Genomic DNA, 115343 nt, shown 5'->3' on the forward strand with positions numbered 1-115343 from the left:
CAGCAGAAACAAAACAATCAACATTACGCTGACCATCCAGAAATTGAACAAGAAATTCAATGTTCCTGCCAAAAAAATTGGCATCAATAAACAGACACACTATTGAGATATCAAACAACATGCGCACCCAAACACCCGCACCCACCAGAGCACTTCGTTTTGGAGCAACCCCTACAACTTACCGAACCAGGCCCACCCCGTCAAATCCATGCCACGTGATCCGCAACACCAACAAGAGTGAAAACCCAGCCCACCAAGCCAAAACACGCCACACACAAACCAGTCTCAACCGGTCCGCATCCGCCGCATCCCTTCCGGGGCAACGAGGAAAAACATTACCCACACCCCCACCACCACGCAACCCCACACCACCCATTCGTGGCCCACACCATAAAAACCCCCAAACGCCGCTGCGCTGAACGGCTTTTGGGGGTCGTGAAGGAGGGGACGGAACGCTCCGCGAAGCGGCAGTTCTAGTGGCTAGGAACGTAGCCCCTGTGAAGCGCAACAATCCCGCCACTCAAGTTGCGATACTGCACGCGCTCAAGTCCGAGGTCAAGAAACCACTCGCGAAGCCCCTCTTGGTCTGGCCACGCGAGAATCGATTCCGCGAGATAGCTATAGGCTGCACCGTTCGCCGAGACCTGCGAGGCCACGCGAGGGAGCAACCCCATGATGTAGCGCGAATAGACGTGCCTGAACGCCCGATTCTTCGGGGTCGAGAATTCACACACCACGACCGCGCCACCGGGCTTGACCACGCGGGTCATCTCGGAAAGCGCCTTCTTCGGTTCCACGACGTTACGCAATCCGAAGCTGATCACGGCCGCATCAAAAGAGTGCGGTTTGAACGGAAGGTTGGTGGCGTCGGCCCCCACGAACGGGATATGCGGTTGCCGCTTGCGCCCCTCAGCCATCATGCCAGCAGAGAAATCCGAGGCAAGCACCTGAAGCCCCTCGCGCGCAATGGCTGCGCTCGACGTGCCCGTGCCCGCGGCAACATCGAGTACTCGAGCCCCACTCCCCTTCGGCAGATCAAGCGCCTCGACCATGGCGGTGCGCCATCCGCGGTCCTGTCCAAAGGCCAGAACGGTGTTGAGGAGGTCGTAGCGCCCCGCAACGTCGTCGAACATCGTGGAAACATCGGCGGGGTTCTTCGTCAAGTCGGCTCGCGTCATGACTTCCATTGTGCCTGATCGCCGCACGGAACGCGCGTGGCTCATCGCACGCGCGTCAGAGTCCGAGCAGCCCCGTGAGTGCGTCACGGAGGAAATACAGCACGAAAAGCGCGCTCACAACGTACATGAGCCAGTGCACCTTCTTGGCGTTACCCACGACGATCTGGATGACCCCATACATGATGAAGCCCGCACCCATGCCAACGGTGATGGAATACGCGAACGGCATGAGGATGATCGTAAGGAAGGCCGGGATCGCCTTCGTGAGATCGCTGAAGTCGATCTCGACCACTTGGCTCATCATGAGGAAGCCCACGAGAACAAGCGCTGGCGTTGCCGCCTCGTAGGGAACGAGCGCAACGATCGGCGACAGGAACATCGCGATGAGGAAGCACAGGCCCGTCACGACGGTAGCGAGACCCGTACGAGCACCTTCACCCACGCCCGTCGCGCTTTCCACGAAACTCGTGTTGGAAGAGACACCGCCGACGCCACCCATGATTGCGCCCACGGAATCGGCGACGAGCACACGCTGGCTATTTTCAACGTCACTGTTCTCGTCCACGAGGCCAGCTTCGGTGCCCACGGCAACCATCGTGCCCATCGTGTCGAAAAAGTCCGCGAGGAGGAGGGAGAACACCACGATGATGGCGCCTACGACGCCCACCGCGCGCAAGCCGCCGATCGGGTCGACCTGGAACAGCGTGCCAAGATCCGGAAGCGCGAAGGCGCTCGTACTGAGCGCCGGCACATTCATGGACCAACCGTAGGGATTACCGGCATCGGCGTCAGTCGCGGGAGCAAACTGGCCGATTCCCACGGTGTTCTCCACAACAATGGCAAGCACGGTGGCGGCGATGATGGCAATGAGAATGGCGCCGGGAACTTTCCTCACCCAGAGCAGGATCATGAGGACGAGACCAAAGACGAACACAGCAGTGGGCCAGCCAATGAGCGAACCGGAGTTGCCGAGTTGCACAGGCGTGCCACCGCCGGTTGTCACAAAGCGCGCGTTGATGAGGCCAATGAAAGCGATAAAGAGGCCCATACCCACGGCAATGGCGGTTTTCAAGAACTGCGGAACCGCCAAGAACACGGCCTTACGGAAACCCGTGAGCACGAGCAGGAGGATAATGACGCCCTCCACGAGAACGAGGCCCATAGCCCCCGCCCACGTCATTCCGGGCAAAGAAACGACACCGTAGGCAAGATAAGCGTTGAGGCCGAGCCCCGCAGCCATCGCGAGGGGGAAGTTCGCCCACGCCCCCATGAAGATCGAGCAGATTGCGGCGATCAGCGCGGTGCCCGCAGCGACAGCGGGCATGTTGGGCTCGGTTCCGCCTCCGAGATACATGCCGGTGGAATCCGGGACTGTGCCGATGATGAGCGGATTGAGAACGATGATGTAACACATCGCGAAGAACGTGACCATGCCGCCGCGTACTTCACGCCCAACGGTCGAGCCGCGCTTCGAAATCGAGAAGAAAGAATCGAGGCGCGACGAAGGCGCGCCTGTTGAGGGTGCATTTTGGGTTTGGGACATGCAGCCCATTGTAAGAAAGGCCCGGTCAAAGCGAAGCTTTGCACCGGGCCAGCGAGACGAAAACCTCGCGCAGGGGCTGCTTACTGACGGTTCGCGTCGATAAAGCGGTAGTAGTCGAGGTAGTCAAGCTTCGAAGCCGCGGCGCTGTCCACGACGATCGTCGCATCTTCGTGCAGCTGAAGCGCGGTCGAAGTCCAGCGTGCGCTCACGCCACCCTCGATCGTCTGGCGAATGGCTTCGGCTTTATTCTCGCCAGTGGCGATCAGGAGAAGCTTCTTGGCCTCGCGGATGGTACCAACGCCCTGGCTAATCGCGTGTACGGGAACGTCATCCTTCGACTCGAAGAATCGTGCGTTATCGGCAATGGTCTTCGGTGTAAGGGTCACGAGGTGCGTGCGCGAGGCGAGCGACGTGCCAGGTTCGTTGAATCCGATGTGGCCGGTCGCCCCCACTCCGAGAAGCTGAAGGTCGACACCACCCGCATCCTTGATTGCGGCATCATAGCGCGCTGCTTCCAGAGCCGGGTCGCCGGTGTCACCGCGGGGGCAAAACACCTTTTCGGGATCAAGGTCAACCTTCTCCACGAGGTGCTCGCGAATAAAGCGTGCGTAGCTTTGCGGGTGCTCGGGAGAAAGTCCCACGTATTCGTCCAGCATGAACACCGTGACCTCCGCAAAGCTCAGCCCCTCCTCGCGGTGGCGGCGTGCGAGCTCGTCATACGCCGCAATTGGAGACGAACCCGTGGCAAGACCGAGCGTGACCGGGCCACCGTTCGCCTCGCGGATCACCGCTTCGATGTGATCGGCAACGATCTTGCTCGCGTCATCGGCATGTGGACGGATGTAAATTTCCATGGCATCTCCGGCTCAGTTCGGGGGCGCGTGGGGCCGACGCTTGCCGGCCTTCATCAACGCCTGTGTTGTTCTCGCGCATGCGCTCTCTCAAGCATAGTTACCCCACTTCGAGAGCAGCAAGGCCCGGCACCTCGAGGTGCCGGGCCTTGCGTATGCGCACGATAAAACTACGCGCTTATGCTCAAAAGTTACTTCTTCTTCGGGGTTGAAGCTGCTGCGAGTTCAAAGGCCTTGCGCGGCTCGGTCGTCTGCGCAATGCCGAGGATTTCGCGGTTGCCAAGAAGGGAGCTTGCCCAACCCGCGACGACACCGGCCTTTCGACCGAGCGTAGGCATCGCGTAAACGTGGTAGGCGCGAGCGCCGAGCCATGCCGGAAGGCCCTTGAGCTCCACCTTCTTGTCACCGATGAACAGCGTGCCAACGCCCTTGAACATGCCGAGGGTTGCCATCGTGCCGAGGTTCTTGTGGTAGTAGTCCACGAGCGGGCGCGAATCGATCGCACGTGCCACGTTGTCGGCGAGGGTCTTGGCCTGGCGCACAGCATGCTGAGCGTTCGGCGGGCATACCTTGCCTTCGCCCGAGGCGAGGTCCGGCACGGTCGTGCAGTCGCCCGCGGCAAAGACACCTTCGAGGGGGCCGTCTTCGCTCTTGACGCGCAGATCCGCGAGGCAGTCGAGTCGACCGGTCTGGTTGAGCGGCAAATCCGAGTTCTCGAGAACGGGGTTCGGCTTGATGCCGGCGCACCACACGATGAGGTCGGAGGCGAACTCGTCGCCATCGGAGGTCTTGACGATGCCGTTCTCACACGAGTTGAGGAACGTTTCGAGCTTCACCTCGATACCGCGCTCACGGAACTGCTTGAGCGCATACTTGCCGAGTTCCTCGCCCACCTCCGGGAGAATCCGGCCCATGGCTTCGATCATGACGAAGCGGACATCCGAGGGGTGGAGATCCGGGTAGTACTGGAGGGCAGCGGAGACCATGTCTTCTGCTTCAGCAAGGGCTTCCGAGCCCGCGAAGCCGCCGCCCACGAACGTGAAGGTCAACAGGCGCTTGCGGGTTTCCGGATCCTTGGTCGACGCAGCCTCAGCGAGGTTGCTGAGAATGCGGTTGCGCACAGCGACGGCTTCCTCGACCCACTTGAAGCCAATCGCGTTTTCCGCGAGGCCCGGAATCGGGAGCGTACGCGGAACGGAGCCGAGCCCCACGACAAGGTAGTCGTAGCTAATCTCAATCGATTCTTCGCCTTCGAGGGCGACGGTCACGACGCGATCCGCATGCGAGATTTTCTCGACCGCGCCCGTCACGACTTTCGTCCCCTGCAGGACCTTGCGCAGCGGAGCGAGAACGTTGCGCGGGTCAATCGCACCGGCGCCAACTTCGGGCAGGAACGGCTGGTACGTGAGGTACGGGCGTGTGTCCACGACCGTGATGGCAACGTTGTTGCCAGCCTTCTTACGCAGTTCGGCTGCGACGTTCATGCCAACGCTGCCGCCACCGAGAACGAGAACGTGCGGCTTGTTTCCTGAATTGATGTTCATGTGTGTGAACTTGCCTTTCCACATCGCTAACGATGCAATTCAATCACGCTGGGGCTTTTCCAAACTGAGTGAATCGAGCACGCTCATGGCGAGCCCATCCAGGATGTCGTGTTCGCTTGTGGTGATGCGCTCGAGGCTCCCCTCGTTCGCCACGCGCTCGAGAATTCGCGCCCAGATCAGCGCTCCCGCGCCGATCACGTCAACCCGACCGGGGTGGATCGCCGGAAACGCCGAAAGCTCCGTGGAGCTCGAGCGAAGAATTCGGTAGCTGAGCGCCGTGAAATCCTCGGGATCGATGCTCGCACCGTGGCTCAACTCAGGCGTGTATTCCTCGAGACCCAGGGCGATGGCAGTCAGCGTCGTCACGGTTCCTGCGACGCCCACGATGCCTCGCACCGACGCGAAATCGATTGCGCGCGCGGCTGAGTCGAGCAGCGCATCAATGTCGCGCGTCGCGGCTTCGATGTCATCTTCGCTTACGCGATCCGCGCTCAGATGCCTTTCGGTGAGGCGCACCGAGCCCATATCGAGGCTTATTTCGGCGAGCGGCTCATCTTCGCCATATACGAGTTCGGTCGAGCCCCCGCCAATGTCAACAATGAGGCGCGGCGATGGTCCAGGATCCGGGAGCGTTGCCACAGCGCCACGGTAGCTGAGACTTGCTTCTTCCGTTCCCTCAATAACTTCGGGTTCGATCCCGAGAATTTCCCGCACGCCATCGATAAACTCGGCGCGGTTCTCAGCATCACGGCTTGCACTCGTGGCGGCAAACCGCACGCCCTCTACGTCGCTCGTTTCAATGACTTTCGCGTATTCGCGCGTCGCAGCGAGCGTGCGCGCGATCGCCTCGGGGTCAAGGCGCCCCGTGCGATCGACCCCGTAACCAAGGCGCACAATTTGCATGTCGCGGGCGATGTCGCGCAGGGAACCGTCGGAATCCTCCTCGGCAACGAGGAGGCGAATCGAATTGGTGCCGCAATCAATCGCGGCGACGCGGCGGCTCATTTTTCTGCCTCCTCAAGCGTTGCAGGCGTAACCTCGCAGCGGCATCGGTCGATAGTTGTTTCAACGGAAGCCATCTCAAGCGCGCGGTCACCGAAGGGATTCACGCCGGGCCCCTCTGCGAGGGCCTGACCAACCACCGCGTGCAGGCACTTTACTCGCGACGGCATTCCGCCCGCACTGATGCCCTCAATTTCCTCGGCGTTGCCAAGCTCGGCGCGACGCACCAGATAGCGTTCGTGGGCGCGCGCATAGCGCTCTTTGAGCTCCTCGCTCCCCTCGAGTTCAGCCGTCCACTCGGCGAGCAGCCCGCGCGCTTCGAGACGCGAGCAGGCCTCGACCATCGACGGTAGCGTGAGATAGAGACTGGTGGGGAAAGGGGAACCATCGGGAAGCCGTGGTGTCGTGCGTACGACGGCGGGCGCTCCGCACGCGCAGCGACGTGCAATCGAGTGGACGCCGCGCATCGTGCGGCCAAGTTGACGGGCCATGAGGGCAAGATCGCCCTCGGTTGCCTCGCTCTCGAACGGGAGTGGTTCAAGCGGGGTGGGCATGGAGCACTGAAACCTTTCGGTCTATGGGGCTTTACGGGCCCAATGTGTCGGCGGGGTCCTCGGGTGGAGCTGCCTGGCTCGAGGCCACGAGTGAGTCCCACATGGTGCTGAACCACGCGGTTTTTGCGAGTTTTTCCTCGTAAGCCGCCTGTTCGGTTTGGGGAACCTCCGCGCCGCTCGAATCCGTCAAACGATATTGCGTTTCCCCGGGGTAGGCAAACAGCAAGCGTTTGCGAGCCTGCGCGGAGACGAACGTTGGATCCTGCCACCGGGCCACTTCGGCCTCGAGGCCCTCAACCTCTCGCTCTTGCTCGGCAACATGCGCCCGCAGGCTGCTGAGTCGTTGCTGCTGCATGACGTACCCGTTGACGGTTGGCACGAGCGCCACGAGCGCGATCAGGGTAATCGCGAGCAACACGAGCGAGCGGCCCGTAAGCCCCGCGATGGGCGTGAGCACCTTGCGGGCGCCAGCTCTTACCGATCCTTGCGCACGGGAGGTATTCCTACGGGGGGTCTTTGTGCGGCCGGATGCCGGGCGGCGGCTCGACCGTGCAGCCAGGGCCGATGGGGCAGCGCTTTGGCGCCGCCGTGACGCCGAGGAGCGCCCCGCCGGTGACGACGGGGCGCTCCTACGGCGCGTTACTGAATCAGGCATACGCCCTATCGTAAACTGCTCAGGCCTTGAAGCGCGGGAATGCCGAAGCGCCCGCGTACACGGCCGAGTCGCCAAGCTCATCTTCGATGCGGATGAGCTGGTTGTACTTGTTCACGCGCTCGCCGCGAGCGGGAGCACCGGTCTTGATCTGGCCGGTGCCAAGCGCGACGGCGAGATCAGCAATGGTCGTGTCCTCGGTCTCGCCCGAACGGTGCGACATCATCGAGGAGAAGCCATTGCGGGTCGCCAGATCCACGGCCTCAAAGGTTTCGGTGAGAGTGCCGATCTGGTTGACCTTCACGAGGAGCGCGTTCGCGGCACCATTTTCGATGCCCTTACCGAGGCGCACGGGGTTGGTCACAAAGAGGTCGTCGCCAACGAGCTGGACCTTCTTGCCGAGCTTCTCGGTGATGGCAACCCAGCCGTCCCAGTCTTCCTCATCGAGCGGGTCCTCGATCGACACGAGCGGGTAGGCATCCACGAGCTCGCTGTAGTAGGCGATCATGTCTTCGGCCGACTTCTTCTCACCTTCGAAGAGGTAGGAGCCGTCTTCGTAGAACTCCGAGGCAGCGACGTCGAGCGCAAGTGCGACATCCTTACCCGGGGTGAAGCCCGCCTTCTCGATGGCCTCGATGATGAGGTCGAGAGCGGCACGGTTCGACTCAAGGTTCGGGGCAAAGCCGCCCTCGTCACCAAGACCGGTGGCGAGGCTGCGATCATGAAGAACCTTCTTGAGGTTGTGGTAAACCTCGGCGCCCATGCGGACGGCCTCAACGAAAGTCGGGGCGCCGATCGGGGCGATCATGAATTCCTGGATGTCCACGTTCGAATCAGCGTGCGAGCCGCCGTTGAGGATGTTCATCATGGGAACGGGGAGAACGTGCGCATTCGGGCCGCCCACGTAACGGTAGAGGGGAAGTTCAGCCTCGGCAGCAGCGGCCTTTGCTACGGCGATCGAGACGCCGAGGATGGCGTTTGCGCCAATCTTGCCCTTGTTGTCGGTGCCGTCAGCCTCGATCATCGCAAGGTCAATCGCACGCTGGTCGGTAACGTCCATGCCCTCGATCTTCTCGGAGAGCTCTTCGGCGACCGCGGCAGCAGCCTGCGAAACGCCCTTGCCGAGGTAACGGCCCTTGTCACCATCGCGGCGCTCAACGGCCTCGAAAGCACCGGTCGAGGCGCCCGAAGGAACCTGGCCGAGGAACTGGTAGCCCTCGTCGGTCGTCAGAACGACCTCAACGGTGGGGTTGCCGCGCGAATCGAGAATCTCGCGACCGCGAACGTCGAAGATGAATGCCATGAGATGGCCTCCTTAGTCAGGATTTTCAAGTGGCGGGTCGCCTTTGACCTTCGCCCTCAAGTCTAGTGTGAAATGTGTGATCTCCCTGAAGGGGCACTCACACCTCGGGCGCGGCGCATGAGTCCCACGTCACAGGGTGGGACTTCAGTCGCGAAGAAGCTCAGCTTCGAGCCGAGACACGAGCGTACGCAGCGCCGATTCCGGGTCGTCCTCACGCCGCGCCGCCGCGATCGCAATGGTCATGAGCCGCGCCCCGTCGCTGTCGTGCGGGGCGACCTCACTGAGGAGTTCACGTAGCTCTTCCTCCCGCCCCGCAGCTTGCGCACGCGCGGCGATCTTGAACGCCCGCTGGAGTGCGGGAAGGGCGAGTGGAATCCCCTCGGCGAGTGCACGGCGCGGCTTCTCCTGCGACTTGATGCGGTCCCACCGCGCCGTAATCTCCTCAATGCTCAAATCCTCGCGCTCGGGTCCAAACACATGAGGGTTTCGGCGATACATTTTCGCGTTGAGAGACCGGGCAACCGAATCCAGCGTCCACGGCTCAGCTTCCTCCATGCCGATTCGCGCATGAAACACGAGCTGAAACAGCAGGTCCCCGAACTCGTCAACGAGCTCCGATGTACGAATCGGCTCGCGCTCAAGTTCGGCAAGAACCTCGTGGGTTTCCTCGAGCAAGTATCGCGAAAGAGAACCGTGTGTTTGGGCAGCGCTCCACGGATCACCACCCGGGCTTCGAAGCTCGTGCATAATCCTCACCGACTCGACGACCGCAGCGCCGGGAGCGACGGGGGACGCGAAAACATAATCCGCATCGATAGGCCCACCGGAGGCCTCTTCGAGCGCGCTAATCGTCTCAATCGGCGACGGAAGGTGGGGGTACTCGGAATCGCAGAGCCAGGCGAGATACCCGCCCGGGCAGCCGTCGGAATCCTCGAGCCAGGCGCCGACCGAGCGCGCAAGCTCGTGTGCACTTGCGCTTTCAAGCCGCACGCACTCGATCCCGGCCTCGCGCACGTGCGCCTCCCACGCCGGGTGCGCGCACGACAGGGCAACGCTCGCGGCACCCCTGAGAGTGTCCCAGCCGCGCGAGGTCATGAGCCCCGGCGCGTTCAGAGGCGAGACGGGAACAACCTTGAGCTCACCCGAAAAAGACCCGTTCATCACGCATGTCCCTTTCGTCCAAGACCCGCCTGGCGTGTCCCTTGCGGCGCGTCGCGGCGCGAATTCTCGAGCCTGCTCGCGCGCGGTGATCGCGAACCGAACGAACGCGCGCGGGAGGGTGCCGACGGCTGCTCGGCCACCTCGATGCCGCGTTCTTTCGCCCACTCAGGCTTGAGGTGCGCCAGCACGCCGCGACAAAACTCAAGCAGTTCCTCATCAGCAAGCGGAATGCCCCCAATGCGCTGGGTTCGCGGGTGTGGAATGAGCACCTGGCGAAGAGCAGGCTTGAGAACAGTTCCCGGGTACAGCCTGCGAAGCTTCAATTGGACGCTGTCGGAGACTTCGACGTGGGCAAAACGAATCATCTTGCCTTGCACCTGCACCTCGTCGATGCCCGCCTCGGAGGCATCCAAGCGGAAACGCGCGACGTGGAAGAGCCGTTCAACCTCGGCTGGTGGCTTACCGTAGCGGTCTTCGACCTCGGCACGCACGCCTTCGAGTTCGTCCGCGCTCTTCGCCGCCGAAATCTTTGAATACGCTTCGAGGCGCAGACGCTCGGAATCGATGTATTCGACGGGAATGTGTGCGTTGAGTGGGAGTTCGACCTTCGTCTCCTTCGCGCCTTGGTCGAGTTCACCCTTGAACGCCGCGACGGCCTCGCCAACCATGCGCACGTAGAGGTCAAAGCCGACGCCGGCGATGTGCCCCGACTGCTCCCCGCCGAGGAGATTGCCCGCGCCGCGGATCTCGAGGTCTTTCATCGCGACCTGCATGCCGGCGCCAAGCTCGGAATGCGTTGCAAGGGTCGTCAGGCGATCGTGAGCCGTTTCCGTGAGCGGTTTTGCCGGCGGATACAGGAAGTAGGCGTAGGCACGATCTCGCGAACGCCCCACGCGGCCGCGGAGCTGGTGAAGCTGCGAGAGCCCAAAACGATCGGCGTTTTCAACAATGAGAGTGTTCGCGCTCGAGATATCGAGCCCCGTCTCGACGATCGTCGTACACACGAGCACATCGAAGCGCTTTTCCCAGAAGTCAAGAATGACCCGCTCGAGCTGAGCCTCGTTCAGTTTGCCGTGGGCAACCTCCACGCGCGCACCGGGCACGAGCTCGCGCAAGTGCTCGGCGGTACGGTCAATATCTTCCACGCGGTTGTGAATGTAGAACACTTGGCCCTCACGAAGCAGCTCGCGCCTGATCGCGGCCTTTACCTGCGCGTCCTCGTGAGCACCGACGTACGTCAGCACGGGGTGGCGCTCCTCGGGGGCCGTGGCAAGCGTGGAAAGTTCTCGAATGCCGGTCACGGCCATCTCGAGAGTTCGCGGGATCGGCGTCGCCGACATCGCGAGCACGTCAACATTCGTGCGAAGCGCCTTGAGCGTTTCCTTGTGTTCAACGCCAAAGCGCTGCTCCTCATCAACGATGATGAGGCCAAGATCCTTAAACCGCACCTGCCCTGTGATCAGGCGGTGGGTGCCAATCACCACGTCAACCGAGCCGTCCTTGAGTCCTTCGATCACAGCTTTCGACTCGGATGGAGTCTGGAACCGCGAAAGGCCTCGCACGTTCACGGGGAATCCCGCGTAGCGCTCAGTGAACGTTTCGATGTGCTGCTGGGCGAGAAGGGTGGTGGGGCATAGAACCGCAACCTGCTTACCGTCTTGGACGGCCTTGAATGCTGCGCGTACCGCAACCTCGGTTTTGCCATAGCCCACGTCGCCACACACGAGACGATCCATCGGGAGCGGCTTTTCCATGTCCCGCTTAATATCGTCGATCGTCGAGAGCTGATCGGGAGTTTCCGTATATTCGAAAGCATCCTCGAGTTCATGCTGCCACGGTGTGTCAGGCGAAAAAGCAAAGCCTGAGCTTCGCTGGCGTTCGCTATAGAGCCGCACGAGCTCGTCGGCGATCTCGCGGATGGCTTTGCGTGCGCGCGATTTGGTCTTCGACCAGTCGCTTCCCCCCATCTTGTTCACGCTCGGCGTCTCGCCGCCAACGTACTTCGTGACCTGATCAAGCTGATCACTCGGCACGTACAGCCGGTCACCCGGCTGGCCCTTCTTCGAGCTCGCATACTCGATCACGAGATACTCGCGTGTCGCACGCTTATCGCCCGTGCCCACGGTGCGGCTCGTCATCTCCACAAACCGCCCGACCCCGTGGTGGTTGTGCACCACGTAATCGCCGGGAGAAAGCTGGAGCGGGTCAACGCTCGCACGCCTGCGCGAGGCGAGCTTCTTGCTGCTGGAGCGGCGCGCAGCGGATTTGCCCGTCATGTCCCGCTCGCACATGAGCATAATCTTGACGTCCTCGAGGAGGACGCCCTCGGTAATTGGCCCGGTCGTAATGCTCACGTGAGTCGCGGAAAGCTCCTCGTCGAGGTCGGCGCTAAAGCGCGCCGCGACTCCGGCCTGCGTGAGCGCCTCGGCAATGTGGCGCCCGGTTCCCGCGCCGGCGGTTGTGAGGACCACCCGCCAGCCTTCGCTCACGTGCTGTGCGAGATCACGCGCGGCATTCGCAATCGAGCCACCATAGCCCGGGTGCGGCTTTGCGTGTGATGTGAGATCAGCATCGAGCCCAAACGGTGCAATACTCGAGACGGGAATCTGCCGAGCTTCAAGCTCTCCGAGCGTGTCTTCAAGCGTCGAAAAACTTGCTTGCGCCACGTCGATCGGTACAGCGCCGCCCTGTGCCGCACTGGTCCATGCGGCTTCAAGGAACTCGTCCGTCGTGCGCACGAGCTCCTCCACGCGGGTGCGGATCCGCTCCGGCTCCACGAAAACGACACTCGACTTTGCGGGAAGCACATCCACGAGGCTGACCATCTCCCCCACGAGAAGCGGGGTCAGGGACTCCATGCCCTCAACGGCGATCCCCTCTGCGAGACGACCGAGAAGATCGGCCGCTCCGGGAAGCTGCTCGATCGCGGCGCGGGCCCTCTCGCGCACCTCGTCCGTCAAGAGAATTTCCCTGCACGCGGGCGCGTCAACGACCTCGAGGGTCTCCTCCAACGAGCGTTGATCCGCGACAGAAAAGTAGCGGATCTCCTCGAGCTCATCACCAAAGAAGTCGAGGCGAACGGGATGCGAAAGAGTCGGTGGGAACACGTCTACAATCCCACCGCGCACAGCAAACTCGCCACGCGCGGACACCATATCCACGCGCGCATACGCTGCGCCCACGAGCTTTTCCACGAGCTCATCGATCTCGATAAACTCGCCGCGTTCAAGATGCACGGGTGCGAGCTTCTCGAGGCCCCGCGCCATGGGCTGCACGAGCGCGCGCACGGGCATCATGAGGACCTCCACGCCACCCGTTTCCTCGGGGTGCGCGAGCGTATACAGAGTCGAAAGCCTGCGCGCGACCGTATCGCTTCGCGGCGAAAGCCTCTCGTGTGGGAGTGTTTCCCATGCTGGAAAAAGCGCCACCTTGGCACCGGGGACGAATGCTTCAACCTGGGCGGCGAGGTCCTCGGCTTCACGCGTCGTGGCGGTGACCACCACGAGTGGGTCCATCGGCCCCCTGCGCGAAGCTGCATCAGCAAGATAGAGCGAGTGCATGCCGCTCGTGGCGATAACGCTAAGCGAATCGTGCGAGAAATCGGCCTCGGCAAATCGGGCGAGATCGGCGGACTGCGCGGCAGCCGCGAGAACGGGGGCGATACTCACGGGCGAATCGCCTCGCGCGAGTGAAATTCCTGCTGCGCTTCCACGAGTCCCTTTTCCACAAGCATTTCCACGCACTGCCCGGCTGACGTCACAAGGTCGTCGAGCACCTTGCGCTCCGCCATAGAAAATGGCGCGAGAACATAGTCAGCGGTGTCGCGCCCCTGCGGCGGGCGCCCCACACCCACCCGGACGCGCAAGTAGTCTTTCGTACCGAGCGCACGAGTAATGTCGCGAAGGCCGTTGTGCCCGCCTTCTCCCCCGCCAAGCTTCGCCTTGATCGCACCGAACTGCGTGTCGATCTCATCGTGCACCACGATGACGTTTCCGTGGTCCACTCCGTAGTACTGGGCGAGGGCCGACACGGGCCCACCCGAGGTGTTCATGTAACACCCGAGTTTCGCGAGAACCACTCGGCGACCAGTACCGTGTGCCCCCATGCGCCCTTCGATCACCGAGGCATTGGCTTTCTTGTGCCGTTTGAACGATGCCCCTGCCCAATCGGCAAGTCGATCAAGCACCATGTGCCCCACGTTGTGCCTCGTCGCTTCATATTTGGAACCCGGATTCCCGAGTCCCACGATCAGCATCGTCTCGCTCACAACTCCACTTTCCGCACGTGTCGATCGGAACATTTCCGTCACAACGAAAGACCGGCAACCGTCGGCCCCTGAACAGGCTACAGGGGCGCCGCACCTCGTGCGACGCCCCTGCCCCAGATTTCACGATCCGCGAAGCCGCGGATCAGAACTCACTCGTCGTCGCCCTCCGACGACTCTTCTTCGGTGCCCTCAGCTGCTTCCTCGTCCTCGTCGTCCTCGGAGCCCGGGGTCTCGAGGTCAGCTTCGTCAACCTGCGGGACCTGAATCGAGACCACGAGATACTCGGGATCGGTCACGAGCTCGGCACCGCCAAGATCGAGGTCGCCCGCGTAGATCGCATCGCCCTCAACCTTGCCCTCAACATCGACAACGATGTGCTCGGGAAGGCTAAGCGCGTCCGCGAGAATGGTGATCTCCTGGATGTCAACCACGGCAACGGCGGGCGATTCGGGCTCGCCCTCGACCGTGACGGGGATGTCAACCTCAACCTTCTCGCCGCGCTTCACGATGAGGAGGTCAACGTGAAGGATGTCGCGCGAGAGCGGGTGACGCTGAATGTCCTTGATGATTGCGAGCTCGCTGTCAGCTTCGGGAATCTCGAGCTCGAGAAGAGCGTTCGAGTGGCGCGCCGCAAGTGCGGTCGCGTGGTACGGAAGCGCGAGGTGAACCGGCTCGGTGCCGTGACCGTACAGAACCGCGGGGATCTTGCTTTCGGCGCGCATGCGGCGCGCAAAGCCCTTGCCGAAGTCAGAACGGATATCGACCTTGATGTTCTCGGCCATGTGAAACTCCTTGAGTGTCAAGCGGGGCGAGACGGCGCGCCCCGAGCGCGCGAGCGCGTGCTCAAGGAAATAACCGCGTCGATAACGGAGCGGGCTCGTGCCCCTCCCTCGCCGAAGTACTGTCCAAGTATATTGCACGGCCGCACACTAGGGTGGCTATCGGCGACGTGAAGCGAGGCACGTCACCTCGTCGCGAGAGCGCGGCCGGCAAAAGGGGAGAGTGTTTACGCGTCCCCGTCAAACAGCGACGTCACCGAACCGTCGTCGAAGACCGCGCGGATGGCGCGTGCGAGGAGCGGGGCGATCGAGAGGATCGTGAGCTTCTCGAACTGCTTCTCCTCGGGCACGGGAAGCGTGTTGGTCGCGATGACCTCGCGCACGCCAGAGTTCTTGAGGCGCTCAACGGCAGGGTCGGAAAAGATCGGGTGGGTCGTTGCAACAACAACGGACTTCGCCCCGTTCTTCGTGAGGGCTTCAACGGCCTGCACAATCGTTCCGGCCGTGTCGATCATGTCGTCCACGAGGATGCAGGTCTTGCCCTGCACATCACCGATGATCCGCTTGGCGACGGCCTGGTTGGGGCGGCGCGGATCGCGTGACTTATGCACGAAGGCAAGGTTCACACCGCCGAGGCGCTTAGCCCACTTCTCAGCGACGCCGATACGGCCGGCATCCGGGGAAACGACACAGAGGTCCTCTTCGCCGTAGGTTGCCTCGACGTATTTGGCGAGGATCGGCATCGCCATGAGGTGGTCAACGGGACCGTCGAAGTAGCCCTGCACCTGCGGGGCGTGGAGGTCCACCGAGACGAGGCGGTCGATGCCAGCGGTCTTGTAAAGGTCGGCGACGAGGCGGGCCGAGATCGGTTCGCGACCGCGATGCTTCTTATCCTGGCGCGCATACGGGTAGCTCGGGGCAATCGCCGTGATGCGCTTGGCGGAAGCGCGCTTGAGCGCGTCCACCATGATGAGGTGCTCCATGAGCCAGTTGTTGATCGGTGCGGGATGCGACTGGAGAACGAAGACGTCGGCGCCGCGCACGCTTTCGCCGTACCGCACATAGATCTCGCCGTTCGCGAAATCCCACGCGTCCATCGGGAGAAGGTCAACGCCGAGTTCCTTGGCGACTTCCTCGGCAAGAACGGGGTGAGCACGTCCCGACACGAGAACGAGGTGCTTTTCTCCGCTGGTGATGATGCCACTCATCGTTTTACTTCTCCTCGGTGGTTGCGTTTGCAGAGTTGTGGTCAAGCGCATTTTCGGCGGCTTCGGCCGCGGCAGTGCCCGCGCGCTTCGTGAGCGTCCACCCCTCAGTAATTCGAGGCTTGGTGTTATTGACGGCGAGTGCGCCCGGCGGGACGTCCTTGAGAACGACCGTGCCGGCTCCCGTCGCCGCACCGTCGCCGATCGTCACGGGCGCCACGAGAACGCTGTCGCTCCCCACGCGCACGTGCTTGCCAACGACGCTCCTGTGCTTGTGCACCCCATCGTAGTTCGCGAAAATTGTTGCCGCGCCGATGTTTGTCCCCTCACCGATCTCGGCATCACCCACGTAGGAGAGGTGGGGAACTTTGGCACCATCGCCGATCTGGGCGTTCTTCGTTTCGCAGAAACCGCCAATCTTGCCGGCCTTGCCGAGCACGGTTCCGGGGCGCAGGTAGGTGAACGGGCCAACGGTCGCGCCCTCCCCGATGACGGCACCAAAACCGTGGGTGCGCACAACCTCGGCTCGGTCGTGGATGGTGACGTCCGTCAACGTGGTGTCTGGTCCGACGGTCACCTCACTGCCAATGACGCAGCGTCCGTGCAATTGCACGCCCGGAAGAATCGTCGTGTCCTCGCCAATTTCGACATCGGGATCGATGAAGGTCGAGTGGGGGTCGATAATGCTCACGCCGGCGCGCATGTGCCGCACAAGGGTGCGGCGATTCATTTCAGCACCCAGGGCACTCAACTGCACGCGGTCGTTTGCGCCTTCAACCTGGATCGGATCGTCAGTGACGTAGGCGCTGACCTTCTTTCCCTCGGCACGCGCGATGCCGGGGACGTCGGTGAGGTACATCTCGCCCTGCGAGTTATCGGTACCGACCTTCGTGAGCGCTTCGCGCAGGAACTCGAGGTCGAATGCGCAGATGCCCGAGTTGATTTCGTTGATGGCGCGCTGCTCTTCGCTCGCGTCCTTGTGCTCCACGATGGCGTCAACCTGGGTGCCATCAGCGCTTCGCACGATTCGGCCGTATCCCGTCGGGTCCTCGACGCGCGCGGTAAGGATCGACACGCTCGAGTGGCTTGCCTCGTGGGCCTCCACAAAAGCTCGGAGGGTGTCACCTTGAAGGAGGGGCACGTCACCGTACGTCACGAGCACGGTTCCGACGGCTGCCTCGACCTTTTCGAGACCACACTGCACGGCCCGGCCTGTCCCGGGGATCTCATCCTGATCGGCGACCGTAACCTCGGGGGCATTTTCCTCGAGATGAGCGAGCACCTGTTCGCGTTTGTGGCGCACGACCGCAACAATCTCTTCGGCTCCCGTTGCACGGGCTGCGGTAATGGCGTGCATGAGCATCGAGGTTCCACACACGGGATGGAGAACCTTCGGAAGTGCGGATTTCATACGTGTCCCGGCGCCTGCCGCGAGAACGACAACTGCTGCGGGCGAGTGAGTGACCACGGGAGGGTGCTCCTTGTATCCGGTGCGATCAATCCGGTGATGGATCGTTCCGCGACCAGGACTCGAACCTAGAATACCAGAACCAAAAACTGGGGTGTTGCCGATTACACCATCGCGGAGGGGCCCGAGGGCGCCGAAGATAAGCCTAGCCCCTCAAGGCCCGCGAGCGAAAAAAATCCACACCGCGGCGTGAGAAAATGTTACGCATGTCTGATTCACGCTCTCCCCGCGCCCGCTCCCCTCGCATGACGGGGCGCCAGCGCCGCGAGCAACTTGTCACCGTTGGCCGCTCGCTTTTTGCACAGAAGGGCTATGACGCGACAAGCGTTGAGGAGGTCGCGGCTAAGGCAGGAGTCTCGAAACCGATCGTCTACGAGCACTTCGGTGGCAAGGAAGGGCTTTACGCCGTCATTGTCGATCGCGAAACCGACCACCTCCTGCGCGTACTCGAGGAAGCACTTCAGGACGTTCACCAGCATCCGCGCGTTCTCGTAGAAAAGGCCGCGCTCGCCTTCCTCACCTACATCGAGGAAAACGAGGACGGATTCCAGATTCTCGTGCGCGACTCCCCCGCGACGCAAACATCGGGCACGTATTCGGCGCTGCTCGTGGACGTTGCACACCAGGTCGAGGACTTGCTCGTCAAACACATGCACGCACAGAAATACACGTCCCTGTATGCAGCGATGTATGCGCAGATGCTCGTGGGGATCGTCTCCTACACGGGACAGTGGTGGCTCGAGGCGAGCCGCCCCTCGAAAGAGGTGGTCGCGAGCCACATCGTCAATCTCGCGTGGAACGGTCTTCGCGGCCTCGAAGCCAGCCCTCAGCTCCTCACCGTGGAGGGCAAGACGAAGACGAAATAACTCTCAGGAGACAGCATCTGACTGTGACATAGCCCTTATATAATTGGGGCTGTCGGCCCCTACCAGAGGAGTTTTCGTGGGTTTCATTCAAGCTTTCAAAGACGCACTCGGCGGCAGCTTCGCCGATCAGTGGAAGGACTATCTGACCGTCCCATCGGGCCTCGCGCCCACCGCGGCGCTCTTCCCCGCGGTTCCGCGTGGCACCAATGCTGGCCGCGGCTCAAACACCCGCGGGAGCGAGAACATTATCTCGAACGGCTCGCGGATTGTCGTGCCGGCCGGTTATGGCCTCATCACCCTTCAGGACGGTCGCGTGACCGGTCTCATCACCGAGGCCGGCGGCTACGAGTGGCACTCGGGCGACCCGAATTCGCGCACAATTTTCGCGAACGACGGGATTCTCGCTTCGACCCTCGGCACGTCGTGGGAGCGCTTCAAGTTCGGTGGTCAGCCCGGCTCGCAGCAGCTCGCGTTCTTCGTGAGCCTCAAGGAGCTTCCGAACAATCGCTTCGGTACGCAGTCGGAAATCTACTGGGATGACCAATACATGAACGCGCAGGTTGGTGCCGTTGCACGCGGCACCTACACGATGCGCATCGTCGATCCCCTCCTCTTCGTTCATAACTGGGTGCCCGCCACCTATATCTCGGCGAACGCCCCGGTGTTCGACTTCACGGATACGAACAACGACGCTGCGAACCAACTGTTCCAGGAAGTCGTGTCCTCGCTTGCACCAGCGTTCTCCCGCTACACGAACGACCCGGATAAGAACAACCGCATCACGAAGATCCAGTCCGATTCCCTCGGCCTCGCAGCCTCGCTCTCGAGCGTCGTCGAGGAAAACTACCGCTGGACGACCGACCGCGGCCTCGTCATAGAGAAGGTCGCGATCGCCTCGATCGAGTACGACGAGAACACCCGCAAGCTCCTCAAGGACGTCCAGGCAGCGGACGCTCTCTCGGGCAACCGTAATCAGAGCTTCGTCAACCAAGCGGTGGCGCGCGGCGTGCAGTCTGCGGGCGAAAACGGTGGCGGGGGCACGGGTCTCGCCATGATGGGTATGGGCGCCGGGGCCGTGGGCGGCTTCATGCAGCCCGCGCAGCCGTCGGGTCCCTTCGCGGGCCAGGGCCAAACTCCGCAGGGTCAGCAGAACCCACAGGCGCAGACCAGTCAGGGTGCTTCCGGAGCCGAATCGAGCCCCGCGGAGAAGCTCGCTCAGTTCAAGGAGATGCTCGACCAGGGTCTCATCACCGAGGCTGACTACGAGGCCGCGAAGAAGAAGGCACTCGGCCTTTGACCTACGCACCTGGCACGGGACCGGTCCCCACACCTTATGAAGGCCAGGGGGCCGGTTCTGCACGCCCGAGGCCCGAAGGAGCACCTCACGTGAGCGGCCCCGATCTCAACGACGTGAACGTCGTCAAGGGGCGCACCGCCGCTCAAGACATCGTGGATACGCTCGTTGAGCCCACCGCCGAGCGAGTCATCAATACCGCGAGCGGGAAAACCGACGGGTTCGACAAGTGCCCGAGGTGCGGCTCGACCGACATCGGCTATTCGCTCCAACACCAGGCACTCGTGTGCCGGTACTGCCGCTTTGAGTTCAACGAAAAGATCGCGGAGACGGCCTTCGGGCTCGACTCCCCCATTGAACAGCTTCGTGGCACCGTGCGCGGTTCGGGCACGAACGACATCGCGGTCGATGCCTCAGTCGTGACGCTCAAGTGCCAGGGCTGCGGCGCCGAGGTTGTTATCAAAACCAACGAGTCACTGCAGGCTCGCTGCCACTGGTGCCGCCAGGTGCTCTCGCTCAATCAGCAAATCCCTAACGGTGCGGTCCCCGATGCCGTGCTGCCTTTTGCGCTCACACACGAGCAGGGCGTCGCGAAGGTTCGCGAGTTCGCGGGCGACCGGCGCTTCTTCGCCACGAGCCAGTTCAAGTCGAACTTCACACCCGAAAATGTCGTGGGCGTCTACGTTCCCTACATGACCGTTGATGGCAACCTCACCGCTACCGTCGAGGGCCGGGGTGAAGTGACTCTTCGCCGCTACACGAGGCGCGTAAGCGAAAATCAAACCGAGCGCGTCTCGGACATCCAGGAATACACGCTCGGGCGAAAATTCGATTTCACGGTGGACGATCTGATCGCGGAAACCAACAGTTCACGCGCGAACATGAACACGAGCGTGAATACCAACAACGTCCTCAACGCGATTCTCCCTTTCGACACCAAGAATGCCGTCGCCTACAACTCGAACTACCTTGCGGGCTTCACCTCGGAGCGCCGTGACCTCGATATCGACGACATCGACGACACTGTCGAAAACAACTTCCTCTCGATCGCTCGCTCACGCGCCGACCTCATGATCCGCGACTACGACCGCGGCGTTCGTTGGGAAAGCGAAGGGCTCGAGATCCACGGCACGCGCTGGGTTGCGCTCTACCTTCCAATCTGGCTGTACAGCTACCAGGATGAGCGCAATGGTTTGATCCACTACATTGCCGTCAACGGCCGAAACGGTCGCACCATGGGTTCCGTTCCCGTAGACAAACTCAAGCTCTTCGGCTGCGCCGCAATCTCCGCGATCGCAACATTTGCCGTCACTCTCCCTCTCGCACTCGGGGCGGTGGTCCTATGAGAACTGCAGTCGCCATACACGAGCTCCTTACGCTCGGTCACGTCCTCGCTGATTCGAGTTCCGGCAGTGGGGACGCGAGTGTCGCCGTCATCGCGGCCCCGTTCGTTCTCGCGTTCGTCGTTTTTACGTCGGTGTACTCGTTCTTCTATTTGCGTTACCGCAACACGGACAAGAAATACCGCTTCGAGAGTGAAACGCGCATTGGTGTCTCGAACGTCCAAGCTTTTGATAATGCCGGGCGGCGCCGCAACGGCGTCAAGAGCACGACGATGTCGGGGCGCAATAACGGTAGTCCCCGCGAGCGTGTTCGGCGCATGTCGGTGTGATGCCGCTTCACGCCTCGTCGATCTGTTCGAGGATCTCGAGCCAACGTTCTTCGCACTCGGCGATCTCGTCTTCACGCTCGCGCACCTTCTGGCCAAGCACGGTCAACCCTTCGAAATCAGAAGGGTCGTGCGCGGCAAGTTCCGCGTGAATGTTCTCGATCTGTGAGCGGAGCTTATCGATGCGCCGCTCAATCGCATTGGCTTCCTTCTCTGCGGCTCTGCGCTCCGCGCCGGAAAGGCCGCTGGAAGAGGCCGAGGAAGCGTCGGATTTTGCACTGCCGCCGCCCGCACCCGCACGTTCGTGTTCTTCCTGTGCGCGCAGCTGAAGGTATTCGTCCACTCCGCCGGGAAGGTGGCGGAGAGTTCCTCCGATCACCGCATACTGCTGATCGCTCACGCGTTCGAGCAGGTAGCGATCATGCGACACAACGATGAGGGTCCCGGGCCACGAATCCAGCATGTCCTCGAGGGCCGTGAGCATGTCGGTGTCAACGTCGTTCGTAGGCTCGTCGAGAATGAGCACGTTCGGTTCACTCAAAAGCACAAGCAAAAGCTGGAGGCGCCGACGCTGGCCACCCGACAGGTCACCCACACGCGTGGACAGATGATCCTTGGCAAAGCCGAGACGTTCGAGAAGCTTCGCCGGCGTGAAGTCTTTCCCGTCGATCGTGAAGGTCGTCTTGGTGCGCGCGAGTACGTCTCGCACTCGATCATCCGCGATCTCTTCAAGTTCGCGAAATTGCTGGTCGAGCACCGCCACCTGGACGGTCTTCCCACGCTTCACCCGACCTTCGGTAGGTTCGAGAGTGCCCGCGATGAGGCCCAAAAGCGTGGACTTACCGGCGCCATTCGCGCCAAGAATGCCGGTGCGCTCACCGGGCGCAATGCGCCAGGTGACATCCGAAAAGATCGTGGTGTCGCCGTAGCTCACGCCGGCATCGATGAGGTCAACAACGTCCTTGCCAAGGCGCGCCGTCGCAAGTCGTTTGAGCTCGAGCGGGTTGCGAACCTCGGGCACGTCGGCGATGAGCGCGTTGGCGGCCTCGATACGGAAACGTGGCTTCGACGTGCGAGCCGGCGCTCCGCGGCGCAGCCACGCGAGCTCCTTGCGCGCAAGGTTTTGGCGTTTTTGTTCGGTTGCGGCGGCGATGCGGTCACGCTCGACTCGCTGGAGAACGTAAGCTGCGTACCCGCCTTCGAAGGGCTCGACGATTCCATCGTGCACCTCCCACGTGCTCGTGCACACTTCATCGAGAAACCAGCGATCGTGAGTGATGACGATGAAAGCGCCCTGGCCAGCGCCCCAGCGGCCTTTGATATGGCGGGCAAGCCAGTGGATGCCCTCGAGATCGAGGTGGTTTGTGGGCTCATCGAGGCCGATCACGTCCCAGTCACCCACAAGCAATTGTGCGAGGGCCACGCGGCGGCGCTGCCCACCCGAAAGCGCGCCAATGCTCCGCTCGAAAGGGATGTCGGAGAGGAGTCCCTGAATGATGTCGCGGATTTTCGGGTCGGAAGCCCATTCGTGTTCGGGGGCATCGCCCACAATCTCATGACGCACGGTCGCGTTCTCGTCGAGCGAATCCGACTGGGAAAGCAAGCCCATGCGTACGCCGTTTTTGGGAGTGACCCGCCCGCTATAGGGCTCAAGTTCCCCAAAGAGAAGGCGAATGAGGGAGCTCTTACCATCGCCGTTGCGGCCAACGATCCCGATTCTGTCGCCCTCGAAGATGCCGAGGGTCACGGAATCGAGAACGACCCTATTCGGGTATTGCAGGTGCAGCTGTTCGGCGCCGAGAAGAAGACTCACACCGAGAGCCTACGCGTACTCGCCAAGGCCCGTGAAATGCACACGACCGGGTTGTGACCTCTTACGAGAGGTCACGTGCGGCGTTCGCGATCGCGATGAACTCAACGACCTCGAGCGTTTCACCGCGGCGCTGAGGGTTGATGCCGGCGCGTTCGAGGATTTCGCCCGCACGCTCGCCTCCCCCGGCCCACGTTTTGAGAGCCGCCCGCAATGTTTTACGACGTTGGAGGAAGGCCTGGTCGATCACCTCGAAGACTTCCTCGCGAGGTGCTTCCCCCGGCTCCCTCACCCGGTCTCGACGGACGCGCACGAGAGCGCTATCGACGTTCGGCTCGGGCCAGAAAACGCGCCTCGAGATGCGGCCCGCGAGTTCGCTGCTTCCGTACCACGCGGCTTTCGCGCTAGGGGCGCCGTAAATCTTTGAACCCGGTTTCGCAGCGAGACGCTCGGCGACTTCGAGCTGCACCATCACAAGAGCCTCAGTGAGGTCATCGAAGCGCTCGAGAATGGTCAAGAGGATGGGAGTCGCGACGTTATACGGGAGATTTGCCACGAGGCGCGTGGGTGCGTGAGATGCCGCCTCGGGGATGGGAAGTTCCGTAAGGGCGAGCGCATCGCCCTTGACGAGGGAAAAACACGCGAGGTCAAGGTTCTTCGCCTCGACGGTCAAGGGCAGGATTTCGGCGAGGGCGCCGTCAAGCTCAACCGCCCCCACGTGCGCGCCAGCCTCAAGCAAGCCAAGGGTGAGAGAGCCGAGCCCCGGCCCCACTTCGAGCACCACGTCGCCTTCGCCCACGCCGGCCCGCTCGACGATGGCACGCACGGTGTTCGCATCGAGCAGGAAGTTCTGCCCTCGTTTTTTCGTAGGGGTAATTCCGCGGTAGGCGGCAAGCGCCCGGATATCCCGAGGGGTGAGCAACCTCGTGCCCGCGTCGAGCGCGGGAAACTCCTCGCTCACCCCTCGGCCCCCGCAAATCCGTACACTTCGCGCTCGGTTGCGAGGACCCCGGCGCACGCTTCTTCAAGACTTACGCCCTTCGCTTCGGCAATCACGCGCATCGTGTGCGGAATAAGGTAGCTCGAGTTAGGGCGGCCGCGGTATGGCTCTGGAGTGAGAAACGGTGCGTCGGTCTCCACCATGATGCGGTTCAACGGGGTCACGGCAAGCGCCTCGCGCAGGTAGGCGGCGTTCTTGAACGTTGAGGTGCCGGAAAACGACAGGTAAGCCCCGCGTTCGAGCGCCTCTCGCGCAAATTCTGCATCGCCGCTAAAGCAGTGGAAAACCGTACGCTCGGGCGCACCCTCCGCATCGAGAACGTCAAGAACGTCCCGGTGGGCGTCACGATCATGTATCTGCATCGGCAAACCCTTCTCTTTCGCCAGCGCAATGTGCATGCGAAAACTTTGGATTTGCGCGTCACGTTTCTCAGGCTTCTTCTTCGACGTGCGGAACCAGTCCAATCCTGTCTCGCCAACGGTCACCATTCCGGGCGTATCGAGTAGCTCGGAAATTTCGGCGATCGCCTCGTCGAGTGAGCAGAGCTCCTCGCCACTACGGCCCTTACCCGTCAGGACGTGGTTCACGGCATCGTTGGGGTGGATCGAGACACCGCCTCGAAGACGCTCCCGCACGAAAGCGCGGTGCTCTTCGGCGACATGTTCGCCGCGCATGACCTCGGCCGTCCAGCGCGCCGAGGGAAGGTCGCAACCGATCGTAATAATGCCGCGCACGCCCACTCGATCTGCCCACGCCACATGCTCCTCGATTCCGTGGGAGCCTTCGCCGTCGGAAAAATCGAGATGTGCGTGGTTATCGATCACGGCACCGGGCAGAGCTTCGGGCGGTTCAGGCCACGAGAGGTCGCGGTGGTGGCCGGTCTCGGCGGTCGCGGAACGGGTGTTCACTGCCTTAGTCATGGGGCTAGTCTAGTGCGGGGCGAGCGTCGGACCCCCGGCCCAGCGCCCAGCCTCGCACGGCCGTGAAGCCCAACACACGCGGCCCCTACCCGCGCGCACGACGCGCGAAAATGTGGTTAGATTGATTCCTGTTGTGCGTGGGCGCGCCCCTTACGGCGATCTCTTGTGGATCAAGCCCGCCACTACCCCGATTTTCACGCAGTTCGAGCAAGGAGCGCATCATGGCAGTGCCTAAGTATAAGATGTCCCGGGCCCGCACCCGTTCGCGCCGCGCGAACTGGAAGGCCGAGACCACCGATCTCGTTAAGGTCACCGTGCGCGGTCGCACCGCCTCGGTCCCGCGCCGCCTCGCGAAGGCGTACCAGCGCGGCCTCATTGAGATCGACGGCTAATTTCAGCACGTCGCGAAGGGCGCTCCACCTGCGGGTGGGGCGCCCTTTCGGTTTAATCGTTCTTTCTTTCGAGGGCCGCATCGTAGAGGTCTCGCGCCGAAACGCCCTGGTGCGCGCGGGCCACAGCCTTTGCTGCGTCTTTGAGGCGCTCCCCCGATTCCGCTCGCTCGAGCACAAGCGCGGCAAGATCAGCCGGGTCTTCCCCGCTCGGCGGCGCGGGTGCCACGACGATCACAATTTCCCCAAGAACCTCGTTCGCGCGCGCCCATTCGACGAGTGAGCTTAGCGGGCCCCGCACGATTTCCTCGTGGGTTTTCGTGAGTTCGCGCGCCACGCAGGCATCGCGTTCCTCACCGAATACTTCGGCCATGGCCTCGAGGGTGTCGCGGGTGCGCCGCGGCGATTCAAAAAAGAGCAGAGTGCGCTGTTCGTGCGCCAGTGCTTCGAGGGCGGTGAAGCGTTTCCCGGCGGTCCGTGGAAGGAATCCCTCGAACGCAAAACGATCGGGGGCGATACCCGACTGTACGAGAGCGGTGAGCGGTGCTGAAGGCCCGGGAAAGACTTTCACGGCGATGCCCGCGCGGTGTGCCGCGTCGACGGCCCGGAAACCAGGATCGGAAACAGCGGGCATGCCCGCGTCGGTCACGAGCAGCACCTTTTGGCCTTCGCGCGCGGCATCGAGCAGTACCTGGGTTCGCTCCCTCTCGTTGTGCTCGTGGTAGGCGAGCGTGGGCGCCGTGAGCCTCACCCCGAGTTCGGTCGCGAGCCTCTTGACGCGGCGCGTGTCCTCAGCGGCGATCAGATCGGCTTCTCGCAGAGCAACGACGAGCCTGAATGACGCATCGAGAGGATTTCCGATGGGCGTTGCGGCAAGTGCGATAGTTCCAGGTGTGAGCACGGTTTTGTTCTCGGTTTCCACCGTGCGATCCTATCGCGCGGCCCTCTAGTATGGCCTGGTGAGTAAAAGGAAAGCGATGCCAAGCGGCGGCTCTACAGCGGTGCCCACTACAGGAAAACGCGCCGCACGGCCTTCATTCGAGAAGCCCCGCGGATTTTTCGGTCTGAGCGATCGGGCGACGACGTGGATTCTCGCCGCGGTGCTTGCTGTGTGGGCTGGGGCGCTGCGCCTTTACAAACTCGGCCACGTCAAGACCCTCATCTTTGACGAGGTGTATTACGTGCGCGACGCCTACACGCTTCTTCGCGAAGGCCATGAGCGCGCGTGGGCGAAAGACATCTCGAAGGCCGCATTCGAGCGCGGCGACATCGACTCGTATCTCCCTGATCCGCAGTACGTGGTCCACCCGCCGGTCGGGAAATGGGTGATCGCGCTCGGCGAGTGGGCCCTTGGAGCCGATAATCCGTGGGGCTGGCGCATCACCGTGGCCGTCCTTGGAACGCTTGGCGTGCTCCTGTTATTTTTCACGGTCCGACGCTTGCTGCAGAATACTGCACTCGCGTTTCTCGCGGGATACCTGCTCTCTATCGACGGCGTTCACCTCACCCATTCCCGCACAAGCCTTCTCGACCTCATTCTTGGTTTCTTCTGCCTTCTCGCGTTCTACTTTCTCCTGAGGGACCGCGATCACTTTCGCGATGCGCTCGGGCGGATCGAGGGCGCTGGGGAAGGCTTCGGGCATGTCACTGGGGTGCGCTGGTGGCGCATCGCCGCAGGGGTCTCGCTTGGCCTCGCGTGCGGCGTGAAGTGGTCGGGGCTCTACTTTCTTGCCGTGTTCGGCATCATGACGGTGCTGTGGGACTGGACTGCGAGGAAACGCTACGGCGATCCTCGCTGGAAACTTCGCGGCTTCGCACTCGATGCGATCCCCGCATTTTTTGCGATGGTGGGCAGTGCGTTTATGACCTACGTGCTGTCGTGGAGCGGATGGTTCGCCTCTCAAGGCGGGTACTTTCGGAACTGGGCAGCAGAGAATGCTCACGCCTCGAATCCCGTGAGCGAAGCACTCCTCTCACTGTGGCATTACCACGAGGAGATGTACTCGTTCCACGTGGGGCTCGATTCGACCCACACGTATGCCGCAAAGCCGTGGCTGTGGCTCCTTCAGCTTCGCCCCACAAGCTTCTACTACGAGTCGTACACCTACGGCGAGGCGGGATGCGAGGTAGAGAAGTGCTCGGCGGCCATCACCAATATCGGCAATCCGCTCATCTGGTGGTTCGGCACTTTCGCGCTTCTCGTCACGCTCATCGTCGCAATCGCTAAGCGCAACGGAACGGGAGCAGCAATTCTCTCGGGCATCATCGCCGGCTACCTGCCGTGGTTTCAGTATCTTGACCGCACGATCTTTCAGTTTTATTCGGTCGTGTTTGAGCCGTGGCTCATCATGGCGATCGTGTTCGTGTTCGCTCTCATGTTCGGGGGCCACGCGGCGTCACGGGCAAGGAAGCGCATCGCGCTTTTGGCGATCGCTTCACTCGTGGTCACGATGACACTCATGTCGATTTTCTGGTGGCCACTGTGGACCGCCCAGGTCATTCCCTACGACCTGTGGCGGGCCCACATGTGGTTCGATTCGTGGATCTGAATGAATCGCGGCTGATTCTTTAAGCGGCTTGCTCGACCTGAAGCCACTCACTCTTTTTCGCGAGGAAAGCCTTCGCCGCGGCCTTCGCGCCCTCGAGACTGTGGTGGGCACCCCAGCCGCACTGGACTTCGTTCGCGGCGGGGACTTCGCTCGCCCCGAGCAGGTCGTTCAGGGTCGCCTCCACGAGCGGAGCAATCTCCTCGCTCGTGTGCTCGCCGCGCATGAGCATGTAGAAGCCTGTGCGGCAACCCATGGGCGAGATATCGAGGATGTCTTCGCTGTGGTTGCGTGAGAACTCCGCCATCATGTGCTCGAGCGAATGCACCGTCTCAGACTCGAGGGCGTCCACGTTCGGCTGGGTGAAGCGGATGTCGAACTTGGTGAGAACGGCGCCGCCAAGGTCCTTGCGATCGGCGACGCGGATGTAGGGCGCCGCTACCGTTCGGTGGTCGAGATTAAAGCTTTCAACGTTCATGCGGTCGTTCATCGTGACTTCCTCAATGGTCTTTCTTCGTCATTTCCGTTCCATCCTAACGACGCGAGCTTCGCGCAGTGCGGCCCCGTACCACGCCTTGAAACTCCTGTCGCACGTCGTCGTCGGCATCCTTTGGCCACACGAGCGCGATGCGTGTACCTTCGCGCTCGGCAAGTGGCCGGTAGGTGGCATCCTTGCGCGCGTGAAGGCGCGCGAGGGACATGGGCATAACCGCGTAGCCGTGACCTGCGGCGACTGTCGCGACGGCTCCCTTCGCACCGCCGCATTCCTCGAGGCTGAAGTGGTGCTCCCCCTCGAGATCCTCTTCTGCAATCTCGTCGAAAAGGCTTAGCGGGTTGTCCTTTGCCACGACGGCGACCGGTCTCTCCTCCCATAGAGGAACGGCATGAACCTCCTCCCGCTCAAGCACGGGAGCCTCACCGCCCGGGGCAGCGGCCCACGGCAGCCGTGCGAAGACCATGTCGACCGCACCGCTCGAGAGTGCTTCTTCGGGTGCGCGAGCATCGAGCGGAATCAATTCCAGTTCGACCCTCTCCCGGCCCGTGCGCCAGCGCCGCGCGAAAACATCAGGTTCCACCCCGGGGATGAATCCCACCCGGAGCGCAGGAGCAACCGTTTGGTCGTCTGTCTCGCACCGAGTCACTTGATGATCGACACGGTGAAGGGGTAGGTGTAGGCCTCACCGTTATTGGCCTTCATCGCGGCAATAATCGGCACCACGATCGTTGCCACGAACACCGCCAGCCCAATGATCGCGGCGATCACCACGAAGAGGAGCGGAACGAGGAGGAACGACAGGAACGTTCCAATGAAGAAAAAGCCCCACGCAATGACGCTGTACACAAAAAGATTAATCGCGAAGTTGAGTGCACCCGCCGACGCGTTGCGCACAAATGGGCTCTTGTCGCGGTAGAGCAAATAGATCACGAGCGGCCCCAGCCAGCCGAGCCAGCCGGCCGAAACGACAGTGGCCACAAGCGCGCTGAGATGCGCGAGAATCGCCCAGGTGCGCTCATCGCTCGTCACACCACCGGGGCCGGTAGGGCCGCTAAAGCCAGGTGCACCGGTGCCCTTGTTGCCGGATGTGGGATTGCTAAAGCCGTATGGATTCGAGGGTTGTTCACTCATGGTGGGCTCCTTCATCACGTAGGGATCGTTCACATCGAGACGTGTGGATTCGGTCAAGCAAGGAATCGAGCTCTTCGTAGCGCTTCGCGCTCGCGCATGCAACGTAGGCGGGGCATTCCTGGGGCACAACCACGGTAGCGTTGCTGCCCTCGGGACGGCATGTCCAGGTGCGCACGCTGCCGCCAGCTTTCTCGACGATATGGAAGCCGGCGGCGATATCCCACGGGTTAATGCGCGTGAGTGTCGTGGCGTCGGCCCAGCCTGCGGCCACAAAGCAGAGCTCAAGCGCTGCCGAACCGAGATTGCGAACCGCCCCGGCCTTCTCGAGGAGCGCATGGCGCTCGCGCTCAGCAAAGGCACGGTCGTCGCGCAAATCGCGCAACCCGGGGAATCCGGTGAGCACGAGGGCATCGGCGAAATCGCGCTCGGGGTTCGGCCCGAGGCGTTCCTCGCCGAGGTAGGCGCCGCTGGGATCCGACCAAAACTCACGCCCGAGAGCGGGAGCATTCACGACACCGCCCACGAGAAGACCTTCGACGGCCACGCCGATCGAAATAGCGTAAAGCGGGTTTCCCGTCGCAAAGTTCGAGGTGCCATCGATCGGGTCAACGTAGAAGGTTACGGCACTCGTTCCTTCGAGTGTTCCTCCCTCTTCGCCCACGATGCTCGCTTTCGGGCATCGCGCAAGCAAAACCTCCCGGATACGGTCCTCGCACGCGCGGTCGTGGATCGTCACAATGTCGTGGGCGTTCGCCTTGTACTCACGTTTAACCGGTCCGGCGCCGACTTCGGCGAGGTATCTTGCGGCAGCGGCGGCCGCCTCGCGGGCAATAGCCGCAAGCTCCGCGTGCTCAACTGTGTTTGCCGTCGCCGAAGAATCCGTGTTCACGCGTCTATTCCATCACAAAGGTTTCTCTCAACCTGGAAGCGTGTCTTTGCGTCCGAGAACCGTGCCATGCCGTCAGCGTCGCGGCTCGACCTTGACGGGAGCCGATTGCAGGATCGTCGCCTTCTGCCCTTCCGCAACCGTTCCCCGCGCTTCCTCGTGCGCGCTCAACTCAACGGGGACGTCCTCGACATAGACCACGGGGCGGTGCCCGATCCTAGAGAGGCCACGAATGATCCCCGCACCGGATGCGGCCGAAGGGCTCTCCTCACGAAGGCGCAGGGCCCGAGGATCGATCAACGCTCGCGCTGGGCCAAGCCTGCACTCTCCCGCCGCTTCGAGAGCGATGCCTCCGCGCGTCACGAAGATTCCGCGCGCCCGAACTTCGCCCTCCACCCATTGAAGGCCTGCAAGCTCCGCGAGAAACTCGGAATGCGGCGAAGCGAGGGCAGCGTCGCACTCCCCTACTTCGACCACGCGCCCAGACTCGAGAACACACACGCGATCCGCCCACGCGAGAACATCGAGTAAGTCGTGAGTCGCGAAAACAAGCGTGCGCGAACGTGAAAGTCGAGCAATAAGGCCGCGCAGCTCGCGAGCGGCCCGCACGTCAAGCGCTGCCATGGGCTCGTCGAGAAGAAGCACGCGCGGCTCAATCGCGAGGGACCTCGCAAGCGAGCATTTTTGCGCTTGACCGCCCGAGAGTGTCGCGGGGCGCCTGTGCTCAAGCCCCTCAAGACCCACCTCCGCGGCGAGGGCGATCGCTTTCGCGCGAGCAGCACGCTTCTTCATGCCGCCACTCACGAGCCCATAAGCGATGTTGTCGAGGACGCTCATGTGCCCAAAAAGGTGAGCGAATTGCGAGAGAGAAGCAAAGCCGCGCCGGTGAACGGGCACTCTCGAAAGTTCCCTACCGTCGAGCGAGACCCGCACTCGAGTTCCTCGACCCTCACGAAGAACACCCGCGGCTGCCTCGAGAACCGTAGATTTTCCCGCGCCGTTCGGTCCCACGAGCGCAACGTGCTCCCCCGCGGCTACCTCGAGACGAGCCTCGACGCCGCGCTCGGGGCACACCACTTCGACCGTGAGTGTCATCGCGCCTCACCCTCCCCGTTCAACGGGCCACGCGCGTAGGCAAGAGACACCACAATGAGCGAAAACGCCACGAGCAGGATCGAGAGCCCCACGGCGTGCGAGAGATCAGCCTCGCGAGCCAGGTAGATCTGGAGTGGCAGCGTGCGAGTGGTGCCCGCGAGAGAACCGGCCACGGTGAGGGTCGCTCCGAACTCCCCGAGCGAGCGCGCAAAGGCGAGCGTGGCGGCAATGAGAAGAGGGCCGGTAAAACGAGGGAGAGTCACGGTGTGAAGCACGCGCATCGGTCGTGCCCCAAGCGTTGCCGCAACCCTCTCCTCAGCAAACCCTCGCGCACGAAACGCACTTTCGAGCGTCAGCACCACGAACGGGAGGGACACGAAAGTCTGCGCGAGCACGACCGCGCTCGTCGTAAAAACGACCTGCACACCCACGGTCTCAAAAAGGGGTGAGAGGAGGCTCTGGCGGCCATACGCGAGTACGAGCGCAAGTCCCGACACAACGGGCGGGAGAACGAGGGGAACGAGTACGAGAGCCCTGAGAACTGCGACGAGGGGACCCGTAGCGCGTGCGAGCACGAGGGCGAGGGCACATCCGAGCGCGGTCGAGAGTATGCACGCGAGGCTCGCCGTAGCGAGAGAAAGCGCGGCGGCAGTGAGATTTTCGGGTGCACTCGCGAGCGCCGGGAGGCTCGCCCATTGCGTTCCACGTACGAGGGACAGGAGCGGGAACAGGGTGCTCAGGCCCGCCACGAGTGCGAGGAGTCCGACGGTTGCCGGAAATCGCGTTCCACCTTTACGGTTCACGGGATTCACTTCACCGGTGCAAAACCGGCATCTTCAAAAACCATCTGGCCTTCGTGGCTCATAACGAGGTCGACGAATTCCTGCGCTGCCTCGCTGCGGTTCGCCGTTTCGGCTTCTTTCGTGACCGCGATTTCGTAGGTGTTGTCGAGCCGCTCCGCACCCGCGAGCTCGACCCCGTCAACGGTGTCCTCGGCGCCGGCAACATCGGTCTCGTACACGATCGCGGCATCGGCCTCCCCGGCGACCACTAAACCGAGCGAGTCCGTCACAGAGTTCTGCTCGGTATCGAACTCGATAGCGTCAAGTCCCGCGTTCTTGAGAAGACGATCCGTGAGCTCTCCACACGGCACAGCGCTTGCACACCGCACCGTGACAAGCTCGGGACGTGCAGCAAGGTCGTCGAGGCCCTCAATGCGTTTCGGATTCCCCTCGGCAACGGCGAGCTCAAGCGAGTTTCGTGCAAAAACTTCAGGAAAAGCCGTCACGAGTTTCTTGTCCTTGGCCTTCTGCATCCATGAGTGCGAGGCGGAAGCGAAGACATCCGCAGGTGCGCCAGCATCCATCTGGGTCACGAGGTCTTGAGATCCGGCAAACGTCAAGACGATATCGACGTGTGGATGTTCCTTCTCAAAATCCTTTTCAAGCCTCTCGAAAGTGCTCTTGAGGGAAGCCGCGGCAAAAACAGTGACCGTAGTGCGGTCCTGGGAGGCGTCGGCCCCCTCAGTGACACTACCGCCGCTACATCCCGCGAGCGACGCGGTAACCAGCGTCACTGCTGCTGCCAAGCCTACGAGGCGCTTCATCGTGTCATCCTCCAAGAAGGGAATCGAGATAAGGGGTGGAGAAAAGTCTATCGGGATCCAATTCGTCTCTCACGGAAACGAACTGCTCAAAGTTCGGATACAGCTCGCGCAGTTCAGTCTCCCGAAGCCAATGCATTTTTCCCCAGTGCGGGCGTCCCTCGAACTCGACAAGCGTATCGTGCACGAGATGCAGGTAGTCGTCGCTCGCAGCGTGCAGGGGGTTGTGGGCCGCGATATACACGGTGTCGCGCTCACTCGCCGTGGAAAGCCACACGTCGTCAGCTGCTGCCCGACGCACTTCGAGGGGGAAGATGAGCGAACGGGTCGACCCCTCGAGCGCGCGCGTGAGGGCTTCGAACGCCTCGCCGAAACGGCTCGCGGGAATCGCCATCTCGCACTCGCGAAAACGCGTGCGCCGAGAGGCCACAAAGAGGCGGTAGGGAAAGTGCACGGCCTCACCCGCGGGCATGAGGGCGGAAACCGCACTCGAAAGAGGCCTCTTCGTCGCGGGAACGGCCTGCACGAGCCGATTGGCCAGTGCAAGCGCACCATTGCCCACGACCTCGCTCTCGATAGAGGTGCGCACGCGGCCCATACCTCGATTCGACGATTCCGCGGGCACGTGGTTGAGCTCGCGTACGACCGCCCTGCGGCCACTCGGAACGAAGAAGAATTCCTGGTGGTCTTGCTCCATGCTCGTCTCAAGGAACCTGGCGGCGGTCTCCTCGAGCGGAGCCGAGTATTCGCGTCTGTGAAGCTTGTAGAGCGGGACGGTGCGCAGTCGCACCTCAACGATAATGCCGAGCGCGCCGAGGCCGAGCCGAGCGGCTTCGAAAAGCTTCACGTTATGCTCGCGGTCGGCCCAAACGGCATCACCGTTTGCAAGCACAATCTTGAGGCCTGTCACGAGACCGGAAACGCCCGTGAATCGCCCACCCGTCCCGTGGGTGCCGGTGCTGACCGCCCCCGCGATGGATTGCCGGTCGATATCGCCCATCACTTCGAGTGCCCGCGAGTGCTTCGCGAGCATCGGTCCGATCTCCCACAGGCGGGTGCCTCCGCGCAGCGTCACCTCACCCGTGGAGTGATCGATCCTGGCGAGTCCGCGATAGCGATCGAGGGTCAGAGTCGTACCGCTTGGCTTCGCAATTGGGGAAAAAGAGTGCCCGGCTCCCATCGCGCGAATGCCGATTCCGTGGGCGGTGGCGCGCGCGATGTGGTGCACGATCTCCCGCTCACTACGCGGATGCACAACCTGAGTTGGCGCAAACTCAACGTTCTTCGACCAGTTCGCGCGAATCTCGCGCGCCGAGCCCAAAGCGACCTTTGCCATGTCCCAGCCTTCCCCTAAGGATCAGAAGCCTAAATATACGCGCGTCCACTTCCACGATATGTGGGGACAATATCCACGACGCTATCCTCGCGCACGACGGCATAGGTGTCGACGTGCTCCGCAACCTCGCCCGCCTTCGCGTGTCGCACCCACACGGTGTCACCCACGCGCAGCCGTTCGGCCGCACGACCACGCAGCGGCGTTTGCACCTCGCCCGCACCTTCGAGCCCCACATAGCCAAGTGAGCGAGGATGGACGACGCGCGGCAATCTATCGATTCCGGGAGGACCGCTCGCGACCCAGCCGCCGCCAAGGATCGTCGCGACGTTACGCGCAGGGCGCCGCACGACTGGGAAACCGACGACAAGCGCCGGTTCGGGGCGAAACCTTACGAAGTGATCGAAGCTGGCCGGCCCGATCAGGCCCGAGCCCGCAGCTACCTCCGTCACGCTCGGATCTGCACACGTCGACTCGATACTTCCGGTGCCTCCACCGTTCACGAATTCGAGATCGCTCACCTCACGTACGCGCTTGACGGCCTCGCCGCGGCGCGCCGCCACCTCTCGCGCGCTAAGCGCCTGCATTCCGCGCGTGAGCAGTCGCATCGGGGACATCCCCCGGTTGGGTGTTCCCGCGATTTGCGACTCGTAGCCCATGAGGCCCACGAGAGTGAGGCCCGAGTAGCGCGTGAGGCTTCGCGCAAAACTTTCGGCGTGCGAGGGGCTGAACAGTGGCGAGCGAAGCGCACCCAGGTGCACGCCTCGCACGGGGACGTAGGAACAGTCGAGTTCGAGACACACGCGCACGGGGGCGTTGGTGCTGCGGGAGGAACGCCGGGCAGCCTCGATCATGTCGGCGTGTCCGAGCGAGTCCACCATGAGAGTGACCGACGCGAGTGCACGCTCACTCGTCACGAGGCGCCTAAGCGCGTCAAAATCCGAGGTGGGATACGCGACGAGGATGTCGCCGAAGCCCTCTTCCACACGGTCGAGCGCTTCCGCGAGCGAGAAGGCCAAAAGCCCGCCGCCAAAAGTACGCTCGGCACGCTCGATGAGGAAAGGAACACGCAGCGATTTGGTGGCAGTGCGGATGGGTGTGTCGCCGGCGCGTTTCTTGAGCGCACGGGCGTTTGCGTCAAAACGCTCCAGGTCGAGGATCGCAACGGGGCGGTGATGGAGGCTCGCATCAGCGAGGGCGCGTTCATAGCGCTCGAAGTCTCGCGAGCTGAGAGGTGCAGGCATCACTGCCACGGCGCGAAAGCCCGGGAAAATCAGGCCCGGCGGCGGCGCATGACGTCGTCGACGGTGAGACCCGAGCCAATGACCTGGGCGTTCGATGCAAGATACGTGCCCTGTTCGGCTTCGGCTTCGCGTTCTTCGACGTCTGCGGCTTCGAGGCTGTTTCCGGTCGAGAGTGCGCCGTAACGGAAGCTCACGCGGGAGGCGAAACGCTCATCGGCAAGAGCCTTGCCTCGACCCGCTTCGCGTGCCTCGAGCACCTGGCGAAGGAACGCTTCGTGACGCTCGGCAGGGCTCATCTCGCTCGGGCGCGAGATTTCGGTTTCCGACGCCTGCTCAGCGACGGCGTCGCTCAGTTCGGCAGCGCCTTCTTCTTCGGCTTCGGGTGCGCCCTCAGTAGACGCGCCGGCATCGCTTTCGTTTTCCGCGCGCCTCACTGAGCGTGCACGCATCGAACGGGTTGCACGGACGAGCGCGAGGTAGAGCCCGAGCACACTCACCGCTCCAAGCGGGAACCAGATTCCCGTGAGGGAAAGCGAGGTCGTGACAACGCTCGCGAGGGTGACGCCGACAAGGATGACCAGAATCGCCGTAAGCGCAATGTTGAGACCCGGACCGGGTGCGCGATCCTCGACGAGGTCGGTTCGTTCCTCCACACCGAAGCGCGGTCGCGAGGTCGGGTCCGCGGGGCGGAGAAGGCTGCGGTTCTCGGGCATGTCGGTCACCTCGTGCGAGATCGAAGAATAGGTGCGGCAGGCGTCTGTGACGTCCCTGGCGCTCTCGGAGTGACGCTGCTGCGCGACTCGTTCCGCCTCCCCCAGCGTATACCGCCGATCAGCGGTCTTGGGGACGGCGTACAGTAGCCACACGCCCACGAGGAGGGCGATCAGCACCGCACCGAGATTAAAGCTGTTCACCCCTCGATCGTAGGGACTTTATGCCGGGCCGGGGCGTACATTCGACCGCGTGTCGCGGCCATGGGGCGCACCTCACCGCACGGGCGAGACTCGGTCGCGAAGAAGGCCTCTCGCGGGGACCTCCTCTCGGGTCAGCGCGAATACTCGATGGTCGCGCCACGCGCCCGAAACGTAGATGCAACGCTCGCGGATCCCCTCTTCCCGAAGCCTCAACTTCTGGACCACCCTGAGCGACGCGGTATTGGAGGGGCGCACGAGAATCTCCACGCGGTGGAGTCCCTCCCCGATGAGCACCTCTTCGAGCGCGAGAGCGAGGGCGCGGGGTGCTATTCCGCGCCCCGCCCATTCCGGGGCCACCCAGTACCCCACCTGCGCGCTCGAAAGCGAACCGAACACGATCGGGGAAAAACCAATGTGCCCCACGAGTGCGCGATTGTGAAAGATTCCCAGGGAGGACCACGCGATCTCGCGTCCTTGGCGCCTGAGCGCTCTAAACTGCGCCTCAAACGGAGGGTAGCCGCCGTCTCCCCACGCGGGGTCTCGCGCTTCCCAGCGTTCAAGCCACTCGACGCTGCTCTCGCGCACACGGACGTAGGCCTTGCGATCACGGCGCACGAATGGGCGCAGGGTGAGCGGGGCATCGCGGAGTCTCATGACGGGAAGCCTAGCGCTAGTACACGCGAGTGCCGGCTTTCGACGTTCGAAAGCTGTGTTCCGAACTGCGCCGCTGTGGCACGATGTTTCTATGAATAAGACCTCCACGCCCGCAACGAAGCGCGCACTTCGCCGCGAGATTCTCCGCGCTCGGCGCGAGACCTACGTCGCTGAAGCCGCGCGAGAAAGCGCCGCACGCATCCGATTCCACCTCGAGCAAAGCATTGACCCGTGGATTGAGGCCGCGGGACGTCCCTTCGTGATCGCTGGCTACAGTCCGGTGCCCGCCGAAGCAAGCGCCCTCACGTGGCTCCGACGCCAGGCGCGCAGTGGCCACACCGTGATCCTTCCTACCTTCGAGGGGGAGCTTCTCGGCTGGCGCGCGTGGGACGGCGAGGAAGTCCTCGCCCCTTCCGGGGGCGCAAAATTCGGCTCCGAACCCTCGGGGGAATCCTTCGGGACCGAAGGGCTCGCCCGTGCCGACCTCATCATCACGCCCGCGGTTGCGGTCGACCGTTCAGGCACTCGCCTCGGGCACGGCAAGGGCTATTACGATCGGGCCCTCGCCCACGCCCGTCCCGGTACGCGAGTCCTCACCCTGATCCACGAGACCGAGCTCCTTGATTTCGACGCGCTCCCCCGCGAGCCCCATGACGTGCCGATCCCCGAGGTCCTTACCGAGTCGGGTCTCGTTTCTCTGAAAACTCCCTCGTAGTAGCGCCCGCGCTACGGGGCATGCTCCACAGCCGCGCGCCTTCCCCACAGACGCCTCGAGCCGGGAGGCGAGGGGGGATTCTCGCCTAGCGTGGGGCTCATGGGAGAGGAATCATCGCTCGCGCGGGCTCAGCGCGCACTTGCCACAGCAGGCCCGCACCTACGCCGTGCCGTACGCAAAAACAGAGGGCTCGTCACCCTCGTCGTTCTCGCCGCGCTCATGAGTGTCAGTGCGCCGCCACTTGCCGCACACATTCTGCCCGGAGTTGCGGTCGTCGTTGCCGCGCGTGACCTTTCACCGGGAGACACGATCGAGGAGCAGGATCTCACGACAACAATGGTGCGCCCCGACCTCGTTCCCGAAGGAGCGGTGCGAAGCGCGCGAGAGATTGCTGGTGAAAGCGCTGCGGGCTCGATCAGCAAAGGTGCGCTCGTGCTCCGCGAACATCTGCGCGAAAAGGAATCGGCGCTTGCCGCGCATCGAGCACTCGTGTCGATCCCGATTGCGAGTGGAGGGATCGTGGACGCGGCCGAGCCAGGCACACAGCTCCGCATCATCTGTAAGCCACCAGAGAGTTCCGAAGGATTCGCCGACGACAAACCCCTCACCGACGTTCGTGCCGTCTTGCGCGCGCCTCTTGCGGGCGCACCGGGCGAAGCTTCGCCTCTCGCAGCCCCGAGCAGCACCATGGCCACAGTCGAAATTGATCGGGCGCAAGTTTCCACTATTGCGCTTTGCACACTTAATACTCCACCTTTTATTGCCGTGGTCGGCTAGTTTGAGTGCCGCAGGAAAAGTCTGGCGATTGTCACCCCTGCTGTGTATCACCCTTACCGAAAGGACTCGGCCGTGAACGGCTTCAAAGAATTCATCATGAAGGGCAACGTTCTCGACCTCGCGGTCGGCGTTGTCATCGGCGGTGCATTCACCGCCCTCATCAACGCTTTCGTCAAGCACCTCATCCAGCCCGTCATCGCCGTTTTCGGCGGCGCAAATGTTGATGGCTTCGCCTACCGCATCATCGCCGATAACAAGGCGACCACCCTCGACTTTGGTGCGATCATCTCCGCGGTCATCTCCTTCCTCATCACCGCGGCAGTCGTGTACTTCGTCTTCGTGCTGCCTGTCAACAAGGCGCGTGACCTCGACAAGAAGCGCCGCGGGATCACCGAAGAGGTCACGGAACTCACCGATATCGACCTTCTCACCGAGATCCGCGACCTCCTCAAGAGTCAAAACGCCAAGTAGGCCTCCACTCGCCACCTGCGAGTCAACTCACGGACTCCGAGGGAAGCGAAACCGCGCGGTTTCGCCCCTCGGGGTTTTTGCCTCCAAGCGCACGAGGGACTCCGTACGCTCATGCGCCTCTCGATCTCGCAGAAGGATCCACCCGCGAAAATTCGATCGGTAGGCCCGGGCAGCAGCCGTCGCCAAAACTCGGGGAACCTCGATAACATGGGGCGCTATGCCTTCAAGCCCCGACCTCTACTCCCCCCTCGCCGCGTGGTTTGCGAACCACCGCCGAGCCCTCCCCTGGCGAGAAGAGGGGACGAGTGCATGGGGCGTTCTCGTCAGCGAAATCATGAGCCAGCAAACCCCCGTCGCTCGCGTCGCCGAGCCATGGCGAACATGGATGAAACGCTGGCCTACGCCACAGGCCCTCGCGCGCGCTGACTCGGCCGAGGTTCTGCGTGCGTGGGGTTCCCTCGGCTACCCACGCCGGGCTCTAAGGCTCCACGAGTGCGCGCGCACGGTTGAGCGCGAGCACGGCGGCGAACTTCCGGTGGGCGTCGAAGCTCTCGTGGCCCTCCCCGGAATCGGCGACTACACAGCCGCGGCGGTCGCGAGCTTCGCGCAGGGGCAACGGGCATGCGTTCTCGATACCAACATCAGGCGTGTGCTCACGCGCGTGCTCGACGCGAAGGCGGCTCCCTCCGCCCACGTCACAAAGCGAGACCGCGCGCGCTTTGAAAAGCTCCTGCCGGTGGAAGTCGAACATTCCCGTATCTGGAACGAAGGCGTCATGGAGCTCGGTGCTCTCGTGTGCCGCGCCCGAAATCCCATGTGCGAGGCATGCCCGCTTTCGGAGCACTGCGCGTGGCTCCAGGCAGGCCGCCCCGGGCTTGGCGAGCGCACAACACGCCCGCAGAGCTACGAGGGAAGCGATCGCCAAATCCGCGGCAGGATCCTCAAAACTCTGCGTGAGGGTGGGGCGGCAACCGTCGGAACTCTCGAAAACGCGAGCGGAGCCGACTCGGAGCGCTTCGTGCGGCTTCTCACCGACCTTCTCGCGGAGGGGTTAATTTCGCGTACCGCAAGCGGCGAGATCACGCTCGGCGCGGGAACTCATAAGGAAGAACACGTCCATGCGCGATAGTCGGCACGCGATTGCGCGGCCAGTCGACTAAGCGCTCTTTGAGGCCTGCCCCGCCTTGAACGCGTGGAACCTGCGCACGAGGCGCTCAACGAGGAGCGAGACCGCGAACGCCAACACGAGGGCGGCGAGGATTCCGAGAAGAGGATGCGTCTCAAACCACTGACCGGCGAGTGCCCCCACGAGACACGAATACACCGCCCACAGGAAGGTCGCGAGGATGATCTTCGGTGTGAAAAGAGAAAGTGGATACTTCACCCCACCGGCCACGAGGTTGACGGCCGTGCGCCCGAGCGGAATGAACCGCGCCGTCATGAGATACGTGAAGGCGTGCTTCTCTAGGCCGCGTTCGGCGGCCGCGACCGCTCGATGACCGCGATGCCCCTCGTGGAAAAACCGCAGCTTCCTCCACGGGAGAAGGCGACCGATGTGATAGGTCACGTGATCACCGATCGCCGCCCCACCCCACCCGGAGAGGACAAGAAAAAGTAGCGAAGGCCTTTTCGAGGTCGCCCATAGTGATCCCAGCGCCACGAGGAGGGATTCGCTCGGAACAGTAGGGAAAAAAGCGTCCACGCAGGAGAAGGCGGCGACCACGAGGTGGACCCACCACGCTTCTCCCGCGTGGACGACTATTTCTTCAACAACGTGCATATCGCATGCTTACGCCACGGTCTTATCCGGCGATGTCCTCCACGGAAATATCTTCGGAAATCTGCTCGAGCGAGCCGTCCTCGTTCTTCGTCGCAAACGTGAAGACCCCGAGCGGACCCTCACCCTCGGCACCGATCACGATCTCGTCGCCGTCCTTCACCTGGCCGAACAGGATCTTCTCGCTGAGCGAATCCTCGATATCCCGCTGAATTGCGCGGCGAAGCGGGCGGGCGCCGAGAACCGGGTCGTAGCCCTTCTCCGCGAGGAGCGTGCGAGCCTCGGGCGTGAGCGTGACCGACATGCCACGCTCCGCGAGGCGCACGTCGAGGCGGCCCACCATGAGATCGACGATCTGCTTGATTTCTTCGCGCGAGAGCTGCGGGAACACCACGATGTCATCAACACGGTTGAGGAACTCGGGACGGAAGTGCTGCTTGAGTTCCTCGTTAACCTTCGCCTTCATGCGCTCGTAGCTCGTCGAGAGGTCGCCGCCAGCCTGGAAGCCGATCGATACACCCTTAGCGATGTCACGCGTTCCAAGGTTGGTCGTCATGATGATGACCGTGTTCTTGAAGTCCACGACGCGGCCCTGCGAGTCGGTGAGGCGCCCGTCCTCGAGGATCTGCAGGAGCGAATTGAAGATATCGACGTGAGCCTTCTCGATCTCGTCGAACAACACAACGGAGAACGGCTTGCGGCGTACCTTCTCGGTGAGCTGGCCGCCCTCGTCGTAGCCCACGTAACCGGGGGGCGAACCAAACAGGCGCGAAGCCGTGTGCTTTTCACCGAATTCCGACATGTCGAGCGTAATGAGCGCGTCTTCGTCGCCGAAGAGGAACTCGGCGAGCGCCTTGGCGAGCTCGGTTTTGCCAACGCCCGTGGGGCCCGCGAAGATGAACGAGCCGCCAGGGCGCTTCGGATCCTTGAGACCCGCGCGGGTCCTGCGGATCGACTGCGAGAGCGCCTTGATCGCTTCGTTTTGGCCCACGACGCGCTTGTGGAGCTCGTTTTCCATGTTGAGCAGGCGCGTAGATTCGGCCTCGTTGAGCTTCACGATCGGGATGCCGGTTGCGGCCGCGAGAACCTCGGCGATCACGTCGTCGTTCACAATGCTGATCGCGTCGGACTCGCCGTTACGCCACGCATCTTCCTTGGCCTTGCGCTCGGCCGTGAGCTTCTGCTCGTCATCGCGGAGGCTCGCGGCTTTCTCAAAGTCCTGCGCATCGATCGCGGACTCCTTCGCACGCTTCGCCTCTTCGATCTTCTGGTCGTATTCCTTCAATTCGGGCGGAGCCGAGAGTCGGCGAATACGTAGGCGCGCACCGGCCTCGTCGATCAGGTCGATCGCCTTATCCGGCAGGAAACGATCGTTCACGTAGCGAGCCGCGAGCTGAGCGGCCGCGTCGAGAGCGTCATCAGTGATCGTGACCTTGTGGAAGGACTCGTAGCGATCGCGTAGGCCGCGGAGGATGTCGACCGTCTCCTCAACGCTCGGCTCTTCGACCTGGATCGGCTGAAAACGACGCTCGAGAGCGGCGTCCTTCTCGATGTGCTTGCGGTACTCCTCGAGCGTAGTCGCGCCGATGGTCTGAAGCTCGCCGCGCGCAAGCATCGGCTTGAGGATATTTGCCGCGTCGATCGCACCCTCGGCCGCGCCGGCACCCACGAGCGTGTGGATCTCATCGATAAACAGCACGATATCGCCGCGGGTCTTGATTTCCTTGAGCACCTTCTTCAGACGCTCCTCGAAGTCACCGCGGTAACGCGAGCCGGCCACGAGCGAGCCGAGATCAAGCGTGTACAGCTGCTTATCCTTAAGCGTCTCGGGCACGTCACCAGCCACGATCGACTGCGCGAGACCCTCCACAACCGCGCTCTTACCAACGCCCGGCTCACCGATAAGGACGGGGTTATTCTTCGTGCGGCGGCTCAGCACCTGCATGACGCGCTCGGCCTCGCGCTCACGGCCAATGACCGGGTCAAGTTCCTTGTCACGCGCCGCCTGCGTGAGGTTACGGCCAAACTGGTCGAGCACGAGGGAGCCCGACGGAGTCCCCTCCTGGTTGCCGCCACCGGCGTTCACCGTTTCCTTGCCCTGGTAACCCGAGAGCCTCTCGATGACTTCCTGACGCACGGCAGCCGGCTGGGCGCCCATGCGCGTGAGAACCTTGACGGCTACACCATCGCCCTCGCGCAACAGCCCGAGGAGGATGTGCTCCGTGCCGATGTAGCCGTGACCGAGCTGGAGAGCCTCGCGAAGGCTCAGCTCGAGCACCTTTTTTGCACGTGGCGTAAACGGAATGTGCCCCGTGGGGGCCTGCGTGCCCTCCGTGATGATTTCTCGCACCTGCTCGCGCACGCCCTCGAGCGTGATGCCGAGCGATTCGAGAGCCTTCGCTCCCACGCCTTCACCCTCGTGGATGAGGCCCAGGAGGATGTGCTCGGTGCCGATGTAGTTGTGGTTGAGAAGGCGCGCCTCATCCTGCGCGAGCACGATGACTCGGCGGGCGCGATCGGTAAACCTCTCGAACATGAATCTCCCTTGGTTTTTCGGCGTTGCTTACGAGCCTACTGCGTGCCTCCACTCGGTGCGCCGTTGTTCGCCAGCGGCGTGAAAGGCCCGCGCCTGAGCGCCTAGGATTGAATGGAATGCCAGCGCTGCCCAGCACAGCGACCGCTTCCACCGAACCGAAGGAGCACCCCCGCACATGCGAGTATCCGCGCACTCGTCTCGCGCAACCTCGGCACTCAAGGTCGAGCATGCCGACGCCGTTCTCATCGGTGCGGGCATCGCCTCGGCGACCCTTGCGATGCTCCTTCGTGAACTCGAACCGGCGTGGCACATCGTCGTTCTCGAACGGCTCGAGAGCCCCGCTCTCGAATCCTCGCATGCCTGGAACAATGCCGGTACCGGCCACAGCGCACTGTGCGAACTCAACTACACGCCCATGGATGCCCACGGGCGCGTCTCGATCGACAAAGCACTCGAGGTCAACAAGAAATTCCAGCTCTCGCGTGCATGGTGGGCGCACCTCGTCGAAAACGGCACGCTCGAACACCCTGAGCGCTTCATCCGCACCGTTGCACACATGAGCCTGGTCCACGGTGAAGAGAACCGGCGGTTCCTCAAAGCGCGCTTCGCTGCTCTTCACCCGCACCCCCTGTTTTCCTCACTTGAGTACACGGAGGATCCCTCCCGCCTTGCCGAGTGGGCTCCCCTCGTGATGGAGGGCCGAACCGCGAACACGCCGCTTTCGGCAACCCGCTCACTCGCGGGCACCGACGTGGACTTCGGCGCCCTCACGCGTGCGCTCCTCGAGGCCGCGACGAAAGCGGGCACCAGCGTATATTTCGGCTCCAACGTCGTGGATCTGCGCCGCATGGGCAAGGACTGGGGCGTTATGGCCCGCACGAACGACTCAACGCACGTTGTTCGCGCGCCATTCGTCTTCGTCGGAGCGGGCGGTGCTGCACTCCCCCTCCTTCAACGTTCTGGAATCAGCGAGATCCGCGGCTACGGCGGGTTCCCCATCTCCGGGCAGTGGCTTCGCTGCACGAATCCTGAACTCGCCGCGCGGCACGACGCAAAGGTGTACGGGAAGGCTGCCGTCGGATCGCCCCCGATGAGCGTGCCCCACCTCGATACCCGAATCATCAATGGCTCACGCGAGCTCATGTTCGGCCCGTACGCGGGATGGAGCCCGAAATTCCTCAAATCGGGTTCCGTGACAGATCTCTTCCGCTCGATCCGCGCCTCGAACGCTCTTCCCATGGCGTCCGTTGCACCCGGCAACCTCGACCTGATCGCCTATCTCGCCTCGCAACTCACGCAGAGTTTTGACGATCGCCTCGCGGCACTTGCCGAGTACCTCCCGGGCGCGAAGGCTGAGGACTGGGAGCTGCTCGAGGCCGGCCAGCGGGTCCAGGTCATCGCACCGCTCTCGCGCACGCGCGGCACCCTCCAATTCGGGACCGAGCTACTCACCTCAGCCGACGGAAGCATGAGCGGGCTCCTCGGTGCGTCGCCGGGTGCCTCAACGGCCACCTCAATCATGCTCGACCTGCTTTCGCGTGCCTTCCCTGCGAAGGCATCTGAGTGGGAACCACGTCTTCGCGCCATATTCTCTACCGAAGGTGACGCCCGAGATCACCTCGCACGCACAAGTCGCATTCTTGGACTTACGGAACCACCACGATGAAAGGGCACTCATGAGCACCTCGCACTCCTTATTCAGAGGAGAGATCATTACCCTCACGAATGGCGCGTCAAGCGCCGAACTTACGAGCGTGGGTGCAGCGCTCAATCGGTTCTGCATCGGCGGGCGCGACTTCGTTGTACCGGGCGCCGTCGATGACGTCCAATTCGGCTATCGCGGTGGGATCATTGCCCCATGGCCAAATCGCATTGGCAACGGTACCTATACATACGACGGGGTGGAATACGAGCTGCCGCTCAACGAGCACGAAAGACGCAACGCGCTTCACGGCCTCGTATCGTGGAGCGATTTCTCGGTAGAAAACCGTACGGAAAACACGGTGGATTTCTTTCACCACCTTATTCCCGTATCCGGCTACCCCTTCCCGCTTAGCATTCGCGTGCGCTACACGCTTCACGAAAGCGCAATCACCACCGAGGTCACCGCGACCAACCTCGGCGAAACCCGCGCCCCCTACGGCGTATGCCCCCATCCCTACGTCGTGCCCGGCGCAGAGCACATGAATGAATGGGAAACGCTCGTGCCGGCCTCCCACGTGCTCGAAGTCGACGAACGCCTCCTGCCGGTTGCGCTCTCACCCGTCGAGAACCACCCGGAACTCCACCTCGATGGCTCACCTATCGGTGATCGGTTCATCGATCACGCCTACACGGGATTCTCCGAGGGGCGAATCACGGTGCGCAGTGCGAGCGGTGAAGTATGGGTGGAATTCGACCCGGAGGCCCTCCCGTGGGCGCAGATCCACACGGCCGATCACCCGGATCCCTCGAAGAATCGCGCAGGGCTCGCTGTCGAACCTATGACGTGCCCGCCCGATGCTTTCCGCACCGGCGAAAACCTCGTGCACCTCGCCCCAGGCGCCTCACACACCGTCTCGTGGACGATCGGCGGCAAAGCTCTGAGCTAAGTCCTCACGAACAGCAAAAGCGCCGCGGGGGACCTTTCCCTCGCGGCGCTTTTATGCGTCAGTGCTCTCAGCCTTCGTGAGCGGCGTAGTACGCCTCGCGAACATCCGCAGCGATGCGGCCGCGATCCGAGACGTTGTAGTTGTTCTCGAGCGCCCACTTGCGGATCTTCGCGGTCTCCTTCGCGCTGCTCGGCGTGCGCGAGCTGCGACGGGCGCGGCCGCCAACGCGGCGGGCGGCGACGATCCATTTGGTCATGTCTGCGTGGAGTTCGTCGACGTGCGCGTTCGAAAGGTCGATCTCGTAATCAACGCCCTCGAGGGAGAACGAAACGGTGAGATCCGCCTTCGAACCATCGAGATCGTCGACGAGTTCGGTGAAAGTCTTAGTTGCCATCGAGGCCATCCTCATGAAGTTTTAGAACGGTGGTCGACCGATTCAGCGGCGAAGCGCGTCAACGGTTAAAAGCAGGATAATCGCCCACCACAATAGTGGCAACCATTTTAGCGCGATAACAAAGCGCTCTTTTAATTCGACGTCGTTGCGTCTTTACATTTTTCCGCGTTGGCGGTTTGCCTCGTTCTTACAAAGCGCGCTGCCTCGGGATGCGCGGCAATGTACTCGCGCTCGGCTTGCCTTTCTGCCTCACGCTGATGTTTATCGGCGCGCAAAATCGAGCGCAGGACGAACCAGAAAAGGAGCCCAATCCCGATCGATGGCAGGAGCGCTCCCAGCTCGAATGCCCAATCAATGTTTCCCACTGCGCGCCTCCTTCGATGTGTGCTGTTCCTCGGCAGGGGCAAGGTTCACGAGCGCATTGTCGATCAGACGCACACCCTCGACCCTCGCGGCGAGCACGACGAGCGCCTCCCCCACGAAAGCCTGGTCAATCTCTTCGAAAGTCGCCGGGTTGACCGCGAGCCGGTAATCCCACGTCACTCGCGAAGAATCCTCGTGCGTGCGAAGAAGCGCGAGAAGCTCAGCCGCCGTCGGGCAGTTAAGCGCTTTCGAGAGAAGCCCCGAGAGGGCGAGGGCATCCGCCCTTGCCTGCTCACTCAAATAGCTATTGCGCGAGCTGCGTGCGAGACCCGATTCTTCGCGCACGATCGGCACACCCACGATTTCAAGACCCAGATTAAAATCGTGCACGAGGCGGCGAATAATGGCGAGCTGCTGCGCGTCCTTTTGGCCAAAGATCGCGACATGCGGCTGGGTAAGAAGGAAAAGCTTGAGTACGACGGTCGCCACGCCATTAAAGTGGCCGGGGCGAATCTCGCCCTCGAGCATGCGCCCAATCGGCCCCACATCAACCTGGAACGGTTCCGGGTACGGGTACATGTCGCTAGCCTCGGGGGCAAACATCGCATCGGCGAGCGTGTCGACGAGTTCGAGGTCTGCTTCGAGCGTACGCGGGTAGCGCTCGTAGTCCTCGCCGGGGCCGAACTGAAGAGGGTTCACGAAGTTCGACACGATGACGTGATCGGCATGCGAACGAGCCTCACGGATGAGAGACAAGTGTCCCTCGTGGAGCGCGCCCATCGTGGGCACAAGTGCAACACTGCCCTTAAGAGAGGCGCGGTAGGCCTGCAATTCCTTAACGGTGGGGATGAGCGTAGTCATGAATCCTGCCTCGGTTTTCTCTCGCTTGATAGCAGTAACTCTAACGCCGCCCGCTCACGCTCACCGATAGGTGCGATGTCGAGTGCGGCACGCGCGAGTGCGCGGTATGTGGGCAGAACGCGCTCGAGGTCAAGCTCTTCGAGGGCTTCGAGATGATTTCCGACGGTTCCCGCATCACCGCGCTGCACCGGTCCCGTAAGCGCACCGGGCCCAAGCCTGAGCGACTCCTCGAGACTCGCGTTGAGAAGCGGACGCACGAGAGCGGGTGGATCCTCGACCCCGATCGCGTCGAGGATCTGAAGCACTTGGCTCACGAGCACAACGAGATGGTTCGAGCCGTGGGCGAGCGCGGCGTGGTAGGCCGTGCGATCGCCCTCCGCAATATCGATGCTCACGCCGTCGAGCTCGAGCACGAGAGCCTTCGCAATGGGCGCGAACATGGGACGCGCAGTGACGGCCCACGGGCAGCCCACGAGCCTTGCAAGATCGAGCGATGTTCCCGTGAAGGTCATGGCCGGGTGGAGCGCAAGGGTGATCGCGCCAGCGTCTTCGAGCGGACGCAGTACCTCAATCCCATATCGGCCGGAGGTGTGCGCGATGATCTGTGCACCGGGCACGATACCCCGCTGCGCGAGACTCGCCGCGAGCGGCGCAAGCTCGTCATCAGGGACAGCGAGAACCACGAGTTCACTGCGCTCGACAACCTCTTCGGGACTAAGGATGGGGGCGCCGGGCAGCAGTACATCGGCGCGCTCTCGGGAAGCGTCGGACCTGGCCACCACCCCCGTGACCTGGTGCCCCGCTGCGCGCAGTGCGTTCCCGAGCACCGCACCCACGCGCCCCGCGGAAATGATGCCCACGCCCATGCGCGCAGGCTCCGCAGGGCTCACGCCGTTCCGCCCAACAATCTCGGTTGAAGCCAGCTTGCACGCTCGCTGAATCGGCGCGACGTTCCTGCGTCCACGCCGAGTGTTGCGCACAGGACTGCGGCATCGGTGACGGGAATGTTCGAGATATGGAAAGTGCCACCGGCATACGTGACCGCGAGGTCTGCCGTGCCGATCCGCCGGGAGATCGGCCCCTGGGAGAGTTCAACCCCCTGGATGCGCTCGCGCGGGATCACGGTGACGGTTCGCGTGAGCCAACCGTGACGTGCAAGAAGCGCGTGGCGCGTGAGCGCGTACACGTGGGTGCGACGGCTGATCGGGTTGGACCAGTGGAAGGGGCGCGCGCCAGGCAGTTGCGCTTGCGGCGCCGCGAGAAAACCCTGAAGTAGGGCCGTGTCGCTCGCACCCAGCACCGCGGGGCTCGGCGCCTGAGCCCCGTCGTGCATCGCGGGGTGGACGATGAGGTCGCCGGTCGGTGGCATGAGGTGCGAGAGCGTCGCTTCGAGTTCGGCGGCGGTTCCCACGGGAAGTATACGACCGGTGCCTTCCGTCACGGATTCAAGAACATCCATGCCCGCGGTTTTCGCGCTCACGTCGTACCACCCACGTGAACGCCACAGGAGCGGCTGAGAAATCTCCATCTCTTGAAGCTTCGAGGCTGTGAGGTTATCGCTGCGCGAGTTCAAGAGTCCTCGCCGTGCGCGCAGACCCGTCGCGGTCGCGCGCGAGGTGAAGCCCCAACCGGAGTCGACGCGAGAGAAAATCATTCGAGGAGCCGCAAGCAGCGCGGGAACGAGCGCCGCGAGCGACGCGAAAGAAAGCGTGAACTCACCGTCGGCGAAGGAGGCGATGAGCCAGATCGCCGTCATGACGATCGAAAACGCGAGCCAGAACATGAGCGAAATATCAAGCACGAGCGAGTGCAGGATACGCGAGGTCGGGATTCGCGCGAGCAGTTCGCCGGTGGAATCCGAGTCATAGGCAATGGACTCGGCGCGCTCCACGATGCTCGGCGAACCGTCGCCACCCTCGCTCGGCGCCGCGCTCTCGGGAGCCTCAGGCGCGGCCTCAGCGGGTGCGGGGTTCGTCGCCACGTTGCCATGACTCGGCACATCCCCGCGGGCGAGTTCGAGAACCGTCGAGTGGATTTCTTCGGCCTTCGCCCTGCCAAGGTACTGGAGGTCCACGTGGGACTCGCCCGCGCCGGCGAGCTCGATCCGCACTTTGGAGAGGCCCACAAGCCGCGCCATGAAAGGCCGTTCAACAGAGACGGAGTCGATGCGCTGGCGTGGGGCAATTCTACGTTTCGTGCTCAAGAATTTTTCACGCACGAAAACGCCGTCTTCCGTCACCGCATACGTCGTGATCCACCACGGGAGCCCACCGGCAAGAATCGCCACGAGGATAATGCCAAGGGCGCCGAGACCGAACAGCCACAGATTGTCGGTGTTCACGACTCCGTGCTTGACCAAGTCCTCGATCATGTCGATGTTTTGGAACCCGACGATCGCCACGATTGCCGCGATCGCTTTCCACCCCATGACGAGCGGCGTAAGAGGGTGGAACCTCGAGTATGCGGACTCCGGTGGGTCATTGGCGAGGTCAGGCGACTGTTCGGTCATAGCGCCGCCATCTTTTCACTCGCCTCGCGAGTCACGAGGTCGCGAATACGCTCGGCCTCCTTGCGCTCGAGGCCCGGAATCGAGACGTCCGAGATCGAGCCTCCCGCGGTCTTCAGCGTGATGGTCGAAAGCCCGTACGCGCGCTCGATGGGGCCTTCGTCGATATTGATGTCCTGGATGCGGCCGTAGGGAACGATCGTGACGGAGCGGAACATAATGCCGCTGCGAAACACGATGTCGTTGTCGCGTGTGAGGTAGCCAAGAGCGCGTGCGCGGCGAGGGGTGAACACGATCGACTGGGCCACGAGGAGGTACACGGGGATGGTGCACAGGTGCACCCACCACGGCCACGCAAACACGGCCGTGACAATGTGGAGCGCGATGCACGCCGCAATCACGGGCACCCACCGGGCGAGTTTGCCAAGGAACCGTACCTTGACGAGCTTCGGCGACACGCGTGCCGTACGTGGATCGGTCGCGGAAAAAGGCTCGTCGAGCATCGTCCGCTCGATGTCGGCCGGCTCGAGGGTCGGCATCGGAACTACTGAGTTACTCATGAGAATCTTTCTAACACAGTGGGCGAGAGCTTCAAAGGGAGCCTGCGCTCTCACCCGCGCGCCCCATAGGCCCGGAGTCGGTAGGCGGCAGAGTCCCCCACCGTTCTACGATAAGCCCGATCACCGCGAGAATGAGCGCGCTTAGCGCATCGAAGCCGAGCGGAAGAATGGCACCGCTGAGTGTTCCGCCCCCTGCGGTGGCGAGGAACGCGCACATACCCGCGTAAAAGCCAGCACCGATCGCACCCGTATAGGCCGCGGCACGCGCCGCGAGAACGATCCTGTAAGCCGTGACCATGTCGATGTGATGCCTGCGCGGCGTAAGCGGATGGGTTTTCGCGCGCTCACGGGACTCATCGAGATATCTCTTCACGCGAAGCCCAAGGGCAAGAACGACGGCGGAAAGAATGAGGAACACCATTCCCGGCATGATGCCGGCGACGGGAACCGGGGCACCTCGCGAGGCAAACGCGAGAGACAGCCCGTGGCCCGCAAGGCCCGCCACGAGGGCGATGCCAAGAAGCCGCAGCGCAGGAGTTTTTGTCATCACACACCCTTGGGTGGGCGAGCCTCGCTCGCGAAACCGGCAACGCGGGGACCGGGGCGCAAGCCCGCACGGTCGGGGGCGGCCTTCACGAGGTCCGACGCCTGCCGGCCATCGGGGAAGCTCCAGTCGGGATCGATGTCAAGCATCGGTGCGAGAACAAAGGCGCGTTCGTGCGCTCGCGGATGCGGAAGCGTCAGTTGCTCATCATCGCACGTGAACTGCCCGAAGGAAATGAGGTCGAGGTCGAGGGTGCGCGGTCCCCACCGAAGGGTGCGGGTGCGCCTTGCGGCATTCTCGATCTCATGGAGTGAGTCGAGAAGCTGCCACGGGCTGAGCGAAGTCTCGAGAAGCGCAGCCGCGTTGAGGTACGCGTCCTGATCAATGTCGCTTACGGGGTCGGTTTCGAAAACGCGGCTCGCGGCAACGAGACGAGTTTCGGGGATCCCCGCAAGAGCCGCGAGAGCACCGGCGAGGAAGTCCTCGCTATCGCCAAGGTTTGAGCCAAGCGCGATGAAAGCGCTCACGGGTGCCGCGCGCCTTGTGACACGAACGCGTGCGTCGGTGAAGGGCTGCGGAATTGGCGCGGTGGGTTTGTGCACGCTCACGCTCACTTCGCGCACGAGCACGTGCCGCTCAAGTACACACTGGGCGATGCGCTCGGCGAGAGTTTCGATCAGGTCGACGCTTCGCCCCGAGACGATTTCTTCGACGATTGCCGCGGCGTCCGCGTAGCTCACGCTTCGCTCGAGCGCATCATCGCGCCCCGCCGAGCGCGTATCCACGCTCATGTCGACGTCCACGAGAAAATCGTGGCCCTCCGCTTTTTCGTGATCGAACACACCGTGCTTGCCGTGCACGCGCACACCCTCAACCGCGATATGGGAAAGCGCGGCGGGCGCGGCAAAAGCGATATCGCTCCACGTCATGCTTGCGCCTCCTCCCCGTAATTGCGGTCGGCAATGCTCGCCCCAAGCCCCAAGTCTCGCCCCTCAGGACCAGCCATAAGGCGTTGCATGACCCGGATGTTGGCGACGGTAGAAGCGACATCGTGAACGCGCACCGCCCACGAGCGCCTCAGCTGGGCGAAGCCGCTCAGGGCGGCGGTTCCCGCGTCGCGGTCGATATCGAGTGCACTCACGAAACGCTTACGGCTCACACCGATGAGAAGCGGGTAGCCGAGCCCCTCAACCGCATCGATCTGGTCGTAGAGGTTCCAGTTGTCTTCACCCGTCTTTGAAAACCCGAAGCCCGGGTCCGCCACGATGCTTTCACGAGGGATACCCGCGTGCACCGCCTTCTCGATTTGTGCCCCGAGTTCGCGTGCGACGTCCGCGCCGATCTCGCCGTAGCCCGCGTGTGACATTGCCTCCTCGGAGTGTCCACGCCAATGCATAGCAATGTAGACGGGCGGCGTGCCGAGAGGAGTCGCGAGACCCGCGATGGTCTGGAACATCTCTGGATCAGCAAGGCCCGCGGAGACATCATTGACGATCAGCGCACCCGCCTCGACTGCGGCACGGGCGACCGCGGCACGCATCGTATCGATGCTCACGGGGATGCCCCTCGACGCCAGCGCCTCGACCACCCGCACCGTTCGCTCGAGTTCTTCACTCTCACTTACGCGGCTTCCACCCGGGCGCGTGGATTCGCCACCAACATCGATAATGTCGGCGCCCTCGCTTACCAGGCGCTCGGCATGCGTGAGCGCGCTGTGGAACTCGTTGTGCTCGCCACCGTCGGAAAACGAATCCGGGGTCACATTGAGCACCCCCATCACGAGGGTCCGCTCGCACGTGAGAGAAGAAGGCAGGCCCTCCACACGCCGCCACGCCGGGGCGCTAGAGAAGTCCAGAACCGGTCGCGTTGCGTTCATGTGATGCCCTTTCCCGCCGCGAGCGACGCTTTCGCCAAAATCAGTGGTGCAGACCCGTGAGGATGAGGCTCATCGCCTCCGAACGCGTGGCCGCATTGGACTGGAGCGAGCCGCGCACGGCACTCGTCACGGTCTCAGCATTAGGAGATTTCACGCCTCGCATCGCCATGCACAGGTGCTCGGCCTGGAGTACCACGATCGTGCCGTGTGCGTGAAGCTCTTCGTGGATCGCATCCGCAATCTGACTCGTGAGGCGTTCTTGCACCTGCGGCCGCGCCGCGTACCCTTCGACGAGCCTTGCGAACTTGGACAGTCCCGCGACAGTTCCGTCCTTGCCGGGAACGTACCCCACGTGCGCACGCCCAAAGAATGGCACGAGGTGATGCTCGCACATCGAATAAAACCGGATGTCGCGCACGAGAACCAGCTCGCGATGCTCGACCTCGAACTTCGTATGCATGTGCTCGCGCGGGTTCTCGTGCAGTCCGCGGAATACCTCGCCGTACATGCGGGCAACACGGGCCGGGGTATCGAGAAGCCCATCGCGATCCGGGTCCTCGCCGATGGCCTCGAGGATTTCTCGCACGGCGCGCTCAATCCTCTCGCGATCGATGCTCTCCACCGCATTGTGGTTCTCGCTCATGAATCCTTCTTTCTTCACGCGAGTACTGCTCGCGAGGGACGTGAGGTATGCGCTACTCGGCACCCGGGATGTGAGGAGAACCGTCACCTGGTTGCGGGAGCTCGGGCGGGGTCCCGCCGAGTTCCTCACCGGCCTGGTCGTTCTCGGTGCCATCCGGGACGGTGCTGCCGATCGTGCCGGGGCGGTCGCTACCCGCGAGCGGTTCGTTGAACACGGGACGGTCTTCGCTCGACTGCCATACCTCACGCGGCGGGCGTTTCGTCACGTCCTTAAAGATCTCCGCCAGTTCTTTCTCGCCGAGCGTCTCCTTTTCGAGAAGTTCTTCAACGAGATGGTCGAGCACGGCACGGTTGGTTTTGATGACGCTCCAGGCCTCATCCAGGGCGTTATCGAGGAGTCGGCGCACCTCTTCGTCGATCAAGCGTGCCGTGTCCTCGCTGTAGCCGGGCCCCTGGCCCTGCTGCATGCCCACGAAAACCTCGTCTTGTCCCTTGCTCAGAGCCACCTGGCCCACAACACCGCTCATACCGAGTTCGGTGACCATCGCGCGGGCGATGCCCGTCGCGTTCTTGAGGTCGGAACTCGGGCCGGTCGTGACGTCGTGGAAGATGCCTTCCTCGACCGCGTAGCCACCCATCCCGTAGGCAAGGCGATCAAGGAGCTCATTGCGGCTTTGATAGTTGCGGTCGGCCGTCGGCACCACCATGGTGTACCCGCCCGCGCGGCCGCGCGGAAGGATCGTCACCTTCGTGACGGGTGCCGAGTTGTTGAGGGCCGCGGCGACAAGTGCGTGACCACCCTCGTGGTAGGCCGTCATTTGCCGCTCGCGCTCACTCATGACCTTCGAGTAGCGCTGCGGGCCCATGGATACGCGGTCGATTGCCTCATCAAGGGCGCGCATGTCAATGATTTGGTTTCCCGAACGCGCCGTGAGGAGTGCGGCCTCGTTCAGCACGTTGGCGAGATCCGCACCGCTCATGCCGATTGAGCGACGCGCGATGTTGTCGAGGTCGACGTCGTCCGCAAGCGGCTTGCCCTTCGCGTGCACTTCGAGAATCTTGCGGCGGCCCTTGAGGTCGGGGGTCTCAACCGCGATTTGGCGATCAAATCGGCCCGGGCGCAAAAGCGCCGGGTCGAGGATGTCCACGCGGTTCGTCGCGGCGATGAGGATGACATTCTGGTGCTCCTCGAAGCCGTCCATCTCTACAAGCATCTGGTTGAGGGTCTGCTCGCGCTCATCGTGACCGCCGCCCATGCCGGCACCGCGGTGGCGACCAACGGCGTCGATCTCGTCGATGAAGATGATCGCGGGAGCGTTTTCCTTCGCTGTGTTGAACAAATCGCGCACGCGGCTCGCACCTACGCCCACGAACATCTCAACGAAGTCCGAGCCCGAAATGGAGTAGAAAGGTACCCCCGCCTCGCCCGCGACGGCCTTCGCGAGGAGAGTCTTACCCGTACCGGGTGGACCGTAGAGAAGAACGCCCTTCGGGATCTTCGCTCCGACCGCGTGATATCGCTCGGGACTCACGAGGAACTGCTTGATCTCATCAAGCTCCTCAACGGCCTCCTCGGCCCCGGCGACGTCCTGGAACGTCACCTTCGGCATGTCCTTGTTGAAAAGCTTCGCCTTGGACTTGCCGAACTGCATCGCGCGGCCGCCACCCTGGGCGTTCATCATGAAGAACCAGAAGAGGCCAAGAATGATGATGAGTGGGAAGAACGTGAGAAGCAGCTGCCCCCACCACGAGGGGGTGGCGATCTTATCCGTGTACCCCTTCGATGGCGCAGCATCATTCACGGCTTTCACCACGTCATCGCCGCGCGCGGTCACGTAGGAGAAGGCCACGCGCTTGCCCTTGTCTTCGAAGTCCTTCGTGAGCACGAGGTTGACGCGCTGCTGGTTGCCGTCGATGATCTCCGCTTGCTCAACGGTGTCGCCCTTGAGGAGCGTGAGGCCCTGCTCGGTGTCGATGTCTTGGAATCCGCCGCGACCGAAAATGCTCAAGGCGAGAAGGACAATCGCGAGGGTCGCGAGGCTCCACAGCCACAGGTTGCGAGCGGGGGATTTCTTTTTTTCTGCCATGTGAAGTGCTAAATCTTACGTTCTTGTAGGGCGGGGCTCATGCCTCGCGCACGTTTCGTGAATGAGCGCGAATCTACCCCGAATCGCTGGGCCGGGGCTGTCAGACGCCCCGATGTTCTCAATCGGCGTAGACGCTCGGCTTGAGGATGCCGACGTAGGGGAGGTTGCGATACTTCTCGGCGTAGTCGAGGCCATAGCCGATCACGAACTCGTTCGGAATGTCGAAGCCCACGTACTTCACGTCAATATCCACCTTGACAGCTTCGGGCTTGCGCAAAAGCGTGCAAATCTCGACGCTCTTCGGGCCTCGCGAGCGGAGGTTCGTGCGAAGCCAGCTCAGGGTGAGGCCAGAGTCGATGATGTCTTCGACGATGAGCACGTGGCGATCGGTGATATCCGCGCTCAAATCCTTGAGGATGCGCACGACTCCGGAGGACTTCGTGCCGCTTCCATACGAGCTCACGGCCATCCAGTCCATGTCTACGTCGAGCGTGATCGCCCGCGCGAGATCGGCGACGACCATGACGGCTCCCTTGAGCACGCCAACGAGCAGCGGGGCCTCGCCTTCGTAGTCGCGATCGATTTCTGCGGCGAGTTCGCTGATCCGCTCGCGGATCGCCTGCTCATCGAGCAGGATGCGCTCGACGTCCTCATCCATGGTCATGGGGTTCCTTCCCGGTGCGTCGCGTTGTCGAGGTCGCGGGGGCTCAGCCTTGCGTGTCATGGAAGCGGGTGCCTCCCCCACGGAAAACGATGAGCCCCTCGTCGCGTATCGCTTCGATCTTACCCGGAAGGGGGATGGGGCCTTGGCCCCGATAGGCGCTTACGAGGGAGTCAACGTGAAGGATCTGACGTCGAAGGAGCGACTTGCCTGAACTTGCACCCGCGAGCGCACTCGCCTGGCCGATCGCATGCTTAATCACGCGAGTGCGCAGGGCACGGTTGAGCGGGGCTAGGGCGTAAGCGTCGAGCGCGAGTAGGCCGGGGGTTCTGCTCGGGGGATTCCGACGCAGGCCCGCGTAGGTTTCTTCCGCTTCTTGTTCAAGGTAGTCGGCGTCATCACGAAGGAGATCGGCGGTGCGCACGAGATTCGCGGCCACCTGCTCACCAAAAACGTCGGCGAGCATCGGGAGTGCTCGCGAACGCGCTGCGACTCGCAAATATGCCTCGTCGTCGTTCATGGGGTCGTCCCACACGTCGAGGCCGAGGGCCTCGCACACGGCGCGTGTGTCGCGCCTCCACAGTCCGGTTTTCTCGTCGCGTCCCGTGCCGAGGAACGGGCGAAGGAGGCTCCCGCGTTTTCGCGGGATCCCCGCGAGCGAGCGGGCTCCCGCGCCACGTGCGAGCCCTAGAAGCACCTGTTCGGCCTGATCATCGAGTGTGTGCCCAAGGAGGAGAGCGAGGGCGGAACGTTCCTCACACATGTCGTTGAAGGCCTCGTGACGCGCGATTCTGGCAGCGTTTTCGAGGCCCCCCTCCCCCGCCTTGTCCACGTGAATTCGGCGGATGTGGCACCGGGCGAGACCCAGCCGCTCGCATTGGAGGGCCGCGCGTTCGGAAACTGAAGCGGAGTGATCGGAGAGACCGTGGTCGATGAGCACCGCTTCAACCTCGAGACCGAGCCTCGAGACGACCCACTGGGTTGTCGCGGCAAGCGCGAGGGAATCGGCGCCTCCGCTCACGCCAACGAGGATGCGAGGCGCGAGCTGCGCTCCCTCGGAGAGGTCGGCGCATTCCTCGAGCCTTGCCACGAGGGCCGATTTCACGGCAACGCGTGCACGCGCAACGGGCTCGGGCGGGCCGCTCACTGTTCCTCCCCTTCTTCTGCTCCGGCTTCTACGGGAGAACTCGGAGCATCATAGAGGCCCGCAGGCGTCGGGCCTCCCGCCGAAATGATCGCGCTCGCAACGTCATCGACGAGCGCACGTGCCTCCGCGTACCCATCCGCCTGAGAGTCGTACGCGAAAATGGCGTAACCGACCACGCGGCCGTCCGAGAGCACGGTCGTGCCGGCAAGCGTGGAGGTTCCCGAAAGCGTTCCGGTTTTTCCACGTGCGACACCGCGGGCTTCTTCGGCACCGGCCTCGCCGAAACGATTCTTGAGCGTTCCCGTGAGCCCGCCGATCGGGACACGTGCAAAAGTGTCCCTGATCTCGACTGGCGCATTCCCGGATGCCCACGCTGTCAAATGTGCAAGAAGCGACGGTGATAGTCGATTATCTTTCGATAGGCCCGAGTTGTCGGCAATCACGAGGCCTTCGGTTGAGAACCCCTTCTCGCGAGCGACCTCGTCAAGCTCCGCTTTCACGGCTTCGCGAGCACCTGCCACGGTTCCCGGGCGTCCCGTCTTGACGGCGGCGAGGCGCGCGAGCGTTTCCGCAAGAGTGTTATCGGAATAGAGAAGCGTATGGGCAATCCAGCTGCTGAGAGGTGCGGATTGCACGGATCCCAGCTCGGTTGCTCCTTCGGGCGCAGCCCCGCGAGTGGGCTCTGCCTCGATCGTGATCCCGCGCTCCTTGAGGAGCTCCGCGAAGGCCTTCGCTGCGTCGTACGAGGGGTCCTTCGATTTCGCGCCGTACTTGGTACCGTCGGCTCGCCCCGCATCGATCCCGAGCGGCGTAATCGGCGCAACCCACCCCCCGGCAGGGCCGTTCTCACCCCACGCCGGATTGACGGGATCGTTGCCAAAGAGGGTGTCATCGAACACGAGCGTCACTTTCGTGCGCCCCTCCGCCTTCAGCTTTTGCACGGTTTGATCCGCGAGCGAGGCGAGGGACGCGCGCGCGATCCCCTCTTTCGTTTCCTCCGGCTTCACCGTCAGCAGGTTGTCCCCACCGCCTACGAGCACGAGTCGCTCACCATCGAGAACTGTACGCGTGGTGAGTGTCTGCTCGGGCCCCACCGCTTTCGCCGCCGCGAGTGCCGAAAGAAGTTTCATGGTCGAGGCAGGGGTGAGGCTCACGCTCGCATCGCGTTCAGCAATCATCTCACCGCTTGCAGCATCCACGACCGCGTAGGAAAGTTTCCCCGAATAGGCACCGAGCCCGGGAAGTGCTTCAACTGCCGCCGTAATGCGCTCGCCACTCACGCGCTCGACGGGTGACGCAGCATCACGTGGCCGCGCGAGATCTTCACGCTCCCATGCCTCGCCTTCGGCGGGAACCCCTTCGAGGTCAGCAACCTTTTGGGTGCGGAGGGTGAGGGGGCCGGGGAAGCCATCGACGAGATCCCCGAACGTATAGAAGGCTGCGGGAAGCGCGAGCGCAAGGGCCGCGGCAACAATCTCGATTGCCTTCGACTTCGCCATCTGAGAATGCTCCTCTTCACCCTGGAATGACCGCGCTGGGCGTCTTTGTGTCTGTGACTTCGTGCAAAGTTTACGCGCGTGTGGCCCGCCCAGACTCCGTAAAACAGCCGACGCTTGAGGATCTTCGCTATTGTTGCACGCAGAGGGCACGGCCCTCGCACACATGAATCACCTTAGGCAATGGAGTCACGCACGTGGAATTCGACGTCACGATCGAGATCCCCAAGGGAAATCGCAACAAGTACGAAGTCGACCATCACAATGGTCGCATCCGGCTCGATCGCATGCTTTTTACGGCAACCCGCTACCCCGATGATTATGGCTTCATTGAGGGCACGCTCGGTGAGGACGGCGACCCGCTCGACGTGCTCGTCCTTCTCGAAGAGGCGACCTTCCCCGGCTGCCTGATTCGCTGCCGTGCACTCGGCATGTTCCGCATGCGCGATGAGTCCGGCGGCGACGACAAGATCGTCGCGGTTCCGGTTGGCGACAAGCGCCAGATCCGACGCCAGGAACTCACCGATATTTCCGAATTCCACCGCCTCGAAATCCAGCACTTCTTCGAGGTCTACAAGGACCTCGAGCCCGGCAAGAGCGTCGAGGGTGCCCACTGGGAGGGCCGCGACGATGCGGAAGAGGAAATCCGTGCGTCCTATCGCCGCGCGAAGGGGACCGAGCACGAAAACGAGTTCACTCAGGACATCTAATCGTCGTGCTAGAACAAAAGGCGCTTCCGGAACATCCGGAAGCGCCTTTTCTCTTTCGAAAAGCTATGCGGGCCTAGGCGTCGCGCGCCTCACCGGAGTTGCCGTCGCTCTCGGGATCTTCAACGAGGCTCGAAGGCACGGGCTCGTCGGCGTGGCTGAACACCTCGCGCGCGGCTTCGATGACGGTCTTCGTGAGCGCCTTATTGCCAAGCCCCCCGATCACGGCACCGATACCGAACGGGATGAGGCGCCCTGCCCACAGCCCTGTGAAGCGACGTGTCACAGTTCGACGGATCCAGCGATTGACCTGTGTGTTCACCGCATCGGCAATGAACGGCGGCGCCATGCCGTCGAGAACCGTCGACCACTGAAGGCCGTTCTTTCCAAGAGCTTTCGTCACGATCTCCGTGCCCCGCTCACCGCCGAGGATCGCGAGGATCACGGTGCGGCGCACCGATGGTTTACTCATGTCCACGCCACGCACGTGTGCAATGCCGAGGGTGAGGAAGGCACATGCCTCGGCGAAGGCGATGCCCTCACCCGCGGTGAGCGCGACCGCGGTAGCGGTGCCAACCGCGGGAAGTGCGGCCACGCCGCCGATGCCGACGCCCGTTGCCACGGCGAGTTTCGTGAAGTGGCCTTCGAGGCGACCGATGATCTGGTCATCGCTCCACGTGGGATTCTTGCGGCGAAGCGAATCAACGTATTTGCGAGCGATCGGCCCTTGGACGGCGAGGGCCTTGTCGATGACCTCAAACTGCTTGTCATCGATAAGCGATTCCCCGCCCTTGCCCTTCCCGCTCGATTTCTTTGATGTGCGCAGGTCCTTCGAGGCCATTGCTCTCCTTTTCATGGACGCTTTCGGGCGCACTCACGCCCGCGTGCGGTGAAGATCTACGGCGCCGGGCTCAAGATTCGCGACGTCGCCGCGCAGACCAAGGTAACGAACCGCGGCTGAAAGATCCGTGTAACGGTGCAGGTAGGAATCCTGCACGAGTGATCGCTCAACGCCTCGATCGTGGCACAAAATTCCGTCGAGGTGATCGCTTTCATGCTGGAAGATGCGAGCACTCCAGCCCGTCCACACCTCGTCGAGTTCACGTACTTCGCCGCCGTCAAGGATCGCGGTACCGAAAACGCGCACGCTCTTTGGTCGGGGCACGAGCGAACGCCAACCGTCAACGCTCAAGCACCCTTCCCACCCAAACGTCACGGTATCGTCCCCCTCCACTTCTTCATAGCGAGGGTCGATCACTGCCATGAGGGGGAGATTGTCACGCTCGTAAAGAGCGTCGCCAGCATCGCGCTCCTCGCCTTCTTCCCGCACGAAATCTTCCATTACCACGAGGCGGATCGGCACACCCACCTGCGGAGCCGCCACTCCCACACCCGGCGCTTCGTGCATCGTGACAACGAGTGCCTGGATGAACTCACCGAGGAGCTCGGGATCGAGCGTCCGTGCCGCGTCCTTTGAGTGGGCGCGAAGTGCCGGGTGCCCCGCTTGTACAATCCTCAGCGGCTCATTCTCGCTCCGCCGCTTCGCCAGAGTCTTTTCAATGAGTTCCGCGAGGCTCGTCATGCCATCGCCACCTTTCGCTCTCGTCATCGTCGCTTCACAGCCCATCTCACACGCCCGCATGTGCCGATCCTCGCCGCGCGCCACCGAGGCACTCGAAGAGCGGAGCATGCGTCGGGCTCCCCGACCACCTTACGGCCCTCCCAAACCGAAGTGACCGGCGCACCCACCGGCGCGTCCCGTATGGTGAGTGCCACAGTGCGGTATTGTTATCCGTACGTCAGCGAGGAACGCTGGCTGTTACTTCACAACGGATCGTCCGGCACGTACCTGCCGGTGAAGGGAATACCCATGGCAAAGGTGATTTACGACCACGCAAGCCGCATCTACCCGGGCAGCGATAAGCCCGCGGTTGACGACCTCAACATCGAGATCGAAGACGGCGAATTCCTCGTCCTCGTTGGCCCCTCGGGCTGCGGTAAGTCCACCTCGCTGCGCATGCTCGCGGGTCTCGAAGAGATCGACGCTGGCCGCATCTTCATCGGCGATCGCGACGTGACAAACGTTCCGCCGAAGGACCGCGATATCGCGATGGTGTTCCAGAACTACGCTCTCTACCCGCACATGTCGGTCGCCGACAACATGGGCTTTGCACTCAAGATCGCGGGCACGCCGAAGGATGAGATCCGCAAGCGCGTGGAAGAGGCCGCGAAGATCCTCGACCTCGAGCAGTACCTCGACCGTAAGCCGAAGGCGCTCTCGGGTGGTCAGCGCCAGCGTGTGGCCATGGGTCGCGCGATCGTGCGTTCGCCTCAGGTGTTCCTCATGGACGAGCCGCTCTCGAACCTCGACGCGAAGCTCCGTGTCTCGACCCGTACCCAGATCGCCTCGCTCCAGCGCCGCCTGGGCGTCACGACCGTCTACGTGACCCACGACCAGACCGAGGCTATGACGATGGGTGACCGCGTCGCTGTTCTCGCCGGTGGTGTGCTCCAGCAGATCGACTCGCCGCAGCGCATGTACGATCACCCGAACAACGTGTTCGTTGCAGGCTTCATCGGCTCGCCCGCCATGAACCTTATCGAGCAGCCCCTCACTGACCAGGGCGTTGCCTTCGGCGGCTCCGTGATTCCCGTGGATCGCTCCACTCTCTCGGAGTCCAATGAAAAGGCCGTCACCGTCGGTGTGCGTCCCGAGGACCTCGAGCTCGCCGCGGACGGCCTCCCGGTCGAGGTTGACATGGTCGAGGTGCTCGGCGCCGACGCCTACGTCTACGGCCGCCTCGCTGGCGCCGGTGAAACCGACAAGCCGATCATCGCGCGTGTTGACGGCCGCCGTCCTCCGCAGAAGGGCGAGACCGTGCACTTCCACCCGAAGGCTGACCACGTGCACCTGTTCGACCTGAAGTCGGGCAACCGCCTCGGCGACTGACCCTGTCGTTCCTCTCGCGAGGAAACATTCACAAAGAAGGCACGCGAATCGCGTGCCTTCTTTGCATACTCGGCACGAGAGTGAGGGAGAATAGAGAGCATGGCACCCATCGAGATCTCCGCAGCGCGAGCCGACGAGGCGCTCCTCGATCTACCGTGGGGCCTTCCCCTGGCCGAATGGCCCGATTCGCTCCTCGCCTCACTCCCCCGCGGCATTTCGCGCCACGTCGTGCGTTTCGCGCGCGTGAGCGGGCGAGTCCTCGCCCTCAAAGAAATCAACGAGAACCTCGCGCGCGGCGAGTTCACGACCCTGCGCCTCCTCGGAAAGCTCGGCATCCCCGCGGTTGAACCGTTCGCCGTCGTGAGCGGCCGCGAATCGGCCGAGGATGGCCGCGAGCTCGACGCCATCCTCATCACGCGCCATTTGCAATACTCGCTCCCCTACCGCGCCGTGTTCACACAACTCAACAGCGAAGACACAGCCCGCAAGCTCCTCGATGCTCTTGCCGTGCTCCTCGTGCGACTCCACCTCGTGGGCTTCTACTGGGGTGATGTTTCGCTCTCCAACACCCTGTTCAAACGCGATGCGGGGGCCTTCGCCGCGTACATCGTGGACGTCGAGACCGGCCAGCTCGAGGATCACCTCACGAAGGGACAGCGCGAGTATGATCTCGATATCGCGCGCACGAACATCGTGGGCGAAATGCTCGACCTTCAAGCAGCCGAGCAGCTTCCCGAGAACGTTGACCCCATCGCCATTGGCGATCTTCTCCTCGAACGCTACAACGAGCTGTGGGATGCCCTCACGGGCCGCGAGACGTTCAGCGCGAATGAGCGCTGGCGCGTGAGTGCGCGTATCGAAAAACTCAATGAGCTCGGCTTCGACGTCGACGAGCTCGACATGACAACCGACCTAGACGGCACGACCGTGACGGTGCAGCCGAAGGTTGTGGACGCCGGCCACCATAGGCGGCGCCTCATGCGTCTCACGGGCATCGATGCGCAAGAAAATCAGGCGAGGCGTCTGCTCAACGATCTCGATCAGTTCCGCGCCCTCACCGACCAGCAGGGCGAGGAGGAAGAGTTCGTGGCGCACGAATGGCTTCAGGAACAGTACGAGCCGGTCGTGCGGGCAATCCCTCGCGCGATGCGGAAGAAGCTCCCCGCGCCCGAGTTCTACCACGAACTCCTCGAGCACAAATGGTTCATGTCCCAGCGTCTCGGCAAGGACGTCACGTGGGATAAAGCCGTGCAGGATTACATTCTGAACGTCCTCGCCTACCGCCAGGACGAGCGAGCGCTCATCACGTCGGAGACCTCGGCAATCCCGATCGTGACCGAGACGGAGCTGTAAGGCTCACTCAGGGCTAGGCGCGCCCCGTTCGTGCACGCGTACCCGCGATCTCGTACATCACGATTGACGCGGCAACCGAGGCGTTGAGCGACTCGGTCGTCGCCGCCATGGGGATCGACACAATCGCATCGCACTTTTCGCGCGTGAGGCGCGAAATTCCCTTACCTTCGGCACCGACAACGAGCATGATCGGCGAGGTCGCCAGATCCATGTCTCGCGGCTCCAATTCGCCATCGGCATCGAGCCCCACAACGAAGACGCCCTGTTTCTTGAGCGAGTCGATCGTGCGGTTGAGGTTCGTGACCTGGGCGACTTTCACACGCGTCGCGGCGCCCGCGGCCACCTTGTAGACGCTCGCGGTCATGCCTACGCTTCGACGTTCGGGAATGATCACGCCGTGCGCGCCGAACGCACCCGCGCTTCGGAGTATCGCGCCGAGGTTGCGCGGGTCGGTAATGCCGTCAAGCGCAATCAGCAACGGCGTGTCAAAGTCGTCCGCAGCAATCTCGAGGAGATCTGCCGGGTCGGCGTATTCATACGGCGGAAGTGTGAGGGCCACGCCCTGGTGGATCGCGTCGTCGGTGAGCCGATCGAGTTCGGCGCGCGTGGCTTCATGCAGCTGAAGGCCCTTTTGATGCGCAAGGCGCATGATCTCGCGTACGCGTTCATCGGCCTCAAGCCTGATCGCGAGGGTCAGAGAGAGCGCCTGAACGTCCTCTTGGAGGGCTTCGAGCACGGAGTTACGGCCCGCGATCACGGTGGGCCGATTCGCGGCGTCCTTAGGGGACCTGCGCGGCGGGCGGCGCTTGCCGGATTTGGTACCGGATTTTCCGACGGTGTCGTGCGTACCCTTGTAGGCCTTGTGGTGAGGGCGATCCTCCGCCTTGGGGGTGGGGCCGCGGCCTTCGAGCCTACGGCGGCGCACGCCGCCAGAACCGACTTTGGGGCCCTTGCGGGAGCTCTTGTGTCCTGCCATGGTCTCTCCTAGTTCGTGAGACTCCAGCGGGAGGAGCCCGCGGAGTCTTCAATGCGAATGCCGGCGGCTGCGAAGCGATCGCGAATCGCATCGGCGCTCGCCCAGTCCTTGTTTTTCCGTGCTTCTGCGCGCTCCTCGAGCTGAGCTCGGATGAGGGCATCGAGAGCGTCGTGTTCCGCACCACCCGCACCAGGCTCATCGGACCACATCGCGCCGAGCAGGTCGAGGCCGAAAACATCGAGCATGTCTCGCAGCTCGTTGACGGCACTCGCGACCTCATGAGCATCAATGTGCGGTTTCGCGAGAAGAGTATTGAGTTGCCCGTGGCGTTCGTGGACGACTGCGAGGGCATCGGCGACGCCGAGGTCGTCATTCATCGCCTCGGTGAAGCGGTCGGGAAGCGCTCCCTCGCCCGGTTCGCAAAGCTCTTCGTATGCTCCTGCCTGCTCGAGGGCGTCGAGTGCGCGCGTGAGCGAGCCGCGAAGTCGCGAGAGTACAGTTTCCGCCTCGGCAAGCGTCGTTTCGTTGAACTCGACGTTCGTGCGGTAGTGAGAGCCGACGATGGCAAGGCGCACGGCAGCCGCTGAATGTTTCGCTAGGACATCTTCGGCTGTAATGAAGTTGCCAAGGCTCTTGCCCATCTTCATGCCGTCAACGGTGAGCATGCCCGAGTGCATCCAACGCTGCGCAAATCCGTAGCCGGCGCCGTAGCTCTGAGCCTGCTCGTTTTCGTGATGGGGGAAGCGCAAGTCGAGGCCACCGCCGTGGATATCGAAGCTCTCCCCCACGTATTTCTTCGCCATGGCCGAGCACTCGAGGTGCCATCCGGGGCGCCCCTCGCCGAAAGGTGTCGACCACTTGGCGGTCTCGGGTTCGCCTGCCTTGGCTTTCTTCCACAGTGCGAAGTCTCGAGGGTCCTGTTTGAGGTTCGAGGCTGCTTCGGCGTCGTCGACCATGTTCTCGATCGACTGGTTCGTGAGCGAACCATATTCGGGCAGCGAGGAGACGTCGAAGTACACGCTTCCCTCACCGTCGGCGTAGGCGTGCCCGCGCTCGATGAGGCGCTGCATGAAGTCGATCATCTCGGTGACGTGCCCCGTGGCGCGCGGCTCGTAATCGGGGCGCACGGCGCCGAGCTGATCCATGATCTCACCGAATTTTCGTTCGTTTGCGTAGGACCACTTCCACCAAGCCTCGCCCTCTTCGGCGGCTCGCGCGAGGATCTTATCGTCGATGTCGGTCACGTTGCGCACGTAGGTGACTCGGTAACCGCTCCTGCGCAGCCACCGCACGAGCACGTCGAACGCGAGGAACGTGCGGATATGCCCCACGTGGGGGCCGTCTTGGACCGTGGGCCCGCACACGTAGAGCGAGACTTCACCGTCCTTGAGCGGGGTGAAGTCCGAAACTGTCCTGGTTTTCGAATCGTGCAGTCGTAGAGTCACGTCTTAAGCCTAGCCTCTCGTGGGTACCGAAAAAGCGAGGAGCACTCGCGGCGCCCCTCGCTTTGTGACGGTGATGATTATTAGATCTCGCGCGGTGTTGCGGCGCTGACCTGTTTACCGTAAAGCTCTTCGAAGGCGTCGTCGTAATCAACGGAGTTCACGCGACGCTTCCCCTGCACCGAATCGACGGCGCTCTTCGCGGTTTCGATCGTGACCTCGGGCGCGGTGATCTTCTTGACGATCAGGTAGGCGATGAGGCCGAGAATCGCGCCGAGCACTACGAGCGAGCCGCACACGATGAGGAATGACGCCCAAGCCGGGAGGCCGAGAGCCACGAGGCCCCACGCGCAGAAGAAGAGGAACATGACCCACGCGCTTAGGAGGAAGAACACGAGAACTGCCGCGAGTGCCGCGACGGCACCGCCTTTGACGGCGATTCCGGTGACTTCCTTCTTCGCGATCGCGACCTGCTGATCGATCACGGAGGTGAATTCGTTCTTAATCGAGGCGACAAGTTCGCCAATCGACCGCGAGGTTGTGCTCGTTCGGCGGTCGTTCGAAGAGCGGTCGTTCGTGGAGTTGATCATGCACTCAGCCTATCAATGCGGCCCCTGAAGTATTCAGAGGATTCGAAGGGTTTTCTCCGGTTGTCGTGTGATGTTTAGTCGATCGTCACGCGGCGGCGGCGCTGTTGCTCGGGGCGGGGGCCTGCCGAGGACGAGCGGCGCACAATGAGGTGCGGTGACACTGCCGTGTCGCGCGCCGGCCCTTCAAAGCCGCCAATGCGCTCGACAAGCATCTGCGCACCGAGCGCACCGATACGGCGAGAGTTCGGATCAATGCTCGTCACCTGTGCGATACCCGAGGACGCAAGCGACGTGTTGCCGTACCCCGTCACCGCAAGCTGGGCCGGCACGTCGTAGCCGGCATCGGCCGCGGCCGAGAGCACGCCCACAGCGGTCACATCATTCGAGCACGTGATCGCGGTAGGGACCTGGCTTCCGCGAAGAAGCATCGAGCCGGCGGTCTGGCCAACCTGCTCGCTGAAATCGGCGGGTTCAACGCGTGCGCGATCTTCGAGACCATGGCGCTTCATGGCGGCCTTGAACGCTGCCGCGCGTTCTTTCGCGACGGCATACCCCACGCCGCCCACGTGGGCGATGTCCTTGTGCCCGAGGCTCACGAGGTGATCCACGAGAAGGCCGTAGCCTGCTTCGTCGTCGATGCGAACCGTGTCAGATTTTCCAACGCGTTCTTTCGAGCCGCCGATCGCCACAATCGGTCGGGTGCCGATTGCTTCGAAGACCTTGTCGAGTTCGGGAAGCTCACTCGCCATGATGAAGCCGTCAACGCCAAGAGCGGTAAGCGAAGAGATGGTCTCCTCTTCGAGGGTGATCGGATATTCGGGCATGCGGCGCCGCGTCGGCACCACCACCACGTGTCGACCGGTCGCGGCCAGCTCGATGCGGATCGAACGCACGATGTCGGAGATCCACGTGTTGCGCATCGTGTTCACGAGAACCGCGACGACACCACGGTGGTCATCCTCGCCCGTGAGATCCTCGAGCGGGTAGTGCAAGCGCTCGGCGGTTTCCCGCACGGACTTCACGAGCTTCGAGTTAATGTCGGATTCTCCGCGGAGCGCACGAAGCGCCACCGCAGCCGTGATGCCGAGGGAGTTGGCGACCTCCGTGAGCGTTGCACGTTCGCCGTCGGTGCGCTTCTCAACCTCGGGGGCAACTTCCGCCGCCGCCGCAAGTTCCTCGGGGCTCTCACCGGGTGCGAAATCGCCGTTGATGTCGCCGCTAGCTTTATCGTTCATGGGGCCTTGGCCGTCCTTTTCTGTCATGCAGGTCGCGCCGCGGTGGCGCGTGGCATTCGCGTCTAACGGTAGCCCACGTGCCTCAACACGCGGGCAAAGACACGGGAACCGTGACGGCGAGGCCACCCATCGCGGTTTCTTTGTAGCGTTCGTTCATGTCCTTGCCCGTGCGGCGCATCGTTTCGAGCACGGTATCGAACGAAACGAAGTGCTCACCGTTGCCGCGCATCGCGAAACGAACGGCGGTGATCGATTTGATGGCGCCCATCGCGTTGCGTTCAATACAGGGCACCTGCACGAGGCCACCCACGGGATCGCACGTGAGGCCAAGATTGTGCTCCATCGCGATCTCGGCCGCGTTTTCCACTTGCCGAGGCTTCGCTCCCATCACTTCAGCGAGGCCTGCGGCGGCCATCGAGCTGGCCGAACCGACCTCTCCCTGGCAGCCCACTTCCGCACCGGAAATCGAGGCGCGTTCCTTGCACAGCGAGCCAAAAGCCGCAGCCGCGAGCATGAAGCGCACGATCATGTCATCGCGATCGTCGTAGCGCAGGTACGTGAGGGCGTAGTAGAGCACCGCGGGAATAATGCCGGCGGCGCCATTCGTGGGTGCAGTCACCACTCGCCCCCCGCCCGCATTTTCCTCATTCACCGCGAGAGCAGCAAGGCTCACCCACTCAAAGGCGTTATCGGCGCGATGGTTCGGGTCTTCAAGCTGAAGAGCATCGTGCCAGGTCGCTGCCCTTCGGCGCACATTGAGACCGCCGGGGAGCACACCGGTGGTGTGCATACCGCGCTCGATGCAGGCCTCCATGACCGCCCAAATCTCGAGGATGCCCTTGCGGATCTCGCTGTCGCTTCGCCACTGCCTTTCGCGCATGAGCATCGCTTGCGACACGGTGATGCCGTTTTCTTCGCACACGCGAAGAAGTTCTTCCCCGCTTTCGAAGATCGGCTTCGCTTTGCCTTCGCCCTCGTCGTCGCTCTCGCCTTCGGCGAGGGGTTCCGACGCTTGCTGGGCTTCAAGCTCCTCTTTATCCACGACGAAGCCGCCGCCGATCGAGAACATCGTGCGTTTCTCGAGTTCGTTGCCGCTTTCGTCAAGGACCGCGAAGGTCATGCCATTGGAGTGCTCGGGAAGGAAGGTGAGCGGGTGAAGCACGATCGTGGAGGGGCGCAGACTCACGGGCACGCGCCCGCCAAGCATGAGGCCACCATTGCTATCGATATCCTTCGCACGCGCCCATGCCTGCGCAGGGTCGATGGTCGCGGGATCGTTGCCTTCGAGGCCAAGAACGACCGCGTCGAGTGTCCCGTGCCCCATGCCGGTTGCCGCGAGCGAACCGTAAAGATGCACCTCGACATCGGCGATGTCGGGCCCGATCGTCGGATGGGCAAGGGCCTCGTCAGCGAACTCTTTCGCGGCGCGCATGGGGCCAACGGTGTGCGAACTCGAGGGGCCGATCCCGATCTTGAACAGGTCAAAGAGGCTCACGCTCATGAGGGGTCTCCTTCTCGTATCGAACGCGGATCATGTGATGTGTAGTTGTGCTTTAGCGCGACCGACGCTGGCCGCGTGGGCGGGTGGTGGAAGCATTGCGTGCCCGGCGGGCGTCGGACCCTCGCTTTTTTCCACCCGTGCGACGGCTTTTGCCTGGGCCGGACGCGCGCGAAGAGGAAGACCTCTCGTGCTCGTCGTAGACCGCGCGGCGCTTTTCGTTCTCGCGCCTTTCGGCGGCGTTTTTCGAGTTAGCCCCGCGCATCCTGGTGACATCGAGCTTACGGGGCGCCCCCTTGTATTTGACGAGCTGAGGGTCCCGAGCGGGGGTTCCACTCGGCGTCCTTCCTCCGACATACCGGATCACCTCGTCGGTCTCGGAGTTCACCTCACTCCATTCGGGTTCGACCTTTGCCGCTTCCATCACCTGGCGAGTCTTTTTCTCCTGGTGTGGAAGAGCCAGCGTCACGACAACTCCCGAGGCACCGGCACGCGCGGTTCGGCCCGAGCGGTGCACATATTCCTTCGCGTCGTCGGAAGGATCGATGTGGAGTACGAGTGAGACATCGTCAATGTGGATCCCGCGCGCGGCAACGTCGGTCGCCACGAGCACGTCAAAGGCACCCTGGCGGAACCCCGCGAGAACGTTCGTGCGAAGCCCCTGCTGCTTATTGCCGTGAAGGGCAGCGGCGGGAATGCCCACCTCGATCAGCTCCTGGGCCACGCGTTCGGCGCCAAGCTGCGTGCGGGCAAAAAGGAGTGTGCGGCCATCGCGTGCGGCAATCTGCGCGGTAATCTGGCGCTTCTTTTTCGGGTTGATCGCATACACGACGTGGCGCATATTCTGCACGGCCGCGGCAACCGGCGTCGTCTCGTGCGTCACGGGGTCCACGAGGAAACGATCGGTAATCGCGTCGACTTGCTGATCGAGCGTGGCCGAAAAGAGCATCTTCTGCGTGCCCATTTCGACATGCGCGAGAATCTCGGTCACAACCGGCAGGAAGCCGAGGTCGGCCATGTGGTCAGCTTCGTCGATCACGGTCGTCTCTATGCGGTCGAGGAAGAGGTCGCCACGCTGGGCGAGATCCACGACGCGGCCCGGCGTCGCGACGATGATCTCGACGCCGCGGCGAAGAGCATCGGCCTGCTTGTCGATATTCATGCCACCCGAGACGAGCTGTGCCTTGATGCCCACGGCGCGCGCGAAGGGGTGGATCGTGTCCACGACCTGCACGGCAAGCTCGCGGGTGGGAACAAGGACCATGCCGAGCGGACGGCGTCGGTGTGAGCTGCGGTGGCGAAAGCGCGCGCACATGGACAGCGCGAAAGCCAAGGTTTTGCCCGATCCGGTTTCGGCTCGAGCGAGAACATCGCGGCCCGCGAGCGCGTCGGGGAGGATTGCTTCCTGGATTTCGAAAGCGCGCTCAAACCCCTGCGCCTGCAGCTCTTGTACGAGCTCTTCGGGAAGCGCCATCGCATCGAAGCGTTCAGCTTTGTGGACTCTGCGTGACTTGGGCATGATGTTGGCCCCTTTCTTCGCGCCTTCGCGCGGTCCGGTGTTTCTCGTGAGCGCCGTAGCGCCGGGCCCCGTAGGGCGGTAAACGCTTCAAGTATCCGTGAGCGACCCCCACTGCGGGAAGGAAGCCGTGGTCTCTTCGTTCGCAAACTCACGTCCGGCACCCTCGCAGGTGCGCGATTGGGATGGAATACTTAAGCATCGTGCTGCGAACACTCATGACTTCCAAGATCCACCGTGCCACCGTGACGCAAGCCGATCTCCATTACGTGGGATCAGTGACGGTCGATGCCGATTTACTCGATGCCGCGGGCCTCATCGAGAACGAGCTCGTGGCGATTGTTGATGTCACGAATGGCGCTCGCCTTGAAACCTACGTCATCCGCGGCGAGGCGGGTAGCGGGGATATCAAGATCAACGGCGCCGCCGCCCACCTCGTGCATCCCGGGGATCTCGTGATCCTCATCGCCTACGGGCAGTTCACCCCCGAAGAAGCCGCCGCCCACACGCCGCGTATCGTTCACGTCGATGAGAAGAACCGCATCGTGGCGCTTGGCAACGACCCTGCCGAGTCCGTTCCGGGCGCTGCCGACCAGATTTCTTCGAGGTAGCCTCCGTGGCGGGGGTCGTGAGTGGGTTTTTCGTAATCGCCGCGCTACCCATCGCGCAAAACGTGTCCGTCGCCGCTGCGCGTTACGAGGTTGGCGAGGAAATGACGCGGGATATCACGCTATTGACGTCGGTGGGCACGTTGATCGCGCTCATGGTGATTGCGTCGCTCTTCGGCGCGTGAGAAGCGATCTGCGTTAGGGTCGAGGCATGATCGTTACTACCGTGTGCTGGGGCAACATCTGCCGCTCCCCAATGGCCGAACGCATTCTTCTTTCCGCGCTCTCCTCCCTCGACGGTGGCGGAAGCGTTACCGTGAACTCCGTCGGGGTGAGCAGCGAGGAAATCGGCAACCCCATGGATCCCCGCGCGGCTCGCGTGCTCGAAGCCGAGGGCTACGACGCGAGCGGGCATGCCGCCAGACAAGTGAGCGCCACCGACATCGAGAACACCGACCTCTTCGTGGCAGCCGAGCAGTTCCACCTCGACCGGCTACGTGCGCTCGGCGCGCGCGAGGAACAACTCGCGCTCATGACGGACTTCGACCCCGAGTCGGAGCCAGGCGATCCCCTGCCCGATCCCTGGTATGGCGGCGCCGAAGACTTCGATCGAACGCTCGACGTTCTCGAGCGCGCAATGCCGCGCCTCGCCGAGCGCCTCGTCGAGGGCGCCTAAAAACTCGCGGCGAGACCCGCGAGGGCCTCCTCGTCCATCCCCGCCTCGCGCAGGATCTTCTGGAACATGGGCACCTTCGCGGCGCGGTACTCCTCCACGTCAATCGCACCCGTGAATGCGAGCCCTCGCTTATAGCCCGAGAACTCCGCGACGAGCTCCGGGCTATTCATGAGAACCTGACGCGCAGCGATACTCGCGTGAAGCAGCGGGGAGTCTTCCTCGAAGACCGTGAGTGCGTGCAAAACGCCCGAGGTGGGAGTATTCAGCTTGCGGTAGCCCTCCCCCTCCTGCTTCTCTCCCCCGGCCACATAGCCGAGTGGGGCGAGCGCCTCACACGCCTCCTCAAGCGCGAGGGGAGCGGCGATGACCGCGATATCGATGATGGGTCGCGCCACCATTTTCGGAACCGAGGTCGCACCAATGTGCTCGATCCCTTGCCCTCCGTGGCCGTCAAGGGCATCTACCAAGGTCGTGGCGACCCCCATGAAGTCGCCCACCCAAGACTCGGAATACTCACTCAAATGAATCGCCATGCACCCATCCTACGGGCCGCGCCCACCCCGCAAAACACACGCCGCAATCGAGGCTACGCAAGCGTCGGAACCGCTCGCAACGCTCCAAAGGCGCAGCACGTAGACTGGAGGCAGTGCATGCGCGCTCGAGACCTGCCGCGCACGAAACCGACACGAGGAAAGGGACACGATGGCTGAGGCCCCATACCGCTACACCGCTGAACTCGCGGGACAGATCGAGCAGAAATGGCAAAAGCTGTGGCTCGAGAAGGGCACGTTCAACGCCGTCAATCCCGAGGGTGAACTTTCCGATGGCCGCACCGCCGAAGAACTCGGCGAAAAAATGTTCATCATGGATATGTTCCCCTACCCCTCGGGGAAGGGTCTTCACGTGGGCCACCCCCTCGGCTACATTGCGACCGACGCCGTCGCGCGCCACAATCGCATGCTCGGCAAGAACGTGCTGTACACGATGGGTTATGACGCCTTTGGCTTGCCCGCCGAGCAGTACGCAATCCAGACCGGCACACACCCGCGGGTCACGACGGACGAAAACGTCGCGAACATGGCCCGCCAGCTTTTCCGCCTTGGTCTTTCACACGACTCACGGCGTTCGCTGCGCACGACCGACCTCGAGTTCGTCAAGTGGACCCAGTGGGTGTTCCTCCAACTGTTCGACTCGTGGTACGACCCGAACTTCGTGAAGGCTGACGGCACGCGCGGCTCTGCACGTCCCATTTCGGAGCTCAAGGGTGCGATCCAGGATCGCGATGTTGATCCGTACGCCCTCGCTGAGCAGCAGGGCATCGAGATCCCGCAGATGTGGCACGACCGCAAGCCGGATCATGAGCACTGGAATCCCGAGCACGACACGCCTTTCGACTACCTCATCCAGTACACGCCCGAGGAGATGCGGGAGCTCGTTGACTGTTTCCGCCTCGCCTACGTGAGCGACACTCCCGTGAACTGGTGCCCCGGTCTCGGCACCGTGCTCGCGAACGAGGAAGTCACGGCCGAGGGCCGCTCCGAGCGCGGCGATTTCCCCGTGTTCAAGCGCCGACTTCGGCAGTGGAACCTGCGGATCACCGCGTACGCCGATCGACTTCTCGAAGATCTCGAGACCGTCAATTGGCCCGAATCGGTCAAGTCCATGCAGCGCAACTGGATCGGCCGCTCACGCGGTGCGCAGGTGACGTTCGCGCTGGAGTCCGACGCTAGCCCCGCCCTCGCCGATGCCACGTTCGATGTGTTCACGACCCGCGTGGACACACTCTTCGGCGCCACATTCACGGTGCTTTCCCCTGAGCATCCGTTGCTGGTTGATGTCAGCATTCTTCCGGAGTCCTGGCCCGAGGGCACGAAGGCGGCGTGGACCGGTGGAGCGGCGAACCCCCGTGAGGCCGTGGCTACCTATCAGGAGCGCGCCGCAGCCCTCGAAGAGGATGAGCGCACCGCCGATTCGCGCGAAAAAACGGGCGTGTTCACGGGTCTTTTCGCCGTGAACCCCGTGGATGGGCGCGCGCTGCCCGTGTTCACCGCCGACTACGTGCTCATGGGCTACGGCACCGGTGCGATCATGGCAGTTCCCGCCGAAGATGAGCGCGACTACGCATTCGCGAGCGCCTTCGAGCTTCCGATCATTCGCACCGTGCAGCCCCCGGCCGACTTCGAAGAGGGCCAGGCGTACACGGGCGACGGCAAGAAAATCAATTCGCAAAGCGCCGAACTTGACCTGAACGGCATGAACAAGACCGAGGCGATCGCCGCCGCAACCGAGTTCGCCGAGAAGAAGGGCTTTGGCCACGCAAAAACGACGTACCGCTTGCGCGACTGGCTCTTCAGCCGACAGCGCTACTGGGGCGAGCCGTTCCCGATCGTGTACGCGGAAGACGCACCCGAGGTTCCGATCGCCCTCCCGGTCGATCAGCTCCCCGTGCAGCTTCCCGAGCTTGACGATTTCTCCCCGAAGACGTTTGACCCCGACGATGCGGATACCGAACCGCAAACGCCGCTCTCGCGTGTCGACGACTGGGCGTGGGTCAAGCTTGACCTTGGCGATGGCCTGAAGCGCTACCGCCGCGAAATGAACGTCATGCCTCAGTGGGCAGGCTCCTCGTGGTACGAAATCCGCTACACGGACCCCACGAACGACGAACAAATTTCCGCGCCTGCCAACGAGCAGTACTGGATGGGCCCGCGCGAAGGCGCGCCCACGGGCGGTGTCGACCTGTACGTTGGCGGTGTTGAGCACGCCGTTCTCCACCTGCTCTACGCGCGTTTCTGGCACAAGGTCCTGTTCGACCGCGGCTACCTTGCGAGCGCCGAGCCGTTCCACACTCTGTTCAACCAGGGGTATGTGCAGGCCTACGCGTACCGCGACGAGCGCGGCGTGTATGTCAACGCCTCCGAGGTTGTCGAGGAAGCCGACGGCTCCTTCACTTATGACGGCAAGCCCGTGACCCAGGAATACGGGAAGATGGGCAAGTCCCTGCGCAATATCGTGACACCCGATGACATGTACGACGAATTCGGTGCCGACACGTTCCGCGTGTACGAAATGTCGATGGGCCCGCTCGATCTGTCGCGCCCTTGGAACACGCGCGACGTCGTGGGCTCGCAGCGCTTCCTTCAGCGCCTGTGGCGCCTCGCGGTCTCGGAAGAGACCGGTGAGTGCGTCGTGAGCGATGCCGAGCCGAGCGTGGAGACTCTGCGCGCCGTGCATAAAACCATCGACGCGGTGAGCGCCGACATGGAGCACATGCGCTTCAACACGGCGATCGCGCGTCTCATCGAGCTCGTCAACCACCTCACGAAGGTCGCGAGCGATGGGGACGGCGCCCCGCGTTCGGCCGTCGAGGCACTCGTGCTCATGGTCTCGCCGTTCGCTCCGCACCTTGCGGAGGAACTGTGGGCGAAGCTCGGTCACGATGAGTCGCTCGCGCGCGCTTCCTACCCTGTTGCGGATCCGCAGTACCTTGTTGCCGACGCTGTCACGTGCGTCATCCAGGTCAAGGGCAAGGTGCGCCACCGCATCGAGGTGGACCCGGAGATCTCGGCGGAGGACCTCGAAAAGGCAGTGTTTGCCGAGGAGCGCGTGCAGAAGCTCATCGAAGGACACGAGGTGCGAAAGGTCATCGTGCGCGAGCCGAAGCTCGTCAACCTCGTCCTCTCCTAACTGGATTGCATAGGGGTTGTGGGGGTTTGAGTATCGCCCCCTCCCTAATTGCATAGGGGTTGTGGGGGTTTGAGTCTTTGTGCTCAGACCCCCACACTTCTTGGGTTTGAGGATCGCTTCGAGACGGAACTGTGACTCTCGTCGAACACTCTGAGGCGGCTCGCGCTCCACACTTCTCGGTTTCCCCACTCCGCCTTACGCCGCGCATGGTGACTGCTGTCGATCCATAGCATGCAAGCCATGGCACGCACCCGAGCTCCTATTCCGGCCGCCCTCGCGCACACCGTATTCACCTCCCAAGAGGCCTATGCCAGGGCGGTCACGCGCGATCAACTTCGGGGGCCCAATTATCAGCAGCTTTACCGGGGAATTTACGCTCCGACGGCTCATTCGCCCACAAGCTGGGACTATGCGCGCATCGTGACGCACGCCTGCCCCAAAGCCGCGCTCTCTCAAATTTCTGCAGCACTTCTTTGGGGCTTTCCTGTGCCGTTCAGATTCCTCGCGCTGGATTGCCCGCAATTCTCGAACAGCGGACTTCACACTCCCGAAAAGTCCAGTGGCGTCCCGGATTTCGTTTACCCCGACTATCACCGCTCCCCTCCGCAGCCGTGTGCAAAGTGGCGGCAGCATCTTTTGGCAAGCGACGATGTCGTTGAGGTGGAGCCCGGGCAGATTCGTGCGGGTGTAGGTGCCGACGGTGGCTCAGCAGGCGTCGGAATGCCGTGGCACCCCTCCACCGCGCCCCTGTGGAGTAAGCCGCTCAGGATTATGTCTCGCGAACGAACGTTCCTTGATCTTGCGACGGTGCTGAACCCGTTTGAGCTCGTGGCCGTAGGCGACTACCTCGTGCGTCGACCGCGCCCGAACTACGAGGGAAGAAGCGAGCCCTTTTGCACGATTGCGTGCCTTGAGGACGCACGGAAGAGATACCCAAAAATCGACGGGGCCACCAATACGCGATGGGCACTCGACAATATTCGCGTGGGCTCTGACTCACCTCAGGAGACTCTGTGCCGCCTCCTTCTCGTCGAGGCGGGTCTTCCCGAACCGAAGCTCAACATTCCGATTGTTCTTCCCAGCGGGGTTGTAATTCCCGACCGCGATCTCGTCTATCCGGCGCAGAAAGTCGTGGTGGAGTATCAGGGAAGTACCCACGAGGAGCCGCAACGAGCGGCGCGCGACCACTACCACGCCGAGATTCTTCGGGAGGAAGGGTGGGAGGTCGTCCCGATTGTGAACGATGACCTCCCGTATGTTGGTTGGTGCAACGAGTTTCCAACGAAGTATCGAATAGACGCGCCGGGGATGCCTCGCATCAACCGCGTCAACTTTCAATCATCGCCATATGCGCTGGCGCCGGAGCCTCACGAGTGGCCTCTTGTTGTCAAGGTACGCGAAGCATTCCGACGCCAGGCAATGCGGGAGGTTGCGGGGGCTAAACCCGAGGAATAACCCCCACAACCCCTATGGAATCCGAGTGAAGGGGTGCGAATAACCCCCACAACCCCTATGGAATTCAGTGGAGTGCGAGGCGGGAAGAATCGCCCTCCCCGTGCTCCACGTCAACCGTGACCGTTTGATCATCCGTGACCTCGCCCGTAAGGATGAGGCGCGCGAGCGCATCGCCAATCTCCTTTTGCACGAGCCGCTTGAGCGGACGCGCACCGTAGGCCGGATCAAAGCCACGCTCGGCAAGCCAATCCTCGGCGGCTTCGCTCACGTCGAGCGTAATGCGGCGGTTCTTGAGACGCGCCGCGAGCGAAGCGACCTGGAGACCAACGATATGGCGCAGCTCCTCGCGACCGAGCGAGTCGAACAGCACGATGTCGTCAAGACGGTTGAGAAACTCGGGCTTGAACGCCGCACGCACGGCGTTCATGACCGCGCCCCGTTTCGCGCTGTCGTCGAGGCTCGGATCCTGGAGGAAGTGTGCGCCGAGGTTCGACGTCAGGATCAGGATGGTGTTCCTGAAATCCACCGTGCGCCCCTGGCCGTCGGTGAGGCGGCCGTCGTCGAGCACCTGGAGGAGAATGTCGAAGACATCCGGGTGGGCCTTTTCAATCTCGTCCAAGAGCACGACGGTGTAGGGGCGGCGTCGGACCTGCTCGGTCAGCTGCCCACCTTCTTCGTAGCCGACGTAGCCCGGGGGCGCCCCTACGAGGCGAGAAACGCTGTGCTTCTCGCCGTACTCAGACATGTCGATACGAACCATGGCGCGTTCGTCGTCAAAGAGGAATTCGGCGAGGGACTTCGCGAGTTCCGTTTTGCCAACGCCCGTGGGGCCAAGGAAGAGGAACGAGCCGGTGGGGCGGTTCGGATCGGAGATACCGGCGCGCGAACGACGCACCGCGTCGGCGACCTCGGTCACGGCCCGATGCTGACCAATAAGCCGCCTGCCGATGATCTCTTCCATATCGAGAAGCTTTTGCGTTTCGGACTTGAGGAGGCGTCCCGCGGGAATGCCCGTCCACGCGGAGACGACTCCGGCGATATCGTCAGGGCCAACCTTGTCGGCAACGAGCGGCTTTTGCTCCTCCTCGTTCGAGGCTTCCCCGGCACCTTCTTCGTGTTCGAGTTCCACGAGCTTCTTTTTGAGCTCGGGGATGTCGCCGTAGAGGATTTTCGAGGCCTGGCTCAAGTCGCCTTCACGCTGAGCCCGGTCGGCCTGCATGCGTAGATCTTCGAGCTTCGCCTTGAGCTCGCCAACCTCGTTGAGGCCGGACTTCTCGCGCTCCCAGCGGGCGGAGAGTTCATTCATCTCTTCGGTGCGAGCGGCAAGGTGCTCGCGAACGCTCGCAAGCTGCGCGAGCGACCCCGGGTCGTCCGAGCCTTTGAGGGCGAGTTCTTCCATTTTGAGACGGTCAACCTGGCGGCGCAGAATATCGAGTTCAACAGGTGAGGAATCGAGTTCCATGCGCAGCCTCGACGCAGCCTCGTCGATAAGGTCGATGGCTTTATCGGGAAGTTGACGATTGTTGATGTAGCGATCCGAGAGCGAGGCCGCCGCGACAAGCGCAGAGTCGGAGATGGTCACCTTGTGGTGAGCCTCGTACTTGTCCTTCAGGCCACGCAGAATCGTAATCGTGTCTTCAACACTCGGCTCGCCTACAAAAACCTGCTGGAAACGCCGCTCGAGCGCCGGGTCTTTTTCAATGCGTTCGCGGTACTCGTCGAGAGTCGTGGCACCGACCATGCGAAGTTCGCCGCGCGCGAGCATGGGCTTGAGCATGTTGCCGGCGTCCATGGATCCTTCACCTGTGCCACCGGCACCGACCACGGTGTGGAGCTCATCGATGAAGGTGATGACGTTGCCGTTGGAGTCGCGAATTTCGTCGAGGACACTCTTGAGGCGCTCTTCAAATTCGCCGCGGTATTTCGAGCCGGCGACCATCGAGGAAAGGTCGAGCGAGATGAGGGTTTTGCCGCGAAGTGATTCGGGCACATCTCCCTCAACGATGCGCTGGGCGAGCCCCTCAACGACGGCCGTCTTTCCGACGCCGGGTTCGCCGATAAGGACGGGGTTATTTTTCGTGCGGCGGCTGAGCACCTGCACAACGCGGCGAATTTCGCTATCGCGGCCGATAACGGGGTCGAGTTTGCCCTCACGTGCGCGAGCCGTGAGGTCGACCCCGAACTTTTCGAGACTCTTAAAGGAGCCTTCGGGGTTTTCTTTGTTCATGCTTGTTCCTTTGGTGAGTGTGGCGATGCTGGCGCGAATCGCTTTCGGGGTCGCGCCGAAGTCTTTGAGGATGTCGCCAGGCGTTTTCGCCGCCTTGGCGATTCCGTAAAGCAGGTGCTCTGTCGAGATATACCCCTCAGCACCCTGCCCCATGCCGGCACCGGCTTCTTTTCCGGCGGCTTCAAGTGCGTCGTAGCCGTCGCCTTGAAAGACCGGCTTTTGATCGGTGTTCCCCGTGAGTCGGGGAAGTCGCTGGATTTCCTGATCTACACGCTCTTTGAGAGCACCGATATGTGCCCCCGTGTCCTCCAGAACTGCCGTGGCGATCGAATCTTCTTGCTCGAGAAGTGCCGCAAGCAAGTGCAGACCGGTGACGTTGGTATTGCGGAATGATTCCGCTTTGCGCGTGGCCGCCTCGACGGCTTCGCGCGAACGTTGCGTAAAGGAAAATTGCATATTTTCCGCTCCTTTCACGTGGGTGTGCGCTACGCGGAAGGCTCGAGCGCCGAGGGATCCGACGCTTCTCCAGCCTCTCTCGCTTTCGCGCTTACATCTCGTGCAACGCCACCAAAGTTGAGTCTATTCCACTCAACTTTCGTTATCGTCAAGAATTGCTCGCCACCTGCCATTTTGCGACTCGCGGCCGCGAAGACGGTCGAGTGCCCGGCGCTCCTTCTTCGTAGGCCGACCCGCTCCTCGATCGCGCCGAGGTGGCGCAGCAAACAACTGCGGCGGTGGCGGAGCCGAGATGTCGGTATAGGCCTCGCGCGCGAGCGGCGCCCCCACACGCTTCGCAAGCAGCTTTGTGACCACGTACTCATTCGTGTAACCGGGGTGGCGCACCGCAACCGTACTGCCGATGTTCAGCCGAAAGCTCGGTTTGACGACCTCGCCATCGACCCTCACGTGTGAGGCCTTGATGGCACTCGAGGCGAGGGACCGTGTTTTGAAAAGCCGCACCGCGTGCAACCACGAATCAAGGCGTACGTTCCCATTTCCTGCATCGGCATTCTGACTCTCGTTCACGGTGCTACTCTCGCATACCTGCTTCGCGCGGGGCGTGCTCACGAAACGCCCGGGAAACCTGAGGTCAACGTGCAGGTTCTCTCCCTAAACTGCACACGTCACCTACGGTGCACGCTCGTGCCCCGCACCAACATTCACGTGAGAGGAGGGCGCTCATGGCCCCGGCGAAGCCGCACTCACATGATCCGGCTCACCGCTTGAGCGCGCGCCCCCTTCCACTCAACGCCTCCGAACTTCTCGATTTCGCGATCGCGAACTTCCGCTCACGCACGGCACTTGAAATGGCCGGCACACGCGTGAGTTATGGCCAGCTCGGTCGTCGCATCCGCTGCCTCGCGCAGGGTCTTTTGGATTCGGGCATTCGCGCGGGCGATCGCGTGGCGATCGTCCTGCCCATGAGCATCGATGCCGTTATCGCCTTCCACGCGGTTCTCCGGATCGGCGCAATCGCCGTTCAGCATTCTGATCGCGAGCCCATGATGCGCCTGAGCCGCGAGTTTGCCGACTACTCCCCCGTCGCGGTCATTATCGCCGAATACCGCCTCAATGCCCTCGCGGGGCTCGATGAAGAAGCGCGACCGAAAACCGTGATTACCGTCCAGGCTCCTGAACTTCCCAAGCAGGCACCGCGTCGCCTCACATTCACGGGAGCGCTCGCGGAAATCGCGAAGGCGGGCGGCAAGGGCGTCATGCGAGTTGCGGCACCGCCCAAGGGTCCCGCCCAGCTCCCTCTGTCCTTCGGCACGCGCGCGAAGCTCAAGGACCTTCTTGGCTCGGCACCTCTTCCACTGGACTATCCGTACCCGGAACCGAACGACCTCGCCGCTCTCGTGTACGAGGGAAGCACGCGCACAAGTGCACTCGGCGCGATGATCACTCACGGAAACCTGACGGCGCTCGCCCATCAATCTCTCGAATATCTCGAAACGGCGCCGGCGGGAACCGAAACGGGCTACGCACTGTGGCCCTTGCACTCGACCATCGGGATTGCCGACACCCTTACCACGAGTCTGTTTTACGGCCGCCACACGATTCTCTTCCCACGCTTCGACCACTCGGCACTCGTGCGCGCTCTCAAGAAAAACCCTCCCTCGGTGATCTCAGGTGACACCGAGGTTTTCCGATTCCTCGCCGAACATGCGCGCACCACCGGTAAAGCGCCCATGATTCGCCTTGCCTTGAGCCCCATCCGCAGGGAGCATACGCCGAATCTGCGCGACTGGGCCCGGGATCTCGGCTGGCCACTCGTGGTGAGCTTCGATGGGGCAGAAGCGGGGGTCGCCCTGTTCCTTCGCACCTCCGTGGAGGGGCGTGAGCACACGGTGGGCACGCCGCTTCCGTCGATCGAGGTGCGGGTCGTCGACGTGCACGACCGCGGGCACGTTGTGGGCCCGGGCGCCGTCGGAAAACTCATGATCAAAGGCCCTCAGGTGTTTCACGGCTACTGGAAGAAACCCGATGAAACGACCTCGGTGCTGAGCGCGGACGGGTGGGTATTGACATCCTCGCTCGCCTCGATCGATACCGACGGCTACGTCACGCTAATTCCTTCACCAGAGCACTAACATGGGGTCATGGCACGCCTCATTCCGATCCACCCCGTCACACCGCAAGCGCGTCTCCTCGACCAGGTCGTCGAGCGGCTCAGGGACGGGGAACTGATTGCCCACCCCACCGATTCGGGCTACGCGCTCGGATGCCGCATAGGCGCGCACGATGCCCTGGAACAGATCCGCACGATCCGCCACACGGGCAAGGACCATCACTTCACTGTCATGTGTAGCGAGTTCGCGCAGCTCGGAAGGTACGTGCGGATTTCGAACCCGAACTATCGCCTCGTGAAAGCGCACACACCCGGCCCCTACACCTTCATTATGCCGGCCACGAAAGAGCTCCCGCGCCGCATGCTCCACCCGAAAAAACACACGATTGGAGCGCGCATTCCCGATCACGTGGTCGCGCGCGCGATCGTGGACGCGTTCGGGGAGCCGCTCGTGACTTCGAGCCTCATCATGCCCGGTGAGAACGATGTGCTCACCGAATCGTGGATTGTCGAGGACCGCATCGGGCACCTCATCTCCGCGATTGTCGACGGCGAGATCACGGGCATGGAACCCACGAGCATCATCGATCTCACCGACGACGTGCCGCGTGTCCTTCGCGAGGGCCGAGGCGATACATCCGCGTTCGCCTAGCCAGTGCAGGGCCGGTCCGACGCCTGCCGGGCCTACCTCGCTTCCGCAAGTGTCGCCCGTTTGTCGGCCTTCGTCGTGTTCTCGAGCGCGCCCGAGAACACGAGGATTCCCACTGCGTAGAGCGGTACGAGCGCGAGGGCATAGCGCAGAGTGAAGAGGTCAGCGAGCCAGCCCACGATCGGTGGGGCGGCGAGGAAGCCAATGCGAGCGAACCAGCCAACGACGGTAATGCCGACTCCGTGGCCGAGCTCTTCAACGTTGTCGCCCGCTCGAAATACGGCCGGGAACAGCGTCGCCACACCCCACCCCGCAGCTGCAAAGCCGATCACGGCGGTCACGGCGGTCGGCCACACGAGCATGACGCTCATGCCCACGAAGGAGATCACCGCGCCCACGCGCGCGGTTGTGCGGTCGCCCCAGGCATCCACGATCGGGTCCCCCAGAAAACGGCCGAGCATTTGTGCGCCCTGAAGGGCAACGAACGCGAGCCCAGCGACGAACGGCGATGCATTGAAGGTGTGGGTCATGAAGAGCGCACCCCACGTGCTGCCGGCATCTTCGGTTGAACCAGCGAAGACGAGAACCATGCCGAGGGCACCGAGCAACGCGAGAGCGCCAAGCCTCCCGCGGCTGGGTGACGTGCTTTCGAGCAGGGTATTGCCACTCGTTTCTCCCATGAGATCCGCCGGGGCCTCGTTCGCGGAGGAGGCACTTGGCGAGGAAACTTCCTTGACCCGCTCGGCGGCGTCGGACCCCTTGAGCAGGAACGGAAAGTTCACGATGGCGATCGCGCCAAAGAGGAGGAGTCCACCCCAGCCCTGCCATGCAAGCGGGACGCTGAACTGCGCACACACGGCACCGATGACCCCGCCGAGAACCGCACCGAGCGACCAGAACCCGTGAAAGCTATTGATGATCGAGCGGCGATAGCGACGTTCGACTCGCATACCGTGGGCGTTTTGGGCGATGTCCGTGATGGCGTCGAAGCTCATCGCGAGAACAAAACCGAGAGCGAGGAAACCCCAGCTCGGCGCCACGTAGATCAAAAGGTGCGCGCTCGAGGCGAGAATCTGGAAAATGAGCGCGGCCTTGCCTGAGCCGATCTTCTTCATGATGGGCGCGGCAAGCAAACCGAAAGCGAGGCCACCGAGCGGCCCGAGGCCCACGGCGAGGCCAAGCTCGGTGTTGGTAATGCCGAGCTGACGCACGATCTCAGGGTAGCGAGGCAAAATAGCGCAAAAACTCACACCATTGAGAAGAAAAACGAGCGAAACCGCCCAACGGGCACGCACTGCCTCACGATCGGGCACAAAGGTTTCGGGCATCCCATCTCCAAACACCGTAGGCTTAACGCATGTCTACACATATTAATGCCCCCGAAGGCGCCGTCGCGCCCTACGTTCTTTTCCCCGGTGACCCGTATCGCGCGCGATGGATCGCCGAAACCTTCCTTGACGATCCACAGCTCTACAACGAGGTGCGCGGCATGCTCGGGTACACGGGCACCTACAAGGGCGTGCGCGTGAGCGTTCAAGGCTCGGGAATGGGCCAGCCTTCCATGGCGATCTACGCGCACGAGCTCATGAACGACTACGACGTTCAAGCCATCATTCGCGTGGGTACCGCGGGCGGCATGGCACCCGAGGTGAAGGTGCGCGACGTTGTGATCGCGAACGCCGCAAGCACCGACTCGGCCATGAACCGCGCGCGCTTTGGCGACGTCACGTACGCTCCCGCTGCTGACTTCGAACTCATGCGTCTCATGGTTGAGGCCGCAGAGGAGAAGAATCTCCCCTATCGCGTTGGCGGGCTTTTCTCGGCCGACCAGTTCTACAACCCGAAACCCCTCACGGAAACCCTCGCGAACTACGGCGTCCTCGGCGTCGAGATGGAGACCGCAGGTTTGTACACGCTCGCCGCGCAGTTCGGCCGCAAGGCGCTATCGGTGTGCACGATCTCTGACCACCTCCTCACGGGCGAGGAGACGAGCGCCCAGGAGCGCCAGGAGACGTTCGACTCGATGATCGTCATGGCTCTCGAGGCGGTCGTGGCCCTCGACAAGAAACACGCGCAGTAGCTCCTGCCTGCACGTATAGCGAAAGGCCTCGGCGACAGTGCCGAGGCCTTTCTTGTGACTGGAGAGCTTCTACTTCGTGAAGAAGCGCGGAATGATCTCGAAGGCGACAAAAAGCGCGACGATCGACATGGCGAGGCCCACAACGAACCAGATCGGCGCGACGGTGTAGAGGCTCATGACGTAGAGACCACCCGCGAAGAGAAGGAAGACGAGCGCGGTGACGATGATCGAAAAGGCGAGGCTATTGCCCTGCGAGGTTTCGTTGCTTGCCGCGGCGTCGTTGTGCTGGGTCACGCTTTTCTCCATGATGTTCGAGTCGGGGTCGCGGCTGCAAGGGGTTGCCGCTGCGTGGCCAGTCTAAACGATGGACGAAAGTCCTCCAAGTACGTCGCACGGTGTTTGTCTCCTGTATAACGGGGACATGGGAAACAATGTGTGCGGAACACTGACGGTCATTCAGCACGAAGATGATTGCCCGCCGGGCTTGCTCGAAGGCCTTGCGCGCAGATCAGGCCTCGCCCTCGCGCTCGTGCGCCCCTACCGCGGCGAGCCACTCCCCTCGTTCGACAGCCTCACCTCCACCTCGCAAGGCCTCGTGATCCTCGGAGGTGGCCCCGGCCCTCTCCAAGATGAGCACTACGATTGGCTCGCACCGTGCCGCCACCTGTGCCTCGATACCCTCGAGGAAAGTTTTCCCCTGTTGGGGATTTGCCTCGGCGAGGAACTTCTCGGAGCGGCGCTTGGAAGTGAGATCACGCGAAGGCCGAAGCCTGCCGTCGGACTGCGCACAGTACTGCCCGAGCCCGCCGCCGCAACCGATCCGCTCTTTGCCCGCGCCGAGGTTCATGCACCGCACCAAGCGTTTCAGGCCTTCCAATGGCACCAGGACGAAGTTTCGGCGCTCCCGAGTGCAACCCCGATCGGCGCACCAATCGTGCCCCTCGCTCGCGATGAAGAGGGCCGACTCGAGGCCTTCCGCGCGGGGAAGGCGGCATGGGGCGTGCAGTTTCATCCCGAAATTACGCCCGCGATTGCCACGAGATGGGCGACCACGAGCGCGCTCACACCGAGTGATCGTGATCCCGAGTCGTTCGCGCGTGAGATCGAAAGGTGGCGCGGTACGAACAAGGGAGTCGATGCCCCCGTGCGCCTCCTCGACGCCTTTGTGAGGTTTGCCTGCTCCGCTCGCTAAAGGCCCGGCCGCGTCACCGTTCTACGGCAAGCCCGGCTTGGCGCCCCTACCTCCACCTTTGAGGGCGGAGAACACGCCGAGGCCATGAGGTATCCGGCCTACCCTCACACCGTGACCTCCACAGTGGTACGGAAGGCGAGTGGCACGGGAGAAGGGCGAGCGTTACGCGGCGTGCGCGGCCTCGTGAAGACGCGCCGCCTCGCGATAAAAGCCGAGAAGCTGCTCCGCGAGAACGGGCCACGTCCGCTGCCGCACCGATTCCTGCGCAGCTGCAGCGAAATGCCCGCGTTTCGTGTCGTCACCGAGAAGATCCTCGACGTACGCGCGAAGCTCGTCAAGTTTGCCTGGCGTGTAGAGCCAACCCGTGTGCGAGTGGTCAATGAGGTCGATCGGGCCACCCGAGCGAGGTGCGATCGCGGGGAGGCCTGAGGCCATGGCCTCTTGGATCGTCTGGCAGAACGTCTCGAGCTCACCCGTATGCACGAAGAGGTCGCACGAGGCAACGATTTCTGCGAGTTCGGCTCCCTTCTTGAAGCCCGCAAAATAGGCGCCTGGCATGGCCGAACGAAGCTGCGCCTCGAGGGGCCCCTCCCCCACAATCACGAGACGCACATTCGGCATCGACTCGAGAACGGCGAGGTCGTCTACCTGCTTTTCGGCGGCAAGACGCCCCACGTACACGACGAGCTTCTCACCATTCGGAGCGAGGCGCTTACGAAGCTTCTCGCTGCGGCGCGTGGGCGAGAACTGCGAAGTATCAACTCCGCGTCGCCAAATCTGCACGCGCTCAATGCCGTGCTCGACGATCTGATTACGGGTGCTCGAGGAGGGCGCGAGATTGACCTCGCAGCGGTTATGAATGTCGCGAAGGAACATCCACATCGCTTCTTCGAGCACGGGAGCGCCGTATTTGCGCGTGTAGCCCGGGAGGTCGGTTTGGTAGATGGCGACAGTGGGGATGCCACGCTTGACAGCGGCCTTCGAGGCGGCGTTACCGAGGAGGGCCGGGCACGCGAGGTGCACGACGTCGGGATGAAAATCGTCGATAATCGAGCGAATCCGGTAGTTCGTGGTCGCACTCATGCGCACCTGGCCGTAGCCCATCATCGGTAGTGACAGCACGGGGATGATCGGCACACGATCCGCACCGAACGTCAGTTCATTTGGGATGCCCGGGGCGCCTGGCGCGACGATCCTGACCTCGTGGCCGGAGCGCGCGAAGCACTCGACAACCCTGAGCACCGAGTTGGTGACGCCATTCATGTGCGGAAGGAACGATTCGGCAACGACGAGGATTTTCACGTTCCTCATTGTGTCCCTCGGGAGCAACGGCCGTGGGAAAGACACGTGTCGGACACGTAACGGGGGCGTGAACGCTGCGCGTCACGCCCCCGTTTGCTCGGCGATTTCCCGCCTAAAATCTCAGTATTTCGCCGAAGCGATGCCCGCGCCTTCCACGAGGCTTTCGAGCTTCGCCCACGCGATCTCCGGATGGATTCGGCCGCCGAGACCACAGTCAGTCGAGGCAATCACGCGCTCGGGGCCCACGATGTCGGCAAAACGCTCGATGCGCTGCGCGACGAGTTCCGGATGCTCGACGACGTTGGTCGAGTGCGAAACGATGCCGGGCACGATCACGCGGTCGTCGGGGAGCGTGACGTCCTTCCACACAACCCACTCGTGCTCGTGGCGCACATTCGCCGCCTCGAACGAGTAGTACTTTGCGTTGACCTCGAGCATGAGTTCCGCGAGGTACTTGAACTCAAAGTCCGTGACGTGCGGGCCGTGCCACGAACCCCAGCACGTGTGCAGACGCACGAGCTCACGCGGAATGCCGTCAATCGCACGGTTGATCGCGTCCACGCGCTTCTTCGTGAACGCGAGGTAGTCCTCAACGCTTGGCTCGGGATTGATCTGGTCAAAGTTCTCGGCAAGCGACGGGTCATCGATCTGGATCTGGATGCCCGCATCGGTGATGGCCTTGTATTCGGGGCGCATCACATCCACCCACGCGTCGAGAAACGCGTCGGGATCGCCGTAGTACTCGTCGTGGATGCGCGCGCCCGAGCCCGGCGAAAGGGTCGAGAGGTAGCCCTGCTGATAGCCCGACTTCTCAAGTGCGTGCGAGAAGTTCGTGATGTCGTTCGCGCACAGCTCCTTGCCGAGCTCGGAGAACGCTACCTTGCCGGTGGCCGCGGGGATGATGAAGGTTTCCGGCTTGTCGTTAGTCGTGGGAACACCCGTAACCGGGTCAGCGTAGGCACCGGGGAAGAGACTGCGGTCGCGGCGATCATCGAAGCTCGTGAGGCGGATATTGCCCGGCTCGCTTCGCTGCGGCTCGGCGTTGAAAAAGTCGGTGCCCGTAAGCGCAAGCCCCTCGGTCCGGTCGTAAATGTACGACCACCACGAGCCGTAGTTGATGGCCGAGCCCATCGCCTTACCGTATTCGCCATCGCCCGGCACCGAAATGCCAATCTCCTTCTGGCGAGCAACGACGCCATCCACGGCATCGGCGAGAACGCGCTCAAACTCAGGCGACTTTTTCGGGGTGAAGCCGTCGGCTTCAAGTTCCCTGTTGTAGTTCGCGTCGATCAATTCCTGGGTGCGCGGAAGCGAGCCCGCGTGTGTGGTGAGTATCTCTGTCATGGTCATCAATCTACGAGAATTCCGGCACCGACCAAAACTTCCGTTCACGATCGTTCATTTTATGGACCCCACACGCAAAAGTGGGGCGCTCCCGAAGGAACGCCCCACTCTCACACCGCGCTATCAGCCCTGGTCGTAGGCATCAAGTGGCTGGCACGAGCACACGAGGTTGCGGTCGCCGTAGGCCTGGTCGATGCGCCTCACGGGCGGCCAGTACTTCGCCTGGTACTGCATCTGCTGCGTCATGTGGAAGTCCGGGTCGTAGCCGGCTTCGCTCGCAGCGTTCACGCCCGGGTACACCGCCTCGTCGCGCGAGTAAGGGTGATCCCACTCTTCACGCGACACAGAGTACGCGGTGTGCGGGGCATTCACGAGCGGATTGTCGTCCTTTGGCCATTCGCCCGACACCACCTTCTCGGCTTCATCGGCGATGCGGTGCATCGCGAGGATGAAGCGTTCGATCTCCCACAGATCCTCCGATTCGGTCGGCTCAATCATGAGGGTGCCCGCAACGGGGAAGCTCATGGTCGGCGCGTGGAAACCGTAGTCGATGAGACGCTTGGCGACATCGTCGACGGTGATCCCCGTGCGGTCCGTGAAGGGGCGCAGGTCCACGATGCATTCGTGTGCGACGAGCCCGTTCTCACCGCGGTAGAGAATCTCAAATTTTTCGCCGAGCCTCTTCGCCATGTAGTTCGCGGCGAGCACCGCCGAGGCGGTCGCATGGCGCAGACCCTTCGCACCCATGAGGCGGATGTAGGTCCACGGGATCGGGAGGATCGACGGGGAACCGTACGGCGCCTGCGACACGGGCGCACCACCGTGGGTGCGGTCTGCGCCGCCGATCACCGGGTGTTCGGGGTTCTGCATGTCCGGGTGGCCCGGTAGGAACGGTGCGAGGTGGGCCTTCGCCGCAACGGGTCCGACGCCCGGCCCACCACCACCGTGCGGAATGCAGAACGTCTTGTGCAGGTTCAAGTGCGAGACGTCGCCGCCGAATTCACCCGGCTTCGCTACTTCGAGGAGCGCGTTGAGGTTCGCGCCATCAACGTACACCTGACCGCCAGCATCGTGCACGAGCTGCGTGATCGTGCGCACCTCGGATTCGTACACGCCGTGGGTCGACGGATACGTGATCATGATGCACGCGAGTTCATCGGCGTGATCCTTGATCTTTTGCTTGAGGTCGTCAAGGTCCACGTTGCCGTTGGCATCGCTCGCAACGACCACGACGCGCAGGCCCGCGAGCACCGCGGAGGCAGCGTTCGTCCCGTGCGCTGAGCTCGGCACCAGGCACACGGTTCGCGCCGACTCGCCGCGGCTCGCGTGATACGCACGGATCGCGAGAAGGCCCGCATACTCTCCCTGCGAGCCAGCGTTCGGCTGGAGCGAAACGGTGTCGTATCCCGTGACGTCCGCGAGCCACGTCTCAAGCTGCGTGATGAGTTCGACGTAACCTTCGACGTCGCTCGCGGGAGCGGCGGGATGGATCGCGTTGAACTCGGGCCACGTGATCGCGGCCATTTCAGTTGCGGCGTTGAGCTTCATCGTGCACGATCCGAGGGGAATCATGCCGCGGTCGAGCGCGTAATCCTTGTCCGCAAGGCGGCGCAGGTAGCGCATCATCGCGGTCTCTGAACGGAACGAGTTGAACACCGGCGCCTCGAGGTAGGTCGAGGTGCGCGTGAGTTCACCCCAGGTCTCTTTGGGCTCGATCCAGTCTTCAAGTTCGACATCCCCCACGTGTGAGGGCGAGAACTGCGAGAAAACCTCGGCAATCTCGCGAAGCGCACGAGGCGTCACCGTTTCATCGAGGCTCACGTGAATCGTGTCCTCGTTCGGCTGAGCGACGAGAATACCGCGCTCATCGAACGCCTTAGCGATCACGCCGGCTTTACCGTTCACACGCACTTCGATCGTGTCGAAGAACGTCTCGTGCGCCAGTTGGAAGCCATTGGACGTGAGCCACGTCGCGAGCGACGCGGTGCGCCCCGCGACCTCGCTCGCAATCTGCCGCAGCCCATCCGGACCGTGGTATACGGCATACATCGAGGCCATGACGGCGAGAAGAACCTGGGCAGTGCAGATGTTGCTCGTGGCCTTTTCGCGGCGAATGTGCTGCTCACGGGTCTGGAGAGCGAGGCGGTAAGCGGGGTTTCCTTCCGCGTCCAGCGAGATGCCCACGAGACGGCCGGGAATCTGGCGCTCAAGGCCCTTGGAGACGGCCATGTAGCCAGCGTGCGGGCCGCCGAAGCCGAGCGGAACACCAAAGCGCTGCGAATTACCCACGGCGACATCGGCGCCGAGTTCACCCGGCGAGGCGAGAAGCGTGAGCGCGAGGAGGTCAGCGGCTACGACGGCTTTCGCCTTGTTCGCCTTGACCGCGGCGATGACCTCGCGCGGATCCCACACTCGGCCCGAAGCGCCCGGGTACTGCAAAAGCGCACCGAAGTACTCGCCTTCGGGAGCGCCGTCCTTTGCGAAGTCGACGTCCTGAAGCTCGATGCCGACCGCTTCGGCACGGCCACCGAGCACTGCGCGAGTCGTGGGGAGAACGTCCGTGTCCACGAGGAACACGTTCGACTTGTTGCCTCGCGCCGCGCGACGCGCAAGCAGCATCGCCTCGGCGGCCGCGGTGGCCTCGTCGAGCATCGACGAGTTCGCGATCTCGAGGCCGGTGAGGTCCCCGATCATGGTCTGGTAGTTGAGCAGCGCCTCGAGCCGCCCCTGCGAGATCTCGGGCTGGTAGGGCGTGTAGGCCGTGTACCAGGCGGGATTCTCAAGGATGTTTCGCTGGATGACCGACGGCGTGTACGTGCCGTAATAGCCGTGGCCAATGAGCGAACGCTTCACGGTGTTCTTTTTCGCGAGCGCGCGCAACTCTTCGAGAGCCTCAGCTTCGCTCGCACCCTCGGGAAGCAAGGAATCCAGGCCCTCGTCGAGAAGGATCGTGCCGGGCACGGCCTTCTCAAGGAGCGCAGCGAGCGAGTCGAGACCAAGTGCCTCGAGCATGGTCTTTTGCGCGTCGCTCGTCGTACCGACATGGCGACGAACAAACGAGTGAAGACCTTCGATCGCCGAGTCGTCGACAGCGACGTTGCTGTGGTGTTCAGACATGAACGGGAAACTCCTCAATATTTTTACTTGCTGGTCAGTTCGGTGTATTCCTCAGCCGAGAGAAGGTCGTCGGGGGTCTCCGTGACCTTGACCTTGATGAGCCACGCCTCGCCGAAGGGATCCTCGTTAACCTTCTCCGGGCTCTCGACGACCTCCTCATTCACCTCGGTGACCTCGCCCGAGAGCGGCGCGAACAGATCGGAGACCGACTTGGTCGATTCAATCTCACCCATCTCGGTGCCGGCCTCGACCTCTTCACCGACGGAGGGCAGATCGACGTAGACGACGTCGCCGAGCTGATCGGCGGCGAAGTCGGTCACGCCGATCGTCGCGGTGCCGTCGCCTTCATCGCGTACCCATTCGTGGTCCTTGCTGTACTTCAGATCCGACATCTTTGTTCCTTTCAGAGTGTGTGAAGCGTAACTTCGTGAAAATCCTACGGGCCGCCTCCTGGTAGGCAGCCTCATGCACTACTTGGCGCGGGAGTAAAACGGGAGTGGTACGACGGTTGCCGGGAGCGCTTTGCCGCGCACATCGATCGAAAGCTCCTGACCTTCATTCGCGAGGCCCGGCTCCACGTAGGCGAGGGCAATCGGGTATCCGAGGGTCGGCGAGAGAGCACCGGAGGTAAGCTCCCCCACTTCCTCACCGTTCTCGTCGCGAAGAATGTAGCCTGCGCGGCCGGCGCGGCGACCGTCGGCTTTGAGGCCCACGAGAGTGCGGCGATCCGAGAAGTCCTTCCCCTCGAGCGCTTCGCGGCCCACAAACTCGCCCTTGGATTTGAAGGCGACGACGCGACCAAGCCCCGCCTGAGCTGGGACGATGTCGAGGGTCAGCTCGTGTCCGTAGAGCGGCATGCCTGCCTCGAGACGGAGCGTGTCGCGGCACGCGAGGCCGCACGGCTGGATATTTTCGCCGCCGATCTCGGCGAATGCCTCCCACGCCTTGATGCCGAGAGCGTTCGGAACGTAAATCTCGAAGCCGTCCTCGCCCGTGTAGCCGGTCCGGGCGAAGAAGATCTCCTCGCCCTCAAACGTGCCCGCAAGCACGCGGTAGTACTTGAGAGCGTCAAGCGCGTCAAGATCGACCTCAACGTCGTCGCGCTCGGCAAAGGCGCGCACGATCGCGGCTGATTTCGGGCCCTGCACAGCAACGAGGGCGATCTCCTCGCTGCGATCAGTGACCTCCACATCGAAGCGCTCGGCGCGTTCCTTGAGAGTCTTCGCGTCCACGAGGCGGTTGCCCGCATTCGGGACAGTAAGGAAGCGGTCGTCTGCGAGGCGGTAGACGATCAGGTCATCGATGATTCCGCCTTCTTCGCTCAGGAGAAGTGAGTACTTCGCGCGCCCCACCTCGAGCGAGCTGATCTTGCCCGCGAGCGCATAATCGAGCGCCTCGCCAGCTTCGGGCCCGGTAAAGAACACCTCTCCCATGTGCGAAAGATCGAACTGGCCTGCGCGTTCGCGCACGGCGGCGTGTTCAGCGAGGTCCGAGGTGTATCGCACGGGCATGTTCCAGCCCGCGAAATCGGTAAACGAGGCGCCTTCGCGCTCGTGAACGGCGAACAACGGGCTATTGATGAGCTCGGCCATCGGGTTTCCTGCCCTTTCTTGCGCGAATCTCGCGCGGTGTATCCCGCGTCCTCGCGGGGTGTTCAAGTTGCGGTGACATCAACGCGACCGAAACATCACGTGCTCGCCATGCGCGAGCACCTCGAAATGTCTCAGGCGTCACAGTTAAGCTAGTAGGCGTGAGACGCGAACAAGAACCCTATTGGCCGGTTCGGCTCCGCACCGAACGACTTCATATCCGGGAACCCGGAGAGGCGGACCGGGGCGACTACGTGCGACTCATGACCGACCCCTCGGCGAGCCGCTACCTCGGCGGTGCCGTCAACTTTGGCTCGCGGCAAGCCCTCGAGCTCTCGCCGCTCGGCAACACGTGGGGTGCGTGGATCATTGCGCACGGCGCCACCGATCAGATGCTCGGCATCGTCAGCCTCGGCTACGACCGCGGCGAGCTCGAGATCAACTATGCACTCCTTCCCGAGTTCGTAGGGCACGGGTACGCGCGCGAAGCCGTTGAGCGCATCATCGAATTCGCGAAAGAGCAGCTCGACGAGCCGCTCATGATCGCCGTCGTGCAAACCTCAAACAAGCGCTCGGTCGAGCAACTCAAAAGAATCGGGTTCCGCGTGCGCCGCGGGTTCGAAGAATTCGGCAGCCAACAACTTCTCATGGAGTATCCGCTGCACACGGGAGCCGAGCGGTCGTCGGACCCCGAACAGTGAAACCGTGGCAAAACGCGCCTAAAACGGGTCCAGGAAGGGATTGCGCCGTTCGCGCACCCGGTGTTCCGCCCATCGTGCGAGCACGGTGTGCGCATCCTCCCGCACCACGTAGTCGAACACGCCCGCGAGTCGAGCCGAATCGGCGTACGGGTCAATGCACACGGTCACCGCACCGGACGCGCGCGCGAGCGGCGCAAGCAGCGAGGCCGGAGCGACGGTATTCGAGGTACCGACGGCGAGGAAAACGTCGCAATGACGCGCCGCGTATTCGGAGTACTCGAGCACCCCGCTCGGGAGCATCTCACCGAAGATGACGATGTCGGGCCGCGTCAGCGCACCGCATTCGGGGCACTCGCGCGGCACCCCGTAATGCTCGGGTTCAGACGGATCCAGGGCGTGGTCGAGATGCACCGCAAGGTGCGCGCGCCACGTACACGCGGGATTCAGGCACACGGCCTCACCCGCGCTCCCGTGAAGCTCGGCGACCTCATGCGAACCGGCGAACTGGTGAAGCCCGTCAACGTTCTGGGTCAGAATCGTGGCCTCGAGCGCGGCGAGAGCTCGGTGACCGGGGGTTGGGCCCGCAATGAGCGCCTTCTCGAAAACGCTCCCCCATACCCTCCAAAGGATCGGGATGTTGCCCGGAAGACGATCCACATCCATCGCTTCCTCGAGGTCGGGATTCTCCTCCCAGATACCTCCTGGTCCGCGGAATGTTGCGAGCCCCGCTGCGGCGCTCAGGCCCGCGCCCGTGAGGGCAACGACGCGCTCGTGGTGGGGCCGAAGTTCAAACTGACGAGTGCTCACGCGTGCGCTCAGTACCGCATACCCATGCGGTCACGAACCTCATCGAGGGTTTGCACCGCCTTTTCCCGTGCCCGCTCAGTTCCGGCGCGCAACACCTCAAAGAGGTAATCGGGGTGAGCCTCGAGTTCGGCGCGGCGTGCGCGCACGGGCTCAAGATGAGCGTTGAGGGCATCGGCGCACATCACCTTGAGCGTTCCTGCGCCTTTGTCGCCGATTTCTTCGGCGATGTCCTCGGGGGTGCGATCCGTGCACTCGGCCGTAATCGTCAGGAGATTCGACACCTCGGGACGGTTTTCGGGATCAAACGTAATGAGGCGCTCCGAGTCCGTCTTCGCCTTCTTGATCTTCTTCGCGGTTTCGGAGGCGGTCATCTTGAGCATGACCGAATTACCGCGCGATTTCGACATCTTGTCGCCATCAAGACCGAGGATCACCGCGGCCTTCGAGAGAAGCGCGTCGGGCTCCGGGAAGTACTTTTCCCCGCCCGCAAAGCGGTCGTTGAAGCGGCGCGCAATAAGGCGGGTTTGCTCGATGTGCGGGAGCTGGTCCTTGCCGACGGGCACCAGATTGCCATGGCAGAAGAGGATGTCGGCGGCCTGGTGAACGGGGTAGGTGAGGAGGAGGCCGCCCATGGCGGTCTTGCCTGCGGCCTGCATCTCCGATTTCACGGTGGGGTTGCGCTCAAGCTCCGGCTGCGTGACGAGCGAAAGGAACGGAAGCATGAGCTGATTGAGCTCAGGAACCCCAGAGTGCGCGAAGATCGTTGCGCGTTCGGGGTCGATACCCGCCGCAAGATAATCGGTGAGAAGTTCGCGCACCGAGCCTTTGATGTCGCCCGACACATCGCGGTCGGTAATCACCTGGTAATCGGCAACGAGGAGCCAGGTCTCAACCCCCTGCTGCTGCAGTCGCACCCTGTTCTTGAGGGTGCCGAAGTAGTGGCCGATATGCAACGCACCTGTGGGGCGATCGCCCGTGAGCATGCGAAAGACCGACGGGTCCTTCGCGAGTTGCTCTTCCACCTGGGCATTGCGCCTAAGCGCCGCCTCGTAGGTCTTGTTCGGGATTTCGGCGATATGGGTCGTGGGGGCAGAGTCCGTGGTATTCACGCTTTTTAGCCTATCGTGTTCGCGGGCGGTGAGGTGGTTTGGCGAACCACGAGCTCCGGGCGCACAACGAAAACCGCGCGCGGGGCTTGCCTCGACTCCCCCGCGGCACTGCTGACGTTGCGGATGGCCGTACGCGCGATGGCCGGCACCGGCTGGCGAATCGTTGTGAGGGCGGGAGTGTGGTGCGCCGCGAGAGGAATGTCGTCGTATCCCACGACCGACATGTCGGCGGGGACTCGCAAACCGAGATCACGAATCGCCGCAATCGCACCGATCGCCATTTGGTCGCTTCCGCACACCATCGCGGTGCAGCCCTGATCGTAGAGTTCGAGGGCGGCCTGGTATCCACCCGCAAACGAAAAGTCGGTGTAGGCCACGCATCCATACTCGTGCGGCCAATACTCCTCGAAAGCCGCGACTTTCCCGCGCACTGGCCACGAGTGCTCATCCCCCACCGCGAGTCCCACACGTGCGTGTCCAAGATGCCGCAGGTGTTCGAGGGCGAGGAACACGGCTTTCGAGTCATCGGTGCTGATGAAGCTCGCGTCGAAGCCGGGCCGTACGCCGTTGACGAGGCAAAGCTTGATACCTCTCTTGGCGAGGGCCAAATAATGCTCGACACTTGTTTCATCGTGAGCGTGCTGACCAGAAACGAGCACGATTCCACGAGCGCCGGCGCGAATCAGTCGTTCCATTGACGCCGCCTCTTGCTCCTCGCTGCGGGCGTTGATGCTCACCAGGGTCTCGAGATCAGCAGCGTAGGCCTCGGCTTCAAGCCGCTCGAGAAAGAGCGGGAAGATGGGGTTTTCCATGTTGGGCATGACGAGGCCCACGAGCGGAGCAACATCATCAAGCGCATCGTCCGTTCGGCCGAGTGAGCGGGCGACTGAAAGAACCTTGTCGCGCGTTGCGGCATTAACCCCGGGTTTTCCTGCAAGAACGCGCGAGACAGTCGCTTCGCTCACATGGGCTTTGCGCGCGATGTCAATGAGTCGCACCTTTGCCATGCGATCCCTCCGAGCCGAAGAATTCTCGCGTGCGAGGGGCGCCTGTGCCAGAATTCCGCTCCCGCATGCGGAGAAAAACCTTACTGCAAGATTCTTGCGATATTTCGGTTATTTTTGCACAGTTTTCGTTTCCCCGCTACTGTGAAACCACGACAGATCCCCGTCGCCCCGCGCATCCGCGGGACCACCATTTCAAAGGAGAACACGGTGAAGATTCGCCGCAAGACTTTCCTCGCTGCGAGCGCAGCAACCATCGGCGCTACCGCCCTTGCCGCCTGCGGCGGCAACAACTCGAACTCCGGCTCGTCAAACGCTTCTGATGGCGGCAAAGGCGGCGCAGCCGAAGCACCCGAGCGCGCCGATGCGGACCTCGTCATCTGGACCGACGAAAAGAAGGCGAACTCACTGAAGGACGCCGCCAAGAAGTGGGGCGAAGCAAACGGCATGAGCGTCGCCGTGCAGATCGTTGCCACGGATCCGCAAGCAAACTTCATTACCGCGAACCAGGCCGGTAACGGCCCCGACATGATCCTCGCGGCCCACGACTGGATCGGTAACCTCATCCAGAACTCGGCGATCACCCCGTGCAGCTGAGCGCCAAGGCGACTGAGAGCATCGACGAGATCGGCATGAAGGCCGCGACGTACGAGGGTCAGGTCTACGGCCTCCCCTACGCGGTCGAAACCCTCGTCCTTTACTCGAACAACGCCCTCACGGACGTTCCCGAACCGAAGACCATCGAGGAACTCGTTGAAGCCGGCAAGGCCTCGGGTGCTGAAGACATCCTCTCCCTTCCGATTGGCGAAGAAGGCGACGCCTACCACATGGAGCCCCTTTACACGTCGGGTGGCGGCTACCTTTTCGGTAAGACCGCCGAGGGCGACGCGGATCCTTCAGACATCGGCGTGGGCAAGGAAGGCTCGATTGCCGCCGGCGAGAAGCTCAAGGAACTCGGCGCCGAGGGTGTCCTCAAGACCTCGATTACCGGCGAGAACTCGATCGCGCGCTTTACCGACGGCAAAGCCGCCTACCTCATCTCGGGCCCCTGGGCACTCGCAGACATCCAGAAGGCCGGTATGGACTACACGATGAGTGCGATTCCCGGCTTCGAAGGCATGAACCCGGCCGAGCCGTTCGCTGGTGTCAACCTCTTCTTCGTTGCCGCGAGCGGTAAGAACGCGGTCAACGCCCAAACGTTCCTCCAGTCGATCGCCGAGGATTCGACCGTGATCGAGGAAATGTTCCCGATCAACCCGCTTCCCCCGGTCAACAAGGAAATCCAGGAGAAGCTCGCGGGCGAGCATCCCGACATGATCAAGAACGCCGAGCTCGCCTCGAAGGCGCTGCCGATGCCCGCGATCCCCGCGATGGCTGCCGTGTGGCAGCCGCTCGGCATTGCTCAAGCGAACATTGTTAAGGGCGCCGACCCCAAGGACGCCATGGAATCCGCGGGCGAACAGATCAAGTCGCAGATCTGATCCCCGCGGGCAATCTCCCGTGACTCTCACGCGCGCGAGTGAGGCACCCGGCTTCGGCCCATCGCCTCGCCCGCGCGCGTGGCCCCGTACTTCGCCCCTCTAGGAAGGGTCCACGCCCATGACCGCAACGGATGCGCCCGCGTTCAAAGAACGCTCCACGTCGCTTTTGCCCCTGATCCTCAAGATTGTTTTCCTCGGCGCGGTTCTCGCCACCGCGTGCTGGCTTGTCCCCGTGCTGATCGGCCTCAAGCTGTGGATGTGGCTCGCGATCACCATCATGGTCACAATCGCGATCTTCGTGATCTATTCGACTAAGCGTTTTATCCCCGCGAAGTACATCTTCCCGGGAACGTTCTTCCTTCTGGTCTTCCTCATCACGCCTATCCTCCTCACCGTGAACTACTCGTTCACGAACTACGGTGACGGCACGCGCGGCACGAAGGAGCAGGCAATCGCTTCGATCACCGGCAATTCGGTGAAGGAAGTTGAGGGCTCGACGCGCTTCAACGCGAGCGTTGCGACGACCGGCACCGCCGCCGACGGCCCCTTCGAGCTGTACTTCGTCGATCCCGAAACGGGCGACATTTTTAAGGGAAGCGCTGAAAAGCCCCTTGAAAAGGTCGATCCGGCCGATGTCAAGGTCGAGAACAAGCGCGTGGTGGAGGCGGGCACGGGGGTTGACATCCTCTCAAACCAAGAGATCAACGCCGCGGGACAGAAGATCCTGCAAATCGCCGTTGAAAAGAGCGATACCGAGGCGATCCGCTTGCTCACTCCGACGATGGCCTTCGAGGGTACGAAGGTCATGCGCTATGACGAGGCGTCCGACACGATCAAGAACACCGAGACCGGTGAGACCTGGTCGGTCAAAAACGTGAACGGTAGCGATCGTTTCGTGAGCGATAAAACCGGTCAGGCCCTCTCCCAGGGCTGGCTTCAAGGAATCGGTCTCGATAACTACGCGCGCTTGTTCACCGATGCCAAAATCGGCGCGCAGTTCTTCCAGGTGTTCCTGTGGACCCTCGCCTTCGCATTCCTGAGCGTCGCCACGACGTTTATCTTGGGGCTTTTCCTCGCGCTCGTCCTCAACGACGACCGCCTGAAGGGGAAGCGGCTCTACCGCTCGTTCCTGCTTCTTCCGTATGCGGTTCCGGGGTTCATTTCGCTCCTCATTTGGTCGAACTTCTACAACAAAGACTTCGGCCTCATCAACAATCTGTTGCACCTCGACATCAACTGGCTCGGTGATCCAACCATGGCGAAGGTTGCCGTGCTTCTCACGAATCTCTGGATGGGCTTCCCCTACATGTTCATTATTTGCACGGGCGCACTCCAGTCGATTCCTGAGGACATCAAGGAAGCTGCGCGCATCGATGGCGCGAGCCGTTTCCAAACAACCGTGAGGGTCATCGCCCCGCTCTTGCTCGTCGCGGTGGCACCACTTCTCGTCTCATCCTTCGCGTTCAACTTCAATAACTTCAATGCGATCCAGCTGCTCACGGCCGGTGGCCCGTTCATCGGAAACAACTACACCGCGGGTGGCACCGACATCCTGATCTCGATGATCTACCGCCTCGCGTTCGGCGGCTCCGGCGCCGATTTCGGTTTCGCTTCCGCGGTGTCGGTCGCACTGTTCTTCATCACGGGTCTGCTCGCCGCGCTGCAGTTCCGCGCGACGCGCGCGCTCGAGGACATCAACTAGGGCGCATGGGGTAGGAGAAAAACAATGGCTAAGAAAAATCCCGAAGGCTTCCAGCGCACCAACAAGATGCCGTTTGGTCACTGGTTCCTTGAAATCGGTTGGCGCCACCTCGTGGGCATCGGCGCGATGGTTTTCGCGGCAATCCCGATCCTGTATGTCATTTCGGCGTCGCTCAATCCGCTTGGCACGGTGAGCTCGACCTCGGTGATCCCAACTCAGTTCAGTTTGGTGCACTTCGAGACTCTCCTGAGCGGCGCACGCGGAAACTTCTTGCAGTGGGCCCTGAATACGGTCATCGTCTGCGCGGTCGTGTCGTTCACGCAGATCTTTCTGTCGCTGCTTGCGAGCTACGCCTTTAGCCGAATGCGGTTCAAGGGCCGCCGCGGAGGTCTCCTCGCGCTCTTGCTCGTCATGATGTTCCCCGCGATCCTCTCGATGATCGCGGTGTACACGATGATCGCGGATCTCGGTCAAGCGATTCCGTTCCTTGGTCTCAACTCGCTTCCGGGCTACATCATCGTGATGCTCGGCGGTTCGCTCGGTCAGGTGTGGCTCATCAAGGGCTTCTTTGACACTGTTCCGAAGGAACTCGACGAAGCTGCCATCATTGATGGCGCGAGTCACTGGCAGGTGTTTTGGCGCATTCTCGTGCCGACCCTCACGCCGATTCTCGCCACGACGTTTGTGCTCTCCCTCGTGGGTGTCATGAGCGACTTCCTCCTCGGTTCGATCTTCCTCACGGATGACAGCAAGAAGACCCTCGCCGTGGGCCTTTACGGCATGCTGCAGGGTGACCGCTCGAACAACCTCGGCATCTTCGCCGCTGGCGCTGTGATGACGATGATCCCGGTCATCGCGTTGTACCAGTTCCTCCAGAAGTACATCGTTGGCGGCTCGACCGCCGGCGCGGTGAAGGGCTGATCCCCGCGTGGAGATTCCCGCTCATTCCACGGGCACCCTTCTCGCGCGCGAACCGTTTCATGACAGTTCGCGCGCGGGGGTGCCGTCCCGCTCCGCTAGTCTCGGTGCGTCCGTTACGCTTCGCGTATGGGTTCCGGATTCGGTGGAGAATCCGACGGTTGTTTTGCGCCAGGTGGTGGACGGGGAGCCGCGATTGGTCACATGCACCTCGGGCAATTCCGACGGTGCCGGGCACTGGTTTGAGGCCGAGCTTCTCGCGCGCAACCCCGTGACGAAATATCGTTTCCTTATTTCCGGGCGCGAGGGCGATCGTCCCGCCTATGAATGGCTCACGGCCGCCGGAATCGCCGACCACGACGTGTCCGACGCCCACGATTTCACGTATCTCGCGCGTGGCTCGAAGGCACCCGAGTGGCTCGAGGGCGCGATCGTGTACCAGGTGTTCCCGGATCGGTTTGCACGCTCAGCCTCGAGCGGGAAGCTTCCGAAAGACGCGCTTGCTGAGTGGGCACTTCCCATGCAGTGGGAGGAGCCATGCGAGGAAAACGGTGAAAAAAATGGCCGCCAGATTTATGGCGGCGATTTGAAGGGACTCGAGGAACGGCTCGATTACCTCAAAGATCTCGGCGTGAGCGTTGTGTACATGTGCCCGATCTTCCCCGCGGGGTCGGCGCATCGATACGACGCCTCGACGTTTGACCGGGTTGATCCACTACTCGGTGGCAACGAGGCGCTCGTGTCGCTCACCGAAGCCGCGCATGAGCGTGGCATGAAGATCATCATGGACCTGACAACGAACCACACTGGCAACACGCACGAGTGGTTCAAGAAGGCGCAAGCGGACGCGACGAGCGAAGAAGCGGGCTTCTACTTCTTTACGGAGCACCCCGATCGCTACGACGGCTGGCTCGGCATTGATTCGCTTCCGAAGCTCGATTACGACAGTGCCGCTCTTCGCGAGCGCATGTATGAGGGCGAGAACTCGGTAGTGCGCCGCTACCTCGCGCCCCCGTTTAACGTGGATGGTTGGCGCATCGACGTCGCGAACATGACGGGCCGTCATGGCGAGCAGGATCTCACCCATGAGGTCGCCCGCGACATCCGCGAAGCAATGCGCGAGGACACGTGGCTCGTGGCGGAGCATTTCCACGATGCTTCACCTGACCTTCCCGGTGACGGCTGGGATGGCGCCATGAATTACACGGGCTTCACGAAGCCCCTGTGGGCGTGGCTCAGCCCCGAAAAATCCACGGTGAATTGGCTCGGCCTTCCCATGGGGGTGCCGAAACTGTCCACGCAAGCGGTGCTCGCCACGCTGCGCGATTACAATGCTCAGCTCACATACGAAGCGCGCTTACACTCGCAAAACCAGCTGTGCTCGCACGACACTGCCCGCAGCCGCACCGTTTTCGGCGATCCCGATCGTCACGCGGCAGCGCTCGGCGCTCTCGTGGGACTGCCTGGTGTCCCCACGTTGTTCGCTGGCGACGAGCTTGCACTCGAGGGTAATAACGGCGAGCATTCGCGAACGCCCATGCCGTGGACCGCTATCGATACGGATACCCTCCGTGAGCACCAACGGCACTGGCGCGACCTCACGGCCGCGGTTTTCGCTGCGCGCAGCGCCTTCAAGGCTCTACAAAGCGGGGGGCTGCGCTGGCTACACGCAGGCGAGGACTCGCTGACGTTCATGCGCACCGACCGCACCAAGCCCGTGCTCGTTCACCTCGCACGTGCAGCACACGACGACATCGCTCTTCCGGAATCGCTCGTGCTTACCTCCCCCAGCGAGCACGACAGCGACGCCGTACACTCCCCCGGCATCTCTCTTGAGACCATGAGTGCAGTAAGCGGTGGGCAAGCGTCGGACCAGACCATAACGCTGCGAGCCGAACGCGCAGGCTTCCTGATCACCCCCATGCGGCCCCTCGCGGCCGCACCCACTCGCGGCCACTGAGCCGCCCCAACTGTTCCCGCCCGCACCTCGCGGGCACCCCGTACAACCCAAGGAGGATTTCCACATGGCCAACGAATGGTGGCGCGACGCCGTTGTTTATCAGGTGTATCCGCGCTCGTTCGCTGACGCAAACGGTGACGGCATGGGCGACCTGCCCGGTATCACCGCAAAACTCGACTACCTCAAGGATCTGGGCGTCGATGCCCTGTGGCTCTCCCCGTTCTACACGTCGCCACAGAAGGACGGCGGCTACGACGTCTCCGATTACACCGACGTTGATCCACGCTTCGGCTCGATTAGCGACGCCGACGCTCTCATCGCCCGCGCACACGAGCTCGGCATCAAGGTCATCGTCGATATCGTTCCGAACCACTCGAGCGACCAGCACGAGCTGTTCCAAAAGGCCCTCGCGGCGAAGCCCGGCTCCCCCGAGCGCGACATGTATATGTTCCGCGACGGCAAGGGCGAAAACGGTGAGCTCCCGCCAAACAACTGGCAGTCAATCTTCCACGGTAGCGCGTGGACGCGCGTGACGGAGGCCGACGGTAAGCCGGGCCAGTGGTACCTCCACATCTTCGACACGTCCCAGCCCGACTGGAACTGGGAGAACCCCAAAGTCCACGAGCTTTTCGAGGGTGTACTGCGTTTCTGGATGGACCGGGGGGCCGACGGTTTCCGCGTCGACGTCGCGCACGGCATGGTCAAGCCCGAGGGACTTCCCGATGCTCCCGAGGTCAAGGAGACCGCCATGCTCGATACGGGCGATGACGAAGACATCCCCGTATATTTCGATCAGGATGGCGTGCACGAGATCTACCGCGAGTGGCGCGCAATCATGAACGAGTACGACGGCGATCGCATGATGGTGGCCGAAGCGTGGGTTCCGAAGAACCGTCAGCACCTCTACGTTCGCCCCGACGAAATGCACCAGATCTTCAACTTCGGCTTCCTTCAGGCCGGTTGGAGCGTCGAGACTCTCACGTCGGCGATCATGGAGCCACTCACGTTTGCGAACGAGGTTGGTGCCCCCACGACCTGGGTGCTCTCGAACCACGACACGATCCGCCACGCGACCCGCTACGGCTTCGATCACGGCTACCGCTTCGGCGAGGGCCTCTCGCGCGAGGAAAAGCCCGATTTCGAGCTCGGCGTGCGCCGCGCACGCGCCGCGACTGCGCTCATGCTCGCCCTGCCCGGATCGGCGTACCTCTACCAGGGCGAAGAATTCGGCCTTCCCGAGGTCGCGGACATCCCCGACGAGCTGCGCGAAGACCCAGCCCACAAGCGTGCTGGTGTTCCGGGCCGCGACGGCTGCCGCGTGCCGCTCCCCTGGGAAAAGAATGCTCCCGCCTACGGTTACTCGCCGACGGGCGAGGCGTGGCTCCCCCAGCCCGAAATCTTCGGTGAACTCGCCGCAGATCAGCAGGCTGGAAAGCCCGATTCGACGCTCGAGATGTACCGCACGGCTCTGCGCCTGCGTCGCGAGCTCGAGCTCGGCAAAGGCACCGACGTCACCATCAACGATTCGCTCGGCGAGGGCATCCTCTCGCTCACGTCGGGCCCCGTCACGGTGCTCGTCAACACGACCAGTGAGGACGCACCGCTTCCCGCAGGTGCCGAGGTCCTCTTCGCCTCGGTCCCGGACGCGAAGAATACTCTCGCCGCGAACTCGACAGTGTGGATCAAAAACTAAGCACCGCGTGCGCCTAAAGGCGCGATGCTGAGCTGGCAGGCGTCGGAACCGGGAAGCCCCGGGACCGGCGCCCGCTGCTTTTCACTGAAGTTTTCGGGCGTAAATCCCATGCTTCTGCCGATTTTCTCCGCCGCCTCGCGCACGGCTGGGCACAGGGAATCGAGGCGTGCATTCGGCGTGCGAAACGCCGGCGCGGCGAGCAGCAGGGCCCCCACGATGCCGCCTCGGTGATCGAAAATGGGGCTCGCAATGCCGATTTCGTCGTCGTTTGAATCACGATTATTGACGGCGACCTGGTCTTGGCGGATGTCTTCAAGGCGCTTCTCGTATTGCTCACGATCCCAGCCGGCTGCTTCGGGCTGTGCCTCACGTACCCCCGCAGTCTTGAGCCCCGCCTCGCCCCCGCGCCACGCATGGAACACACGCACCGTCGCGTGTTCGAGTGAAAGGTAGCGCGTACCGATCGGGGTCACGTGGCGAATCATCTCTGTGCCCTGCACTTGCTCGACCACGATCGCCTCCACCCCGTCAAAGACGCACAGGGAGACGGTCTCGCGGGTGTGCGCAACGAGATCTTTCATGACCGGGTACGCGAGCGAGCGCAGGTCGAGGTGCGAAAGAAGAGGGCCGACGATCGACAAGAGCCCCCAGCTGAGCCGGTACCGTTTCGTCTCGGGATTCTGGGAGACCATCCGCTCGGCCTCAAGCGTGCGGAGTGTGCGGGACACGCTCGACTTATGGAGTCCGACGGCTTCTGAAATTTCGGTGACGCCGCATTCAGGCTCATCGACGGTAAAGCATCGAAGGATGGCCGCGACGGTCGAAATCGTGGAGTTCGAGCGCGGTGCCTGAGGCGCGGTGTTCGTGGTCGCTTTCGTCATGACGGCTCCATGCTAATCACCTTGAGAGGGCCCCTGTGCAAAGCGGGGACCCTCTCGCAAGTACTGTGATGAGCGTTATGACTTCTCGGGAAGGCCCGGGATGTCGTCGGGAATCTCCTCCGGCGGAAGCGGGAGGCCATGCTCGTCGACCGTGAAGTCCTCGGGGCGTACCTCGGGATCGTTGACCTCACGCTCGAGCAAGCGGGTTTCGCGGTCGCGATGACGCAAACGCCTGAACAGGTTGATGATCATGAGCAGCACCACGAACGAGAAGGGGAACGCGCCGATGATCGTGCCGGTCTGCACGGTGTCCACAACCGAATCGGAGCCGAGCGAAAGAAGCACGATTGCGACGACGGCGATCGAGACGACAAGCACAACCCTGAAGGCGCTACTCGCCTTTTTCGGGGCGTTCACGAATTCCGCGAGCGCGTACGTACCCGAATCCAGGGAGGTGACGTAGTAAGTGCCCACGAGGACGGTCGCGACGATGATGAGGATCGTGCCGATGTAGGGAATCATGCCGAGCATCTCAAAGAGACCCGCCGCGTTATCAATACCCACCGCTTCGGTGACGGCACCCCCACTCTTCTCGTCGTAGAACATCCCGGCCGAGGCAATGATGCCCACCCACACCATGACGATGATCGACGGCACGATGGTCACGCCCACGACAAACTCGCGGATCGTGCGGCCGCGCGAGATGCGCGCGATGAAGCCGGCAACGAAGGGGCTGAACGCGATCACCCAGCACCAGATGAACACGGTCCACCAGCCGTTCCAGCTGTCCTGCCACGAATCGATCGGGGTCATCGTAAGTTCGGGCGCTGTAAAGAAACTCATCGAAAGGAAGTTGCTGATGAAACTTCCCGAGGTCTGCACGAGGTTCGAGAGGATGTAGACCGTGGGGCCGAAAAGCAGCACGCCGAGCACGAGCACAACGGAAAGAATCGTGTTGAGCTCAGAAATGCGTTTCATGCCCTTATCCACTCCCATAAAGGCGGAGAACGCGGCAAGAACAGCGAATACGGCGATGACGATGAGCCACACCGTGTTGCCGCTCTCGAGACTCGTAAGCGAGCTGAGCCCCGAAGAGAACTGGATGGCGGCGAACGAGAAACTCGTGGCGAGACCGAGGACGGTCGCGATGATCGCGAGCATCTCGATGACCACACCCGCGGGTCGCTGGGCCTTCTTTGGAAGGATGTCGACGGTGGCCTCCCTAAAGGTGAGGGTCTTGCCGAGGTTGTGGTGCGAGTACGCGAGGCACGCGGCGATACCGCCGTAAATGGCCCACGCGGTAAAACCCCAGTGGAAGTACGTCCACACGATGCCGCCCTCACCAGGGTTCCCCGTGATCGGGAGGATCGCCGAATCCTCCTTCATCATGATGGGCTGGGCGAGCGACCAGAAGATAAGGCCGATGCCTTGACCGCACGCGAAGAGCATCGAATACCACGCGAAAGCCGAGTGCTCGGGCTTCGCTTTCGGGCCGCCGAGCCGCACCTTGCCGAGCTTGGAAAAGGTGAGCCACACGCACAGTGCTACCGCAAGCACCGAGTATGCGACGAAGTACCAGGTCCATCCCGCCGTGATGTGTGTGCGGAGCCCGTCGATCACGTTCGCGGTTCCGTCGGGATTCACGACAACCGCGACCACCACGCACACGATGAGAACCGGTGGCAGCGCCTTGATAATGAGGGAATCAATAGGCGGGATGATCGAACCGCGGAAGCGAGGGAGCTGTACCTCCGTGGTCTGGGTACTCGGTTCCTCGTGTGATTGCTCTGGCCCTACCTGATCCGGTTCGGGCTTTCTCGGTCGGGGCATAGTTCTGTCCTTCGTTGAGGGCGGGCGCCTTTGGGCGCTTAGGTAAGGTTCAGTTCTTGGAGGAGGTCAGCAGCGATCGCGGAGGTCGCGGCGCTAAAGAGCCACTCTCCTTTTTCGCGGCTTGCTCCTCGCGGTGACGAGAGGCAGCCCGTTTCGGGCGTACGTTCGGGCACGACGGGGAGACGGTCGAAGCGAGGTAGATCAGCCGCGGGGTGATCGATCATCGCGGATTCGTTCACGAGACTCGGGTAAAGGCGGATCATGAGGGCAGTTTCGAGAACTCCGCCGTGCTCGATGTCCCATCCTGGGAAGCCGTCGGGATATACCTTCGCGAGCGTCGAGTCATCCACATAGTCCCAATAGCTAAGCAAGAGCGCGCTGCGCTCGGCCCCTTGCACGATCCCGAGGTCTCGAAGGGCAAGGTCCACGCCTTCGTAGAGGAACTGGTAATTCTCGTAATGGCCGTTGACGAACACCACGCTGCTTACCCCCTGCGCGAGAAAACCGCGCGTGATGTCACGTGCGTAGGTCGTGAGAGTGTGGGCATCGAGGCTAATTGTGCCGGGGAGGTGATTCCCCCCGCCGGACTTCTGCTGGGATTTATATCCGTACACGAAGGGCTGGGCGACTTTAGCGGAGCCGATTTCAGCATCGGCCTTGGCATTCATGAGGTCGCATACGCCGCGTGCCATGGCGTGCGAGAGCAGCGCATCGGTGCCGAGTGGCATGTGGGGGCCGTGCTGCTCGAGAGCACCAACGGGAATGAGCACGACGGAGCGCTTTTGACACCACGAGGCATATTCGGGAGCTGCGGTAAATGCGAGGTCGCGTTCGGGGCTTGAGGTCACGGCGGCGTCAAGGACGGTCGGGTCGATGTGCACTGTTGGCTCCTGGAAATGGGGCGGGATGAATCGATATGGGCGCATCTGATGAAAAGCGTAGGCGGCGCAGCCACGATGTGGTGGCCGCGCCGCGCACTAGCTCACAATGCGAAACCTCAGGCCGGGATGATGTTCTTCTCAGGCCCGTACGGGAACTTCGTGATGTCTTCCGTCGAGTCCTCGCCGACCACGACGATATCGTGCTCGCGATAGCCACCGGCGCCCGGCTGTCCTTCCGGAATAGTAATCATGGGCTCCATCGAAACCACCATGCCGGGTTCGATCACGGTGTCGATGTCTTCGCGAAGCTCGAGGCCGGCCTCACGACCGTAGTAATGGGAGAGAACGCCGAACGAGTGACCGTAACCGAACGTGCGGTTCGGAAGAAGCCCGTAGTCCACGTAGATCTTGTTGAGCTCGGCCGCGATGTCCTTACATACGGCACCGGGCTTGATCAGCTCGAGACCTGCCTCGTGAACCTCCACGTTGATGTCCCAGTAGCGGCGTGCTTCGGGACTCGGCTCTCCCACGAAGAGAGTACGTTCGAGGGCCGTGTAGTAGCCCGAGGTCATCGGGAAGCAGTTGAGCGAGAGAATGTCGCCCGCCTCGAGCTTGCGGGTGGTTGGCCAGTTATGCGCGCCATCGGTGTTGATGCCCGACTGGAACCACACCCACGTGTCACGCACCTCGCGATGCGGGAAAGTCTTCGCGATTTCATGCACCATCGCCTCGGTACCTGCAAGGGCGACCTCATACTCGGTCACACCGGGGCGAATGGCATCGCGGATCGCTTCACCGCCGAGGTCCGCAATGCGCGCACCATGCTTGATGACCTCAATCTCTTCGGCGCTCTTAAACATGCGCTGGCGCATTGATTCGAGCGAAATATCCACAAGCTCCGCACCATTGAGGGCATTTTCGAGGCGCCCGCGCAGGAGGGCGGGCAGCGAATCGTCCTCGACGCCCACGCGCTTCGCACTCACGCCCGCGCGACGAAGCGCTTCGCGAATACCCTCGTAGTAGTTATCGCGGTTCCAGTCGGTATACACGATGTTGTCACCGTAGCTCGTGCGCCACGGCATTCCCGCGTCGATGTTCGCAGAGATTGTGCACGTGCTTTCCTGCGTCACGACGAAGGCGTAATGGCGCCCGAAATAGGTGAAAAGGAAGTCGGAATAGTACTTGATGCCATGGAAGCTCGTCAGTACAACGGCATCGAGGTCTTTCGCGGCCATGATCTCGCGAAGGCCACCGATGCGGCGTTCCATTTCGGCGTCGGAGAAGGTGAGCTTCTGCTTTTCGCCGTTCTGGATGGTCTTGAGGGCTTCGAGTTCGGATACGGAGGTAGCGGGTTTCTCAGTCATGGAGTTCTCCTTCTTCTCACGCGACATCGTCGCGGATCGGTACGCAGCACTGCGTATGTACGATCGCGCGAATGCGCTGCGTTGAGCATCGTGCGATCGGTACAGCCGGACTCCCGGCCGCTGCGCGAGAGCGCCGAATCCACAACCATCACCGTTGCATCATCAGCAACCCTGTTGCACTAACAGTATGCACGTCTCTGCTGTGAATGTCACAGGAAAAGGAAAAATTGCTAATGAGCGAAGGCAAGAGTGAGCCGCTTGCCTGCCTTCTTGACCGTCGCCTTTGCGAGCTCACGCAGCGAGTCAACGATGCGCCTGTCGCTTGACATCGATTCCTTGTCAAAAATCAAACTCAATTCGGTACATCCAAGGATCACAGCACCGGCGCCAGCTGCCTCCATTGCGTCGATAATGCCTGAAAGGGCAGGGAGGTCAACGGGGCGGCCGGCTTTGACTTGGTCGTAGATGAGAGAGTTCACGACCTCTTGAACGTCGCGGTCGGGAACCAGCGGCGTGAGACCCGCTCGTGCTAGCGCATCTTGGTAAACGTTTGCGTGAATGTTGCCCTCAGTCGCAAAGATCGCCACCGGCGATTCCTCTGCTCGGCGCTCGCGAAGACGCTTAGCGGCGGCTCGGACGGTGACCTCGACGATGGATAGCAGGTCTACCTCCGCCGCGGAATCGATCGCTTCGGCGTAGTGATGGGCGGTGTTGCAAGGCAGCACAAGAAACGATGCTCCCGCACTCTCCAAAAACGCCGCATCGCGGGCAAGCACGGGGCCCGGGTCCTCCTCATGCTCAGGGTCGAGGATATGGCGCGTACGATCGGGGGTGCTGGCGTGCTGCATCACGATGCAATCAATGTGGTCCTGGTCCGCTCGAGCAGCGGTCGCTCGCACAAGGACGTCCATGAACACGGCGGTCGCCCCTGGGCCCACCCCTCCAAGCACCCCTACGAAAGGGGTCTGCCACACCGTCATCACTTCTCCCCCGAAGCCTGCACGTCTGCATAATCGGGTTTGTAGTGCGTGCGGAATTTTTTCACGTAGTTCACGAGCGCCGCATAGTAGTAGAACCAGCGTTTCGGGTCTTTTTCGACGCCGCGGTAATTGAGCGGATTCTTGACACGTTTCGCCTTGAGTACACGCTCGAGGATCGCGCGTGATTCGGGGTCGCGGGTGTAGTGCTTGACCAGGGCCACCGGCACCACGGTGTAAAGCGTTTCGGGCTGGTCCTGAACAATCTCCCCCGGCTCCCCGAGGCCATCGAGGACGTGCTCGTTAACGTAGTAGGTGACAGGATTGTGGCCAGCTGCGGTGATGTAGTAGTTAGAGCGGCCGAGTCGGGGATTAAGCTCAAAGAACACGGTTCGACCCGTTCGCGGATCATACTTGAGGTCGAAGTTCGCATAGCCGGTCCAACCGAGCTCAGTCACAATTTTTTGGGCCTGCGCCACGGCTTCGCGATTGACGCCCGAGACGATCGCTGCGGGATTACCAATGGCGCCTGGAGTGTGTTCCTCGAGCAGCGTCCGCCCCCACGAGGCAAACCGAATACGGGAGTCACGGTCGCAATAGGCGGTGAGGATGCGCATGTTTTGATCGTCCCCGGGAATGAGATCCTGGACGATGATCGCTTTGCGATAGCCGGCCCCGTGGATCTTCGCAAAAAGTGCATGGAGATCCTGCTCGTTCGCTACAGTGTGGACCTTGGATTTCCCGACAAAACTCGTTCGCTTCCAGGCTGAAACGTCGGCCGGTTTCGCGATTACGGGGTAGTCAAAGGGGAGGTCGAATGATTCCGGCACCCCCGCTGCGAGATCGACGATCACCGTTTCGGGGTGGTCGACACCGAGCTTTTCGCACAGGCGCGTGAAGTTGTTCTTCTCGGTCCCAGCCTCGAACGCCTCGAGACCCACGTACGGCACGATCCACGTGGGGTCCATTGCTCCGAGCTCATCACGGACCCGGATGATGGATTTGACCGTGGCATCAGCGGACCCCAAAACGATGGCGTGAGCGTCCGGCCGCGCGCGCCTGATCTTCTCGGCGATGGCAGTGAGCGACGACGCGAGCACTTCGGGGTCCATGGGATCCTCGCACAACACGTTGTCAATAATCGCGCTCCTCGCGATCTGCCAACCGAGTTTCGCGCTCACAACGATCGACTTGACCCCGTACGCCTCGTGAAAGGCGCGCGCTAGTGAGTAAGCGCCGATGTCACCCCCGACAATGACCGGTTGTATATCGAGCAAGGCCGCCGCTTCCGGCGAATTTTCCGTGTGCACCATAGCCGCGACTATATCGAGCCTCGAGGTCTCAGTTGCGTTCCCGCGCGCGTGACTTCGCGCAACTGAGGCCTTTCTCCCCGCACGCGATTCCGGGAAAACTCCGGGATGGCGTTCACCGCCCCGAAACATAGGACACATAGTCTCGAAGTGCGAAGCGTTGTGGTCACGCGCCCGCCTACGGGTTCGCGAGCCTTGCTTGCCGGTGAGGTCTCAGCCTCGCGGGTTGAGCAATATCAGTCTCGGGGATGATTGAGTCGATCCCCATGACCGATGTGTCCACAGGCCTCCGCGACTCACGATGGAGACATGATGATGCACAGTAGTGATCGAGAGCCTCTCAAGGTCCTTATTACAACCGACTGGTACGAGCCGGTTGTCAACGGGGTCGTCACAAGCGTTCTCACGCTCAAGAAGCAGCTCGAATTGCTTGGCTGCGATGTGCGTGTGTTGACCCTCGCCGAATCCCTCAGGTCCTCCTCACGAGACGGGGTGTACCGGCTCGCTTCTCTCAACGCCTCGATGTTCTATGACCACGCGCGCATCTCGGTGCTCCCGAACCGGAAGATCCGCCGCGAAATCGAGGAATGGCACCCCGATGTCATTCACTCGCAGTGCGAGTTCTCGACCTTCCTGTGGGCCCGCACGATTGCGAAGGCGCTAGGCATCCCGATCGTGCACACGTACCACACAATCTACGAGGACTACACCCACTACTACGCGCCCTCGAAGACGATGGGCAAGAAGATGATCACGGCCTTTTCGAAGAAGTTCTGCGAGCAGGTCAGTGCAGTGATCACACCGACCGCGAAGGTCGAAAAGCTTCTGCGCGGTTACGGCGTCACACAACCGATCGCCGTGATTCCCACGGGCCTTGACCTTTCCCGGTTCCGCGCCGCCCAGACGAGTGCCGATCTCGAGCGCAGCCGCGAGATTCGCAGCGAACTTGGCATCGCCGAAGGCACGAAGGTTCTCGTCTCGGTGTGCCGCCTCGCGAAGGAGAAAAGCGTCGACGACGTTCTTCGCCACCTCGCGAAAGCTCGCCCCTCGAACACCGTATTCGTGCTTGTGGGCGATGGCCCTTCGCGCGACGAGCTCGAAGGTCTCGTCGACCGTCTCGGGATCCGCGACATGGTGCGTTTTGCCGGTTTCCGCCCGCCTGAGGAGGTTGCCGACTACTACCGCATGGCCGATCTTTTCGTCTCGGCGTCGCTCAGCGAAACCCAGGGCCTCACGTTCATCGAGGCCATGGCATGTGGCCTCCCGCTCCTGTGCCGCAAGGATGATTCTCTCGACGGCGTGATCCTCGAAGGCAAAACTGGTTACACCTACGCAGACTCGACTCAGTTCGCCGAGCGTCTTGCGGACATTCTCGAGGATGATGCGCTGCGTGCCCGCATGGCAGCCTGCGCCGCTCGGCGCGCCGCCACGGTTTTCTCGGCGGAAGCTTTTGGACGATCCGCAAAAGAGGTCTACGAAAAGGTGCTCGCAAGCGTCGGAACCGGACGCCACCGCACCCCGTTGAGCTTGAAGATTTCCACCCGACCCGAGGGCGCTGCAAAGGCCCCTCGCCGCACGACCAATGGAGAAGAGCGCCTGGCCGCATGAGTGCACACGAGGACCCCACAACCGCACCAACCGAAAGCTCCTCGCCAGCGTTCCCGGGGGCCGAGAAACTTCCCTTTACTCCTACGGAGCGTTCACGCACCAATATCGCTCCCGCGATCGAACCGCGGGAGGAGGCGAGCGCGAAAGAGCACCATCAGTCGCGCTTCGGTGAGCACACCGCCGAACGCGTCACCGCCCACAAGAAGGCCATTCAGATCGCGGTCAAGGTCATGCCGTTCGTAGGGCTCGCGTTCTCGATCGGCCTCGTCGCGTGGGGTATTAAGACCGGTACACTCAAGTCCCTCGATTCCCTTCAGGCGTACATCGACTCACTCGGGATCTGGGGACCGATAGGTTTTATGGCGGCGAGCTTCGCCTCGGTGATGTTTCCCATCATCCCCGCCGGGCTCCTCGTGATCGCTGCTCCAATTCTGTTCGGGCCGATCGAGGGCACAATCTATAACTGGCTCGCGGTGTGCGCCGGCTCGCTCACGAACTTCATCGTGGCACGCCAGGTGGGCATGGCTCTCATCGAAGCGATGTTCAGCGAAAAGACGATCGAAAAGTATCTCGGGTGGACGAGGAAACCCGGTTTCACGACCGCATTTGCAGCCGCGATCGTCCTTCCCATCGCCCCGGATGACCTCCTCTGCTACCTCGCGGGCACGACGAAAATGAAGTTCTCGACGTACGCGTGGATCATCCTCCTAGGGAAGATCCCCACCCTCGTGGCATACGGGCTCGGCATTAGCGCGCTCGTCACCAATCTCCTCCCCTGGTAAGAGGGCGCACGCATGGCGAAACCACGCATTCACGCATTTTCGAAAGCCGACTCCGTCGCGGGCCAGGGGGTGGGAAGCGCCTATCTCGAGCAAGTCGCACTCATCAGCGCAGAGCTCGGCGACGAATTCGATATCAACCCGCGAGCCCGCCTCGGACGCTTCGGCGATATCAACCATTTCCATTCCATCAATCCGGAATATCGCGCTGCGAT

General features: G+C 62.5%; 106 protein-coding genes and 1 tRNA gene (1 of these 107 running past the window's edge). 34 read left to right on the forward strand and 73 right to left on the reverse strand.

Features of this window, described 5'->3' with window-relative positions; genetic code table 11:
• Nucleotides 1-473 precede the first annotated feature (473 nt).
• From D8M36_RS05650 to D8M36_RS05720, 15 genes are all read right to left on the reverse strand, one after another.
• Entirely contained in the window at nt 474-1178 is a 705-nt protein-coding gene (locus D8M36_RS05650) for a class I SAM-dependent methyltransferase (RefSeq protein ID WP_074297108.1), read from the reverse strand.
• A 55-nt stretch (nt 1179-1233) separates the two neighbouring features.
• Nucleotides 1234-2730 (reverse strand): NCS2 family permease, encoded by a 1497-nt coding sequence (locus D8M36_RS05655; RefSeq protein WP_126847428.1) that lies wholly within the window; start codon nt 2728-2730, stop codon nt 1234-1236.
• 71 nt (nt 2731-2801) lie between these two features.
• Nucleotides 2802-3575: a glucosamine-6-phosphate deaminase gene (gene nagB, locus D8M36_RS05660; RefSeq protein WP_065247666.1), complete on the reverse strand. Its 774-nt coding sequence runs from the start codon at nt 3573-3575 to the stop codon at nt 2802-2804.
• A gap of 188 nt (nt 3576-3763) precedes the next feature.
• The gene (locus D8M36_RS05665) at nt 3764-5116 is read right to left on the reverse strand and encodes an NAD(P)/FAD-dependent oxidoreductase (protein ID WP_074297417.1); all 1353 of its coding nucleotides are present in this window, start codon (nt 5114-5116) and stop codon (nt 3764-3766) included.
• Between the two features lie 39 nt (nt 5117-5155).
• Entirely contained in the window at nt 5156-6121 is a 966-nt protein-coding gene (locus tag D8M36_RS05670; RefSeq protein WP_074297110.1) for a Ppx/GppA phosphatase family protein, read from the reverse strand.
• A complete protein-coding gene (locus D8M36_RS05675; RefSeq protein WP_074297111.1) occupies nt 6118-6672 on the reverse strand; it encodes a DUF501 domain-containing protein in 555 nt (184 codons plus the stop codon). Before D8M36_RS05675 ends, D8M36_RS05670 begins: the two co-directional genes overlap by 4 nt.
• Before the next feature lie 31 nt (nt 6673-6703).
• A complete protein-coding gene (locus tag D8M36_RS05680; RefSeq protein WP_074297113.1) occupies nt 6704-7129 on the reverse strand; it encodes an FtsB family cell division protein in 426 nt (141 codons plus the stop codon).
• Nucleotides 7130-7346: 217 nt separating this feature from the next.
• Nucleotides 7347-8627 carry a phosphopyruvate hydratase gene (gene eno / locus D8M36_RS05685; RefSeq protein ID WP_065247662.1) on the reverse strand — a complete coding sequence of 427 codons (1281 nt, stop codon included), beginning with the start codon at nt 8625-8627 and terminating at the stop codon, nt 7347-7349.
• A gap of 144 nt (nt 8628-8771) precedes the next feature.
• Entirely contained in the window at nt 8772-9788 is a 1017-nt protein-coding gene (locus D8M36_RS10340) for a MazG nucleotide pyrophosphohydrolase domain-containing protein (RefSeq protein ID WP_238638421.1), read from the reverse strand.
• Complete coding sequence (gene mfd / locus D8M36_RS05695) at nt 9788-13456, reverse strand: transcription-repair coupling factor (RefSeq protein WP_126847432.1); 3669 nt, start codon at nt 13454-13456, stop codon at nt 9788-9790. The genes D8M36_RS10340 and mfd overlap by 1 nt, the downstream gene beginning before the upstream one ends.
• A complete protein-coding gene (gene pth / locus D8M36_RS05700; RefSeq protein ID WP_153246508.1) occupies nt 13453-14055 on the reverse strand; it encodes an aminoacyl-tRNA hydrolase in 603 nt (200 codons plus the stop codon). Before pth ends, mfd begins: the two co-directional genes overlap by 4 nt.
• 149 nt (nt 14056-14204) lie before the next feature.
• Nucleotides 14205-14837, reverse strand: a complete 633-nt coding sequence (locus tag D8M36_RS05705; protein WP_126847434.1) for a 50S ribosomal protein L25/general stress protein Ctc — start codon at nt 14835-14837, stop codon at nt 14205-14207.
• 224 nt (nt 14838-15061) lie between these two features.
• Nucleotides 15062-16042, reverse strand: a complete 981-nt coding sequence (locus D8M36_RS05710) for a ribose-phosphate diphosphokinase (RefSeq protein WP_065247658.1) — start codon at nt 16040-16042, stop codon at nt 15062-15064.
• Nucleotides 16043-16046: 4 nt separating this feature from the next.
• A complete protein-coding gene (glmU, locus tag D8M36_RS05715; RefSeq protein WP_126847436.1) occupies nt 16047-17507 on the reverse strand; it encodes a bifunctional UDP-N-acetylglucosamine diphosphorylase/glucosamine-1-phosphate N-acetyltransferase GlmU in 1461 nt (486 codons plus the stop codon).
• Between the two features lie 47 nt (nt 17508-17554).
• A tRNA-Gln gene (locus tag D8M36_RS05720) sits at nt 17555-17626 on the reverse strand.
• Between the two features lie 87 nt (nt 17627-17713).
• Here D8M36_RS05720 and D8M36_RS05725 point away from each other — a divergent pair.
• The 4 genes from D8M36_RS05725 (at nt 17714) to D8M36_RS05740 (ending at nt 21339) form a co-directional block, all read left to right on the forward strand.
• Entirely contained in the window at nt 17714-18373 is a 660-nt protein-coding gene (locus D8M36_RS05725) for a TetR/AcrR family transcriptional regulator (protein ID WP_174233103.1), read from the forward strand.
• A gap of 76 nt (nt 18374-18449) precedes the next feature.
• Nucleotides 18450-19670 carry an SHOCT domain-containing protein gene (locus tag D8M36_RS05730; protein WP_126847438.1) on the forward strand — a complete coding sequence of 407 codons (1221 nt, stop codon included), beginning with the start codon at nt 18450-18452 and terminating at the stop codon, nt 19668-19670.
• Nucleotides 19671-19759: 89 nt separating this feature from the next.
• A complete protein-coding gene (locus D8M36_RS05735; RefSeq protein WP_238638398.1) occupies nt 19760-21013 on the forward strand; it encodes a TFIIB-type zinc ribbon-containing protein in 1254 nt (417 codons plus the stop codon).
• Complete coding sequence (locus D8M36_RS05740) at nt 21010-21339, forward strand: hypothetical protein (protein WP_126847442.1); 330 nt, start codon at nt 21010-21012, stop codon at nt 21337-21339. The genes D8M36_RS05735 and D8M36_RS05740 overlap by 4 nt, the downstream gene beginning before the upstream one ends.
• A 7-nt stretch (nt 21340-21346) precedes the next feature.
• On the opposite strand, the gene D8M36_RS05745 is transcribed toward D8M36_RS05740, so the two are convergent.
• The 3 genes from D8M36_RS05745 to D8M36_RS05755 all read right to left on the reverse strand — a co-directional run bounded on the left by D8M36_RS05745 (nt 21347) and on the right by D8M36_RS05755 (nt 25066).
• Complete coding sequence (locus D8M36_RS05745) at nt 21347-23149, reverse strand: ABC-F family ATP-binding cassette domain-containing protein (protein ID WP_126847444.1); 1803 nt, start codon at nt 23147-23149, stop codon at nt 21347-21349.
• A 61-nt stretch (nt 23150-23210) separates the two neighbouring features.
• Entirely contained in the window at nt 23211-24107 is an 897-nt protein-coding gene (rsmA, locus tag D8M36_RS05750) for a 16S rRNA (adenine(1518)-N(6)/adenine(1519)-N(6))-dimethyltransferase RsmA (RefSeq protein WP_126847446.1), read from the reverse strand.
• Entirely contained in the window at nt 24104-25066 is a 963-nt protein-coding gene (locus D8M36_RS05755) for a TatD family hydrolase (RefSeq protein ID WP_126847448.1), read from the reverse strand. Before D8M36_RS05755 ends, rsmA begins: the two co-directional genes overlap by 4 nt.
• A 221-nt stretch (nt 25067-25287) precedes the next feature.
• Here D8M36_RS05755 and rpmF point away from each other — a divergent pair, with 221 nt between their 5' ends.
• Entirely contained in the window at nt 25288-25458 is a 171-nt protein-coding gene (gene rpmF, locus D8M36_RS05760) for a 50S ribosomal protein L32 (RefSeq protein ID WP_074297124.1), read from the forward strand.
• A gap of 52 nt (nt 25459-25510) precedes the next feature.
• On the opposite strand, the gene rsmI is transcribed toward rpmF, so the two are convergent.
• Complete coding sequence (rsmI, locus tag D8M36_RS05765; protein ID WP_126847450.1) at nt 25511-26377, reverse strand: 16S rRNA (cytidine(1402)-2'-O)-methyltransferase; 867 nt, start codon at nt 26375-26377, stop codon at nt 25511-25513.
• Between the two features lie 37 nt (nt 26378-26414).
• Between rsmI and D8M36_RS05770 the strand changes: the two genes are divergently transcribed.
• Nucleotides 26415-28004 (forward strand): dolichyl-phosphate-mannose--protein mannosyltransferase, encoded by a 1590-nt coding sequence (locus tag D8M36_RS05770; protein ID WP_126847452.1) that lies wholly within the window; start codon nt 26415-26417, stop codon nt 28002-28004.
• A gap of 19 nt (nt 28005-28023) precedes the next feature.
• Here the strand turns inward: D8M36_RS05770 and D8M36_RS05775 are convergent, their stop codons facing one another.
• From D8M36_RS05775 to D8M36_RS05825, 11 genes are all read right to left on the reverse strand, one after another.
• Nucleotides 28024-28491, reverse strand: coding sequence for an S-ribosylhomocysteine lyase (locus D8M36_RS05775; RefSeq protein ID WP_126847453.1), 468 nt, complete (start codon nt 28489-28491; stop codon nt 28024-28026).
• 43 nt (nt 28492-28534) lie between these two features.
• The gene (locus D8M36_RS05780) at nt 28535-29143 is read right to left on the reverse strand and encodes a LysR family transcriptional regulator substrate-binding protein (RefSeq protein ID WP_126847455.1); all 609 of its coding nucleotides are present in this window, start codon (nt 29141-29143) and stop codon (nt 28535-28537) included.
• Nucleotides 29140-29628, reverse strand: coding sequence for a DUF4870 domain-containing protein (locus D8M36_RS05785; RefSeq protein WP_161970213.1), 489 nt, complete (start codon nt 29626-29628; stop codon nt 29140-29142). Before D8M36_RS05785 ends, D8M36_RS05780 begins: the two co-directional genes overlap by 4 nt.
• Nucleotides 29621-30517 (reverse strand): inositol monophosphatase family protein, encoded by an 897-nt coding sequence (locus tag D8M36_RS05790; RefSeq protein ID WP_126847459.1) that lies wholly within the window; start codon nt 30515-30517, stop codon nt 29621-29623. The genes D8M36_RS05785 and D8M36_RS05790 overlap by 8 nt, the downstream gene beginning before the upstream one ends.
• Before the next feature lie 72 nt (nt 30518-30589).
• Nucleotides 30590-31609, reverse strand: coding sequence for a sulfate/molybdate ABC transporter ATP-binding protein (locus D8M36_RS05795; RefSeq protein ID WP_126847461.1), 1020 nt, complete (start codon nt 31607-31609; stop codon nt 30590-30592).
• On the reverse strand, nt 31606-32412 hold the full coding sequence (gene modB, locus D8M36_RS05800) for a molybdate ABC transporter permease subunit (RefSeq protein WP_126847463.1): 807 nt from the start codon (nt 32410-32412) through the stop codon (nt 31606-31608). The genes D8M36_RS05795 and modB overlap by 4 nt, the downstream gene beginning before the upstream one ends.
• Nucleotides 32413-32417: 5 nt before the next feature.
• The gene (gene modA, locus D8M36_RS05805; RefSeq protein WP_126847465.1) at nt 32418-33215 is read right to left on the reverse strand and encodes a molybdate ABC transporter substrate-binding protein; all 798 of its coding nucleotides are present in this window, start codon (nt 33213-33215) and stop codon (nt 32418-32420) included.
• A gap of 4 nt (nt 33216-33219) precedes the next feature.
• A complete protein-coding gene (locus D8M36_RS05810) occupies nt 33220-34548 on the reverse strand; it encodes a D-arabinono-1,4-lactone oxidase (protein WP_126847467.1) in 1329 nt (442 codons plus the stop codon).
• A gap of 29 nt (nt 34549-34577) precedes the next feature.
• Nucleotides 34578-35789 carry an alanine racemase gene (locus D8M36_RS05815; protein ID WP_161970214.1) on the reverse strand — a complete coding sequence of 404 codons (1212 nt, stop codon included), beginning with the start codon at nt 35787-35789 and terminating at the stop codon, nt 34578-34580.
• 29 nt (nt 35790-35818) lie between these two features.
• Complete coding sequence (locus D8M36_RS05820) at nt 35819-36703, reverse strand: hypothetical protein (RefSeq protein WP_074297139.1); 885 nt, start codon at nt 36701-36703, stop codon at nt 35819-35821.
• A gap of 72 nt (nt 36704-36775) precedes the next feature.
• Nucleotides 36776-37357, reverse strand: coding sequence for a GNAT family N-acetyltransferase (locus tag D8M36_RS05825; protein ID WP_074297140.1), 582 nt, complete (start codon nt 37355-37357; stop codon nt 36776-36778).
• Nucleotides 37358-37448: 91 nt separating this feature from the next.
• On the opposite strand from D8M36_RS05825, the gene D8M36_RS05830 reads away from it, so the two are divergent.
• The 4 genes from D8M36_RS05830 (at nt 37449) to D8M36_RS05845 (ending at nt 40449) form a co-directional block, all read left to right on the forward strand.
• A complete protein-coding gene (locus D8M36_RS05830) occupies nt 37449-38072 on the forward strand; it encodes a 5-formyltetrahydrofolate cyclo-ligase (RefSeq protein ID WP_161970215.1) in 624 nt (207 codons plus the stop codon).
• A 99-nt stretch (nt 38073-38171) separates the two neighbouring features.
• Complete coding sequence (locus D8M36_RS05835; protein WP_126847473.1) at nt 38172-38849, forward strand: SAF domain-containing protein; 678 nt, start codon at nt 38172-38174, stop codon at nt 38847-38849.
• 72 nt (nt 38850-38921) lie between these two features.
• Nucleotides 38922-39320 carry a large conductance mechanosensitive channel protein MscL gene (gene mscL / locus D8M36_RS05840; protein ID WP_126847475.1) on the forward strand — a complete coding sequence of 133 codons (399 nt, stop codon included), beginning with the start codon at nt 38922-38924 and terminating at the stop codon, nt 39318-39320.
• 217 nt (nt 39321-39537) lie between these two features.
• Nucleotides 39538-40449 carry an A/G-specific adenine glycosylase gene (locus D8M36_RS05845; protein ID WP_126847477.1) on the forward strand — a complete coding sequence of 304 codons (912 nt, stop codon included), beginning with the start codon at nt 39538-39540 and terminating at the stop codon, nt 40447-40449.
• A gap of 27 nt (nt 40450-40476) precedes the next feature.
• Here D8M36_RS05845 and D8M36_RS05850 read toward each other — a convergent pair whose 3' ends face one another.
• Both D8M36_RS05850 and D8M36_RS05855 read right to left on the reverse strand, forming a co-directional pair.
• The gene (locus D8M36_RS05850; RefSeq protein ID WP_126847478.1) at nt 40477-41100 is read right to left on the reverse strand and encodes a DedA family protein; all 624 of its coding nucleotides are present in this window, start codon (nt 41098-41100) and stop codon (nt 40477-40479) included.
• Nucleotides 41101-41122: 22 nt separating this feature from the next.
• Complete coding sequence (locus D8M36_RS05855; RefSeq protein WP_126847480.1) at nt 41123-43633, reverse strand: ATP-dependent Clp protease ATP-binding subunit; 2511 nt, start codon at nt 43631-43633, stop codon at nt 41123-41125.
• Between the two features lie 175 nt (nt 43634-43808).
• Here D8M36_RS05855 and mqo point away from each other — a divergent pair, with 175 nt between their 5' ends.
• A complete protein-coding gene (mqo, locus tag D8M36_RS05860; RefSeq protein WP_126847482.1) occupies nt 43809-45299 on the forward strand; it encodes a malate dehydrogenase (quinone) in 1491 nt (496 codons plus the stop codon).
• A gap of 10 nt (nt 45300-45309) precedes the next feature.
• Nucleotides 45310-46224 (forward strand): aldose 1-epimerase family protein, encoded by a 915-nt coding sequence (locus D8M36_RS05865; RefSeq protein WP_126847483.1) that lies wholly within the window; start codon nt 45310-45312, stop codon nt 46222-46224.
• Between the two features lie 67 nt (nt 46225-46291).
• Here the strand turns inward: D8M36_RS05865 and D8M36_RS05870 are convergent, their stop codons facing one another.
• The 14 genes from D8M36_RS05870 to D8M36_RS05935 all read right to left on the reverse strand — a co-directional run bounded on the left by D8M36_RS05870 (nt 46292) and on the right by D8M36_RS05935 (nt 59364).
• Nucleotides 46292-46618, reverse strand: a complete 327-nt coding sequence (locus D8M36_RS05870) for a histone-like nucleoid-structuring protein Lsr2 (protein ID WP_065247632.1) — start codon at nt 46616-46618, stop codon at nt 46292-46294.
• A gap of 131 nt (nt 46619-46749) precedes the next feature.
• Nucleotides 46750-46983, reverse strand: coding sequence for a hypothetical protein (locus D8M36_RS10125; protein ID WP_126847485.1), 234 nt, complete (start codon nt 46981-46983; stop codon nt 46750-46752).
• On the reverse strand, nt 46970-47842 hold the full coding sequence (gene panC, locus D8M36_RS05880; RefSeq protein WP_126847487.1) for a pantoate--beta-alanine ligase: 873 nt from the start codon (nt 47840-47842) through the stop codon (nt 46970-46972). The genes D8M36_RS10125 and panC overlap by 14 nt, the downstream gene beginning before the upstream one ends.
• Nucleotides 47839-48732, reverse strand: a complete 894-nt coding sequence (locus D8M36_RS05885) for a Rossmann-like and DUF2520 domain-containing protein (protein ID WP_274542645.1) — start codon at nt 48730-48732, stop codon at nt 47839-47841. The genes panC and D8M36_RS05885 overlap by 4 nt, the downstream gene beginning before the upstream one ends.
• On the reverse strand, nt 48729-50351 hold the full coding sequence (locus D8M36_RS05890; protein WP_126847489.1) for a PH domain-containing protein: 1623 nt from the start codon (nt 50349-50351) through the stop codon (nt 48729-48731). The genes D8M36_RS05885 and D8M36_RS05890 overlap by 4 nt, the downstream gene beginning before the upstream one ends.
• Nucleotides 50348-50908, reverse strand: a complete 561-nt coding sequence (locus D8M36_RS05895; protein WP_126847490.1) for a PH domain-containing protein — start codon at nt 50906-50908, stop codon at nt 50348-50350. Before D8M36_RS05895 ends, D8M36_RS05890 begins: the two co-directional genes overlap by 4 nt.
• 31 nt (nt 50909-50939) lie before the next feature.
• Nucleotides 50940-51455: a DUF3180 domain-containing protein gene (locus D8M36_RS05900; protein WP_126847492.1), complete on the reverse strand. Its 516-nt coding sequence runs from the start codon at nt 51453-51455 to the stop codon at nt 50940-50942.
• Nucleotides 51455-52381 (reverse strand): 2-amino-4-hydroxy-6-hydroxymethyldihydropteridine diphosphokinase, encoded by a 927-nt coding sequence (folK, locus tag D8M36_RS05905; protein WP_126847494.1) that lies wholly within the window; start codon nt 52379-52381, stop codon nt 51455-51457. The genes D8M36_RS05900 and folK overlap by 1 nt, the downstream gene beginning before the upstream one ends.
• On the reverse strand, nt 52378-53328 hold the full coding sequence (gene folP / locus D8M36_RS05910; RefSeq protein WP_126847496.1) for a dihydropteroate synthase: 951 nt from the start codon (nt 53326-53328) through the stop codon (nt 52378-52380). The genes folK and folP overlap by 4 nt, the downstream gene beginning before the upstream one ends.
• A gap of 40 nt (nt 53329-53368) precedes the next feature.
• Nucleotides 53369-53971, reverse strand: a complete 603-nt coding sequence (folE, locus tag D8M36_RS05915) for a GTP cyclohydrolase I FolE (protein WP_126847498.1) — start codon at nt 53969-53971, stop codon at nt 53369-53371.
• 52 nt (nt 53972-54023) lie between these two features.
• Nucleotides 54024-56057, reverse strand: coding sequence for an ATP-dependent zinc metalloprotease FtsH (gene ftsH, locus D8M36_RS05920; RefSeq protein WP_126847500.1), 2034 nt, complete (start codon nt 56055-56057; stop codon nt 54024-54026).
• Between the two features lie 118 nt (nt 56058-56175).
• The gene (hpt, locus tag D8M36_RS05925; RefSeq protein WP_372487308.1) at nt 56176-56721 is read right to left on the reverse strand and encodes a hypoxanthine phosphoribosyltransferase; all 546 of its coding nucleotides are present in this window, start codon (nt 56719-56721) and stop codon (nt 56176-56178) included.
• 43 nt (nt 56722-56764) lie between these two features.
• Complete coding sequence (gene tilS / locus D8M36_RS05930) at nt 56765-57865, reverse strand: tRNA lysidine(34) synthetase TilS (protein ID WP_126847502.1); 1101 nt, start codon at nt 57863-57865, stop codon at nt 56765-56767.
• Complete coding sequence (locus tag D8M36_RS05935) at nt 57862-59364, reverse strand: D-alanyl-D-alanine carboxypeptidase/D-alanyl-D-alanine-endopeptidase (protein ID WP_161970216.1); 1503 nt, start codon at nt 59362-59364, stop codon at nt 57862-57864. The genes tilS and D8M36_RS05935 overlap by 4 nt, the downstream gene beginning before the upstream one ends.
• 194 nt (nt 59365-59558) lie before the next feature.
• On the opposite strand from D8M36_RS05935, the gene D8M36_RS05940 reads away from it, so the two are divergent.
• Entirely contained in the window at nt 59559-60071 is a 513-nt protein-coding gene (locus tag D8M36_RS05940) for an inorganic diphosphatase (protein WP_016664322.1), read from the forward strand.
• A 73-nt stretch (nt 60072-60144) separates the two neighbouring features.
• Here D8M36_RS05940 and D8M36_RS05945 read toward each other — a convergent pair whose 3' ends face one another.
• Entirely contained in the window at nt 60145-60909 is a 765-nt protein-coding gene (locus D8M36_RS05945; protein WP_126847506.1) for a hypothetical protein, read from the reverse strand.
• Between the two features lie 33 nt (nt 60910-60942).
• The gene (locus D8M36_RS05950) at nt 60943-61758 is read right to left on the reverse strand and encodes a peptide deformylase (protein WP_238638400.1); all 816 of its coding nucleotides are present in this window, start codon (nt 61756-61758) and stop codon (nt 60943-60945) included.
• A 180-nt stretch (nt 61759-61938) separates the two neighbouring features.
• On the opposite strand from D8M36_RS05950, the gene D8M36_RS05955 reads away from it, so the two are divergent.
• Complete coding sequence (locus D8M36_RS05955; RefSeq protein WP_065247618.1) at nt 61939-63018, forward strand: ABC transporter ATP-binding protein; 1080 nt, start codon at nt 61939-61941, stop codon at nt 63016-63018.
• A gap of 99 nt (nt 63019-63117) precedes the next feature.
• The gene (locus tag D8M36_RS05960; protein WP_126847508.1) at nt 63118-64371 is read left to right on the forward strand and encodes a DUF4032 domain-containing protein; all 1254 of its coding nucleotides are present in this window, start codon (nt 63118-63120) and stop codon (nt 64369-64371) included.
• A gap of 13 nt (nt 64372-64384) precedes the next feature.
• On the opposite strand, the gene rlmB is transcribed toward D8M36_RS05960, so the two are convergent.
• From rlmB to D8M36_RS05990, 6 genes are all read right to left on the reverse strand, one after another.
• Nucleotides 64385-65347, reverse strand: coding sequence for a 23S rRNA (guanosine(2251)-2'-O)-methyltransferase RlmB (gene rlmB / locus D8M36_RS05965; RefSeq protein WP_126847510.1), 963 nt, complete (start codon nt 65345-65347; stop codon nt 64385-64387).
• 8 nt (nt 65348-65355) lie between these two features.
• Nucleotides 65356-66792 (reverse strand): cysteine--tRNA ligase, encoded by a 1437-nt coding sequence (cysS, locus tag D8M36_RS05970; protein ID WP_126847511.1) that lies wholly within the window; start codon nt 66790-66792, stop codon nt 65356-65358.
• A gap of 80 nt (nt 66793-66872) precedes the next feature.
• Nucleotides 66873-67379, reverse strand: coding sequence for a phage holin family protein (locus D8M36_RS05975; protein ID WP_065247614.1), 507 nt, complete (start codon nt 67377-67379; stop codon nt 66873-66875).
• A 74-nt stretch (nt 67380-67453) separates the two neighbouring features.
• Entirely contained in the window at nt 67454-68614 is a 1161-nt protein-coding gene (locus D8M36_RS05980; protein ID WP_126847513.1) for a LacI family DNA-binding transcriptional regulator, read from the reverse strand.
• Nucleotides 68615-68696: 82 nt separating this feature from the next.
• Entirely contained in the window at nt 68697-70115 is a 1419-nt protein-coding gene (locus D8M36_RS05985) for an L-serine ammonia-lyase (RefSeq protein WP_126847515.1), read from the reverse strand.
• Nucleotides 70116-70167: 52 nt separating this feature from the next.
• Nucleotides 70168-71631: a DEAD/DEAH box helicase gene (locus D8M36_RS05990; protein WP_126847517.1), complete on the reverse strand. Its 1464-nt coding sequence runs from the start codon at nt 71629-71631 to the stop codon at nt 70168-70170.
• Nucleotides 71632-71831: 200 nt separating this feature from the next.
• On the opposite strand from D8M36_RS05990, the gene panD reads away from it, so the two are divergent.
• Genes panD through D8M36_RS06000 form a run of 3 tightly spaced genes read left to right on the forward strand, consistent with a single transcriptional unit; the run spans nt 71832 to nt 72912 of the window.
• Nucleotides 71832-72239: an aspartate 1-decarboxylase gene (panD, locus tag D8M36_RS05995; RefSeq protein ID WP_126847519.1), complete on the forward strand. Its 408-nt coding sequence runs from the start codon at nt 71832-71834 to the stop codon at nt 72237-72239.
• Nucleotides 72240-72256: 17 nt separating this feature from the next.
• A complete protein-coding gene (locus D8M36_RS10065; protein ID WP_153246509.1) occupies nt 72257-72421 on the forward strand; it encodes a hypothetical protein in 165 nt (54 codons plus the stop codon).
• Nucleotides 72422-72447: 26 nt separating this feature from the next.
• The gene (locus tag D8M36_RS06000) at nt 72448-72912 is read left to right on the forward strand and encodes a low molecular weight protein-tyrosine-phosphatase (RefSeq protein ID WP_126847521.1); all 465 of its coding nucleotides are present in this window, start codon (nt 72448-72450) and stop codon (nt 72910-72912) included.
• Here the strand turns inward: D8M36_RS06000 and D8M36_RS06005 are convergent.
• A complete protein-coding gene (locus tag D8M36_RS06005) occupies nt 72909-73445 on the reverse strand; it encodes a GrpB family protein (RefSeq protein WP_065247607.1) in 537 nt (178 codons plus the stop codon). The genes D8M36_RS06000 and D8M36_RS06005 overlap by 4 nt on opposite strands.
• A gap of 169 nt (nt 73446-73614) precedes the next feature.
• Here D8M36_RS06005 and leuS point away from each other — a divergent pair, with 169 nt between their 5' ends.
• The gene (gene leuS / locus D8M36_RS06010) at nt 73615-76599 is read left to right on the forward strand and encodes a leucine--tRNA ligase (RefSeq protein WP_126847523.1); all 2985 of its coding nucleotides are present in this window, start codon (nt 73615-73617) and stop codon (nt 76597-76599) included.
• Between the two features lie 636 nt (nt 76600-77235).
• Complete coding sequence (locus tag D8M36_RS06015; protein ID WP_148110244.1) at nt 77236-78054, forward strand: DUF559 domain-containing protein; 819 nt, start codon at nt 77236-77238, stop codon at nt 78052-78054.
• 64 nt (nt 78055-78118) lie between these two features.
• Here D8M36_RS06015 and clpB read toward each other — a convergent pair whose 3' ends face one another.
• Together clpB and D8M36_RS06025 are read right to left on the reverse strand one after the other, a co-directional pair.
• Complete coding sequence (gene clpB, locus D8M36_RS06020; protein WP_126847527.1) at nt 78119-80737, reverse strand: ATP-dependent chaperone ClpB; 2619 nt, start codon at nt 80735-80737, stop codon at nt 78119-78121.
• 132 nt (nt 80738-80869) lie between these two features.
• A complete protein-coding gene (locus D8M36_RS06025) occupies nt 80870-81307 on the reverse strand; it encodes an RNA-binding S4 domain-containing protein (protein WP_126847529.1) in 438 nt (145 codons plus the stop codon).
• A 155-nt stretch (nt 81308-81462) separates the two neighbouring features.
• On the opposite strand from D8M36_RS06025, the gene D8M36_RS06030 reads away from it, so the two are divergent.
• Together D8M36_RS06030 and D8M36_RS06035 are read left to right on the forward strand one after the other, a co-directional pair.
• A complete protein-coding gene (locus D8M36_RS06030; RefSeq protein ID WP_126847531.1) occupies nt 81463-82872 on the forward strand; it encodes an AMP-binding protein in 1410 nt (469 codons plus the stop codon).
• A gap of 9 nt (nt 82873-82881) precedes the next feature.
• Complete coding sequence (locus tag D8M36_RS06035; protein ID WP_126847533.1) at nt 82882-83502, forward strand: L-threonylcarbamoyladenylate synthase; 621 nt, start codon at nt 82882-82884, stop codon at nt 83500-83502.
• 32 nt (nt 83503-83534) lie between these two features.
• Here D8M36_RS06035 and D8M36_RS06040 read toward each other — a convergent pair whose 3' ends face one another.
• Nucleotides 83535-84827 carry an MFS transporter gene (locus tag D8M36_RS06040; protein ID WP_126847535.1) on the reverse strand — a complete coding sequence of 431 codons (1293 nt, stop codon included), beginning with the start codon at nt 84825-84827 and terminating at the stop codon, nt 83535-83537.
• A 29-nt stretch (nt 84828-84856) separates the two neighbouring features.
• On the opposite strand from D8M36_RS06040, the gene deoD reads away from it, so the two are divergent.
• Nucleotides 84857-85579, forward strand: a complete 723-nt coding sequence (gene deoD, locus D8M36_RS06045) for a purine-nucleoside phosphorylase (RefSeq protein ID WP_126847537.1) — start codon at nt 84857-84859, stop codon at nt 85577-85579.
• Nucleotides 85580-85648: 69 nt separating this feature from the next.
• On the opposite strand, the gene D8M36_RS06050 is transcribed toward deoD, so the two are convergent.
• Entirely contained in the window at nt 85649-85873 is a 225-nt protein-coding gene (locus D8M36_RS06050) for a hypothetical protein (protein WP_082991074.1), read from the reverse strand.
• A gap of 127 nt (nt 85874-86000) precedes the next feature.
• Here D8M36_RS06050 and D8M36_RS06055 point away from each other — a divergent pair, with 127 nt between their 5' ends.
• The gene (locus D8M36_RS06055) at nt 86001-86771 is read left to right on the forward strand and encodes a type 1 glutamine amidotransferase (protein WP_161970217.1); all 771 of its coding nucleotides are present in this window, start codon (nt 86001-86003) and stop codon (nt 86769-86771) included.
• A gap of 162 nt (nt 86772-86933) precedes the next feature.
• On the opposite strand, the gene D8M36_RS06060 is transcribed toward D8M36_RS06055, so the two are convergent.
• The 5 genes from D8M36_RS06060 to gcvT form a co-directional block, all read right to left on the reverse strand.
• The gene (locus tag D8M36_RS06060) at nt 86934-88082 is read right to left on the reverse strand and encodes a glycosyltransferase family 4 protein (RefSeq protein WP_446717765.1); all 1149 of its coding nucleotides are present in this window, start codon (nt 88080-88082) and stop codon (nt 86934-86936) included.
• A gap of 111 nt (nt 88083-88193) precedes the next feature.
• The gene (locus tag D8M36_RS06065; protein WP_126847543.1) at nt 88194-89417 is read right to left on the reverse strand and encodes a cobalamin-independent methionine synthase II family protein; all 1224 of its coding nucleotides are present in this window, start codon (nt 89415-89417) and stop codon (nt 88194-88196) included.
• A gap of 123 nt (nt 89418-89540) precedes the next feature.
• Nucleotides 89541-92534 carry an aminomethyl-transferring glycine dehydrogenase gene (gene gcvP, locus D8M36_RS06070; RefSeq protein ID WP_126847545.1) on the reverse strand — a complete coding sequence of 998 codons (2994 nt, stop codon included), beginning with the start codon at nt 92532-92534 and terminating at the stop codon, nt 89541-89543.
• Nucleotides 92535-92557: 23 nt separating this feature from the next.
• The gene (gcvH, locus tag D8M36_RS06075; RefSeq protein ID WP_065247596.1) at nt 92558-92926 is read right to left on the reverse strand and encodes a glycine cleavage system protein GcvH; all 369 of its coding nucleotides are present in this window, start codon (nt 92924-92926) and stop codon (nt 92558-92560) included.
• A 78-nt stretch (nt 92927-93004) separates the two neighbouring features.
• A complete protein-coding gene (gene gcvT, locus D8M36_RS06080) occupies nt 93005-94126 on the reverse strand; it encodes a glycine cleavage system aminomethyltransferase GcvT (RefSeq protein WP_126847547.1) in 1122 nt (373 codons plus the stop codon).
• A gap of 158 nt (nt 94127-94284) precedes the next feature.
• Here gcvT and D8M36_RS06085 point away from each other — a divergent pair, with 158 nt between their 5' ends.
• The gene (locus D8M36_RS06085) at nt 94285-94824 is read left to right on the forward strand and encodes a GNAT family N-acetyltransferase (protein ID WP_223845681.1); all 540 of its coding nucleotides are present in this window, start codon (nt 94285-94287) and stop codon (nt 94822-94824) included.
• A gap of 18 nt (nt 94825-94842) precedes the next feature.
• On the opposite strand, the gene D8M36_RS06090 is transcribed toward D8M36_RS06085, so the two are convergent.
• Genes D8M36_RS06090 through D8M36_RS06100 form a run of 3 tightly spaced genes read right to left on the reverse strand, consistent with a single transcriptional unit; the run spans nt 94843 to nt 97747 of the window.
• Nucleotides 94843-95631: an SIR2 family NAD-dependent protein deacylase gene (locus tag D8M36_RS06090; protein ID WP_126847549.1), complete on the reverse strand. Its 789-nt coding sequence runs from the start codon at nt 95629-95631 to the stop codon at nt 94843-94845.
• An 8-nt stretch (nt 95632-95639) separates the two neighbouring features.
• A complete protein-coding gene (gene trpS, locus D8M36_RS06095) occupies nt 95640-96740 on the reverse strand; it encodes a tryptophan--tRNA ligase (RefSeq protein ID WP_202974876.1) in 1101 nt (366 codons plus the stop codon).
• Nucleotides 96741-96745: 5 nt separating this feature from the next.
• Nucleotides 96746-97747 carry a LacI family DNA-binding transcriptional regulator gene (locus D8M36_RS06100; RefSeq protein WP_126847550.1) on the reverse strand — a complete coding sequence of 334 codons (1002 nt, stop codon included), beginning with the start codon at nt 97745-97747 and terminating at the stop codon, nt 96746-96748.
• A gap of 207 nt (nt 97748-97954) precedes the next feature.
• Between D8M36_RS06100 and D8M36_RS10345 the strand changes: the two genes are divergently transcribed.
• The 6 genes from D8M36_RS10345 to D8M36_RS06125 all read left to right on the forward strand — a co-directional run bounded on the left by D8M36_RS10345 (nt 97955) and on the right by D8M36_RS06125 (nt 105498).
• Nucleotides 97955-98341 (forward strand): hypothetical protein, encoded by a 387-nt coding sequence (locus D8M36_RS10345; RefSeq protein WP_238638401.1) that lies wholly within the window; start codon nt 97955-97957, stop codon nt 98339-98341.
• Nucleotides 98332-99225 (forward strand): sugar ABC transporter substrate-binding protein, encoded by an 894-nt coding sequence (locus tag D8M36_RS06105; protein ID WP_238638402.1) that lies wholly within the window; start codon nt 98332-98334, stop codon nt 99223-99225. Before D8M36_RS10345 ends, D8M36_RS06105 begins: the two co-directional genes overlap by 10 nt.
• A gap of 118 nt (nt 99226-99343) precedes the next feature.
• Nucleotides 99344-100927 (forward strand): ABC transporter permease subunit, encoded by a 1584-nt coding sequence (locus D8M36_RS06110; protein ID WP_126847552.1) that lies wholly within the window; start codon nt 99344-99346, stop codon nt 100925-100927.
• 24 nt (nt 100928-100951) lie between these two features.
• Nucleotides 100952-101848, forward strand: a complete 897-nt coding sequence (locus D8M36_RS06115) for a sugar ABC transporter permease (RefSeq protein WP_126847554.1) — start codon at nt 100952-100954, stop codon at nt 101846-101848.
• A 7-nt stretch (nt 101849-101855) separates the two neighbouring features.
• Nucleotides 101856-103805 (forward strand): glycoside hydrolase family 13 protein, encoded by a 1950-nt coding sequence (locus tag D8M36_RS06120; protein WP_238638403.1) that lies wholly within the window; start codon nt 101856-101858, stop codon nt 103803-103805.
• Between the two features lie 64 nt (nt 103806-103869).
• Entirely contained in the window at nt 103870-105498 is a 1629-nt protein-coding gene (locus D8M36_RS06125; protein ID WP_126847556.1) for a glycoside hydrolase family 13 protein, read from the forward strand.
• Here the strand turns inward: D8M36_RS06125 and D8M36_RS06130 are convergent.
• The 6 genes from D8M36_RS06130 to D8M36_RS06155 form a co-directional block, all read right to left on the reverse strand.
• Nucleotides 105495-106379: an IclR family transcriptional regulator gene (locus tag D8M36_RS06130; RefSeq protein WP_126847558.1), complete on the reverse strand. Its 885-nt coding sequence runs from the start codon at nt 106377-106379 to the stop codon at nt 105495-105497. The genes D8M36_RS06125 and D8M36_RS06130 overlap by 4 nt on opposite strands.
• Nucleotides 106380-106454: 75 nt before the next feature.
• On the reverse strand, nt 106455-108209 hold the full coding sequence (locus D8M36_RS06135) for a BCCT family transporter (RefSeq protein WP_126847560.1): 1755 nt from the start codon (nt 108207-108209) through the stop codon (nt 106455-106457).
• Nucleotides 108210-108247: 38 nt separating this feature from the next.
• Nucleotides 108248-109090, reverse strand: a complete 843-nt coding sequence (locus tag D8M36_RS06140) for a creatininase (protein WP_126847562.1) — start codon at nt 109088-109090, stop codon at nt 108248-108250.
• A gap of 116 nt (nt 109091-109206) precedes the next feature.
• Nucleotides 109207-110454 (reverse strand): aminopeptidase P family protein, encoded by a 1248-nt coding sequence (locus D8M36_RS06145; protein ID WP_126847564.1) that lies wholly within the window; start codon nt 110452-110454, stop codon nt 109207-109209.
• 230 nt (nt 110455-110684) lie between these two features.
• The gene (locus D8M36_RS06150; protein WP_126847581.1) at nt 110685-111434 is read right to left on the reverse strand and encodes an aspartate/glutamate racemase family protein; all 750 of its coding nucleotides are present in this window, start codon (nt 111432-111434) and stop codon (nt 110685-110687) included.
• Nucleotides 111434-112744 (reverse strand): carboxylate--amine ligase, encoded by a 1311-nt coding sequence (locus tag D8M36_RS06155; protein WP_126847583.1) that lies wholly within the window; start codon nt 112742-112744, stop codon nt 111434-111436. The genes D8M36_RS06150 and D8M36_RS06155 overlap by 1 nt, the downstream gene beginning before the upstream one ends.
• A 306-nt stretch (nt 112745-113050) precedes the next feature.
• On the opposite strand from D8M36_RS06155, the gene D8M36_RS06160 reads away from it, so the two are divergent.
• The 3 genes in view from D8M36_RS06160 to D8M36_RS06170 are tightly spaced (at most 12 nt apart) and all read left to right on the forward strand, a layout consistent with a single transcriptional unit that may run on beyond the window.
• Complete coding sequence (locus D8M36_RS06160) at nt 113051-114349, forward strand: glycosyltransferase family 4 protein (protein WP_202974877.1); 1299 nt, start codon at nt 113051-113053, stop codon at nt 114347-114349.
• Nucleotides 114346-115131 carry a TVP38/TMEM64 family protein gene (locus tag D8M36_RS06165; RefSeq protein WP_126847585.1) on the forward strand — a complete coding sequence of 262 codons (786 nt, stop codon included), beginning with the start codon at nt 114346-114348 and terminating at the stop codon, nt 115129-115131. The genes D8M36_RS06160 and D8M36_RS06165 overlap by 4 nt, the downstream gene beginning before the upstream one ends.
• 12 nt (nt 115132-115143) lie before the next feature.
• Nucleotides 115144-115343, forward strand: partial view of a glycosyltransferase family 4 protein gene (locus tag D8M36_RS06170; RefSeq protein WP_126847586.1) — the 5' portion only. 853 nt of this gene lie beyond the right edge of the window; 200 of the gene's 1053 nt are visible here — the first part of the coding sequence; it begins with the start codon at nt 115144-115146; its stop codon lies off the right edge, out of view.

Source organism: Dermabacter sp. HSID17554, from assembly GCF_003989295.1.
GTDB classification, from domain to species: Bacteria; Actinomycetota; Actinomycetes; order Actinomycetales; family Dermabacteraceae; genus Dermabacter; species Dermabacter vaginalis.

Bases quoted from the DNA above. Each gene is read 5' to 3' on its own strand.
- D8M36_RS05650 (WP_074297108.1), bottom strand. From the start codon at position 1,178: ATGACGCGAGCCGACTTGACGAAGAACCCCGCCGATGTTTCCACGATG.
- D8M36_RS05655 (WP_126847428.1), bottom strand. From the start codon at position 2,730: ATGGGCTGCATGTCCCAAACCCAAAATGCACCCTCAACAGGCGCGCCT.
- nagB (WP_065247666.1), bottom strand. From the start codon at position 3,575: ATGGAAATTTACATCCGTCCACATGCCGATGACGCGAGCAAGATCGTT.
- D8M36_RS05665 (WP_074297417.1), bottom strand. From the start codon at position 5,116: ATGAACATCAATTCAGGAAACAAGCCGCACGTTCTCGTTCTCGGTGGC.
- D8M36_RS05670 (WP_074297110.1), bottom strand. From the start codon at position 6,121: ATGAGCCGCCGCGTCGCCGCGATTGATTGCGGCACCAATTCGATTCGC.
- D8M36_RS05675 (WP_074297111.1), bottom strand. From the start codon at position 6,672: ATGCCCACCCCGCTTGAACCACTCCCGTTCGAGAGCGAGGCAACCGAG.
- eno (WP_065247662.1), bottom strand. From the start codon at position 8,627: ATGGCATTCATCTTCGACGTTCGCGGTCGCGAGATTCTCGATTCGCGC.
- D8M36_RS10340 (WP_238638421.1), bottom strand. From the start codon at position 9,788: ATGAACGGGTCTTTTTCGGGTGAGCTCAAGGTTGTTCCCGTCTCGCCT.
- D8M36_RS05705 (WP_126847434.1), bottom strand. From the start codon at position 14,837: ATGGCCGAGAACATCAAGGTCGATATCCGTTCTGACTTCGGCAAGGGC.
- D8M36_RS05710 (WP_065247658.1), bottom strand. From the start codon at position 16,042: ATGAGTGGCATCATCACCAGCGGAGAAAAGCACCTCGTTCTCGTGTCG.
- D8M36_RS05725 (WP_174233103.1), top strand. From the start codon at position 17,714: ATGTCTGATTCACGCTCTCCCCGCGCCCGCTCCCCTCGCATGACGGGG.
- D8M36_RS05740 (WP_126847442.1), top strand. From the start codon at position 21,010: ATGAGAACTGCAGTCGCCATACACGAGCTCCTTACGCTCGGTCACGTC.
- D8M36_RS05755 (WP_126847448.1), bottom strand. From the start codon at position 25,066: ATGACTAAGGCAGTGAACACCCGTTCCGCGACCGCCGAGACCGGCCAC.
- rpmF (WP_074297124.1), top strand. From the start codon at position 25,288: ATGGCAGTGCCTAAGTATAAGATGTCCCGGGCCCGCACCCGTTCGCGC.
- D8M36_RS05775 (WP_126847453.1), bottom strand. From the start codon at position 28,491: ATGAACGACCGCATGAACGTTGAAAGCTTTAATCTCGACCACCGAACG.
- D8M36_RS05785 (WP_161970213.1), bottom strand. From the start codon at position 29,628: ATGAGTGAACAACCCTCGAATCCATACGGCTTTAGCAATCCCACATCC.
- D8M36_RS05795 (WP_126847461.1), bottom strand. From the start codon at position 31,609: ATGACACTCACGGTCGAAGTGGTGTGCCCCGAGCGCGGCGTCGAGGCT.
- modA (WP_126847465.1), bottom strand. From the start codon at position 33,215: ATGAAGCGCCTCGTAGGCTTGGCAGCAGCAGTGACGCTGGTTACCGCG.
- D8M36_RS05810 (WP_126847467.1), bottom strand. From the start codon at position 34,548: ATGGCAAAGGTCGCTTTGGGCTCGGCGCGCGAGATTCGCGCGAACTGG.
- D8M36_RS05815 (WP_161970214.1), bottom strand. From the start codon at position 35,789: ATGCCTGCACCTCTCAGCTCGCGAGACTTCGAGCGCTATGAACGCGCC.
- D8M36_RS05825 (WP_074297140.1), bottom strand. From the start codon at position 37,357: ATGAGACTCCGCGATGCCCCGCTCACCCTGCGCCCATTCGTGCGCCGT.
- D8M36_RS05830 (WP_161970215.1), top strand. From the start codon at position 37,449: ATGAATAAGACCTCCACGCCCGCAACGAAGCGCGCACTTCGCCGCGAG.
- D8M36_RS05835 (WP_126847473.1), top strand. From the start codon at position 38,172: ATGGGAGAGGAATCATCGCTCGCGCGGGCTCAGCGCGCACTTGCCACA.
- D8M36_RS05845 (WP_126847477.1), top strand. From the start codon at position 39,538: ATGCCTTCAAGCCCCGACCTCTACTCCCCCCTCGCCGCGTGGTTTGCG.
- D8M36_RS05850 (WP_126847478.1), bottom strand. From the start codon at position 41,100: ATGCACGTTGTTGAAGAAATAGTCGTCCACGCGGGAGAAGCGTGGTGG.
- D8M36_RS05855 (WP_126847480.1), bottom strand. From the start codon at position 43,633: ATGTTCGAGAGGTTTACCGATCGCGCCCGCCGAGTCATCGTGCTCGCG.
- mqo (WP_126847482.1), top strand. From the start codon at position 43,809: ATGCGAGTATCCGCGCACTCGTCTCGCGCAACCTCGGCACTCAAGGTC.
- D8M36_RS05865 (WP_126847483.1), top strand. From the start codon at position 45,310: ATGAGCACCTCGCACTCCTTATTCAGAGGAGAGATCATTACCCTCACG.
- D8M36_RS05870 (WP_065247632.1), bottom strand. From the start codon at position 46,618: ATGGCAACTAAGACTTTCACCGAACTCGTCGACGATCTCGATGGTTCG.
- panC (WP_126847487.1), bottom strand. From the start codon at position 47,842: ATGACTACGCTCATCCCCACCGTTAAGGAATTGCAGGCCTACCGCGCC.
- D8M36_RS05890 (WP_126847489.1), bottom strand. From the start codon at position 50,351: ATGACCGAACAGTCGCCTGACCTCGCCAATGACCCACCGGAGTCCGCA.
- D8M36_RS05895 (WP_126847490.1), bottom strand. From the start codon at position 50,908: ATGAGTAACTCAGTAGTTCCGATGCCGACCCTCGAGCCGGCCGACATC.
- D8M36_RS05900 (WP_126847492.1), bottom strand. From the start codon at position 51,455: ATGACAAAAACTCCTGCGCTGCGGCTTCTTGGCATCGCCCTCGTGGCG.
- folK (WP_126847494.1), bottom strand. From the start codon at position 52,381: ATGACGTGGAGCGATATCGCTTTTGCCGCGCCCGCCGCGCTTTCCCAT.
- folP (WP_126847496.1), bottom strand. From the start codon at position 53,328: ATGAACGCAACGCGACCGGTTCTGGACTTCTCTAGCGCCCCGGCGTGG.
- folE (WP_126847498.1), bottom strand. From the start codon at position 53,971: ATGAGCGAGAACCACAATGCGGTGGAGAGCATCGATCGCGAGAGGATT.
- ftsH (WP_126847500.1), bottom strand. From the start codon at position 56,057: ATGGCAGAAAAAAAGAAATCCCCCGCTCGCAACCTGTGGCTGTGGAGC.
- hpt (WP_372487308.1), bottom strand. From the start codon at position 56,721: ATGACCATGGATGAGGACGTCGAGCGCATCCTGCTCGATGAGCAGGCG.
- D8M36_RS05935 (WP_161970216.1), bottom strand. From the start codon at position 59,364: ATGGCGAAGTCGAAGGCAATCGAGATTGTTGCCGCGGCCCTTGCGCTC.
- D8M36_RS05945 (WP_126847506.1), bottom strand. From the start codon at position 60,909: ATGGCCTCGAAGGACCTGCGCACATCAAAGAAATCGAGCGGGAAGGGC.
- D8M36_RS05950 (WP_238638400.1), bottom strand. From the start codon at position 61,758: ATGCTCCGCTCTTCGAGTGCCTCGGTGGCGCGCGGCGAGGATCGGCAC.
- D8M36_RS05955 (WP_065247618.1), top strand. From the start codon at position 61,939: ATGGCAAAGGTGATTTACGACCACGCAAGCCGCATCTACCCGGGCAGC.
- D8M36_RS05960 (WP_126847508.1), top strand. From the start codon at position 63,118: ATGGCACCCATCGAGATCTCCGCAGCGCGAGCCGACGAGGCGCTCCTC.
- rlmB (WP_126847510.1), bottom strand. From the start codon at position 65,347: ATGGCAGGACACAAGAGCTCCCGCAAGGGCCCCAAAGTCGGTTCTGGC.
- D8M36_RS05975 (WP_065247614.1), bottom strand. From the start codon at position 67,379: ATGATCAACTCCACGAACGACCGCTCTTCGAACGACCGCCGAACGAGC.
- D8M36_RS05980 (WP_126847513.1), bottom strand. From the start codon at position 68,614: ATGAACGATAAAGCTAGCGGCGACATCAACGGCGATTTCGCACCCGGT.
- D8M36_RS05985 (WP_126847515.1), bottom strand. From the start codon at position 70,115: ATGAGCGTGAGCCTCTTTGACCTGTTCAAGATCGGGATCGGCCCCTCG.
- D8M36_RS05990 (WP_126847517.1), bottom strand. From the start codon at position 71,631: ATGCCCAAGTCACGCAGAGTCCACAAAGCTGAACGCTTCGATGCGATG.
- D8M36_RS06000 (WP_126847521.1), top strand. From the start codon at position 72,448: ATGATCGTTACTACCGTGTGCTGGGGCAACATCTGCCGCTCCCCAATG.
- D8M36_RS06005 (WP_065247607.1), bottom strand. From the start codon at position 73,445: ATGGCGATTCATTTGAGTGAGTATTCCGAGTCTTGGGTGGGCGACTTC.
- leuS (WP_126847523.1), top strand. From the start codon at position 73,615: ATGGCTGAGGCCCCATACCGCTACACCGCTGAACTCGCGGGACAGATC.
- clpB (WP_126847527.1), bottom strand. From the start codon at position 80,737: ATGCAATTTTCCTTTACGCAACGTTCGCGCGAAGCCGTCGAGGCGGCC.
- D8M36_RS06030 (WP_126847531.1), top strand. From the start codon at position 81,463: ATGGCCCCGGCGAAGCCGCACTCACATGATCCGGCTCACCGCTTGAGC.
- D8M36_RS06035 (WP_126847533.1), top strand. From the start codon at position 82,882: ATGGCACGCCTCATTCCGATCCACCCCGTCACACCGCAAGCGCGTCTC.
- D8M36_RS06040 (WP_126847535.1), bottom strand. From the start codon at position 84,827: ATGCCCGAAACCTTTGTGCCCGATCGTGAGGCAGTGCGTGCCCGTTGG.
- deoD (WP_126847537.1), top strand. From the start codon at position 84,857: ATGTCTACACATATTAATGCCCCCGAAGGCGCCGTCGCGCCCTACGTT.
- D8M36_RS06055 (WP_161970217.1), top strand. From the start codon at position 86,001: ATGGGAAACAATGTGTGCGGAACACTGACGGTCATTCAGCACGAAGAT.
- D8M36_RS06060 (WP_446717765.1), bottom strand. From the start codon at position 88,082: ATGAGGAACGTGAAAATCCTCGTCGTTGCCGAATCGTTCCTTCCGCAC.
- D8M36_RS06065 (WP_126847543.1), bottom strand. From the start codon at position 89,417: ATGACAGAGATACTCACCACACACGCGGGCTCGCTTCCGCGCACCCAG.
- gcvP (WP_126847545.1), bottom strand. From the start codon at position 92,534: ATGTCTGAACACCACAGCAACGTCGCTGTCGACGACTCGGCGATCGAA.
- gcvH (WP_065247596.1), bottom strand. From the start codon at position 92,926: ATGTCGGATCTGAAGTACAGCAAGGACCACGAATGGGTACGCGATGAA.
- gcvT (WP_126847547.1), bottom strand. From the start codon at position 94,126: ATGGCCGAGCTCATCAATAGCCCGTTGTTCGCCGTTCACGAGCGCGAA.
- D8M36_RS06100 (WP_126847550.1), bottom strand. From the start codon at position 97,747: ATGGCAAAGGTGCGACTCATTGACATCGCGCGCAAAGCCCATGTGAGC.
- D8M36_RS06110 (WP_126847552.1), top strand. From the start codon at position 99,344: ATGACCGCAACGGATGCGCCCGCGTTCAAAGAACGCTCCACGTCGCTT.
- D8M36_RS06115 (WP_126847554.1), top strand. From the start codon at position 100,952: ATGGCTAAGAAAAATCCCGAAGGCTTCCAGCGCACCAACAAGATGCCG.
- D8M36_RS06125 (WP_126847556.1), top strand. From the start codon at position 103,870: ATGGCCAACGAATGGTGGCGCGACGCCGTTGTTTATCAGGTGTATCCG.
- D8M36_RS06130 (WP_126847558.1), bottom strand. From the start codon at position 106,379: ATGACGAAAGCGACCACGAACACCGCGCCTCAGGCACCGCGCTCGAAC.
- D8M36_RS06135 (WP_126847560.1), bottom strand. From the start codon at position 108,209: ATGCCCCGACCGAGAAAGCCCGAACCGGATCAGGTAGGGCCAGAGCAA.
- D8M36_RS06145 (WP_126847564.1), bottom strand. From the start codon at position 110,454: ATGACTGAGAAACCCGCTACCTCCGTATCCGAACTCGAAGCCCTCAAG.
- D8M36_RS06150 (WP_126847581.1), bottom strand. From the start codon at position 111,434: ATGACGGTGTGGCAGACCCCTTTCGTAGGGGTGCTTGGAGGGGTGGGC.
- D8M36_RS06155 (WP_126847583.1), bottom strand. From the start codon at position 112,744: ATGGTGCACACGGAAAATTCGCCGGAAGCGGCGGCCTTGCTCGATATA.
- D8M36_RS06160 (WP_202974877.1), top strand. From the start codon at position 113,051: ATGATGATGCACAGTAGTGATCGAGAGCCTCTCAAGGTCCTTATTACA.
- D8M36_RS06165 (WP_126847585.1), top strand. From the start codon at position 114,346: ATGAGTGCACACGAGGACCCCACAACCGCACCAACCGAAAGCTCCTCG.